This is a genomic window from Pseudomonas sp. NFX5 (assembly GCF_049132125.1).
In the GTDB taxonomy this organism is placed as follows: domain Bacteria; phylum Pseudomonadota; class Gammaproteobacteria; order Pseudomonadales; family Pseudomonadaceae; genus Aquipseudomonas; species Aquipseudomonas marginalis.
On record NZ_JAFMZG010000044.1, the window covers coordinates 113,670 to 226,297 of the forward strand.

109 protein-coding genes and 2 pseudogenes (2 of these 111 cut by a window edge) are annotated in these 112,628 nt (G+C 59.4%); 65 read left to right on the forward strand and 46 right to left on the reverse strand.

Annotation, left to right across the window (positions count from 1 at the left end; genetic code table 11):
• The 3 genes in view from J1N02_RS28465 to J1N02_RS28475 are tightly spaced (at most 3 nt apart) and all read right to left on the reverse strand, a layout consistent with a single transcriptional unit that may run on beyond the window.
• A protein-coding gene (locus J1N02_RS28465; protein ID WP_421148089.1) for a phage integrase crosses the window boundary here: on the reverse strand, positions 1-86 show its start. 979 nt of this gene lie to the left of the window's left edge; 86 of the gene's 1,065 nt are visible here — the first part of the coding sequence; its start codon is at positions 84-86; the stop codon falls past the left edge of the window.
• Positions 87-89: 3 nt separating this feature from the next.
• Positions 90-326, reverse strand: coding sequence for a DUF4224 domain-containing protein (locus J1N02_RS28470; RefSeq protein WP_338508982.1), 237 nt, complete (start codon positions 324-326; stop codon positions 90-92).
• On the reverse strand, positions 326-1,345 hold the full coding sequence (locus J1N02_RS28475; protein ID WP_421148090.1) for a phosphoadenosine phosphosulfate reductase family protein: 1,020 nt from the start codon (positions 1,343-1,345) through the stop codon (positions 326-328). Before J1N02_RS28475 ends, J1N02_RS28470 begins: the two co-directional genes overlap by 1 nt.
• 71 nt (positions 1,346-1,416) lie before the next feature.
• Between J1N02_RS28475 and J1N02_RS28480 the strand changes: the two genes are divergently transcribed.
• Positions 1,417-1,989, forward strand: a complete 573-nt coding sequence (locus tag J1N02_RS28480) for a hypothetical protein (RefSeq protein ID WP_421148091.1) — start codon at positions 1,417-1,419, stop codon at positions 1,987-1,989.
• Positions 1,990-2,240: 251 nt separating this feature from the next.
• Here the strand turns inward: J1N02_RS28480 and J1N02_RS28485 are convergent, their stop codons facing one another.
• From J1N02_RS28485 to J1N02_RS28510, 6 genes and pseudogenes are all read right to left on the reverse strand, one after another.
• Positions 2,241-2,828 (reverse strand): phosphohydrolase, encoded by a 588-nt coding sequence (locus tag J1N02_RS28485; protein WP_421148092.1) that lies wholly within the window; start codon positions 2,826-2,828, stop codon positions 2,241-2,243.
• Between the two features lie 179 nt (positions 2,829-3,007).
• Positions 3,008-3,406: pseudogene (locus J1N02_RS28490) on the reverse strand (hypothetical protein); the annotation flags it as partial.
• Positions 3,407-3,656: 250 nt separating this feature from the next.
• Positions 3,657-3,980, reverse strand: a complete 324-nt coding sequence (locus tag J1N02_RS28495) for a pyocin activator PrtN family protein (protein ID WP_421148093.1) — start codon at positions 3,978-3,980, stop codon at positions 3,657-3,659.
• 140 nt (positions 3,981-4,120) lie between these two features.
• Positions 4,121-4,405, reverse strand: coding sequence for a phage antirepressor KilAC domain-containing protein (locus J1N02_RS28500; protein WP_421148094.1), 285 nt, complete (start codon positions 4,403-4,405; stop codon positions 4,121-4,123).
• Between the two features lie 9 nt (positions 4,406-4,414).
• Entirely contained in the window at positions 4,415-4,969 is a 555-nt protein-coding gene (locus J1N02_RS28505) for a hypothetical protein (protein ID WP_421148095.1), read from the reverse strand.
• Positions 4,966-5,142 (reverse strand): hypothetical protein, encoded by a 177-nt coding sequence (locus tag J1N02_RS28510; protein WP_421148096.1) that lies wholly within the window; start codon positions 5,140-5,142, stop codon positions 4,966-4,968. The genes J1N02_RS28505 and J1N02_RS28510 overlap by 4 nt, the downstream gene beginning before the upstream one ends.
• A gap of 176 nt (positions 5,143-5,318) precedes the next feature.
• On the opposite strand from J1N02_RS28510, the gene J1N02_RS28515 reads away from it, so the two are divergent.
• Both J1N02_RS28515 and J1N02_RS28520 read left to right on the forward strand, forming a co-directional pair.
• Positions 5,319-5,825: a hypothetical protein gene (locus J1N02_RS28515; protein ID WP_421148097.1), complete on the forward strand. Its 507-nt coding sequence runs from the start codon at positions 5,319-5,321 to the stop codon at positions 5,823-5,825.
• Positions 5,752-6,543, forward strand: a complete 792-nt coding sequence (locus J1N02_RS28520) for a hypothetical protein (protein WP_421148098.1) — start codon at positions 5,752-5,754, stop codon at positions 6,541-6,543. The genes J1N02_RS28515 and J1N02_RS28520 overlap by 74 nt, the downstream gene beginning before the upstream one ends.
• 3 nt (positions 6,544-6,546) lie before the next feature.
• Here J1N02_RS28520 and J1N02_RS28525 read toward each other — a convergent pair whose 3' ends face one another.
• Positions 6,547-7,272, reverse strand: a complete 726-nt coding sequence (locus J1N02_RS28525; protein ID WP_421148099.1) for a LexA family protein — start codon at positions 7,270-7,272, stop codon at positions 6,547-6,549.
• A gap of 77 nt (positions 7,273-7,349) precedes the next feature.
• Here J1N02_RS28525 and J1N02_RS28530 point away from each other — a divergent pair, with 77 nt between their 5' ends.
• The 34 genes from J1N02_RS28530 (at position 7,350) to J1N02_RS28695 (ending at position 35,644) form a co-directional block, all read left to right on the forward strand.
• On the forward strand, positions 7,350-7,610 hold the full coding sequence (locus tag J1N02_RS28530; protein WP_134657363.1) for a hypothetical protein: 261 nt from the start codon (positions 7,350-7,352) through the stop codon (positions 7,608-7,610).
• A 329-nt stretch (positions 7,611-7,939) separates the two neighbouring features.
• Positions 7,940-8,458, forward strand: coding sequence for a phage regulatory CII family protein (locus tag J1N02_RS28535; protein WP_421148100.1), 519 nt, complete (start codon positions 7,940-7,942; stop codon positions 8,456-8,458).
• Complete coding sequence (locus J1N02_RS28540; protein ID WP_181078120.1) at positions 8,451-8,678, forward strand: TraR/DksA C4-type zinc finger protein; 228 nt, start codon at positions 8,451-8,453, stop codon at positions 8,676-8,678. The genes J1N02_RS28535 and J1N02_RS28540 overlap by 8 nt, the downstream gene beginning before the upstream one ends.
• Positions 8,668-10,890, forward strand: a complete 2,223-nt coding sequence (locus J1N02_RS28545; RefSeq protein ID WP_421148101.1) for a VapE domain-containing protein — start codon at positions 8,668-8,670, stop codon at positions 10,888-10,890. Before J1N02_RS28540 ends, J1N02_RS28545 begins: the two co-directional genes overlap by 11 nt.
• The gene (locus J1N02_RS28550) at positions 10,883-11,248 is read left to right on the forward strand and encodes a hypothetical protein (RefSeq protein WP_421148102.1); all 366 of its coding nucleotides are present in this window, start codon (positions 10,883-10,885) and stop codon (positions 11,246-11,248) included. The genes J1N02_RS28545 and J1N02_RS28550 overlap by 8 nt, the downstream gene beginning before the upstream one ends.
• Before the next feature lie 518 nt (positions 11,249-11,766).
• The gene (locus J1N02_RS28555) at positions 11,767-12,111 is read left to right on the forward strand and encodes a phage holin family protein (protein WP_104503377.1); all 345 of its coding nucleotides are present in this window, start codon (positions 11,767-11,769) and stop codon (positions 12,109-12,111) included.
• Between the two features lie 205 nt (positions 12,112-12,316).
• Positions 12,317-12,919 (forward strand): terminase small subunit, encoded by a 603-nt coding sequence (locus tag J1N02_RS28560; protein WP_421148103.1) that lies wholly within the window; start codon positions 12,317-12,319, stop codon positions 12,917-12,919.
• A 3-nt stretch (positions 12,920-12,922) separates the two neighbouring features.
• Complete coding sequence (locus J1N02_RS28565; RefSeq protein ID WP_421148104.1) at positions 12,923-14,956, forward strand: phage terminase large subunit family protein; 2,034 nt, start codon at positions 12,923-12,925, stop codon at positions 14,954-14,956.
• Between the two features lies 1 nt (position 14,957).
• Complete coding sequence (locus tag J1N02_RS28570) at positions 14,958-15,164, forward strand: phage head-tail joining protein (protein WP_034106735.1); 207 nt, start codon at positions 14,958-14,960, stop codon at positions 15,162-15,164.
• Complete coding sequence (locus tag J1N02_RS28575) at positions 15,164-16,645, forward strand: phage portal protein (RefSeq protein WP_405125753.1); 1,482 nt, start codon at positions 15,164-15,166, stop codon at positions 16,643-16,645. The genes J1N02_RS28570 and J1N02_RS28575 overlap by 1 nt, the downstream gene beginning before the upstream one ends.
• A complete protein-coding gene (locus tag J1N02_RS28580; RefSeq protein WP_421148105.1) occupies positions 16,642-17,784 on the forward strand; it encodes a head maturation protease, ClpP-related in 1,143 nt (380 codons plus the stop codon). Before J1N02_RS28575 ends, J1N02_RS28580 begins: the two co-directional genes overlap by 4 nt.
• Positions 17,781-18,119: a head decoration protein gene (locus J1N02_RS28585; protein ID WP_405125755.1), complete on the forward strand. Its 339-nt coding sequence runs from the start codon at positions 17,781-17,783 to the stop codon at positions 18,117-18,119. The genes J1N02_RS28580 and J1N02_RS28585 overlap by 4 nt, the downstream gene beginning before the upstream one ends.
• 62 nt (positions 18,120-18,181) lie before the next feature.
• Positions 18,182-19,177 carry a major capsid protein gene (locus J1N02_RS28590; protein ID WP_405125756.1) on the forward strand — a complete coding sequence of 332 codons (996 nt, stop codon included), beginning with the start codon at positions 18,182-18,184 and terminating at the stop codon, positions 19,175-19,177.
• Positions 19,178-19,179: 2 nt separating this feature from the next.
• Positions 19,180-19,500, forward strand: coding sequence for a head-tail joining protein (locus J1N02_RS28595; protein ID WP_034106725.1), 321 nt, complete (start codon positions 19,180-19,182; stop codon positions 19,498-19,500).
• Entirely contained in the window at positions 19,497-20,156 is a 660-nt protein-coding gene (locus J1N02_RS28600) for a hypothetical protein (RefSeq protein ID WP_405125757.1), read from the forward strand. Before J1N02_RS28595 ends, J1N02_RS28600 begins: the two co-directional genes overlap by 4 nt.
• On the forward strand, positions 20,146-20,664 hold the full coding sequence (locus tag J1N02_RS28605; protein WP_277784025.1) for a hypothetical protein: 519 nt from the start codon (positions 20,146-20,148) through the stop codon (positions 20,662-20,664). The genes J1N02_RS28600 and J1N02_RS28605 overlap by 11 nt, the downstream gene beginning before the upstream one ends.
• Positions 20,661-21,254: a phage baseplate assembly protein V gene (locus J1N02_RS28610; RefSeq protein WP_405125758.1), complete on the forward strand. Its 594-nt coding sequence runs from the start codon at positions 20,661-20,663 to the stop codon at positions 21,252-21,254. Before J1N02_RS28605 ends, J1N02_RS28610 begins: the two co-directional genes overlap by 4 nt.
• 55 nt (positions 21,255-21,309) lie before the next feature.
• Positions 21,310-21,516 (forward strand): hypothetical protein, encoded by a 207-nt coding sequence (locus J1N02_RS28615; protein WP_421148106.1) that lies wholly within the window; start codon positions 21,310-21,312, stop codon positions 21,514-21,516.
• Positions 21,517-21,521: 5 nt separating this feature from the next.
• Positions 21,522-21,848, forward strand: coding sequence for a GPW/gp25 family protein (locus tag J1N02_RS28620; protein WP_305386355.1), 327 nt, complete (start codon positions 21,522-21,524; stop codon positions 21,846-21,848).
• Positions 21,845-22,726 carry a baseplate assembly protein gene (locus tag J1N02_RS28625; protein WP_405125760.1) on the forward strand — a complete coding sequence of 294 codons (882 nt, stop codon included), beginning with the start codon at positions 21,845-21,847 and terminating at the stop codon, positions 22,724-22,726. Before J1N02_RS28620 ends, J1N02_RS28625 begins: the two co-directional genes overlap by 4 nt.
• A 1-nt stretch (position 22,727) precedes the next feature.
• Positions 22,728-23,339 carry a phage tail protein I gene (locus J1N02_RS28630; RefSeq protein WP_421148107.1) on the forward strand — a complete coding sequence of 204 codons (612 nt, stop codon included), beginning with the start codon at positions 22,728-22,730 and terminating at the stop codon, positions 23,337-23,339.
• Positions 23,332-24,876 carry a phage tail protein gene (locus tag J1N02_RS28635; protein ID WP_421148108.1) on the forward strand — a complete coding sequence of 515 codons (1,545 nt, stop codon included), beginning with the start codon at positions 23,332-23,334 and terminating at the stop codon, positions 24,874-24,876. The genes J1N02_RS28630 and J1N02_RS28635 overlap by 8 nt, the downstream gene beginning before the upstream one ends.
• Positions 24,877-24,888: 12 nt before the next feature.
• Positions 24,889-25,314 carry a phage tail assembly chaperone gene (locus tag J1N02_RS28640; RefSeq protein WP_405125763.1) on the forward strand — a complete coding sequence of 142 codons (426 nt, stop codon included), beginning with the start codon at positions 24,889-24,891 and terminating at the stop codon, positions 25,312-25,314.
• Positions 25,315-25,417: 103 nt separating this feature from the next.
• Positions 25,418-26,581, forward strand: a complete 1,164-nt coding sequence (locus tag J1N02_RS28645; RefSeq protein WP_405125764.1) for a phage tail sheath subtilisin-like domain-containing protein — start codon at positions 25,418-25,420, stop codon at positions 26,579-26,581.
• Positions 26,582-26,599: 18 nt separating this feature from the next.
• Complete coding sequence (locus J1N02_RS28650; protein ID WP_368944754.1) at positions 26,600-27,103, forward strand: phage major tail tube protein; 504 nt, start codon at positions 26,600-26,602, stop codon at positions 27,101-27,103.
• An 11-nt stretch (positions 27,104-27,114) separates the two neighbouring features.
• On the forward strand, positions 27,115-27,420 hold the full coding sequence (locus tag J1N02_RS28655; protein WP_405125765.1) for a phage tail assembly protein: 306 nt from the start codon (positions 27,115-27,117) through the stop codon (positions 27,418-27,420).
• A gap of 140 nt (positions 27,421-27,560) precedes the next feature.
• A complete protein-coding gene (locus J1N02_RS28660; protein WP_421148109.1) occupies positions 27,561-30,014 on the forward strand; it encodes a phage tail tape measure protein in 2,454 nt (817 codons plus the stop codon).
• A gap of 12 nt (positions 30,015-30,026) precedes the next feature.
• Positions 30,027-30,872 (forward strand): phage tail protein, encoded by an 846-nt coding sequence (locus J1N02_RS28665; protein ID WP_405125767.1) that lies wholly within the window; start codon positions 30,027-30,029, stop codon positions 30,870-30,872.
• Positions 30,847-31,053, forward strand: a complete 207-nt coding sequence (locus J1N02_RS28670; RefSeq protein ID WP_405125768.1) for a tail protein X — start codon at positions 30,847-30,849, stop codon at positions 31,051-31,053. Before J1N02_RS28665 ends, J1N02_RS28670 begins: the two co-directional genes overlap by 26 nt.
• Before the next feature lie 81 nt (positions 31,054-31,134).
• Positions 31,135-32,178, forward strand: a complete 1,044-nt coding sequence (locus J1N02_RS28675) for a phage late control D family protein (protein WP_405125769.1) — start codon at positions 31,135-31,137, stop codon at positions 32,176-32,178.
• 95 nt (positions 32,179-32,273) lie between these two features.
• On the forward strand, positions 32,274-33,464 hold the full coding sequence (locus J1N02_RS28680; protein WP_421148110.1) for an acyltransferase family protein: 1,191 nt from the start codon (positions 32,274-32,276) through the stop codon (positions 33,462-33,464).
• 67 nt (positions 33,465-33,531) lie between these two features.
• Positions 33,532-34,179: a glycoside hydrolase family 19 protein gene (locus J1N02_RS28685; RefSeq protein WP_421148111.1), complete on the forward strand. Its 648-nt coding sequence runs from the start codon at positions 33,532-33,534 to the stop codon at positions 34,177-34,179.
• Entirely contained in the window at positions 34,176-34,700 is a 525-nt protein-coding gene (locus J1N02_RS28690; RefSeq protein WP_421148112.1) for a lysis protein, read from the forward strand. The genes J1N02_RS28685 and J1N02_RS28690 overlap by 4 nt, the downstream gene beginning before the upstream one ends.
• A 149-nt stretch (positions 34,701-34,849) precedes the next feature.
• Positions 34,850-35,644: a DNA adenine methylase gene (locus J1N02_RS28695; RefSeq protein ID WP_405125773.1), complete on the forward strand. Its 795-nt coding sequence runs from the start codon at positions 34,850-34,852 to the stop codon at positions 35,642-35,644.
• A gap of 5 nt (positions 35,645-35,649) precedes the next feature.
• On the opposite strand, the gene J1N02_RS28700 is transcribed toward J1N02_RS28695, so the two are convergent.
• Positions 35,650-36,351: an SOS response-associated peptidase family protein gene (locus J1N02_RS28700; RefSeq protein WP_421148113.1), complete on the reverse strand. Its 702-nt coding sequence runs from the start codon at positions 36,349-36,351 to the stop codon at positions 35,650-35,652.
• A 100-nt stretch (positions 36,352-36,451) separates the two neighbouring features.
• On the opposite strand from J1N02_RS28700, the gene J1N02_RS28705 reads away from it, so the two are divergent.
• From J1N02_RS28705 to J1N02_RS28720, 4 genes are all read left to right on the forward strand, one after another.
• Complete coding sequence (locus J1N02_RS28705) at positions 36,452-36,877, forward strand: LexA family protein (protein WP_093546878.1); 426 nt, start codon at positions 36,452-36,454, stop codon at positions 36,875-36,877.
• Positions 36,870-38,147, forward strand: a complete 1,278-nt coding sequence (gene umuC, locus J1N02_RS28710; RefSeq protein WP_405125775.1) for a translesion error-prone DNA polymerase V subunit UmuC — start codon at positions 36,870-36,872, stop codon at positions 38,145-38,147. Before J1N02_RS28705 ends, umuC begins: the two co-directional genes overlap by 8 nt.
• Before the next feature lie 133 nt (positions 38,148-38,280).
• Complete coding sequence (locus J1N02_RS28715) at positions 38,281-39,312, forward strand: hypothetical protein (RefSeq protein ID WP_405125776.1); 1,032 nt, start codon at positions 38,281-38,283, stop codon at positions 39,310-39,312.
• Positions 39,313-39,372: 60 nt separating this feature from the next.
• Positions 39,373-39,738 (forward strand): hypothetical protein, encoded by a 366-nt coding sequence (locus tag J1N02_RS28720; protein ID WP_421148114.1) that lies wholly within the window; start codon positions 39,373-39,375, stop codon positions 39,736-39,738.
• Positions 39,739-39,954: 216 nt separating this feature from the next.
• Here the strand turns inward: J1N02_RS28720 and J1N02_RS28725 are convergent, their stop codons facing one another.
• The 4 genes from J1N02_RS28725 to J1N02_RS28740 all read right to left on the reverse strand — a co-directional run bounded on the left by J1N02_RS28725 (position 39,955) and on the right by J1N02_RS28740 (position 44,754).
• Complete coding sequence (locus tag J1N02_RS28725) at positions 39,955-40,167, reverse strand: hypothetical protein (RefSeq protein WP_405125778.1); 213 nt, start codon at positions 40,165-40,167, stop codon at positions 39,955-39,957.
• 330 nt (positions 40,168-40,497) lie between these two features.
• Positions 40,498-40,710 (reverse strand): hypothetical protein, encoded by a 213-nt coding sequence (locus tag J1N02_RS28730; RefSeq protein WP_421148115.1) that lies wholly within the window; start codon positions 40,708-40,710, stop codon positions 40,498-40,500.
• A gap of 147 nt (positions 40,711-40,857) precedes the next feature.
• Positions 40,858-43,332: an SIR2 family protein gene (locus J1N02_RS28735; protein ID WP_421148116.1), complete on the reverse strand. Its 2,475-nt coding sequence runs from the start codon at positions 43,330-43,332 to the stop codon at positions 40,858-40,860.
• 906 nt (positions 43,333-44,238) lie between these two features.
• Entirely contained in the window at positions 44,239-44,754 is a 516-nt protein-coding gene (locus J1N02_RS28740) for a GNAT family N-acetyltransferase (protein WP_027606721.1), read from the reverse strand.
• An 82-nt stretch (positions 44,755-44,836) separates the two neighbouring features.
• On the opposite strand from J1N02_RS28740, the gene J1N02_RS28745 reads away from it, so the two are divergent.
• Positions 44,837-45,987, forward strand: a protein-coding gene (locus tag J1N02_RS28745) for an IS3 family transposase (protein ID WP_421148117.1) whose coding sequence is annotated in 2 segments (ribosomal slippage) — positions 44,837-45,071 and positions 45,071-45,987 — 1,152 coding nt in all. Because the reading frame shifts where the segments join, the coding sequence is not laid out codon by codon here.
• Between the two features lie 100 nt (positions 45,988-46,087).
• Here J1N02_RS28745 and J1N02_RS28750 read toward each other — a convergent pair.
• From J1N02_RS28750 to J1N02_RS28795, 10 genes are all read right to left on the reverse strand, one after another.
• Positions 46,088-47,518: an IS1182 family transposase gene (locus J1N02_RS28750; protein ID WP_421148118.1), complete on the reverse strand. Its 1,431-nt coding sequence runs from the start codon at positions 47,516-47,518 to the stop codon at positions 46,088-46,090.
• Positions 47,519-47,660: 142 nt separating this feature from the next.
• Positions 47,661-47,879, reverse strand: coding sequence for a hypothetical protein (locus J1N02_RS28755; RefSeq protein WP_047227998.1), 219 nt, complete (start codon positions 47,877-47,879; stop codon positions 47,661-47,663).
• A gap of 351 nt (positions 47,880-48,230) precedes the next feature.
• Positions 48,231-48,680 carry an SMI1/KNR4 family protein gene (locus J1N02_RS28760; protein ID WP_260367092.1) on the reverse strand — a complete coding sequence of 150 codons (450 nt, stop codon included), beginning with the start codon at positions 48,678-48,680 and terminating at the stop codon, positions 48,231-48,233.
• A 179-nt stretch (positions 48,681-48,859) separates the two neighbouring features.
• Positions 48,860-49,591: a hypothetical protein gene (locus J1N02_RS28765; protein ID WP_421148119.1), complete on the reverse strand. Its 732-nt coding sequence runs from the start codon at positions 49,589-49,591 to the stop codon at positions 48,860-48,862.
• Between the two features lie 312 nt (positions 49,592-49,903).
• Positions 49,904-50,071: a hypothetical protein gene (locus J1N02_RS28770; RefSeq protein ID WP_421148120.1), complete on the reverse strand. Its 168-nt coding sequence runs from the start codon at positions 50,069-50,071 to the stop codon at positions 49,904-49,906.
• 81 nt (positions 50,072-50,152) lie between these two features.
• Positions 50,153-51,088, reverse strand: a complete 936-nt coding sequence (locus J1N02_RS28775; protein ID WP_421148121.1) for a hypothetical protein — start codon at positions 51,086-51,088, stop codon at positions 50,153-50,155.
• 133 nt (positions 51,089-51,221) lie between these two features.
• On the reverse strand, positions 51,222-51,602 hold the full coding sequence (locus J1N02_RS28780; RefSeq protein ID WP_421148122.1) for a hypothetical protein: 381 nt from the start codon (positions 51,600-51,602) through the stop codon (positions 51,222-51,224).
• A gap of 1,139 nt (positions 51,603-52,741) precedes the next feature.
• A complete protein-coding gene (locus J1N02_RS28785; RefSeq protein WP_421148123.1) occupies positions 52,742-53,212 on the reverse strand; it encodes a hypothetical protein in 471 nt (156 codons plus the stop codon).
• A 179-nt stretch (positions 53,213-53,391) separates the two neighbouring features.
• On the reverse strand, positions 53,392-53,772 hold the full coding sequence (locus tag J1N02_RS28790; protein ID WP_421148124.1) for a hypothetical protein: 381 nt from the start codon (positions 53,770-53,772) through the stop codon (positions 53,392-53,394).
• A gap of 1,089 nt (positions 53,773-54,861) precedes the next feature.
• A complete protein-coding gene (locus J1N02_RS28795) occupies positions 54,862-55,146 on the reverse strand; it encodes a hypothetical protein (protein WP_108573011.1) in 285 nt (94 codons plus the stop codon).
• A 177-nt stretch (positions 55,147-55,323) separates the two neighbouring features.
• Between J1N02_RS28795 and J1N02_RS28800 the strand changes: the two genes are divergently transcribed.
• The 3 genes from J1N02_RS28800 to J1N02_RS28810 all read left to right on the forward strand — a co-directional run bounded on the left by J1N02_RS28800 (position 55,324) and on the right by J1N02_RS28810 (position 57,694).
• On the forward strand, positions 55,324-55,482 hold the full coding sequence (locus J1N02_RS28800; protein ID WP_167361111.1) for a hypothetical protein: 159 nt from the start codon (positions 55,324-55,326) through the stop codon (positions 55,480-55,482).
• Positions 55,483-55,762: 280 nt separating this feature from the next.
• On the forward strand, positions 55,763-56,371 hold the full coding sequence (locus tag J1N02_RS28805) for a LysE family translocator (protein ID WP_421148125.1): 609 nt from the start codon (positions 55,763-55,765) through the stop codon (positions 56,369-56,371).
• Positions 56,372-56,686: 315 nt separating this feature from the next.
• Positions 56,687-57,694, forward strand: coding sequence for a GlxA family transcriptional regulator (locus J1N02_RS28810; RefSeq protein WP_421148126.1), 1,008 nt, complete (start codon positions 56,687-56,689; stop codon positions 57,692-57,694).
• 495 nt (positions 57,695-58,189) lie between these two features.
• Here J1N02_RS28810 and J1N02_RS28815 read toward each other — a convergent pair whose 3' ends face one another.
• The 3 genes from J1N02_RS28815 to J1N02_RS28825 are packed head-to-tail and all read right to left on the reverse strand — an operon-like array spanning position 58,190 to position 61,358.
• Positions 58,190-59,449 (reverse strand): NAD(P)/FAD-dependent oxidoreductase, encoded by a 1,260-nt coding sequence (locus J1N02_RS28815; protein WP_421148127.1) that lies wholly within the window; start codon positions 59,447-59,449, stop codon positions 58,190-58,192.
• A gap of 3 nt (positions 59,450-59,452) precedes the next feature.
• Positions 59,453-60,391 carry a dihydrodipicolinate synthase family protein gene (locus J1N02_RS28820; protein ID WP_421148128.1) on the reverse strand — a complete coding sequence of 313 codons (939 nt, stop codon included), beginning with the start codon at positions 60,389-60,391 and terminating at the stop codon, positions 59,453-59,455.
• A 40-nt stretch (positions 60,392-60,431) separates the two neighbouring features.
• A complete protein-coding gene (locus tag J1N02_RS28825) occupies positions 60,432-61,358 on the reverse strand; it encodes a 4-hydroxyproline epimerase (RefSeq protein ID WP_098479409.1) in 927 nt (308 codons plus the stop codon).
• Positions 61,359-61,569: 211 nt separating this feature from the next.
• Here J1N02_RS28825 and J1N02_RS28830 point away from each other — a divergent pair, with 211 nt between their 5' ends.
• Both J1N02_RS28830 and treS read left to right on the forward strand, forming a co-directional pair.
• Entirely contained in the window at positions 61,570-62,331 is a 762-nt protein-coding gene (locus J1N02_RS28830) for an AraC family transcriptional regulator (protein WP_027606712.1), read from the forward strand.
• 105 nt (positions 62,332-62,436) lie between these two features.
• On the forward strand, positions 62,437-64,500 hold the full coding sequence (gene treS, locus J1N02_RS28835) for a maltose alpha-D-glucosyltransferase (RefSeq protein ID WP_141606488.1): 2,064 nt from the start codon (positions 62,437-62,439) through the stop codon (positions 64,498-64,500).
• A 47-nt stretch (positions 64,501-64,547) separates the two neighbouring features.
• Here treS and J1N02_RS28840 read toward each other — a convergent pair whose 3' ends face one another.
• Positions 64,548-65,243, reverse strand: coding sequence for a response regulator (locus tag J1N02_RS28840; RefSeq protein ID WP_027606710.1), 696 nt, complete (start codon positions 65,241-65,243; stop codon positions 64,548-64,550).
• A 3-nt stretch (positions 65,244-65,246) separates the two neighbouring features.
• The gene (locus J1N02_RS28845; RefSeq protein ID WP_421148129.1) at positions 65,247-66,632 is read right to left on the reverse strand and encodes an ATP-binding protein; all 1,386 of its coding nucleotides are present in this window, start codon (positions 66,630-66,632) and stop codon (positions 65,247-65,249) included.
• A 147-nt stretch (positions 66,633-66,779) separates the two neighbouring features.
• Between J1N02_RS28845 and J1N02_RS28850 the strand changes: the two genes are divergently transcribed.
• The 3 genes from J1N02_RS28850 to J1N02_RS28860 are packed head-to-tail and all read left to right on the forward strand — an operon-like array spanning position 66,780 to position 72,447.
• On the forward strand, positions 66,780-67,949 hold the full coding sequence (locus tag J1N02_RS28850) for an efflux RND transporter periplasmic adaptor subunit (protein ID WP_421148130.1): 1,170 nt from the start codon (positions 66,780-66,782) through the stop codon (positions 67,947-67,949).
• Positions 67,950-67,951: 2 nt separating this feature from the next.
• On the forward strand, positions 67,952-71,065 hold the full coding sequence (locus tag J1N02_RS28855) for an efflux RND transporter permease subunit (protein ID WP_421148131.1): 3,114 nt from the start codon (positions 67,952-67,954) through the stop codon (positions 71,063-71,065).
• Entirely contained in the window at positions 71,062-72,447 is a 1,386-nt protein-coding gene (locus tag J1N02_RS28860) for an efflux transporter outer membrane subunit (RefSeq protein WP_027606706.1), read from the forward strand. The genes J1N02_RS28855 and J1N02_RS28860 overlap by 4 nt, the downstream gene beginning before the upstream one ends.
• A gap of 51 nt (positions 72,448-72,498) precedes the next feature.
• Here J1N02_RS28860 and J1N02_RS28865 read toward each other — a convergent pair whose 3' ends face one another.
• The 10 genes from J1N02_RS28865 to J1N02_RS28910 all read right to left on the reverse strand — a co-directional run bounded on the left by J1N02_RS28865 (position 72,499) and on the right by J1N02_RS28910 (position 87,380).
• Positions 72,499-75,810 (reverse strand): SMEK domain-containing protein, encoded by a 3,312-nt coding sequence (locus tag J1N02_RS28865; RefSeq protein ID WP_098479415.1) that lies wholly within the window; start codon positions 75,808-75,810, stop codon positions 72,499-72,501.
• Between the two features lie 158 nt (positions 75,811-75,968).
• The gene (locus J1N02_RS28870; protein WP_421148132.1) at positions 75,969-77,171 is read right to left on the reverse strand and encodes a dipeptidase; all 1,203 of its coding nucleotides are present in this window, start codon (positions 77,169-77,171) and stop codon (positions 75,969-75,971) included.
• A 2-nt stretch (positions 77,172-77,173) separates the two neighbouring features.
• Positions 77,174-79,462, reverse strand: a complete 2,289-nt coding sequence (locus J1N02_RS28875) for a TonB-dependent receptor (protein WP_421148133.1) — start codon at positions 79,460-79,462, stop codon at positions 77,174-77,176.
• Between the two features lie 26 nt (positions 79,463-79,488).
• Positions 79,489-80,523: an ABC transporter substrate-binding protein gene (locus J1N02_RS28880; protein WP_146476280.1), complete on the reverse strand. Its 1,035-nt coding sequence runs from the start codon at positions 80,521-80,523 to the stop codon at positions 79,489-79,491.
• The gene (gene metC / locus J1N02_RS28885; protein ID WP_405125793.1) at positions 80,520-81,722 is read right to left on the reverse strand and encodes a cystathionine beta-lyase; all 1,203 of its coding nucleotides are present in this window, start codon (positions 81,720-81,722) and stop codon (positions 80,520-80,522) included. Before metC ends, J1N02_RS28880 begins: the two co-directional genes overlap by 4 nt.
• Complete coding sequence (locus J1N02_RS28890; RefSeq protein ID WP_092357127.1) at positions 81,719-82,396, reverse strand: amino acid ABC transporter permease; 678 nt, start codon at positions 82,394-82,396, stop codon at positions 81,719-81,721. The genes metC and J1N02_RS28890 overlap by 4 nt, the downstream gene beginning before the upstream one ends.
• A complete protein-coding gene (locus tag J1N02_RS28895) occupies positions 82,386-83,129 on the reverse strand; it encodes an amino acid ABC transporter permease (RefSeq protein ID WP_405125794.1) in 744 nt (247 codons plus the stop codon). The genes J1N02_RS28890 and J1N02_RS28895 overlap by 11 nt, the downstream gene beginning before the upstream one ends.
• Positions 83,122-83,919 (reverse strand): transporter substrate-binding domain-containing protein, encoded by a 798-nt coding sequence (locus tag J1N02_RS28900; protein WP_421148134.1) that lies wholly within the window; start codon positions 83,917-83,919, stop codon positions 83,122-83,124. The genes J1N02_RS28895 and J1N02_RS28900 overlap by 8 nt, the downstream gene beginning before the upstream one ends.
• Before the next feature lie 98 nt (positions 83,920-84,017).
• The gene (locus J1N02_RS28905; RefSeq protein ID WP_027606698.1) at positions 84,018-84,677 is read right to left on the reverse strand and encodes a class II aldolase/adducin family protein; all 660 of its coding nucleotides are present in this window, start codon (positions 84,675-84,677) and stop codon (positions 84,018-84,020) included.
• A gap of 18 nt (positions 84,678-84,695) precedes the next feature.
• Positions 84,696-87,380 carry a TonB-dependent receptor domain-containing protein gene (locus tag J1N02_RS28910; RefSeq protein ID WP_421148135.1) on the reverse strand — a complete coding sequence of 895 codons (2,685 nt, stop codon included), beginning with the start codon at positions 87,378-87,380 and terminating at the stop codon, positions 84,696-84,698.
• Positions 87,381-87,780: 400 nt separating this feature from the next.
• On the opposite strand from J1N02_RS28910, the gene J1N02_RS28915 reads away from it, so the two are divergent.
• From J1N02_RS28915 to J1N02_RS28940, 6 genes are all read left to right on the forward strand, one after another.
• Positions 87,781-88,791 (forward strand): ScbA/BarX family gamma-butyrolactone biosynthesis protein, encoded by a 1,011-nt coding sequence (locus J1N02_RS28915; protein WP_421148136.1) that lies wholly within the window; start codon positions 87,781-87,783, stop codon positions 88,789-88,791.
• The gene (locus tag J1N02_RS28920) at positions 88,788-89,465 is read left to right on the forward strand and encodes an HAD family hydrolase (RefSeq protein ID WP_065941656.1); all 678 of its coding nucleotides are present in this window, start codon (positions 88,788-88,790) and stop codon (positions 89,463-89,465) included. Before J1N02_RS28915 ends, J1N02_RS28920 begins: the two co-directional genes overlap by 4 nt.
• Positions 89,465-90,682 (forward strand): cytochrome P450, encoded by a 1,218-nt coding sequence (locus J1N02_RS28925; RefSeq protein ID WP_092484620.1) that lies wholly within the window; start codon positions 89,465-89,467, stop codon positions 90,680-90,682. The genes J1N02_RS28920 and J1N02_RS28925 overlap by 1 nt, the downstream gene beginning before the upstream one ends.
• Positions 90,683-90,696: 14 nt before the next feature.
• Complete coding sequence (locus J1N02_RS28930; protein ID WP_146476285.1) at positions 90,697-92,244, forward strand: MFS transporter; 1,548 nt, start codon at positions 90,697-90,699, stop codon at positions 92,242-92,244.
• A 228-nt stretch (positions 92,245-92,472) separates the two neighbouring features.
• A complete protein-coding gene (locus J1N02_RS28935) occupies positions 92,473-92,982 on the forward strand; it encodes a sigma-70 family RNA polymerase sigma factor (protein ID WP_065927404.1) in 510 nt (169 codons plus the stop codon).
• Positions 92,979-93,914, forward strand: coding sequence for a FecR family protein (locus J1N02_RS28940; protein WP_051429377.1), 936 nt, complete (start codon positions 92,979-92,981; stop codon positions 93,912-93,914). The genes J1N02_RS28935 and J1N02_RS28940 overlap by 4 nt, the downstream gene beginning before the upstream one ends.
• A gap of 76 nt (positions 93,915-93,990) precedes the next feature.
• Here J1N02_RS28940 and J1N02_RS28945 read toward each other — a convergent pair whose 3' ends face one another.
• From J1N02_RS28945 to J1N02_RS28955, 3 genes are all read right to left on the reverse strand, one after another.
• Positions 93,991-94,554, reverse strand: a complete 564-nt coding sequence (locus J1N02_RS28945) for a cytochrome b (protein WP_065941653.1) — start codon at positions 94,552-94,554, stop codon at positions 93,991-93,993.
• Between the two features lie 82 nt (positions 94,555-94,636).
• Positions 94,637-96,091: an aldehyde dehydrogenase family protein gene (locus J1N02_RS28950; protein ID WP_098479422.1), complete on the reverse strand. Its 1,455-nt coding sequence runs from the start codon at positions 96,089-96,091 to the stop codon at positions 94,637-94,639.
• Positions 96,092-96,118: 27 nt separating this feature from the next.
• On the reverse strand, positions 96,119-97,495 hold the full coding sequence (locus J1N02_RS28955) for an aspartate aminotransferase family protein (RefSeq protein ID WP_065927426.1): 1,377 nt from the start codon (positions 97,493-97,495) through the stop codon (positions 96,119-96,121).
• Between the two features lie 191 nt (positions 97,496-97,686).
• On the opposite strand from J1N02_RS28955, the gene J1N02_RS28960 reads away from it, so the two are divergent.
• Both J1N02_RS28960 and J1N02_RS28965 read left to right on the forward strand, forming a co-directional pair.
• Positions 97,687-98,655, forward strand: coding sequence for a helix-turn-helix domain-containing protein (locus tag J1N02_RS28960; protein ID WP_027606688.1), 969 nt, complete (start codon positions 97,687-97,689; stop codon positions 98,653-98,655).
• 223 nt (positions 98,656-98,878) lie between these two features.
• Positions 98,879-100,327 carry an APC family permease gene (locus tag J1N02_RS28965; RefSeq protein WP_027606687.1) on the forward strand — a complete coding sequence of 483 codons (1,449 nt, stop codon included), beginning with the start codon at positions 98,879-98,881 and terminating at the stop codon, positions 100,325-100,327.
• A 212-nt stretch (positions 100,328-100,539) separates the two neighbouring features.
• Here J1N02_RS28965 and J1N02_RS28970 read toward each other — a convergent pair whose 3' ends face one another.
• Complete coding sequence (locus tag J1N02_RS28970) at positions 100,540-101,295, reverse strand: methyl-accepting chemotaxis protein (protein ID WP_421148292.1); 756 nt, start codon at positions 101,293-101,295, stop codon at positions 100,540-100,542.
• 102 nt (positions 101,296-101,397) lie between these two features.
• Positions 101,398-102,591 (reverse strand): annotated as a pseudogene (locus J1N02_RS28975) (HAMP domain-containing protein); the annotation flags it as partial.
• Positions 102,592-102,919: 328 nt separating this feature from the next.
• Here J1N02_RS28975 and J1N02_RS28980 point away from each other — a divergent pair.
• From J1N02_RS28980 to J1N02_RS28990, 3 genes are all read left to right on the forward strand, one after another.
• Positions 102,920-104,368 (forward strand): APC family permease, encoded by a 1,449-nt coding sequence (locus J1N02_RS28980; protein ID WP_421148137.1) that lies wholly within the window; start codon positions 102,920-102,922, stop codon positions 104,366-104,368.
• 91 nt (positions 104,369-104,459) lie between these two features.
• Complete coding sequence (locus tag J1N02_RS28985; RefSeq protein ID WP_421148138.1) at positions 104,460-105,890, forward strand: aldehyde dehydrogenase family protein; 1,431 nt, start codon at positions 104,460-104,462, stop codon at positions 105,888-105,890.
• A 3-nt stretch (positions 105,891-105,893) separates the two neighbouring features.
• Positions 105,894-107,219 carry a hypothetical protein gene (locus J1N02_RS28990; RefSeq protein WP_421148139.1) on the forward strand — a complete coding sequence of 442 codons (1,326 nt, stop codon included), beginning with the start codon at positions 105,894-105,896 and terminating at the stop codon, positions 107,217-107,219.
• A 9-nt stretch (positions 107,220-107,228) separates the two neighbouring features.
• On the opposite strand, the gene J1N02_RS28995 is transcribed toward J1N02_RS28990, so the two are convergent.
• Complete coding sequence (locus J1N02_RS28995; protein ID WP_065941646.1) at positions 107,229-107,987, reverse strand: IclR family transcriptional regulator; 759 nt, start codon at positions 107,985-107,987, stop codon at positions 107,229-107,231.
• Positions 107,988-108,224: 237 nt separating this feature from the next.
• Between J1N02_RS28995 and J1N02_RS29000 the strand changes: the two genes are divergently transcribed.
• The 4 genes in view from J1N02_RS29000 to J1N02_RS29015 are tightly spaced (at most 27 nt apart) and all read left to right on the forward strand, a layout consistent with a single transcriptional unit that may run on beyond the window.
• Entirely contained in the window at positions 108,225-109,766 is a 1,542-nt protein-coding gene (locus J1N02_RS29000; RefSeq protein WP_027606681.1) for an acetolactate synthase large subunit, read from the forward strand.
• Positions 109,767-109,777: 11 nt separating this feature from the next.
• Complete coding sequence (locus J1N02_RS29005) at positions 109,778-111,268, forward strand: aldehyde dehydrogenase family protein (RefSeq protein ID WP_146476290.1); 1,491 nt, start codon at positions 109,778-109,780, stop codon at positions 111,266-111,268.
• A gap of 27 nt (positions 111,269-111,295) precedes the next feature.
• Positions 111,296-112,090 carry an SDR family NAD(P)-dependent oxidoreductase gene (locus tag J1N02_RS29010; RefSeq protein WP_027606679.1) on the forward strand — a complete coding sequence of 265 codons (795 nt, stop codon included), beginning with the start codon at positions 111,296-111,298 and terminating at the stop codon, positions 112,088-112,090.
• 12 nt (positions 112,091-112,102) lie between these two features.
• A protein-coding gene (locus J1N02_RS29015) for a WD40/YVTN/BNR-like repeat-containing protein (RefSeq protein ID WP_027606678.1) crosses the window boundary here: on the forward strand, positions 112,103-112,628 show its 5' portion. 515 nt of this gene lie beyond the right edge of the window; the window shows 526 of its 1,041 coding nt (coding positions 1-526); its start codon is at positions 112,103-112,105; its stop codon lies beyond the right edge, outside the window.

Sequence of the window (112,628 nt, forward strand, 5' to 3'; positions counted from 1 at the left end):
GTCCACACGGCGCCGCTTTTACGCTTGCGAGTGCGCCGTATCATTCGAGGCGGAAGGTCGCGATTGGCTATACTTTTCTGGCGCATCAGTTAGCTCACGTTCGCTAGGTCGAGCGACCAGGTTTCAGTCACGGCATTGACCGCAGAAGGTCTGACACCAGCGAGTTTTAGTCGGGCATAAACCCTGCCTACGACTGGGCGGCGAGCGCCTGTTAGAACAAACTCCCAGTGGTTTTTGGCTAACCATTGGATTTGCTTTGATGGGATCAGGTAGCCGGTGATTGTGGCCAATTCTTCTTCTGTAAGTGTTTCGGCTCTGAGTTCCATCATGCGACCTCCCTGAACTTCACCGGCTCCCAGGTTGATTCACAGAGCCCATAAGCACTGGCGCAGGCCGTCTTATCTGCGCCTGTTGTCAGTAGGTCGTACTGAATTCCGCCTCGGGCGGTTCTGGACCATTCGACTGCCTGCCGGATGCTCGCGATCTCCATTACCTCTAGGGCGGTCATATCGGTTATTGAGCCTTTCGGGTGCTTGGCATTGGAGCCCGCGAAGAATGTAGCGGCACCGCGCTTGCTGGCCTGCTGAACGATTCGTTCCCAGCGATCAATGCGGTCAATAACCTCAGGGAATCGAAGCGCGATTTCGCGCAGTTCATCCTTACGACAGTTGATGCAGGGCATGCAGCCCACGCGGCCCATGCCTTGGGAGTACAGCGGGTTCGGCTTGATGCCCATATATCGGTGTGCTTCGAAAACGGCTGGAATATCCCACTTCAAGATCGGTCGGTAGTTGAACAGGCCGCCACCAACTTCATCGCACTCGGTCAGGTAGCGCCTGTTTAAAGACTCATCAGCGCGCACACCCTGCCAGCTTATTATCATCTCGCCTTGACCCATGAGGGGCATCACGACTTGCTCCAGCATTGGGTCGCGCTTCAGTTCCATAGTGCAGAACTGGGCCTTGCGGCTGGGGAACCTGCCTTTCCAAATACATAGGTCAAGAAACGGGTTACCGGTTGGCCGCAGGACGTCGAGCGCTGCCAGTACCAACGGTTCGGCAACCCCTTGAGCTCGCCACTTGGTTTCAATGAATCGCCGTTTACCTGCTATGCGCTGGGTGAAGTCAGCCCGTACGCGGGTAATTTTCGTGTGCGTCGCTTGCTCCAGATAGTCGAGGTATCTGTAGGTTTGGTCGTGCTCGTTGCCGGTGTCGGCGAAGACAGCCTGGAGGTTGGGAGTGTCCAATGCGATGGCGAGCAACAGTGTGGCAGTACTGTCTTTCCCGCCGCTCACGCTAACGATATTGTGACAGGTCATGCTGGTAGCCCTCTGCTTGATGGGCATTCAGCTAGTTCTTCTTTTTTTACTGGGTGGTACTGCAAGTGAAAATACGGATACCTAGAACTCCGCCACTTATGATGACTTACAGCATCTGGGGTATCTGGGGCTTTTTGATTCTGGGCAGCTGTCTTTGGCTGATTGTTGGAAGCCTCAAATATTGGGGGGTATTGAGTAGTGACTTTGCCAGCTGGGTGCAGGCCTTCGGATCGATCATAGCCATCGTCGCAGCAGGTGCGTTTCCTGTCTGGCATGAAACTCTGAAGCAACAACAAGAGCAACGTCGCATCAAAGAACTGCTTTTGATGGCAACAGTCCGGCAGGTGGATATGCTCGAGCGTTTGTGCAGTGTTGTGGCCAAGGCCAATGAAGACTTTGGTCGAGAAAGTATTAACGGCTACCTTGAGGAGGGAAGGCACCTGAGATGGTCGGCCCATATTGACGGGCTTAATGCATTTCCCATGGTGCAGCTTAGTCCCCACGACTTCGAGGTTATAGGCATTTTGAAGGTGGCGGCAGCGTACGGGGAGAGGGTCTCCGGAAAGCTCAACGACTGGATATCTTTTGACGATCAGTATCGGAATGAGGGCAAATTGTTGTACGAGCACTTTCAACAGACAGAATTTATAAAACAGCGTTTTTTGCGCTGAGTCTTCCCATGTCTCAAGCGGCTTCCCCCCCAAAACAAGCTGCGCGAGCGGGCATTCCTGAGCGTTTAGCGCTGCATCAGCGAGCGCTGCCCCGCGCAGCTTTTCGTGGGGTATAAGCCCCTCGTCAGTGGCGGTGTAAGGGGCAATAATACCTGCTGCTGCGCAGCAGAGACTGTTTGTTTCTATCGTGTCGACACTGTCTGCAGCGCGGAGCAAAGCGGACAGGGCACTGGTGTTTTTCTGTTGGGTCTTCATGCCGCTTTCCTCCGGTGTTCGATAGAGAGTTGGTCCATCAGGCGTTGGTGGTAGGTGATGCGTGATTCTGCGGCAGGCCATGGGCGGATGATTTCAACCATAGGTTCGATGCCGACCAAGCAATCCCAGATAGCCGGATCGGTTGGCATGAGGTCGCGGCGCTCGGTAGCCAGTGCAATCAGGTCGGCTAGGAGCACGCAGGCAGGAAGATTCAAGGCCAGGTCGAAGCGCTCACAAACGCGCCCCCAGATCACGTCCTCGAAGCCCCGGTAGTCGGGCATCCACTGCTTGAGTGGGCAGGTGATGTCGCCCAGGTATGCCTCGGTTGCGTCGTGAAGCAAGGCGGCAAGCTTGTGTTCTTCCGGTACCAGCTCGGCGACGATGCAGCTGTGTTGGCCCACGCTGTAGAACTCGCGGGTGTGGCCGTTGAATCGGCACAGGTGGGCTAGTGCTTTCAACTGGCGGTCAAACTCTTTGCTGTAGCGGGGCAGGGCGCGAAGATCCTTGGTGGCCTTTGCATGTTGCTGTTGCAGTGTGCCGGCGGCCTGGGGCGTTAGACGCAGCATCGGAATGGCACGGCTCATACGTCACCGCCGACTGCTTTTTGATTTCGGGTATGAAGTTCCGCTTCGGTTCTAAAAAATAGCAGTGCTTTGCGGGCTTCTTCAGGGCACATTGCTTCGGTTGGCCCTCGCTCAATCACCCATCGGCCTTGGGGCTCAGTGATTGAGCTATTTGCTGGGGTCGGTTCCAGCTTTGGCGCTGCTGGGTCTAGTAACGCCGCCATGGCGAGTGCTTGGTCGCGCAGAGCTAGCGAGTCACGTTCGAGCTTCTTGCCGGTGCGGAACGCGCTGAAGGTTTCCGCCGCAATCCGCAGTTTGTCGGCAATGTCCAGCAGCGTCTGGCGGGCCGAATCCCCCAGCTTCGATGCATCCAATGCCCGCTTGTAGTGGGCAAACAGTTGCTTGTGGTGAGTCTGGGCTTGCTCAAGCAATAGCTCCAGGCCCCGGATGGCGCCCGAGCTATCTGATTGCTGAATAGCCTTGCCTTCATCGATGCCTTCGATGCGGCCATCAATCAGGCCTCCTCGATAGCCGACCCAATAGAGGATCGCGGCTGCGAAAATGATGCTGATCAATGCGCAGATTTGAATTGCGGTCATGTGGTGTGCTCCTGGTGGTGTGGTGGCCGGTGGTGGCAGCCAATTGAAGTGTTATTCGTCGTCTGGATCTGGTGGATCTGTCAGGCCACACATCAGCTTGGCCTGATAGTGCATGTAACCCTCCTCTCGGAGGGCGTCGTAGCGCTGATAGTCGGCGGCTAAGTAGCTGCACTCATCACACAGCCGGCTGCCCTGTCCTTCGGCAGACAACGGTGCCTCGCAGTGTCGGCATTGATCTAGCAGTGACATGTCACACCTCGTCTTCGACGGCTTCTGGTCGCGGCATATCTTCATCTGCCTTGTAGGCGCGAATGTCGATTAGCGAGGCCACATGCTTGATGTGAGCGTACTTCGGAGCCTTGCGGCTGTTGACCAGCGTTGTCACGGGCAGTTGAATTCGGCCTGTGGTAATTGCGTCGGCAAAAGATCCTTCGTTGAGGTTCCGGAAGTATCGTTCGCGCAACTTTTCCACCGGGATCAGAACGTCACCAAAGGTCCGGTACAGCAGTTCGACTGTCACCGGATCGGGTGCGGGTAGCAGTCTTAGTGGCTGTTGGTCAGGGCGTGCAGTCATTGGGTTTCTTCCGTTGAGGATGATTCCAGGCATTCAAACAATGGCGTTTGGTCAGCTCCCGCAGATGTTCTGGCACTTCGAGGAGTGCGGCATTGCGCTCCTCGCGTGTGCGCATGGCGACGATCTGGCGGGCGTATTCCCTAGGCCACGTCACGGTTGTCTTCCGGGATAGCTGGCATTTCGAGTCCCAATTGATCGGCAAGCCAGCGCATGCCCGCCTGCCTTACCTTGGTCGACTGGCTGTACTGCATCCCTGCTTTTTCGTGGTACCAGTTGCTGTCTTTCACCCGCAGATACTCGCGATCACGGACAGGGAAGGCTGGAAGGCGACGGTCATTGAGCAAGCCCTTTTCGCGCATCATGACGATCAATTTGGGGCGTGTGAGTCCGAAGTACTTGGCGGCTTGTTCCAGGTTACGTTCCATGTCGTCCTCCTAGGCGGCCATTGCCAAGCGGTGGCCGGTAACAAAGCGTTCGAGATGCCCTGCAAGGACGGCATAGGCTTCGCGAGGGGGGCTTGGCAGAAGAATCTGGGCGCTTGCATCGTCAGTTTCGAGGGTTGCGACTATCGCGCCACGCTGGGTTGGTGCGACGGTGAGTCGTAGGTCTTCGATGCCGGCGATACGTGGAAAGTAGCTTCCTTTGCCCGTCCTGACGGCGTGGCGAAGCATGATCTCTGTATCTGTCGCAAGCTCATGCGCGCCCGCTTCATCGAGAGACATCGACTCAACACCCCCATTCGCGCTCGCTTCGATGAAACGGGCGGCTCGCCGGCCGTTGTTGCGGTGCTTGCGATCCATCGTGACGCTATTGCGCGTTCCACCAATAATGACCACCAGGTGGACAGCCGAGGTGCATTGATCGAGTTCGACGGTTGCTTGAACGTTCGTTCCGATCTCGGTTTTGAGGTCGTGATGGAATGTGCCGGTCAAGCGGATCTGTGCCGCAAGCAGTTGTTTGGACTGATTGCTGAGTTTTAGCCGGCTCATGCTGCCTGCCCTCCGCCGTTAGGATCGAAAGGGGCAGGTGTGAAGCGTTGCTTCAGCTTGGACTTGGACGCGATGAAGGTGCAGCCGCAATCTTGCGCCAGGCGGCGGATTTCGAAGATTCGGGAAGGGTTGGCAGCGGCCGGGTGGACGTGCAGGGTGGCTGTGGTGTGCATGGTGATGCCTCGCTCTGTGGTGGAAGAGTGAGGTAAATATCAACCAGTGGTTTAGATATGTCAACAACTAATGGTTGATAATTCTCTGCGAATTGAGATGCGCCATCATATGTGGACAGAATGATGGCAACACATTATCGTCGTTTTTTGTCTACTCTCAGCGCATGAAGGATCATATGACCACTAGTAAAATTAAAATCAAATTGGGCGCGATTGAAATCGAATACGAAGGCTCGGAGTCCTTTCTAAAGGAAGAGTTGCCTCAGTTGCTAGGCGCGGTATCTGAACTTTACCAAAAGTCACATGCAACTCTATCTGTGGTAACGACTCCATCAAATCCCGTTAGTGCGAATGAGACAAATGCGACAGCAACCGCTTCCCAGAAAATCCAAACCACTACTGGTGCCCTTGCCGCACGCCTGCAAGTAAAATCGAGTGTCGATTTAATTATTGCAGCAGCAGCGAAGCTTACATTCGATGATGGTCTGGTCGTCATTTCCTCCGCCCGACTACTGGAAGAGATAAAGAGCGCGCACTCTTTTTACAAGGCAAGCTATGGCACTAATTTTAATCGGAGTCTTGGTCAGTTGGTGAAAAGCGGCAAGTTGAATGAGCCAACAAAAAATAATTTTGCGCTATCTTCTAAAACAATTGCAGAGTTGGAGTCGCGAATTGTTGAGTGATGAGGTAAAAAGAGACCTGCTAGCTTTAGTGGATATTCCGCTAAATAAAAAGCTTCTAATCTGTATTGCTGCTGAGCCTCCGGTCGCTAGAACTGTTTCTGAAATTCGTACGATTGCTATGGGGTTTGGACTGAGATCTGTTAAGACCAGTAATATTTCTGCAATATTGTCTCGGTGTAAAGGGTTAGTTGTAAGATCCGCCCTCGGTTGGGAACTGACCAGTCTAGGTAAGCAGGAAGTGGCAGATTTATCGGTGCGCGCTCTACCGTCGGTGACGATGCTGGTCATTTCAGGGCTGCGTAATCAGCTATCGGTCATTAAAGAAGCTGCTGCCAGATCATTTGTTGACGAGGCGATTAAATCACTTGAGTTGCAGCTTTATAGGTCTGCAATAGTATTGTCTTGGGTGGGGGCAATTGCAGTTCTTTACGATGCGGTAGTTGAAAGGCACTTAGAGCAATTCAATGAAGAAGCACTTCGGCGCGACGCTAAATGGCGCGCGGCTAAAAGCGCTGATGACTTGTGTCGAATGAAGGAGTATGATTTTCTTCAAGTATTGGCTGCAAAATCTATTATTGGCAAAAATGTTAAAGATGAGCTGGAGGTTTGTTTAAAGCTTCGTAATGGGTGTGGGCACCCGAATTCACTTGTTGTTGGCGAGCACAAGGCCTCGGCCCATGTTGAGACGCTGCTTCAGAATATTTTCTCAAAATTTTGAAATTTAGTCGGGTACAAATGATCCAACTACTTTTCCGCAAATATGTGTCTCTTCTGTAATATCAATTATAGGATACTGCGGGTTGATTGGTTTTAAGAACTGTCGCCCGGCGTCCTCTACAAAAACTTTAAAAGTCGCCTCATTTGTGCGTGGTACTCGTGCTATTACTCGGTCACCCGTTTTTGTTTCTGCTTCTGGATCAACGAATATGATGCATCCAGTTGGATAGCTACGGCCTGGCCCTGGATTGGTCATTGAGTCGCCAAGTACCTTCAATGCATATCCGCTTTCACTAATCGCGACTGGACAGGACAACCAGGTTTCACCATCGTGAGGCTCGAAGTTTGCTTCGCACCATGCACCTGCTTGCACCCATGAAATCAGCGGAACCTTTCCAAATCGCCCTGTGACCTCACGAACATTGCTTTCATGCCCGCCTGCGAATGGATAAACATTATTGTCTCCAGCTGGCTCTTTAGGCAGCACGCCGTACTCCAACCACTCCCGACGCACCTTTAGCCATGAGCACAACGCAACCATGCTGTCTGCTTCGGCTATGGCATCACCATTCAGCCATTTGCTGACCGCCTGCGGGCTCTTATCTACTCCGACGCTTTTCAAGTGCTTATGAATATCCACCCCACGACCCCGGGTTCGTACACCGGCGTCGTCGAGGGCTTCGTGTAGGCGCGCCGTGAAGGCTGCCCGTAACTCATTCTTATCAACCATAAGTTGATACTCTCATAGGGGTTGCACAATAGTCAGTTGATGTTAATATCAACCGCGAGTTGATAATGGAGGTTGCCATGTTGGACCCCGCAGATTTTCCGAACGCCATCGCGTTTGCATTTGAAGCAGTTGGCGGCATTGGTGCCGCCGCCAAGGTGTGTGAAAGGAGTTATCAGGCGCTCAATAAATGGCGCTTGGCTGCCAGTCTTCCCCGCACCGATTACACCGGTGAAACCCAATACGCCGCACTTTTGGCGACCGCTGCAAAGCAGAAGGGCAACGCGTTTGATGCTGCCTGGTTGCTCACCGCATCGGCCCCGCAGAAAGCTGCAGCGTAGATAGAAAAAAGGCGACCCAAGGGCCGCCCAGTTCCTCCCGGCACACACCACCACAGTGTTGTCGGGTCGCGATAAAGAGTTGCGGGCACACCACATGCAAACCACCTCTCTTTACCGCGTTGCCAAGGCTCGGATGCCTTGGGTTGCTGCCTTTTCCACCACAGATTAGGCAGCTGTTGCGCCAGAGGTGAGAGACGGATCACTTACCTCGGCACGGTGCCGGTTTTGATCTTGAGGATCTTGCCGGCGTTTGGGCCCTTTCAAGCCACGCGGCAAATGTAACACCACTGCACGCCGCGCGGCACTGGCAACTTATAAGGATTAATGCCATGAGCCGAATTGCTCTGAGTTGCGTTGATCGAGCACAACGGGAAGTCCTGACGCTCGAATTAGCGCTTTACCACGCCGCACGGGATTATCCGGGTGGCGCGGCTGCAATCGCCGCCACCACCGGCCGCAATGCCACAACGTTGCAACACAAGTTGTCTCCAACCCACCCCTCGCACACGGTCAATATTCAAGAGTTTGGCGAGATCCTCGAGCTGACCAAGGACCGTCGGATACTCGATGCTGTGCACGGCCTTGTTGGCGACACTATCTGGCAGGAGCTGGCCGAGTCGTACACCAATGACATGCCCGAAACCCTTACCACCGGGATTGCGCAGTTCTTCCGGCAGGTAGCGGACCTGTCCGAAACTTGGGCCAAGCATATTGGCGACGGCAAAGTCGACGACGGTGAGTTGGCTGAGATACGCCAGTTGGTGTTTCGCGGCATCCAGGGTTTGTTGGGTATGTACAACCGCGCCCGCTACGTCAACCAGACTACTAGTGGGGTGGAACGTGGCTGATATTGCTGACTTTGCAAATGACCTGGTGCAGGAGCGACTTGATCAGGCTTTGGCTGCTCGCGCAGCCCAGCTTTCTGCCACGACCCTGCATTCGTTGATGTTCTGTGATGAATGCGATGAGCCAATCCCGGAAGCTCGTCGGTTGGCACAGCCCGGTTGCACTCACTGTGTTGAATGCCAATCCGCAGACGATCTGAGGGCTTCCCGTTATGCTCGATGAGGTAATTAATCAGTTCGCGGATTATGGCCTTGAGCCTGATCAGCCATTGGTTTTCGGCAAGCTCACTCGCTGCAAAACCACTCAGGACAAGGGCAAGGAGAAAAATGGCTGGTATGTTGTCCACGAACACCGCACCGAGAAGAACGAAACTCTGATATTCGGTAGTTTCGGTGATTGGCGATCTGGCGATACCCAAAAAATCAAAGTAAAGGCCGGACGCATGAGCCCGGAAGAGCGCGAGGTAATGCGTGCTCGACAGGAAGATGCAAAGCGCAAGGCTGCCGAAATCGCGGCCAACGCGTCCCGCCGAGCGGCCAATCGTGCATCGGCATTGTTCCAGCGCATGCCAGAAAAGGGTAAAAGCGCCTACCTGGAACGAAAGCAGATCGTAGGCTTTAAGGTTCGCTATGCGCCACGCACAGGCGCATTTTTAGTGCCCATGTGCAACGTGCGCGACCAGATCGTCGGCCTGCAGGTGATCTTCCCCGTGAAGCAAGAGGACACCGGGCGCGACAAAGCGTATTGGCCCTACGGTATGTCGAAGGAAGGCGCTTTCCACTTGATCGGCCCGCACCCTGAACCGGGTGAGCCAGTGCTGGTGTGTGAGGGTTATGCCACGGGTGCAAGCCTGCACATGGCGACTTCGCTCGCTGTCGCCGTCGCCTTCGACGCGGGCAACTTGCTGCCGGTCTCCAAGGCCATGCGCGAACGTTTCCCCGGTTGCCCGCTGATCATCTGTCGTGACGACGACTGGAAGACCAAGCGCTCCAACGGCGATGCCTGGAACCCTGGCGAAGAAAAGGCCAACAACGCCGCTCTGATCGTCGGTGGTCAGGTGGTTGCTCCGGTGTTCTCCGGTGAGCGCGAAACCAAGTGGACCGACTTCAACGACCTGCATATTGCAGAAGGCCTAGAGGCTGTCCGCCGTCAGGTGCTGGCGGTGGTCAGGCCTCCTGCAGCTGGTGGTTGGAAGGATCAATTGGCCCGAACCGAAAACGGATCTTTGATAGCGCACATGCAGAATGTCGAGCTGATTCTTGGCAACGATGAGCGTTGGGCGGGAGTGATCGGCTTCAGCGCGTTCAGCTCAAAAATCGTTAAGTTACGTGCTGCCCCATACGGTGGCGGTGTCGGCGACTGGGCAGATATCGACGACATGCTTGTAATGAAGTGGCTCGCACAACAGTACAACCTTCGGGTCAAGGCCAGCAGCGTGATCGAAGCAGTTAGTGTGGTTGCCCATGATCATGCCTTCCATCCTGTACGCAATTACCTCCATGGTCTGGAATGGGACCGTGTTCCACGGTTGGCTACGTGGTTGACTGACATCATGGGCGTTGAAGCAACTGACTACAGTTCGAAGGTTGGTAAGCGCTGGATGGTGTCAGCGGTCGGGCGCGTGATGCAGCCAGGTTGTAAGGCTGACTCGGTGATGATCCTCGAAGGGGCACAGGGCGCTGGTAAATCAACAGCAATGTCTGTGCTTGGCGGTGCCTGGTTTATGGATACACCTTTCGCCCTGGGCGATAAGGACGGCTTCCAGGCGATCCGTGGTAAGTGGATCATTGAGTTGGGGGAGTTGGATAGTTTCAACAAAGCTGAGTCGACCAAAGCTAAGCAGTTCTTCTCTGCTTCGACTGACACCTATCGCGAGAGCTATGGCCGAAGAACGATGGACGTGCCACGCCAGTGTGTTTTTGTGGGTACGACGAACCAAGACGAATATCTCAAAGACGCCACGGGTAACCGGCGTTACTGGCCTGTCGCGTGTACCAAAGTCGATTTGGAACAGTTGCGCGAAGTCCGCGACCAGCTCTGGGCCGAAGCGATGTTCTGTTATCAGTCCGGTGACATTTGGTGGGTCAACCGGGATGAGGCTCCACTATTCGCCGAGGCGCAGGAGTCGCGCTTTGTCGTGGATGAGTGGGAAGGTCCGGTCGTCAAGTGGTTGGAAGAGTCTCAGATCGGCGCAACAGCGAGCGGCGAGGATATTTTGGCTGGTGCGTTGAAGCTCGATTATGGCCACTGGGGCAAGCCTGAGCAGATGCGTGTCGGGGCGATCATGCATCGACTCGGATGGCGAAAGGTGCGACTGCCGCCGTTGCCCAAAAGTGGTATTCGGCCATATGCCTACAAGAAGCCAGATCATTGGGGCAATACATCAGCGCTGCAGGTTGATAGCGCACGTGATGAGGAGCCTTGCTTTGATTAAACGAATCGATGAAATGCTCAAGCTCTGGGCGCAGGATCTGCATTCGCCAGTGCCCGAAGGCTCTGGTGGGCCAAGTGGCGGCAACATGATTGCCATGCTGATGGAGTGCAAAGGGGAGTTGATACGCGGCACGCGTGGCAGTCGGGTACTGTTAGATGAATCGGCCGACATCGAGCTCATCGTCAACAAGCACTTGCCGCCGCAGCTGTCGGTCGTCGTGCGTGAACACTACTGCAACCACGAAAGCTTCCCGTCGCAGAAGTACACCCACTGTGGGTGTAGTCGCGATACCTACTATCAGCGCCTGCATGAAGCGCACCTGCACATTGCCGACATGCTGATGGGGAAGGCTGCGTGACCTTTCGCACACTTGCGCCTACAACTGTCCTACTGTCCGGCCTTGCCCTACCTCAAGTTTGCAAGGTAGGACTGCTGGAGGCCGCGCATTCCGTGGCCTGTCCTACCTCCCTACCTAATATCGCACGACGCACATATGAGCGTTGCGCATCGCATCACGCGCCGCTGGCGCGCACGCGTTTTTTTAGTTTTCTCTCTTTACACGAGAAAAAGTTAAAAGAGGTAGGGCAGTAGGGCAAGGCCCCGAATTCAGCGGGCTCCAGCTGTCCTACCTCCCTTCTGAATAGTGGGGCAGGTAGGACAGCGCCGGAGGCGCTGGAAGCCGAAATAAAGATATTCACCGACATTGCCTAGGCGTAGACCAGACATTCGCCGGGTGGCATTAAAACAGGGTTGCTGCCACCGGAATCCACCTGTAAAAAGTAGTCATCTTCGATAGGTGCGACCGCGAGCAGCGGGACACACCACCACACTAGACCCGGCCATTGCGCCGGGTTTTTGCGTTTATGGGGTAGGGCGATGACAAACGAGCAGCAAGCGCTTATTGAGATGCCGATCTGGATGGTGATCCTGCTATCCCTGATCGGCGGTATTTCCGGCGAGGCATGGCGGGCCGACAAAGCGGGGGTAAGCGGCTGGTCATTGGTTCGCCGCTTGCTGCTTCGATCCGGGGCCTGTGTGGTCTGCGGGCTCTCCACCATGATGTTGTTGCACGCATCGGGCATGTCGGTCCTGGCGGCGGGGAGCATTGGCTGCCTCACCGCGATGGCAGGCGCCGATGTCGCCATTGGCCTGTACGAACGCTGGGCCGCCAAGCGGTTGGGCGTGTGCGATGTGCCGCCCTCGGGCAGCGGGCAGGTCTGATGCTCTGGAGGCCTCGAAATACGTGGCCTGTAGAGGGTTGCGTCAAAATAGTGCGCCGAAAAGTCGCCGGGGACCCTGGCAGCATTCTAGGGACACGGGGCATGAAACCCGCGGGAAAGCGTTAGCGGGTGGGCTGCCAGCTTACTGAAATTCAATCCATTGAAATTGAAAGGTTTCCATTGAAAAGCCGTTGAAAGGAGGGCTTATGACGGATCCATTGTTTCTGTCTAAAAGCGCTTTCGCGGCTCGCATCGGCAGGACGCCGAGTTACATCACCTGGCTCAAAGGTAACAATCGCCTGGTCCTGTCGCCGGACGGCAAGATGGTCGACGTGCTGGCAACTGAAGCGCTGATCGTCGAAACCGCCGACCCCAGCAAGGCCGCCGTCGCTGCTCGACACCAGCAGGACCGGATCCAGCGTGACGTTTACAGCCAACTATCCCCCCTGGTCGAGCCGACTAACACGGCTGCGCCGCCGCGGCCTATTGCTGTCGGCGCCAAGGGCCACGACTTCCAGAAGGCTCGCGCCATGCGCGAACACAACCTGGCGCAGCTGGCCGAGATCGAGCTGCACAAGGCGCAGGGCTCACTGGTAGCCAGGGATGCTGTCGAGATGGGGGCGTACAACGCGGGGCGCCATCTGCGCGACCAGTTGTTCGGCCTGTTGCCCCAGCTGTCCCACAAGGTTGCAGCCATGACCGATCCCTGGGACATCGAGAAACACCTGGCGGCGACACTTCGTAAATCACTGGAAGAGGCTGAGCGCATGTCCTCGTCCGACCTTGAACGAGCAATGACAACGAGCTGACCTATGACCACGGAATTTCCTGACGGTGACCGTGCGTACCGTGAGGCGTATTTCCGTGGACTACGTCCTGACCCTGACCTCTGGATCGACGAATGGGCCGACGAGTACATGCGCATCCCGCGCGATACCGGCGCCCCTGAGCCAGGCCAGTACCGCACGGATCGGACACCGTACGCTCGCGAACCCATGCGTTGCTTGTCACCGGCTCACCCGTGCCGGCGAGTCATCACCATGGTGGCCTCGCAGTTGATGAAAACCCAGATCGCCTTGAACTGGATGGGCGGCCTGATCCACATGGCGCCATCCAACATCCTTGCGCTGCTGCCCAGTCTGAGCCTGTCCAAGCGGGTTTCCGGACGGATCAGCAAGACGATCAAGGCGACCCCAGAACTGGCGAAGCGTGTGGCAGCCAGCCGCTCACGGGACGCCCGCAACACCATGGACACCAAAGAGTTCGAGGGCGGCGCCTTGTACGTTACCACGGCGGGCTCGGCAGCCAACCTATCCGAATTGTCGGCACGCTACATCTACGGCGATGAGGTCGACCGGTGGGAGAATGACGTCGGCCAGGAGGGTGATCCCATCGTGCTTGCAGAAACGCGGGCGACCAACTTCGGGCGCAATGCCAAGATCTACTTTTCCAGCTCGCCGACGATCAAAGGCGCCTCGCGGATCGCGGACCTGTTCGAGTCCAGCGACCAGCGTTACTACTACGTGCCGTGCCCTTCATGCGGGCATATGCAGGTGCTGGAGTGGGAGCGGCTGCTCTACAGCAAGGACTACCGCACGGTTCACTACCAGTGCGCCGCGCCTGAATGTGACGTCCTGATCGAGGAGCATCACAAGACCGACATGCTCGCCCGGGGTGAGTGGCGTGCCCATGGCAGCGGCGATGGCAAAACGGTGGGTTTCCACCTGAATGCGCTCTACTCTCCGATTGGCTGGAAGGACTGGGCCTCGCTTGCGGAGGAGTTCGAAGACGCCAAGAAGGCCCAGACCAAGGGCGACATGGGGCTGATGCAGGTGTTCTACAACACCCGTCTCGCCAAGGTCTGGGACAGCGCGCAAGAGCAGACCAAGGCTGAAGTGCTGATCGCTCGGGCACGACTGGAGACCTACACCCTCGGCAGTATGCCGGTGGGCGTGCTGATGCTGACCGGCGCCGTCGACGTCCAGGCAAACCGCCTGGAGCTGATGGTGATGGGCTTTGGTGTTGGGATGGAACGTTGGGTGGTCGACCACCAGGTGATCTGGGGCGACCCTGCGGATGAACGTACCTGGGCGGTGTTGGACGAAAAGCTCAAAGCCCGATACCGGCATCCCTGCGGTGTTGCCTTGGCGATCCTGGCGACGGGCGTCGACTCTGGTGGTCACCACACCGATGAGGTGTACCAGTTCTGCCGCGTGCGGCGCTGGCGCAACGTATTCGCGCTCAAGGGGGCGAGCAAGCCCGGTAAGCCGGTGATCGCTCAGCGGCCATCCATGGTTGACGTGACGTGGAAGGGGCAGACCGAGCGCGGCGGCGCCGAGCTGTGGTTTGTCGGTACCGACACCGCGAAGGACTGGATCTACAACCGCTACGCCTTCGAGGACGGGCCTGGCTCTCTGCACTTTGCCAACGACCTACCGGACGAGTTCTTCGCCCAGTGCGTGGCCGAGCGCAAGGTCGCCCGGTACGTCAAAGGCTACAAGCGTATCGAGTGGGTCAAGGGCAAGGCCGAGCGCAACGAAGCGCTCGACCTGATGGTGTACTGCCTGGCGATGGCGCATTACCTGGGCATCAACCGCTACCAGGAACACGACTGGGAGCGGGTACGCCAAGCGCTGGCTCAGTCCGGTTTGTTCGACGATGTGTTGGGCGTCAAGCCCGTACAAGGCGAGCGCGTTGATTCTGACGAAACACCAGCACCGGTTGCGGCGCGTCAGTCGCAACCTGCACCGGCACCTGCACCACCTGCACCACCTGTGGCCCAGCCGCGACCCGCTGCACCCCCACAACGCCGCAGCTCCACCAGCGGTTACCTGAAGAGACGTTGATATGTCGTTTACCCCGAAGCACCTCGAAGTCATCGAGCGCGCCATTGCACGCGGTGAAAAGACCGTGCGCTACAGCGACCGCACGGTGGAGTACCGCTCTATCGACGAACTGCTCAAGGCACGCGACGAGATCCGCACGTCGCTGAGCCAAGCCGCCGGGCCGCGTTCTCGCGTGATCCGGCTTACCCACGGAGGCAAGGGAATCTAATGGCCCGACATTATCCGACGCTGACCCGTAACGGATTCTTGCTGCCGTCGAACATCAAGGCCAGTTACGAAGGCGCCGGGGAGGGCCGTCGTTCGGCCAGTTGGGAAGCCACCGACAACGGTATCAACAGCATCAACACCCCGGCACTGCGCAACCTGCGTGCGCGCTCTCGGGCGGCAGTACGCAACGACCCGTATGCGTTCAACGTCATCGACAAGCGCGTCAGCAACTTGATCGGCACCGGCATCACGCCCAGGCCAACCACGGATGACGCGTCACTGCGCAAGTTGAAGCAGCAGCTGTGGGACGACTGGGTGGATGAGGCGGACACCGATGAGCTGACCGATTTCTACGGCATGCAGGCCCTGGTGGCGCGCACCGTTGAAACGGCTGGTGAGTGTTTTGTGCGGTTACGGCCGCGCGGACTGAATGAGGGTTTGGCGGTGCCGCTGCAGCTGCAAGCGCTGGCCCCTGAATTTGTTCCTCACGACAAGTTCGAGACCGCCAAAAACGGCAACGTCATCCGCGCCGGGATCGAGTTCAACCCGGCTGGCAAGCGTGTGGCGTATTACATGTACCTATCGCATCCCCGCGACTCGTCGTCGTTGAACGCCGGTTACAACCAACTGGTGCGCGTGCCGGCAACACAGGTGCTGCATATCTTCGAACCGATGGAGCCCGGGCAGTTGCGCGGCGTCCCACGTTTGGCCCCGGTGCTGAAGCGCCTGCGCAGCTTGGATAACTACGACGACGCGGTGCTGTTCCGGCAGGAAGTGGCGAACCTGTTCGCGGGCTTCATCAAGCGACCGGCACCGGAGGCAATGCAGCAGCCTCGCGATCCCGTGACTGGCATGCCATTGAATGTCGACCGCGACGGCTTCACGCCGATGGTCGCTTTGGAGCCCGGCACCATGCAGGAGCTGGGGCCAGGTGAAGAGGTGGAGTTCTCCAAGCCACCAGATGCCGGCAACAACTACCCGGATTTTATGCGGCAGCAGCTGATGGCTGCGGCGGCGGGTTCGGGGACGCCTTACGAGATCCTCACCGGCGACATGCGCGAGGTCAACGACCGGGCGCTCCGGGTGGTGCTCAACGAGTTCCGGCGGCGCCTGGAGCAGCTGCAATTTGGCGTTTATGTGCATCAGCTGTGTCGTCCGGTGCGGGCGGCCTGGATGGACATGGCGGTGTTGTCCGGCGCCCTGGTGCTTGAGGACTACGCACAACGCCGTCGCGAATACCTGCGCACCCGTTGGGTACCGCAAGGCTGGGCCTACATCCAGCCGGTGCAGGACGTACAGGCGCGACGAATGGAAGTGCAGGCGGGCTTTGCGTCGCGCAGCGAGATGGTGCTGCGCACCGGCTACGACGCGGAAACGGTCGACGCAGAAAACGCCGCCGATCTCGCCAGGGCGACACACCTCGGACTCAACTACACGACTCTTGAAGCCATCGAGACGATTGATGACAAGGAACAACCATGAGCAAAAAAGCGAAACCTCGGGTTTACGACAAAGCTGGTAAGCAGGTAAACGTCGCGGACAAAAGCTGGTACACGCTCCAGGCCAGCGGCGAAGCCGAGCAGCGCAATATCGAGATCTTCGTCTATGGCGAGATCGGCGCTTGGGGCGTTACCGCCAATCAGTTCGTGCAGGATCTGCGCGCCATGGATGACGGCGTGTCACCGGTGATTGTTGCGTTCAACAGTATCGGCGGTGACCTGTTTGACGGTCTGGCGATCCACAACGCGCTGTCGCGCTTGGGCGAGCGTTGCACCGGTCGTATTGATGCCCTGGCGGCCAGCGCGGCCAGTGTCGCGGTCTGTGGCGCTCACCGGGTGGTGATCGCTGCCAACGCGATGTTGATGATTCACAACCCCTACACCTTCACCGGTGGCGATGCGGAAGACTTCCGCCGCGTTGCCGATGTACTGGACCAAACGCTGGAAGCGATCATCGCGGCCTACAAGGCCAAGGCGCCGGACATTGATGAGGCCGAGCTCCGGCGCATGGTTAACGCTGAAACCTGGCTCACGGCCAACGAGGCGGTGGCACTTGGCCTGGCCGATGAAGTGGGGGATGGCCTCAAGGTAAGTGCCTGCCTCGGCCAGGGAAGTGTATTGCAGCGTTTTCAGCATGCCCCGCCTGAGCTGCTCGCTCAGCTCGATGAAGATCCAGAGGTGGAACTGCCAGAGCCGAACGATCCAGCGGCGCCGGCTCCCGTGGTGGACGCGGCAAAACTGGCGCTGATGGTCACGCAAGGTTGCGCAGCAGCAGGTATCAACAACCTGGTGGAGCCGCTGCTCGCCACCACCAAGCTGGAAAGCGAAGCGGTGATCCAGGCTGCTCTGACCAATGCAAAAGCGCTGCATGGCCTCTGTGTTGCGGCGCGGTTGCCAGAACTGACCGGCGAATTTATCACCGCTGGCCTCGATGAAGCCGCAGTTCGAGCGCGTCTCTTCGACAAGCTGGTCAGCAGTGGTGGCGGATTTGAAATCAACAACAGTCTGCCGTTGGATGTTGACCCCGTACCCACGGTCAAGGCCAAGCAGGTCGATACCCACGCAATCTGGAGCAGCCGTCAGGCGGCACAGAGCGGAACCTCGAAAGGAGCAAGAGCATGAAAATTGAATCGATGCACGCGGGCGAGTTCCTGCTGTCCGAGGGCGCCGGCAACATTTCCCGCGAAGCGATCAACGTCGCCGCCGGCGCCGCGCTAGAACCGGGCCAGATCCTGGGCCTGATCACTGCCACCAGCGAATTCGCGCCGTATAAGCCGACCGCCGAGGATGGCACCGAGAACGCCATCGCGATCCTCTATGGACCGTTGGGCGAATCTGATGTGGTAAGGCGCGGTCGTGCAATTGTGCGGCTCGCCGAAGTCAGCGAAGCGCATTTGACCGGCCTCGATCCCGCCGCCGAGAAGGCCCTGGGCGTCAACCACATCATCGTCCGCTAAGACGATCACCCTGTTTATTCATCCCGCCGAGTGCGGGATTTTTCGTTTCTGGAGAGTACCCCATGGCCGATATCGCCATTTTTGAAGATGACGCGTTCAGCGTTTCCTCCCTGACCGCTGCAATCAATGATCAGGAATACTTGCCGGGCCGCATCAGCAGCCTGGGCCTGTTTCGCGAAGAGGGCATCAGCACGATCACTGTTCAGATCGAGAAGGACGGCGACACTCTGGCACTGGTGCCAGCGGGTGAGCGCGGTACCTCTGGCCTGGTGGTCGGCGCGACCAGGCGTCAACTGATCCCTTTCAACACCGTGCACCTGCCGGAACGCTTCACCATCAAGGCTGATGAGATCCAGGGCATTCGCGCTTTTGGCTCGCGTAGCGAGTTGCAGTCTGTGCAGGATGTGGTCAACAAGCGTCTGGCAAAAGCTCGCCGTCAGCTGGATGCCACTCACGAATTCCAGCGCATGGGGGCCTTGAACGGCCAGGTGTTGGATGCTGACGGTAAGACCGTGCTGCTGGACATCTATAAAACTTTCGGCGTCCAGCGCAAGAAATTGCCGATGGGCCTGGGCAACCCGGACACTGAACTGCGTGTGCGCGCCGGCGAAGCGCTCGACATGCAAGAAGAGGCGCTGGGCAGCATTACCAGCACTGGCTCTCGCGCCTTCTGCGGTAAGAACTTCTGGAACAAGCTGATCGTCCACAAGTCGGTCAAAGAAACCTATCTCAATACTATGCAGGCCGCCGCCCTGCGTGGCGATGCCCGGGAAAGCTTCGAGTTCGGCGGGATCGTCTGGGAGCGCTATCGCGGCAAAGTGGCCGGCATTTCGTTCGTCCATGACGATAAGGCTCTGCTGATTCCCGAAGGTGTCCCTGACCTGTACATCTCTTCGTTCGCACCGGCTGACTACATGGAAACGGTCAACACTCAAGGCATCCCGTACTACAGCAAGATCGAGCCGCTGCCCTTCAACAAGGGTGTAGCAGGTGAAGCCCAGTCCAACCCGCTGCACCTGTGCACGCGTCCCCTGGCGCAGATCCTGCTGGAACTCTGATCATGGCGTTTCGCGATCTGATCGAGGACATCGACGACGTGGTCTTCGAAACCCTGGGTGATTCAGCCCAGATCGAAGGCCGCGCCGAGCCGGTGCTGGGCATGTTCATGGCGCCATGGAAGGCGCCGCAGTTTGGCAAGACCCAAACGGCCATCCGAGAGCCGCGCTTTGAGATCCGCGTACGAGATTCGGACGGCCTGATCAAAGGCCTGCGCGTCACCGTCGATCTGCCTGTGCTGGACGGCGGCGGGGAATATGACCTGCTGCAGCTGGAGCCTGGTGGTGACGGCCTGGTGGCCCTGATCTTGAGGAAGCGTCCATGAGTGTCGGCAGCTACGCACAGCAAAAACGCGACGGTGGGTTGATCAACATTCAGCCGTCACTGGCAGACCTGAAGCGCTTTCAGGACTTCGGCCGGCTGGTGCCAAAGGCAGCAGCTGCTGCACAGCGGCGAGCGATCAACAAAACCCTCGGGTGGCTGCGTACCCACATCGCCAGGGCAGTGGGTAAGCAAGAGCGCATCGCCATTGGCGCCGTCCGGCAACGTTTGCGGGCTTACCCCACCAGCGGCGGTGCGATGCGAGGCAAGTTGTGGTTCGGCCTCAACGCGATCGAGGCCAGCCGCATAGGTCGGGTGCGTCAGACCAGCAGGGGGGTGTCGGTAGCGGGGCGTCGGTATCAGGGTGCGTTTTACAAACAGGTGTACGGCAACAGTGCCGATATCTGGATCCGTACTGCGAGCAAGCACTTCAACAGCGATGATTACCCTGAGGCGACTCAGGGCCGTCGGCGCAGTGGTTTCGTTGAGGAAAACGACAACCGCTTTCCTTTGGCGAAAGCCAAGGTATCGCTGGAGCAAGCCCGGCCGCACTTTGAGGCGTGGATCAAACGCGCCGATGAACAGCTGCTGGTTGTCCTTGAGCAAGAGCTCAACTACGAACTGCAGAAGTATCTGAAGGGGAGCGCCAATGTCCGATGAGCCGTTCAGCCTGAGTCAGCTGTACCAGGCTATCGAGCAACACCTGACGGAGCATCTGTCGGGCATCAAGGCGGTTGTGTTTTGGCCGGATATACAGGAAAACCAAGGCATTCCACTGCCGTCTGTTTTTCTCGAAATGGCTGAGTTTGAACCGGGTATCGATATCGGTACTGGCGAATCCAGCCTGGTCTGCAAGTTTGAGGCCCGGATCATAGTTGACCCGATACAAGCCAATCACCATGAGCAAGCTGTACACCTGGTGTCGCAGTTGGCTGTGCTGCTCCGACAGCAAAGCTGGGGCCTGGAGATCAACGTCGCGCAATTTGAGCGAGCCACTCAGGATTGGACCAAGCCTGAGCTGGATGGCTATGTTGTGTGGGTAGTCGAGTGGACTCACCAAGTCTATTTGGGGGTTGAGGTTTGGCCTTTCCCTGAAGAGAAGCCCAGCATGCTTAAACTGAACCTTGAAGCGTACCCGGACATTGACAGTCCAGGGGGCGCGCCATGAGTTATCAGACGGGCGAGCATGACCGGATGATCGCGGCCATGTTGATGCCGTGTGTGGTGGTCGGGGTGGATTTGATGGCCCCGGCCGTGCGGGTCAAGTCGGGTGAGTGGGTGAGTGCCTGGGTGCGCTGGCACAGCCAGGCGGCAGGGAAGGCTCGACACTGGCGTGCGCCGAGCCTGGGCGAGCAGGGGGTTTTGATCAACCCCAGCGGCCAGGCAGGAATGGGCACGTTTGTACCTGGGCTGTATGGCGGCGCCGGTGCCCCACCGGATAATCGTGATCATGTCGAGGTGTGGCGGTTCGATGATGGCGGCTCACTGGTCTACGACTGGAAGGCCAGGAGCTACACCATCACTTTGCCCACGGGCACGGTGACCATCAAAGTAGGTGCGACCGAGGCGGTTGTTACGGATAACGCGGTGACGGTCACGACGGGCAACGTCAAGTTGATTGCAGACGTTGCCATTGAAGGTTCTTTGTCCGTCACGAAAAACGTAGCGGTCCAGGGCGCCTTGCACGCGGTGAAAGACATTACCAGTGCTGGCAAGATCATCGACGCCGGCGGCAACAGTGCGAACCATAAACACTAGTCGTTCAATTTCACAGGCCCGCCGCGTGCGGGCTTTTTTGTGCCCGGGGGAAACCATGGCCAAGACTTCTGAAACACCCGTTGCCGGCGCTGGGCCTGGCTCAACATTTCGCGACACGCTCTATACCTCTCGCACCCTGATTCTGCCCGACAGTGGCCGCGCTCTTGTGGTCCTCAAGCAGCGTGTGTCGGTGCCGGCAACTGACGCTGAAGCGCTGAATTACCTCAAATCCAATGAGGAATTCGAACTACTGCAGGAGTGACCTAGATGATCGGAATGGACCGCCACACCGGCCAGCCCATTTCGGGCACTGCGCATTTGCGGCAGAGCATCGCGGACATTTTGAGCACTCCGCTAGGCAGTCGCAGACAGCGGCCGGAGTACGGCAGCAAGTTGCGCCGTTACGTGGATCTGCCAGTAAACGAAGGCTGGAAGGGAGCGGTTCAGGCTGAGGCGAGCAGGGCGCTAGGCCGGTGGGAGCCGCGGCTGAAGCTGGAACGCGTACAGGCCGTCTCTGTCCTGGGCGGCCTGATCAAAATCCAAGTCACCGGTAGTTACGAGGGCGAAAACGTACTGCTAGAGGTAAGTGTATGAGTATCGTTGACCTGTCGGAATTGCCGGCGCCGGACGTTCTTGAGCCTCTAGATTTTGAGGAGGTGTATACGGAATCGCTCGGTGTCTTCCGTGAATTCATGGGCGACAACTGGAGTGCACCCCTTGAGAGTGATCCGGTGGTCAAGTTGCTGGAAGCCGGTGCTTATGCGCGCATTGGTGATCGCGCCCGGGTAAACGATGCAGCCAAGGCGTTGATGCTCGCGCATGCGATTCGTGGCGACCTCGATCAGTTGGGGGCGAACGTCAACACGCCGCGCCTGGTGATCCAGGCGGAAGACCTGCGCGCAGTGCCGCCGGTGGAGAAGATCACAGAAGGCGACGAAGCCTACCGTGAGCGGATCCAGTTGGCCTATGAGGGCCTGACCACGGCGGGGCCGCGCAACAGCTACAAGCTGCATGCCCGCAATGCGTCAGCCCTGGTGGCGGATGCGTCGGCGGAAAGCCCGTCGCCGGCGTGCGTTACGGTAACGGTGCTGGGGTTGGAGGGGGATGGAGCGGTAGGCCCTGAGTTATTGGCCGTGGTAGCCCGTGCGCTCAATGACGAAAACGTTCGACCATTGGGCGACCGTGTGACGGTGCAAAGCGCCCAGGTACTGCCGTATCGCATTGACGCAGTGCTGCACATGAAAAGCCCCGGCCCTGAAAGCGCTGTCGCTCGGGCCGAAGCGGAAAGGCGCCTCGCTGCGTGGATCAATCCGCGCAAACGCCTTGGCGTCGAGGTGGCGCGTTCCGCTGTAGACGCGCAACTGCACGTACCAGGGGTTTCACGCGTTGAGTTGATCGGCTGGCAGGATCTTGCTCCGACGCAGGCACAGGCGGCGTACTGCACTGACTGCACCGTCAAGCTTGGGGAGTGACATGAAAAGCCTACTGCCGATCAATAGCACTCAGCTGGAGCGGGCGATTGAGGCGGCAAGCACGGATCAAACCGTGATTCCCCTGCGCTCGCTCTACAACCCCATGACTTGCCCCGTTCATTTGTTACCCCACCTTGCGTGGACCTGGTCTGTTGATCGCTGGGATGATCGTTGGACGGAGGCGGCCAAGCGCAATGCCATACGGGCTTCGTTTTACATCCACTCCCGCAAAGGAACCATTGGCGCACTGCGCCGCGTGGTGGAGCCGCTTGGCTACCTGCTGGAGGTGATCGAGTGGTGGCAGACGGTGCCCGAAGGCCCGCCGGCGACGTTCGCCCTTAGGGTTGGCGTACTCGATACCGGCATCACTGAAGAAATGTTCAGCGAGCTTGAGCGCCTGATTGACGACGCCAAGCCCGTGAGCCGGCATATGACCGGGCTCGACATCACGCTTGAAACGCGCCTGGACGCCTATACCGGCTTCGCTGTTTATGACGGCGACGAGATCGACGTTTACCCCTGGACTAACCCCGATATCGACGTAGTGATTCAGGGTTGTACGGGCGTTAGCGAATACACCCTAGACGAACTGGATGTGTACCCACATGGTTGATAAAAACTCTATTTTCGGCGGCATGATCACCACGCTGGGGGCCGCCAAGAAAACCAACTGCGATGCCCTCGGCGTTCCGTGGGAGCCGCGCTACATGTTGATCGGTGACGCGAACGGCGCTGACCCCGTGCCTAGCCCGACGCAAACCAAGCTGATCAATCAGGTCTACCGGGCGCAGCTCAATCAGCTGCGGGTTTCTCCCACTGACGCCAATGTTCTGATTGCTGAGGTGGTGTTGCCGCCCGACGTTGGCGGCTGGCATGTCCGCGAGCTCGCCCTAGAGGACAAGGACGGTGTGTTTAGCGCGGTGGCTAATGTGCCGCCGAGCTATAAGCCGTTGCTCGCTCAAGGGTCGGGGCGTAACCAGGTGGTGCGGATGCACATCATCACCAGCGGTACCTCGAATATTCAGCTGAAAATCGATCCAGCAGTGGTGCTGGCGACGCGTCAGTATGTCGATGAGGCGGTTAACGGCCTTCTGCCGGCAATCAAGCCTGCTGGCACCTACACCAAGGTAACGGTCAATGACCGTGGCGTGTTCGTGGCGGGTTCGAATCCGACCACGCTGGCAGGTTATGGCATCACGGACACCTACACCAAGGACCAAATCGCGGCAATGATCGCCCAGGCCTCGGCGTTGCCGGTGGGATCAGTGATTGCATTTCCCGTGAACAAGGTAGCTCCGGGCTTTCTGGAGCTGGACGGCAGCGTTAAGAGTGCAGCGGCTTATCCTGACCTAGCCACGTTCCTGGGCGGCGTGTTCAACAAGGGGGATGAGGGCGCCGGTAACTTCCGCCTGCCGGAGTCGCGAGGTGAGTTCCTGCGGGGCTGGGACCATGGGCGCGGCGTTGATGCTGGTCGTGCAGTGAGCAGCTATCAGTTGGATATGCTTAAGAGTCATGCTCACGAATATTCCCCTATGCGCGGCAGCGGGGTTGTGAACAGCGTATCCAGCAAAATTTCGGCGCAATCGGATGCGAATGCTGACAACGGTGCGACTACAGCCGCTACTGGTGGAGTTGAGACGCGGCCGCGAAACTTGGCCGTGATTTGGTGCATCAAGGCCTGGAATGCACCGATCAATCAGGGAAACATTGATATTGCTGCATTGGTGCCATTGGCGGCGCAGGCGACGGAAATCAATCGCGGTACGGCCAAGATCGCCACTCAGGCTCAGGTCCAGGAGGGCGTGGCCGACGATGTAATTGTCACTCCCAAAAAAATCCGCTGGGGCTTTTCGTTCAGCTTCGGTGTTAACAGTTACATCACCTTGCCTTTTTGGCTCGGCAGTTGGATCGTCCAGTACGGCAAAGCCATGGCCAACACGGCGAATGGAAGGCTTGTGACTTTCCCACTGGAGTTTCCAAATGCGTGCCGGTTCGCATGCCCTGGCGAAGTGAGCAGCCCCGGCGCTGCCGCCGAGTACGTGCAGATAGTTTCTACTGATAAGACCGGGATCAACGGGGTGACTTATACCAATATTGCAGGGCCTAGCGTAGGTAGTTTGACGTTCGGCTGGCTGGCGATTGGTGACTGACTTGGAGGTAGTATGAAACGCTTTTACTCTGCGCAAACTGGATGCTGCTATCTCGATAAGTTGGGGAAAATCCCGGCTGATGCCATTGAGATACCAGACTCAATTTACGATGCAGTCATCAGGAACCCCTTACCGGGCAAGGTTCGCTCGCACGACTCTCGGGGCTTGCCGGTTTTGGTAGATGCCCCGGAGGTCGTAATTGATCTGGAATCGCATGAAAGGGCTTGGCGCGACGCCGAGCTGGCTTCGGTTATGTGGTTGCGTGAGCGTCATCGGGATCAAGTCGAAATCTCGGAGCAAACGACGCTGACCGCCGAACAGTTTTCGGAGTTGCTTGTGTACATGCAGGCCCTGCGTGATTGGCCGCAATCGCCGGATTTTCCGGCCATCGAGCAGCGCCCAGCCGCGCCGGCCTGGATCGCTGAGCAAGCCCAATAGACGCCCTGCACTGACGGAGCGTTTTCTTTTCCGTTACGCGTAACAACAAACATTCCCTACGGCCTCGATTATGCGGGGCTTTTTCGTTTCTGGAGATTGCCCTATGAGTTTCTTTCACGGTGTGACCGTCACCAACGTAGACACCGGCGCCCGTACTATCTCGCTGCCATCGTCTTCGATTATCGGTCTGTGCGACACCTTCACCCCTGGGCCGAAGGCGACAGCCAAGCCTAACCAGGTGCTGCTGATTACCCGCGAAAGCGAAGCGGTGGCGGCCTGGGGCGAAGACGCGGCGATCACCAAGTCGATCAAGGCGATCTACATGCGCGCCAAGGCCGTGATCGTGGCGTGTGGTGTCGAGAAGCTGGCAACTCCAGCCCTGCAGACCTCGGCCATCATCGGCGGCGTTTTGGCTGACGGTCAGCGTACTGGCATGCAGGCGCTGCTGGACGGTAAGAGCCGTTTCAATGCTCAGCCCCGTTTGCTGATTGCCCCAGGTCACAGCGCGACCCAGGCGGTCGCCACGTCGATGGATGCACTCGCCGGCAAGTTGCGCGGCCTGGCCATCGTTGATGGCCCTAACACCACTGATGAGGCGGCCATTGCCTACGCCGAAAACTTCGGCAGTAAGCGCGTTTTTCTGGTCGATCCGGGTGTTCAGAGCTGGGACACCGTCCTCAGCGAAACCGTCGACGCGCCTGCCTCGGCCTGGGTGGCTGGCCTGTTTGCCTGGACCGATAACGAATACGGCTTCTGGGCCTCGCCGTCGAACAAGGAGTTTGTCGGCATCACCGGTACCACGCGCCCGATTGAGTTTTTGGACGGCGACGCAACGTGCCGGGCCAACCTGCTCAACAACGCGAACATCACCACGATTATCCGTGATGACGGCTACCGCCTGTGGGGCAACCGTACCTGTTCCAGTGATCCGAAGTGGGCCTTCGTGACGCGTGTGCGCACCCAGGACATCGTCATGGACGCGATCCTTTACGGGCACAAGTGGGCGGTTGACCGCTCGATCACCAAGACCTACGTCAGCGATGTGACCGAAGGCCTGGAGAATTTCATGCGCGACCTGAAAAAGCAGGGCGCGGTAATCAACTTCGAAGTGTTCCCGGACGACGAGCTGAACACTGCTAGTCAGCTGGAGCAGGGCAAAGTCTATTGGCGCATCCGTTTCACCGACGTGCCGCCGGCTGAGAACCCCACTTTCCTCGTTGAAGTCACGAATCAGTGGATCACCGAAGTCATCGAAACCAAAGCCTAAGGAGGCTTCGCAATGTCCATGATTCCCCAAACGCTGTTCATGATGAACATGTTTGTCGACGGCATGAGCTTCGCCGGCGACGTGCCCACCTTGAGCTTGCCCAAGCTGAAGATCAAAACCGGCGAGTACCAGGGCGGTGGTATGGATGCCCCCATCGATATGGACCAGGGCATGGAAAAGCTGGAGGCGTCTTTCAGCACCAAGGGCGTGCGCCGTGAGGCGATGAAGTTCTTTGGCCTGGCTGATCAGACTGCGTTCAACGCCGTGTTCCGTGGCTCCTTCAAGGGACAGAAGGGGGCCACCACGGCGGTGGTTGCCACCATTCGCGGTATGGTCTCGGAGTTGGATCCGGGCGAGTGGAAGCCGGGCGGCGACGCTGAGTTCAAGTACGCCGTCAGTGTCAGTTACTACAAGCTGGAAGTCGCTGGCGTGCGTATGTTCGAAATCGATCCTGTTAACGCGGTTCGCGTTATCAACGGCGTTGACCAACTGGCAGCTGTTCGCCGCGACCTCGGCCTTTAAGGAAAATACCCATGCCTCAAGACATCAACAAAATCCCGGAATGGCTGACGATCACCGCTGACTCGGCAACCATCAAACTGTCCAAAAGCGTCAAGGTCAATCAGGTCGAAACTGATCAGCTGACCATGCGTTCCCCAACTGTTCGTGAGGTTCGTGCCGCGACCAAAGCCGCCCCGGACGATGAGGAACAAAGCGAAATGATCCTGTTCGCTAGCCTGACGGATGCAGGCCAAAACGATCTGGGGGAACTGAGCGTGCGTGATTACAAGCGCCTGCAGGCCGCCTATTTTCGCCTGGTGCGCGAAGACTGGGTTTAACGAAGAAATACAGAGGAAGTTGGCTCAGCGGCTGGCCCGGGAAATGTCTTTCTCGGCCAGCGAGATCGAGTCTATGTCTTTCTCAACGATGATCTGGTGGCTCAAGGAGTGAGCCGCCTGGACCTTTTCGGAGTGACCCCATGGCGAACAACCTGGCGCTTGGCGTCGTCATCGGCGGTGCTATCAGTTCGACCGTCGGCGCTGCCTTCAAGGATGTTGAAGGGCGCATCAAGAAACTCAGTGACCAGGGCACCAAGGCCCGGGTACTTCAAAGCACCATTGGCGACACCATCCGCCTGCGTGATGAGTGGAAAAAAGCCCATGACACCGGCTCTGCCTCTGCAGATGGCCTGCTGAAAAAGTTGGAGACCAACCTCAGAACCCTCAAGGATCAGGGCGTCGAGGTCGGTAGGTTGCGCAACGAGTACCAGAAACTGGGCCAGGTGGCCCGTGGGGCTGAGCTTAAGGCGCTCGGTCACACTCAAATCAAGCAGGGTAAGGACGGGCTGAAAAGTTCGCTCGGCCAGGCGACGGCGCTGTCAGCGGCAGTCGCAATCCCCACCAAGATATCAGGCGACTATCAGGCGCAAATGCGCCAGATGTCGCTGTGGGCGCACACAGCCGGCACAGATGACGAAGGCAAGATGACTGCGATGGTCTCGACCATTGCGGACGACAAGGGCATGAGCCGTCAACTGCTCGCCAAGGCGGTTGGTGGCCTGATCGAAAAAGGTGTTGATTGGCAGGAAGCCAGTGCCTATGCCGGCCAGATTGCCGATCTGATCGATGGGCAGGGCATGGAAGCCGAAACCATTGCCACCTTGATCAACTCGTTCAAGGAGGCCGGGGTTAAGAAAGAGGACATGGCCGGCATGCTGGGCCAGGTCGCTGCAGCGGGGGATATCGGCGCCTTCGGTCCCAAGGACATGGCTCGGTATCTGCCGTCCATGCTCGGTAACATCAAGCGCCTGGGCATGGAAGGCCCGGAGGCGGTTCGCTTTCTGGGGGCCAGCTTGCAGTCGCAATACTCGCAAACGCAGGACTCTGCGGCCGCTGCGACCAACATGAACAATCTGTTGAACGCGGTGATCAGCAGTACCAGCCAGGAGCGCTTTGCCAAGGAAGGTTACGACCTGGCCGGCTCGATCCTGGCCGCGACGAAAAGCGGCAAGGCAGCCAACCCGGTTGACGCTTTCATCATGCTCAGTCAGGAAATGATCAAGCGTCAAGATCCAGCGAAGGCCAAAAAGATCGAGGCCCTCAAGGTCAAGATCAAGGCGGCAGCGGACGGCAGCGCCGAGGAACAGCAGGCCATGGTGGCCCTGACTGAAGCCGCGGGCCTGGCCAACATCGTCAGCGATCAGAGCGCCAGTGCGGGTTTGCTCGCGCAGATTAAATACGGCGACAAGATTAAGGCCGACATGGTCACGATCGAGAAAACCGACGGCAAGACCAAGATCGAGACGGACGCCGCCAAGGCCCGCGAAACGTCCAACCGCAGATGGGCAGAGGCCACGGCGGGAATGGAAGCTTCCATGATCAGCCTGGGTGATGGTTTGCGGCCTTTTACCGATAAGGTCGCGGATGGCCTGGGGAAGGTTGGCTATGCGCTGGCTGACCTGGCCAACAAGTACCAACCAGTTACGGCGGTGATTGCTGCGGTTGCTGCAGGCGCAGTCACGTTGGGCGCCGCGCTGAGTGCGCTCAAGATCGGCAAGGGCCTGCTGAACGTCGGCCGTGGTTCGCTGATGGGCAATCCGAACATCCCGCAAAAGGTAATCGTCACCAATCTGCCTGCAGGTGGCTTGGGCGGCCTGGATGGTGGTGTAGATGGCAGCGGCAAAGGTTGGAGGGGCGGTAAGGTGGGTGGTCGCGGGTTGGGCTTACCTAAAGGCGCCAAGCTGCCTGCGGCTCTGGCTATCATTGAGGCTGGCTACAAGATCAAAGATACCTACGACAATGCCACGACCCGCGATGAAAAGGCCGAAGGCTATGGCGAGGCGGCAGGGGGCTTGGCGGGCACACTTGCCGGCGCTGCGGCGGGTGCGGCGATTGGCTCGGCGGTGCCGATAATCGGCACGGTGGTCGGTGGGTTGCTGGGTGCCTACCTGGGCAGCCTGGGTGGCGACGCTCTGGGCGGATATTTGGGTAAGTCCTTCTTCGGCGGCGACGATGGGCTCAAGAAGATGCCCGATGCTGGTCCGTTGATGATGGTCAACGCCGGCAAAGACATTCCGCCGGTGCTCGGCGATATCGCGACGTCTTTCGCGCCTAAAGGTGATGGCTCTCTGTTGATGCCTAGCGCCGTCAAGGTGCCAGGACCGATGGGTGGCGATGTGGTGCGCTCGCTGGCTTCGCCGCCGGCCTCGAGCACTACCGCTGCAGTTTCGCTGATGGCGGTACCGCCAAAACCACCGGCGCCGAAGATCGAGCAAAAGGTCGATATCAGCGCGCCGATTCAGGTGATCGTGCAGGGCGATGTGAAGGATCCAGCGCAGCTCGCCCGTGAATTGCAGCCTTACATCGCGCAGCAACAGCGTGAAATCACTCAGCAGCTGGAAAGCCGCAAGCTCTACGACGAAGCACATCTTTGACCTGGGGGATTTATGGGCTACATGGAGCAGCTGCAATCAAGCATAAAGTCCCTCGCGGCAGCGGGTGAGACCGGCCGCCGTAGTTTGGATGGGATGATCGCGCCGGTAGACGGGGCGATCAGTGAACTCAGCGGCGCGGCCTCGGAGTTGGAAGGTATTCCGTTTGTGGGGACGGCGGTTGGCGAAAAGCTTCAGCGTGTTATGCGTGGGGTGACGGCGGCCCAGGCGAAGGTTGGCCAGGTGGTGTCGGTGTACAGCGCAGCCACCCGGGCGGCGTCTCAGATTGATGAGCGCTTGGGTGCGCTGAAGGAACAGACGGGGCGGGCGGCGACGGCGATCAACAACATCGCCGGCAAGGTCAGCCCCTCGCTGTCGGGCATTCTCCCGACTGGGGCTTTTGCTGCTGATGCCACACCGGCGCCGGAGGCAGTGAAACCCTTCCCGCACCTGATGATCATGCAGCCGCGTGATCCGAAACAACAGCCGTACTTCTTCAACCTAGACACGGCAGCCTTTGATGAGCTGCGGCGTTCGTCTGCGTTTCGCTGGGCCTCTCAGGAGCGACTGACGCGTCGACCAGCCCAGCAGGCTATCGGTATGGGTGACGAAAAGCTGACGTTGAAGGGCGCCATCTTCCCGGGCTTCAGGGGCGGCATCAAGCAACTGGACACCCTGCGAACCCTGGGGGGCAAGTTGCAGCCCATGACGCTGACCACCGGCTACGGCGACGTGTTGGGCACCTGGTGCATGACCAGTGTCGAGGAAGAACAAAGCGCGCTGCTGGGCGGCGGCATCCCGCGTAAGCAAGGCTTTACCCTGGAGTTTGTACGCTATGGCGACGACATGCAGAACGTCTGACGGGGATCTGTTGGACACCATCTGTCACAACTACTACGGCCATCTGAGCGGCACGGTGGAGGGCGTGCTCGATGCCAATCAAGGGCTGGCCGATGAGGTTCAGCCGTACCGAGCTGGTGTGGTGATTATCCTGCCGGACATGCCGGCACCGACTGAAGAACTTGTGATGCTTTGGGATTAGCCAGGCCTGGCTGTCCTTTCCATCCGTTACGCGTAACGGCCGCCAACATTTCCCCGCGTTGGCGGGGTATCTGGGTGAACCATGACCCCTCGCTTTCGCGTCGTTGCAGACGGTAAAGACATTACTGCGCTGATCAATGACCGTCTGTTATTGCTGAAAACCACTGACAAGCCCGGCATGGAGTCGGACGACTTCGAGCTGCGCATTGATGACCGCGACAGCGCCGTGGCACTGCCCAAGCGCGGCGCCGGCATTGAGATTTACCTGGGTTATGCCGAGGTGTCCATGGTGCGCCTGGGCCGTTACATGGTGGATGAGGTCGAGATATCCGGCCCGCCTAACACCATCGTCGTGCGCGGCAAGGCCGGCGACATGCGCGGTACCGGGAAGACGGTGCGCAGCGGTAGCTGGGAAGATGTGCCACTGTCCAAGATCGTTGCCGACGTGGCTGCACGCAACGGCTGGGCGCCGGTGTGCAATGTCTCCACGAACGTGCCCCGGGCTGACCAGCTCAGCGAGTCTGATTTCAACTTCATCACCCGCATTGCCAAGCAGCACGACTGCACGGCCAAGGTGGCGGATGGGAAGTTGATTGTCATGACCCGCGACGGCGGCACCAGTGCGAGCGGCAAGGCCTTGGGCGCCGTCACCATCAGGCCCGCCGATGTCAGTCGGTGGCAGTTCCGCTTAGGCGATCGCAACACGCACAAGGCGGTGGCCACCAAGCACCAGGACAAGAAAAGCGGTGAGCTGAAGCTGATCAGCTTGGACAACACGGATGCCCCCGACGGGCTGCCGGCGGTGCATACAGACCGTCATATCTACCCCAACAAGACCGCAGCTGAACAGGCAGCCAAGGCCCGGCTGACAGCCTTCAATCGGACCTCAGCGAGTGTGCGCCTCGAGATGCCTGGGCGTACCGACCTGTTTGCCGAGCGGTCGGTGAACGCCACGGGCTTTAAGGTCGGCATCGATGGCGAGTACTTGGTCGACTCAGTTGAGCAGGTATTCACTCAGGCCGGCTGGTCCACCACCGTTGAGTGCAATGGCGGCAAGAAGGGCAAGGCCAAAGCCAAAAGCAAGAAGACGAAGAAAGCCAAGGAGGTCAAGGTTCTAGAGCTTTGACGTCGAGCCGTTCTTCGTAACGTGTTGGCTAATCACTGGATCCTATATGAGAGTGGTTTTTATTTGCCAGCTTGAATCAAAGAAAGGAGTTGGCAATGGTGTGGCTTAACTTTGGTGCGTCCGGTAAGATTCGCGGCTTTGGAATTTTGGCTTCAGGGAAGATTGGTTTGTCTACTAAAAATGAAATACTCCCGCTAACCGGGCTTAGGTTTATAGCGGCATTGTATGTATTCCTTTTTCATTTCGAGCTTAGTTGGCCGTTTTCTCCGGCTGGCGTAGTTGGGCATGTGATAGCCCAAGGCGCTGTAGGGATGTCAGTTTTCTTTGTGCTGTCGGGTTTTCTTCTCGCTTATCAGTACTCTGGGAGATACGAAGATAAGAAAAGCTATTTTGTCCGGCGATTATCGCGGATCTATCCAATATATATATTGGCGGCGCTGATCACTTTGCCTTGGATATTCGGTAGTCAGGCGGGGGCAGCAAAATTGCCCGCATGGGATACAGCTGTGCTTGTCGTTACAAATATCTTCGCGCTTCAAGCTTGGGTGCCAAGTTACTTTAAGTTTTGGAATAATGGCGGAAGTTGGTCTATTTCGGTCGAGATCTTTTGTTATGCGATGCTTCCTTTTATCGCGCCCTGGATGGCGAGGTTATCGAATAAGAAGCTAGCGGCGTTTGCGGCGCTATTGTGGCTCTGCTCAGTGGCTCCTGGTCAGCTTGGGCGAGTGTGGCCGGACCTGTCGTTGGCCTTTTTCTACGCGTTACCTGCGTTTCGGCTACCTGAGTTTCTTTTGGGTGTTTGCGGGTTTCTGGCGGTTCAGAGAGGATTTCGGTTGCCTTATCCCAATTTAGCGGTTGTTATTGCTTTGCTATCATTCGTAGTGCTAATTAACTTAAGAAGGTTTGGGTTGCCATACATTGGCTATAATTGGTTTGTGCTGCCGGTGGTTGTGGTACTTGTGGTGGGTTTGTGCCAGTCCGATGGGCGTATATCAAGGTTGCTTGCAAGCGAGTGGTTTGTATGGCTTGGGAAAATAAGTTACTGTTTTTATTCTTTTCAGGCACTTGTGTTGCTGTTGTTGGTGAAGTTCCGCGTTGACTTGATTGAGGCTTTTCCTTTGCTCGAGATTAATTGGCTACTTTGTGCTTCGGCTTTTTTTGTTCTCGTGGTTTTGTCGGCGATCGGGCATCACTTTATAGAAGAGCCTTGCCGAAGAAAGATACAGAAGTGGGCAGGTGCCCGAGATTATAAGGTTGCAGCTAAAAGAGTTTCTTATTCTGTTTAATGCTTGAATAGAGTTCTTACTAAAACTGCCCGCCACTGAGCGGGCATTTTATTGCGTGGAGAAAAGCATGCCGATCACCCAGCAGCAGCTGCTGCAGATCCTCCCCAACGCCGGCCGCCAAGCCGGCGTTTTTGTTCCTGTATTGAACGCCGCCATGGGCAAGTACGGGATCGTTACGCGATTGCGCATTGCGGCGTTCATCGCACAGATCGGGCATGAGTCCGGCCATTTGACGCGCCTGGTCGAGAGCCTGAATTACCGGGCTGACCGGATCGTCGCCTTAGGCAACGCTGCGAGCCCCGGCTCTCGCTGGCGGGCCCTCGTACCGCGTGCTGCCGAGCTAGCAGGTAGCTCGGTGCGTATGGGAAATGCCGTCTATGGCGGCCGGATGGGGAACGGCCCCGAGGCTTCGGGTGAGGGCTACCTGTACCGAGGCCGTGGACCGATCCAGATTACTGGTAAGGACAACTACCGTGCCTGCGGTGATGCCATTGGCGTCGACCTGATCGGCAACCCCGAGCTGCTGGAACAGCCGCAATACGCGGCGCTATCGGCCGCTTGGTACTGGTCCGTGAGTGGGCTGAACAGCCTGGCTGATGCTGGCGACATCCAGAGCATTGGCAGTCTCATTAACACCGGCAGCAAGGGCAAGGTGCCAAATGGGGCAGCTGATCGCCTGGCGCTGTATCAGACGGCATTGCGGGTGCTGGCATGACGCCCGTGCAGAAACTGGCCTGCCTGGTGCTGCTGATCCTGGTGGCTATGGCCGCAAGCTTCGGCGCTGCCTGGCAGATGCAGGACTGGCGCCTCGGCAGGGTGGTGGCGGAGCAGGGCGCCCAGTTCGACGCGGACCTGGCCGCGATCAGCAATGCCGCAGCAGCCCAGGCCCGTGCCGAGCAGAACAAGCGCCAGGCTCTGGAACATAGCCTGGCCATCTCCGATCAACAACACATCAAGGAATTATCCGATGCCCAGCGCGACCAGGCTTTACTGCGTGACCGCCTTGCTACTGCTGATGTGCGGCTGTCAGTCCTTCTCGACTCCACGGATTCAGCCAGTGGTTGCAACGTGCCAATTAGCCCCGGCGCCGTCGGCGTGGTTCATGCAGCCCGTCGAGCCCAACTTGACCCAGCGCATGCTCAACGAATTATCGGAATCACCGATGCCGGCGACCAAGGATTGATCGCTCTGCGGGCCTGTCAGGCCTATGCAAAAGAAGTCTCTACACCGAAGTAAAAGGAGCGGCAGGGCAGGATGCGTCAACATCCTACCCGGCCACCTTCCCCGCAGATTGTCCCTGCAAGTCCAGCCAAGGCTCCTGCTTCGTGCACAAAGCGGAGCGAGCCTAGCACTGTTTATCCATACAGCAAAGGTCTTGCTTTTATGTGTCCACACCTATTATTCCTTGGATGGGCGGCAAACGCCGCCTGGCCGATCGCCTTATCCCACTCTTCCCGCCTCACGAATGCTATGTTGAAGTCTTCGCCGGCGGCGCCGCACTCTACTTCATGCGTCCCCAGGCCGCGCCTGTTGAAGTCCTCAACGACATCAACGGCGACCTGGTGACGCTTTACCGCGTCGTGCAGAACCACCTAGAAGAATTCGTGCGCCAGTTCAAATGGGCGCTCAGTTCCCGCCAGGTGTTCGAGTGGCAGAAGATGACCCGCCCGGAAACCCTCACCGACATCCAGCGTGCTGCCCGATTCTTTTACCTGCAGCACCATGCTTTTGCTGGCAAGGTCACAGGGCAGACGTTCGGCACTGCAACGACCGGCCCGGCCATCAACTTGCTGCGGATCGAGGAGAACCTGTCAGCAGCGTGGCAGCGTTTGTCCGGCACTTATGTTGAAAACTTGGGCTGGCTTGAATGTGCCGAGCGTTACGACCGTGCCCATACGTTCCACTACATGGATCCACCTTATTGGCAGACGGCCGGTTATGGCATGGATTTTCCCTTTGAGAATTACGAGCGCATGGCCGACTTCATGCGGCGCTGTAAAGGGAAGGTTATGGTCAGCATCAACGATCATCCAGACATTCGGCGGGTGTTCGAGGGTTTTCATTTTGAGACCGTAGACATTCGATACACCACGTCCAACCAACGGCAAGGAGGGAGTCAGGTTAGCGGTGAGCTGGTGATCATGAACTGGGAGCCAGCCGCACTGGGAGGGCTGTTCTGATAGCATCAAGCGTCCTTGGATGGCTCCGGCAGCAGTAAATCAGCTCCCTGGTTTTTCACGCTCCTTACTGCTTTACCCACGGCATACCACTCAAAGTCATCCGCAGGCTGGCAACATTCTTTTGCAATTTCCTCAGCCCTGGCTGGGGGAAGGTTGGGGTCAATCCATTCCCTGGCGTGCTCAGGTGTCAGCACCAACGGCTTGCGGTCGTGGATGTCCACCATGCCCTGATCACTTGCGGCGGTGATGATCACGAACCCATCGCCGTCGTGCGGATCCAGGCCAGGATGAACTTGAGCAAGCGCGCCAAAAAACATGGGCTTCTGACTCTTCAGGCGAATGAAATAGGGCTGCTTTCTCTTCGGATCGTCAGGGTCTTTGACCCACTCATACCACCCTTCACTCGGTACCAGGGCTCGGCCATGCGGCCAAAGTTGCTTAAAGAACTTTCCCGTGGTGACCGTCTCTACGCGTGCGTTGATCGGGTCGGGGCGTTTGCCCTTGGCCCAGAACGGTGCCCATCCCCATTTGACCGCATCGATGTGCAGCCCATCTTCTGCGGCGTGCAGCAACTGAACGCGTGTCGACGGAGCGACGTTGTAGCGATCAATAGCCTGAGCATCATATCCGCTAAACAGCTCTATCTGCGGACTCAGCTCTTGAATGAAGATCGCCATCCCTTCGTACTGCACGAATCGCCCACACATACGCACCTCCCGCTTGTCTAAATCCCCTACAGAAAAATTGACCGCAAGCGTCCTACAAAGTTAACTGTACATTCATACAGTAAATGTAAAAGGCCGCATCATGAGCTTCACCATTCTAGGTCCCATCGCTGAGGTCGGCGCGAAGTTGCCGTTGTGCTCGTTCCAGGTTCCGGCCGGCTTTCCCTCGCCGGCAGCGGATCACATCGAGCAGCACATCTCATTGGATGAGGTCCTGAATATCCGCGCACCCCATGTGTACCTGGTCGCAATTACCGGTGAGAGCATGCAGGGCGTCGGGATCTTCGAGGGTGATCTGGCCGTGGTGGATCGTGCTATTGAGCCGATCCACGGGCATGTGGTGGTGGCACTACTTAACAATGAGCCCGTCTGCAAGCGTTTGTGTAAGCGTGGCCAGGAGGTGGTCCTGCTTTCCGAAAACCCCAAATACCCGGCTCGGTACGTTCTTGAAGGGGATGAGCTGTCAATCTGGGGTGTGATCACCAGCACAGTGCGCAGCCATGTCTAAGCAGCGACCGACCTTTGCGCTGGTTGACTGCAACAGCTTCTATGCCAGTTGCGAGCGGGTATTCCGGCCGGACTTGGCGAAGGTACCCATCGTGGTGCTGAGCAATAACGACGGCTGTGTCATAGCACGCAGTTACGACGCGAAGCCTTTCATTAAGATGGGCGAGCCCTATTTCCAGATCAAGCATAAGCTCAAGCAGCACGGCATTGTGCCGTTCTCCTCGAACTATGCGCTTTACGGCGACATGAGCGAGCGGGTAATGAGCCTGATCGAGGCAATGGTGCCTGCAGTTGAGGTGTATAGCATCGATGAGGCATTTGCTGACTTGACCGGTATCTGTGGGTTGGATGCCTTAGGCCGGCAGATTCGCGCCCAGGTGCTTCGCTGCACCGGTATCCCGGTTGGGGTTGGTATCGCTCATACAAAGACTCTGGCCAAACTGGCTAACCACACCGCGAAGCGCTTGCAGTCCCAAACTGGAGGAGTGGTCAACATCACGGACCCGACCAAGCGCGACTGGGTGTTACGCAATACTGATGTGGCCGAAGTGTGGGGGGTTGGCCGTAAGATGAAGCTCCACCTGGATACTTTGGGGATAAAGTCAGCCATGGACTTGGCTAAGGCTGACCCGTGGATGCTCCGCAAGAAGTTCAGCGTTGTGATCGAGAAGACGGCCAGGGAGTTGAGTGGTACGCCGTGCCTCGAGCTGGACGAGCCGGATCCGCCAAAGCAGGAGATCTGCTGTAGCCGCATGTTTGGCAGGCGACTGACGGACCTGCCACCCATCAAGGAAGCGGTGGCCACCTACATGATGCGAGCTTCTGAAAAGCTCCGTGCTCAGAACTCGCTTTGTAAGAAGGTGCGCGTGTGTATCCGCACCGGCATGTTCAATCCAGATGAGGCGAAATACGCCAATGGAGTGGTGGTCGATATGCCGTATCCCACGGATGACGTGCGTCTGCTCACTAAAGCAGCAGTAGACTCCCTTGATCGAATCTTTCGGCCAGGATTCAAGTACAGCAAGGCAGAGGTGATGTTGCTCAACCTGTGCCAACCCGGCGAGTACACCGATGATCTGTTTGCAATATCGCAACCAGCCGAGGCTACTCGTGTTATGACTGTGCTCGATCAGATCAATGGGCGTTGGGGCAGAGGAACGCTTCGCTCGGCCAGTGTCCCAACAGATCCGGATTGGGGAATGCGGCGTGAAATAATGAGCCAAAGCTATACGACCAAGATCGATCAACTTTGGACTGTTAAATGTAGATAAAAAATTATCTAGGCTCTAACTCTTGAACTCTATATTTGCTGCGCTCTGTTGCTTTAGAAATTCTGGGTGGTGTAGTTATGAATCGTAGTGAATTAAGGCTTGTTGAGCAATGCTGGTCATGGAGGTGAAGTACATGCTAGATATATTTTATATGCTGTTGACAGTTGTTATTCCTGTGGCTTTAACTACATTGGGTGTGGTGTTGTGTATAGGGTATGGGGCGGGTGTAAAAACTAAGATTCTTTCTGTATTCGATTTGAATTCTGAGCATGGCTTGATTAAGCAGGGGTTGTTATGGCTGGCAATCGGCATTCCTCTGAGTCTAGGTTTAGCTTTCGGTGTTTGGGCGTGGGTGGGATATAGCTTGAATTTGAGCGCAGATGGATACAGGACATTCATCGAGATTAGCATTTTGCCGTTGGCGATAATGTCAATTTCTTTACCCTTGGCAGGACTTGTTTCACGTTTTCACTCTACTCAGCAAGCGGCAAAGCAAATCTCTATAACAATGATTAAAAATAATTTGGATGCTTTCGCAGCTCATCGAAAAGGTATGTTGGAGTACTTTTCCGGTTTCGAGGATATGACGTATTTTGATGAGTATAAGTTTAAGTACAAAACCCACCCGGTTCTTCATAAGCGTTTTTTCAGTGGGTCTCCTGAAAAAGGGTGGCCTAGTAGAAATGAATCGTCATTTGAATCTTTGGAAAGGCTGCTAGAACAGGCGGCGGTGTTTCTGATCCCTGTTTTAAATGAAACATCGTTGCGTAGGTTGGATGATTATCTTCATGCTTCACTTAATATATATAGTGCGGCAGATGCGTTACATATCAAAGAAATAACACATGATATGGCGCGCAGCGGGGTATACGTTAAATGGGAAAACAGTGAAGGTGGAGTTTTTACTATAGGTCTCAAAACTTTAGAAACTCTGGCGGCTCTGCGATTTGTAAGGGAGTATTATAATAATTTTTGTGATTTTTCCGGACGACCTCGAATGAAGCTATCCAACGAACTAGAAACCGTATTTCTGAAAACTGAATATTGGCTTAAGAAAGGTGATTACATCGAATCTATACACTTGCACGACCTAGTAGTGCTAGTTGAAGCAGGGGGGGCTGAATACGGAGAAAAGCATCCGCGAGCTGAGAAGGTGGAAAAATGACGTGGATTAGCATTACCATGGCGCTCAGATCGCTCCCACGATGATTGATAGGAGAATCCCATGGTTGAAGTTTTGCTAGGACTCATTGCTGGTCTCTTGGGGGTGATATGCATCCTTGCGTTTGGAATCCTCTTTAACTTGTCCCAAGTCAAGACCGGAATTTCGTCGCTCATTCAGACCACGGCAGTTCTTCACGACATAAGTGCCGACCAAAGCAAAATTTTAGAATCGACTACGGCTCACCTAGAGCAATTAGTTGAGGCGTCTGTAAACACTGAGCGGAGTATTGCGGACATCAAAGATGTTACTGACGTTATTTATCGGTACAAATTGCCAAATGCGGCTGAGAGAGCGTTTCTGGACCAGGTGGAGATCGACAACGAGGTTTCGAACGGCATTCTGAACTCTGGTGGACGTCAGACATAACAGGGCGCTAAGTCCAATCCATGATCGGAGAGTGGGGAGGACGAGCCGTGAGGCGCGCGGATGGGGCAAAAATGGGGCAATCCGTACGCCAATCTATGCCATTCCATGCCAATTAAGCGTTTATGCAGCCTCATGCATGAGCGCATTACACCCAGCAACCACGGACTTTTCCCCTCCAATTTCCCACATACCCCTACATAATCGGGGTGTGCTTTGTTAGTGACGATTGGTACGTAACCTCGCCAGGCCCTGCTTGATGTGCCCAGCGTTTTCGCCGATCACGAATAGCGCACCACGTACGTTATTGCCAATCTCATCCAGGCCTTGCTTTTCGCTTTGGAGAGCCAATTCCATCAGAGCCGCTTCTAACGCGAGCTGATTCTCGTACATTCGTTCAAGCAAATCCGGAAGTGAGTATTCCTCTGACATGTGTGCAATCTCATCGAAAAGGCCTAAGCATAGCAGGGGCCTGCCAAACTGATGCTTGCTTAAAAGTTACTACAAGGCCGGCCGCTCAATGCCCGGTGAGCATAGCTGGCGGTGGTTTTGACGAAGGCTATGTCCAATCCATCATCGGACAGCATAGGCAGGAAGGACAGGACACGTCATCACGAATGGGGCAAAAATGGGGCAAACCGTACGCCACCTATGCCAATTATGCATTTATGCAACCCTGTGTGAACTGGCTGTAGAGCCAGCAACCACGAGGCTATCTTTCAAAATCCCCCACATACCCTTACACAATCGGGATGTGCTCAATCAAAGTTTTTGGGTCCGTAGCTTAGCTAGACTTTGCTTGATGTGGCCTGCGTTTTCACCGATAACGAACAATGCACCACGTACATTTTCGCCGACGTCAGCCAATCCTTGCCTTTCATTTTGAAGGGTTAACTCCATCAACGCCGCTTCCAGTGCGAGCTGGTTTTCATATATCCTCTCCAGCAAATCCGAAAGTGAGTATTCTCTAGTCATGTACTTTATCTCAATTCTGTAAAAGTATAGGAGGGGGCTAGATTAATATTTTTTTGCCTGATGGTTGATTTTTGATGTCTCTAAGTAAATTTAGCCAAAACGCCCTGATATCTAAAGTCGGGCGTTCTGGTTTATTTGGTTTTGCAGTTATTCGACCTGGGGTGATGGCGAGGACCGACTTGTAATTATTCTATCAAGAATTGCTTCAAGTCTGTTTTTTACACGAATTATAGTCGGAGCGTTGTAGTTGTTTTCAGTGTTTGTTAGCTTGGTTATATCTTTCAGCATTTTTTTACAGGCGTGTTCGAAGTCTGACTTGTAGCGTTTAGCAAGGTTCTCATAGCAAGTATCATAATAGTCTTTATATTTATCGATCTGCCTGAATTTGTAAATGTCGTTGTCAATTTTGGTAAATAGGCTATGAGCTTTGGCAAATAGGTCATGTGCAGTTAACGCGTTTGATGGTTCAAGCGCCTGTAACAAATAGAGGCGGCCTTGTTGGGTGTCATGGTGGTTGGTGTGGTAATTTACTTTCTTTTTTGCGAGCGCGTATGACTGATCCATATATTGCTGTGCTTTAGAATATTCCCTTGAAGGTATGTGTGCCATTGCATATTGAAGCCAAAAATGAGGGTCGGACTTCAACCATCTAACGTTTGTCTTTAAGTTTTCGTAGTAACGTTTGATTGCTGTCTTTTTGTTTGTGTCAGGAAGTAGTCGCTCGATAAATGAGAACTTTACTAAGGAACGGAAAACTTCTGTCTCTTCTCGTACTTTTCCATCCCGCTCCCCATACTTCTTAACTATTTTTAAAAGCTGAGAAATTATGTAAGTTGAAGAGAAGTGATGCTTTATCAATGACAGGCAGAATAAGCTAGATTTAGATGCAATACCCCTGGAAGAGATTTTAAATAGCTGGTTAAAGCTTTCGTTTTGCCTAAGGCTGTCCTCATAGATGTCATCATTAAGTGCTATTTCTGAAATGAAACTATTCGTTGAGGGTAGCCCCATTATCTCAATAACACATATTGAAAAAACGGTGTCTCTATAGTGCTGTGTTTCAGCAGAGGAGCAGAAGCTCATCAGTGTATCGATTCGATGTTTTATTTGTGGCGAATTAAAAAGCGTGAGAAGCGCGAGAGAGATTTGAGCGTCATTGTCATTGAACAAAAACTCACGTTTTTGAACTTGGTTAAGCCCGGCTTTTTCTCCCCACCCACCTATGTTGTCTATTATATCGATGAATTCTTCAACTTCGTCGTTTGATAGGTGATCAGCACTGAGTTCTTGGTAAGTGAAGCCACTATTGCGCAGGTCTAGTCGCAGGCGTTCATGAGTATGTAATCGAGTAGTTGCAACTACGAATATATTTTCGGGTTTGTGGGTGCCGATATAGCGGAGGAGTTCTATGTGGTTATGGTAGTCGTCTATTACTAAAACGGACTTTGTGTTTGTTTCGCGAATGATTTCGAGATCATCTACGAAGTCCGCATCTTGATCGAGAATCGAGTATACGTCGAAGCCACGTACTTGAAGAAATGGCATCAGTTCGCGAGATAGTATCGATTTGCCGTTGCCGAAAGTACTGCTGATTATCGTATTACGCTTTGCTTCAAGAAACCTGAGTATTGTTTCTAGTTCCTTTCTCTTTACAATTGCTGAAATAGAAGGAGCGCTGGTTATGTTATAATCAATCGCTTTTTTCTTAATGTCGCCATGGTAAATCAGATTCTCGACATCTCTGTCTTGAATAGTGTATTCACCGCCGTCAGTTGTATATGTGTCGAAAAATACTAGCGACTGGTCGGAGGGGATTTGAGATTGATTGAGTTCGGTAACTTCTATGTATTTTGCAAAGCCTTCGGCGCCAATAGGTAGAACATGACCAAATTTATTAAGAGTAAAAAGGTTTTTGGCTGTAGGATTTTCCTGAGTAATGAAATATGTTTTTTCTTTTAAGTACTTATTGTTAAATAGAATTTTTTGGATATCAATGTCGTACATCGAATATCCTATAAATACAATTGCGGTGCTTATTTCTAAATCACGCTTGAATTGATAGTACCAAGGGGAGTGAATAAAGTCGTCAGAGCTTATGTATGAGGAAGTTGAAAGTTTGAAGCCTTGCTCAATAGATTCCGGAGTTAGGGAGTTGATCGATCCATTTATATGGATGCATAAGTTGCTGGTTTTCGAGTGCTGGTCTGGCCGTGCAGTAAGATCGATTGAGTCCAGTCGCTTGTTAGATTTTAACGCGCCAAGCTCCATCACGTTGTCGTAATTTGTCGTATAAAATCTTCGCCAGTTTGCGGCCATAATTAAATCTTGGCTTGGCGACGTTTGTTTGACTGTGTAAGTATCTCTGAGTAAATCAATGAGTAGACTTTTATTGTGATTCTCTAGATAAAAATCTGCCGCGAATCTAAGGTCTTCGTCTAGGTCAAAGTTCCCAAGCTTGCAAATTTCTTTGGCAAGTTCGAAAGCACGGGGTGGAGTCGAGTTTTTTATGTTTAGGGCGTCAGCAGAGAATCCTGCTCCCGTGAAGAGTACAGCCTTGCCAGAGGCAATCGACGATGCAATCGCTTCAAGCGTTTGAGAATAAATATCATTTGAGGGTGTCATTTTTTCTTCCTTGAACTCAAAATCGGAATGTAACTGTGGTTGTGGTGTGATGTCTATATGCTATCTAGGTCGAATTGTCAGTATTGGCTTTATGAGGAAGCTGACCTGGCTAAGGTTTGGGGCTCTAGAGCCTCTATTATCTGCATTGTCAGCCGGGCTTACCCTGAGTAGCACAGCATGCAAAGCGCAGGTGAAAGGAGGCTGACAAGTGGGTGCTCCGAACCGAATCAATCAACTTTGTTACAGATTGAAGCTGATAACGCAGGGCTCGACGATGCAACCGTCAGAGCCTCCGCGGGTCCTCTCAAGCGGCGAGCGCTTGGTGGGGCATAACCAAACTAGAATTAGTACCCTCGTAGAATAAGGCTTGGAGCCTGGTGGCTCACTGAGAGTTATGGAACGCTGGCCGGGGCAAACACGCCGGCCCGGTTAAGCTTCCATAGTGGTCTTGAAACCGGCGAGCGTAAGCATTTTTCTATGGGGGATCGTGGTATCAGCGAGGTGCCTAAAAGTAGTTCCGCAACCCGGCGCGAATTACTCAGCCTGCTTGAGTTTCGCGCGCTTGAAAATAGCGATGATGCGTAATTTAATTTGACTTAAGTAACTGATTTATATGTAAAATATCGTGGATTGCAAATCCGCCTACGCCGGTTCGATTCCGACCTCGGCCTCCACTCTTAAAACCCCGTAGATCAATGGTCTACGGGGTTTTTTATTGCCTGCGATTTGGTAATCGCTTCCGCAACTTTTCGGATCGCTTCCGCAACCCTACCTTTTTTGGGAAGCTCAAGAGGCCGTTATCGGTATGGCTCTCCTCGATTGAACGTGGGATTGTGCTCGAGACCAAGGAGCCTAAACGTCCACTCACGGCCAGAAGTAGTCAGTCGACGGGTTTGATAAAGATGATTAAACAGTTGGTATTTGGTAAACAACCGAGTCGTACTTGGCTGATGTGCGCATCTCGAGGATGATCCCACCAAGAGCCTCGGCAATACGTCGACTCGCATGGTTGTCCGTCGCAACGGGGTAGATGAAACTTTTTGCTACCACTCGCTGGCTGGCCCACTGAACAACCGCTTGGACCGCTTCACCTCCAAAGCCTAGCCCGTGTTTATCTTCACGAATCCAGATACCCAGCTCCGGCGTTTCACCGTGGGTATCGTGCAGGCCGACAAGGCCAGTAAAACGAGCATCGTCGAGTTGTCTAATTGCGAACACAAAGTCGCTGCCATCTGCGATTGAAGGCAGCCAGTGCCGCCAGACGTTTGCGTAGTCCTCAAGAGAAGCAGGTGGCTCCCACGACATGTAACGAGTCAACGAGGCAGTTATACAAGCGAAGGATTCAACGGCGTCCTGCGCGCAGAATGGCTGAATACTAAGGCGTGGCGACTGAATGCAGATTTCGCGGGTATCGACGAGCATCGTAATTTCCTTACAAGAGGTGAATCGCCCCGGGTTTCGTAGACACCTCCATGCCTTAAACTGAGGCCAATCAGGAGGTGCCATGAGCAACCCACGTTATCCCGAAGAATTCAAAATCCAAGCGGTCAATCAAGTGACCGAAAAGAAGCTGTTTGTCGCTGATGTGGCGGCGCGTCTCGGCGTGTCGTCGCATAGCCTCTATGCCTGGATAAAGCGCTACAGCAAACCTCAGGCAGAACGGCAGCAAGACGATGATCAGCACGCGGAACTGCGGCGTCTGCGAGCCGAACTCAAGCGGGTCACCGAAGAGCGAGACATCTTAAAAAAGGCGGCCGCGTACTTTGCCAAGGAGTGCGGTTGAAGTACGCCTTTATCAAGCAGCGAGCGGGCGACTATTCCATTCGGCGGCTTTGCCTGACGCTGAAAGTCCATCCCAGTGGTTATTACGCTTGGTTGTCTGAGCCGCAATCTGCACGCGCTAAAGACGACCAACGATTGCTGGGTTTGATCAAGCATTCATGGCTGGAGAGCGGCGGTGTTTATGGCTATCGCAAAATTCATGACGATCTGCGCGAGGTCGGTGAGGATTGTGGTCGGCATCGTGTGGCGAGGCTGATGCGTCTTGAAGGTCTGCGCTCTCAGACAGGGTATCGACGCCGCCCTGGCAAGTACGGCGGTAAGCCAGCGGTCGCCTCACCCAATTTGCTGAAGCGCCAGTTCGATGTCGTAGAACCCAACAAAGTTTGGGTCACCGACATCACCTACATTCGCACGTATGAAGGCTGGCTGTATTTGGCGGTCGTGCTGGATCTGTTTTCTCGTCAGGTCGTCGGCTGGTCAATGAAATCGCAGATGACCAGTGATTTGGCCATTGATGCGTTATTGATGGCGGTTTGGAGGCGAAAACCGAAACAGGAGGTGATGGTTCACTCCGACCAGGGCAGCCAGTACAGCAGCTCCGATTGGCGCAGTTTTTTGAAAGCGAACAATTTGGTTGCCAGCATGAGTCGCCGAGGCAACTGTCATGACAACGCCGTGGCCGAGAGCTTTTTCCAGCTTCTAAAGCGGGAACGGATCAAGCGGAAAATCTATTCCACGCGCGAAGATGCTCGTAGTGATGTGTTCGATTACATCGAGATGTTCTACAACGCAAAACGCCGGCATGGTTTCAACAATCAACTGTCACCGGTAGAGTTTGAAAAGCGTTACGCAATGAGCTTGCAAGGTGTCTAGAGAATCCGGGGCGATTCAATGCTTCGAGTCGCATCGGTCGCGACCTGGAACACGTAACGCTGTTTTTACAGCCTCTGGGATGGGCCAAAACCAGCCTTTTTTATGCCGACAGCGCCTTCATTAAACCGTTAGCACCAATGATTTTCATGACCCGTTTCAAGTTGTAGGCGAGCACATTCAAACTCATCTCCGCGCTCACCCCGGCCAGCTTTCGGGTCAGGAAGTGCGTCGCACCCATCCATTGTTTGAGCGTCCCGAAGGGATGCTCAACAGTCCGTTTTCGGACTCGCATCATCTCCGGTGCTTTGCTCAGCCGAAGCTGCATCTCCTCCAATATGGCTTCATGCTCCCAGCGTCGAACTCGTCGTTCCGTGCTCGGTGTGCACTGCAATTTCAACGCGCAGCCCTGGCATTTCGAACTCCAGTAACGATGCAGCTTCAGGCCTTTTTCAACGTAGGAATAGTGCCAGATCAGCGCCTCTCCAGCCGGGCAAATGTATTCGTTCTTTGCCGCGTCATAGATGAAGGCATCGTTATTGAAACGCCCGTCAGCCTTGGCTCCAGAGGTCATCGGCTTGGGTACATAGGCGGTGATGCCTGCATCGTGACAAGCCAGGATTTGCTCGCTTTTGAAGTAACCTCGGTCAGCCACTACCGACAACGCATCTGACGCCATCGCCTCGCGGGCTTGCTTAGCCATCGAGCTGAGTTGATCGCGGTCGGAACCAACGTTGGTCACCTCATGCGCAACGATCAAATGGTGCTGCGTATCGACCGCTGTCTGCACGTTATAGCCAACAATTCCCGTGCCGCGCGTCATCATGGATCGGCTGTCTGGATCGGTCAGTGAGACCTGTTTATCCGGTGATTCATTGAGCTGAATTTCGATCGCCTGAAGCTCTTTCATTTGAATTTTGAGCTTGGCGATTTTCTCTTCCAGTCGCACGGCGCTGGGCTCGGTAGCTGTTGGTTCTTGCCGATCAGCAGCATCGAGTGCCGTCAGGTAACGGTTGATGCTCGATTCAATTTCTTCCATTCGCCGCTTCAGTTTGGCGCTGGTGAAATTGCGGTCGCGGTTGTTGACGGCTTTAAATTTGCTGCCATCGATGGCGACCAGATGTTCTCCGAACAGTCCCAACTGCTGACACAACACGACGAACTGGCGGCAGACGCCTCGGATGGCTTTGCTGTTGTCTTTTCGGAAGTTGGCGATGGTCTTGAAGTCCGGCATCAAGCGCCCGGTCAACCACATCAGTTCGACGTTGCGTTGGGCTTCTCGCTCCAAACGTCGGCTCGACTGGATGCGGTTGAGATAGCCGTAGATGTAGATCTTCAGCAGGATTGCAGGGTGGTAAGCAGGCCGGCCAGTATCGGCTGGGATCGCACCTTCAAAACCCAGATTGACCAAGTCTAGTTCGTCGACGAAGACGTCGACTACGCGCACCGGATTGGTATCGCTGACGTAGTCGTCGAGGCTAGCCGGAAGTAAGGTGCCTTGGCCTCGATGTTCACCTTGGATAAAGCGCTTCATGGGCGATCCCTGCGATGAAATCCTCAGAAATCATAGCAAGGGTTCGCAAAAGCGTTTACACACTCTGAGCCAACGCAGTCTCTTATGAGAGGCGAATATTGACCCAAGGCTGACCCTGCTCTCGCGAAACGCGGGGTCGGAGTTATCTGATTTGGAACAGGCGGGAGATCGCGGTCATGGCCTTGTCTCCGTCAGTTTCATAGAGACCGAACAGGCGCGTTTGGTCGCTCAGACGATGAAGCCGAAAATGGTTATAGAACGCTTGGCCTAAGCGCTGATTATCGAATGTTCCGCGTTCCCAAAGAGTTAAAAACTCTTGATACGCAACGCGCTCAATTTCCAGTCTCGGCATGCTTTCCATATACACATCCATTTATGTCAGCGATGACCGAATCCTACTGACGCCGGACAGATGCGGCAATGCGCGTTTGGGGGCGATTTTTAATCATCCGAGCTGGCTTTGGAGTTTTTACACACTCTGGGCCAGAAGCGGCCCCTCAATGATGTCTATCAAAACAGCGGTATTCACTCCCTGACGGACCTCGGTTTAGGTTTTGTACGAAGTTTCGGGACGGTTAGAATCGCCGACATGATTGACTGAAGGCCTGCACGGTATAGAGTTACGACTCGGATGCATCCTGTGAATTGATCAAGAACCTGGTTTCTCCCGAGCAGAAGATGGGTCGACGTCGAGCACGCCTTAACGCGCTGCTTACAGTCGATCAGACTCTTCCTCCGAAACCAAATACTCAACAAAATCCAAGTAGGAGCCCCATACTTCAGGTGCTGTCATCAGTGATTCTTTACCAATCCGATTAACATCAATCGCATCACACCAGAGCACTTGCCCCAATTGGGAATTGCAATCCATCACGATCAAACCTTCAGCAGGCTCCCCCAACACAAGATAGTTTGATAAAAGTCGGCCACTGTTTCTCAAACGCTTCGTTTCATCAAGAACGTTAGTTGGGGATTCCCAACCGATCTGGTGCAGCGGTAAAACATAAATACCACTTCCATCGAAAAACTCCCCAACCAATTTGAAGCTATCTGGAAGTGATATTTTCAACTCATGCTCGAGCTTTTCAATAAAATCCGGATCCACCGTGCGAATGCCATTCAACGACTCAAATCGACTCTTTACCATCTCTAAGCTTGACATACCAAACCCGCCGATTTTTTACGCGCCATTGCCAATATTCTCACGTGCCCTGCACTTTAACTTATGCAGCGGATAGGAAATCGGGGGGGATTCGTCATCGGCCCCAATTTTTCGAGGCTGATAATTGATTATTTTTCGCCGAAGAATCCTCCTGGCTTGGGTCGAAGGCGTCGATACGACTACCACCGCTTCCACCACGCCTTCTGAGCAACCATCTTAGACGCCAGCGAGGCGATCTTAGAGCCTGCAATCTTTATCGGAGCGACATCCATACCATCGAAGCTACCTAGACCCAGAGGGGGGCTTTCTGCTTGTAGAAAGCGAGTGGTTTCTGCTGAAGCCACCGCATGCAGTAACGACGAAGGCGCTATATTCCGACTCAAGACGTGAATACCACTCTCCGGGTCATGTAGACCACTTGCGTCGGTGCCTTCCACGCCATCTATCAGAAGCGGTTGGATCAAGACCGTCCCAAGCTCATAGGTGATATCCAGATCACCGCAAACGCAACGCAGCCTTTGCAGTTCACCATTCGACGATACGCACACAAAATCCAGCCCGTCGTCATCTGTGCAAAAGCTGCAAACGCGTAATTGAAGGCTTTTGCTTAGCGCTAAATTCACATTCAGGAAAGCTCTCTTGAAGTAGTCGGCCAGCTGAGCATCCTTAAGCAATTTGTATACCCGCGATAGAGCTGCCAATTTTTGAGGGAGCTCAAGCGGTACATCATTAATATGTGGCATAGATGTAAAGGGCCATTTCCGTTCTTCGCCAGCCTTAAACGTGTCTAAGTAGAACGACGTGGCGCTTTCATCCTGGTGCAATGACCACCCAATACTCATCGGCAAAGTAGAAAGTGGCTCTAGCTCCGGCTTCACATTCATCGCGTGAGCAACGACAAGGTACCCCATTGTTTAGATCCTTCAGGTACAGGGCTGAATTGCTCCAAGCATAGTCGATACTTGAGTGTGCGCTATTGGCCGATTTCTGTCGTTCGTGACGGGCAGTTATCGACCCATCGCTGTCCCTCGCGATGTGCAGCAGTAGATCCATGGCTGCCTCATACGAGAACTTCTATAATTTTGCGATAACTAACGCTCGCTATAACGCAGCCGCTGTCTTGGCAGTGGCTGCGTTACGGCGAAGTCTCTTGGCGCAGCACCATCCAATTCTTAAGTAGCATTGTTCCAGATGGTCTTCAGCTCGATCTATCGGTTATGTGCTCAGATTGAATTGTCGCGCCAAACAAATGCCGACTTTTTGTAGCCACCAAACGGCATCGATGCATCGCCTTTGACGAAACGGTTCGAGTCGTTGGCTATCTCCTCGCCAATAGTGGCCGCCAAAGAGACACCTTTCTGGTTCTCTTTCACAGCAAGTATTGGAGCCATCCACGCTGTCTCACCGAAGGCAGCACTATCCGGGTCAACGTATGCTAAGCACCATTTCGGACCATTCAGCTTCGATGCCTTTTAGAGGAAACCCCACCCAAAGGCGTCTGGCTTCATAGGGGTTAAATATCCTATATGCGTATTGACTTTGATATCTTCGCCTTTGAATTCAGTTTTATTAACTTTGTCATGTATCTCAAGGCTTCTGCCCTTTAAGACCCATATAGGCTTGATATTCTTCGGCGTTCGGTTATTTTTTTCGTATAATTTTCTGACGTATGCTTCCAATCCCCCCTCGTATTGTTCAACCAACATTATTATCTTGAGGGTATAGGTATGGAAAGTGGTAGATTGAATGGAGCTTCCCGCGAGATTTTGCATCCCTCCACCAGGTCCGCCTATGAAATGCCCACCAGAAGGGGAAATTTTTTTTGCATAGGCGGAAACGGCCAGCTCATATTCCGACGTCAAAGAATCTGGCCGATCCTCTTCAAATATTGCGTGAGGGAACACGCCGACGATATCTACACGCGAGTGAAAAATTTTTGCGATGACTAGATCGTCAGTTCTATCAGGATAAGGCTCCAGATGGAGATGATGATAACCCTCACATATATGCATCTGGTCCCTGGACCGCATAAAATCTTTATCTTCTTTGAAGGCCTCTAAGTCGAGGGCTCCGTAATGGGCCTTTCGAGACAAGTATCCATTGACGTCTTGGCCGGTTTCTATAAGATTTACCAGGCTCTTTACCTTTTCTCTATTCCTTATGTAGGATCGCGTACTCCTGATGCTGCTAGGGAGATCGACTCTTCTTGGCCTTACGTCTATCAGGCGATGGTGCCAAAAATCGTGCATGTGAAGCAGCATGTCCACCCCAAGACTTAAAAGGAATTCTTTACTTTCTTTATTATTGGGAACGTAGGGGATAGCATTAACGAGATCGTTTTTAAAACGCTGAACTGTCTGAAGCTCATCAAGATTAACGCGCTTTTCGGGCGTTGAAGGTGCGCTCATTACATTGTCCTCATTAAATCTGTGCCTTCTAACTCAGCTAGAATATTGTCTTTTTCTGATATTCAAGCTGTGGTGCTCGCGCGCCTAGTCTAAACACGATGCAATGACGGCCATTGCATCCGACTTTGAGTCTTCAGTTGCTCTTGAGTATGTATTCACAGTGTTCGACTATAGTGTCTAGTTTTATTGCCCACGGCCTTGAAGCAGCCCGTGCCCAATCATTCGGGTCGGCCCAGCCCAGTGCTTTAATCTTCGCGACCTCATGCAGTGCATGATCATACTCAACTATCGCCATTGAGGCGTTAACCCACTTTATAGATAGGTCCTTTTCAACGTCACGAGACGACAACACTCCCATCTGTAAGTCGTGCAGGTACGCCTTTGTAGCTACTACAGCATTCATTACTAGCTGTACGGCTTCGATTTTCTGCTTGACTTTGCGCTCTCCATCCTTCTTGTTTGAATTCCATGCATCAATTAGGTTGGCAAGTGCGCTAATTGCCTCAGGTACCATGTGCTCATCCTTGTCGGCTTTCTGTGGTGGGTGTCGAGAATGTTCGACCTAGCCTACGAAATCGCCGAAATAGTATCTACTGGCGATTGGCGGTTAACCTCATTTTCAGTCGGCAACAGCTTGAGATCTGATTTAACCTGTTGTAGCCGGTGGGTCAATAGCCACCTTTCGCGCATGGATGCTATGGGTCGATAGAAGTTGTCCATGAATGGCTGCTATTGGCCGAAAGCTGACGCTCATGAACGACCCCTTTAGACCCGAAGCGGCCGCTCATGAGTGGCTTCTGCCGTCCACAAAATGGACTCCAAAAACGTCTACGAAACCCGGGGCGATTCAATCAGCTCTGGTCAGTTGCTTGCAAGTGACATCAGATTGCTAGGGATTTCAAGGCTTGGGCTTAAAGATGCCTCTGAGTGCCGGCGGCTCCTCCCCGAAATAGAGCTTCAACGGTAGGGTGCCGAGTGTGTACCTGGCTTGAGCTAGATCCTCTGGCCAAAGCATTGAGAAAGGTTCTTTTGCGGGCTGCATGGCCCATTTATAGAGGCCGCCGTCGATACATGATACGTGCGGACTCCAGTGGCACCAGGCTGGCAGTTGTATTGTGATTGGCCTTCCCCAATCTGCAACTAGAACGCCCTGTACTCCCACAATGACACGCTGTCCTGCGTCACTGCCTTCAAAGAGCAGCGCAATCGCTCCTTCTTCCGTGCGGGGTGGTGGAAATACTTCTTCTATAAGTAGTTGGTACATGCATGTCGTCCTTGAAATGAGGGAGCAAGGTTTGAATGCCTGAAGGCTAATTCATCTTCCTCCGTTAATCCATCTGGCTCGATATTGCTCACTTAAATATTGCTACATAGCAAGATTTCAGCAGCTTTAGATCCCTGTAAACACTATCGTATGGCGATTAATCGGTCCAATCCATCATCGGACGGTTCGATTCTCTAGAGCCTCGAGCCCCGAGCGTGGGGCAAAAATGGGGCAAACCATACGCCAATCTATGCCATCCAATGCCAAACATGCGTTTATGCAGCCGGATGCATGCACGCATTACAGCCAGCAACCACGGGCTTTCCCCCCCAAATCCCTTACATACCCCTACACAATCGGGGTGTGCCTCAATGGCGTCATAGCGTGCCTCATTTCTTGAGCACCGTGCATGATCCGGCAAAGGAATGAATGGCACCCAGCTCGTGTGTGTACCCGTAATACCTCTGCTTGGTCCAATCGATATAGAAAAAACCTGATCCGGAGTGAGCACGCAGTATCAGGACGCCGCTGCTGTCCGCCCATCCAGGATCAGAGTACAAAAAAACTTCGTGCTGAATGTTAACGAAGTCCTTTGAGTAAACAGTTTTCTCTTTGAGGTGGTAGAAATCCTGGCCCTTTCCGTATGAATAAAGAGCTTGATGTCCTTCCTGGGTTATTGTGACTTTTCCGCCGTACTCGAGCAAATGAGCCGCAGACCCCGGCAGGTCGAGTTTCTCAATGCCGGCGCGGTGATTTTCATCGGGCGTACAGAGTATCTGATCGGGAAGCGGTGGCGTTGCTGCGCTTCCACTGGTGGTGAAAGACAGGCATGCGAAAAGTGTGGGGATGCACAGCTTCATTGCATTGTTCCTTAGTGAGAGTCCACACTCACGGTGGGTGTAGCCTCCGGTCCAAGCTTTTCCTGTGCCCCATCATAGAGTTTCCCGCCAGTACCGCGATTGACAACGTTGCACGGGAAAGGATGGAAAACCATTGTTAGTCTGCCTTCTTAATAATTTGTAAGTTAAATTGTATTTGATTAAGTGCCTTGGCAGTTGCGAATTACCTTGTTAGTTCTTTCAAGATACGCAGATGTCAAATCATTATGAAAAGACGTAGTGGAGCCACTTGGGGTGTCACTTACATCAATAACCATAGCTGTTGATTCTCCAAATGCCACACCCTGAACAAGCCAAATAGAATACCCTCCCGAAATAGGGCGGGTATGGATTTTGGCATTTCTTGCCAAAGGCTCTCTAAAGATCTCTTCTGTGTCGAGCACTATGCATCCAGCAACAGCTTTAGCTTTGTTTGAACTACTTATTTCTATTGAAGGTGGTTTGGTTCTTAACATGTCCGGCGTTGAGCATCCGGCAAGAATTGCTAGGCCTGCTACTAATAAAAATCGTGATGTTTTCACTGTTACATCTCCATTTTGAGTTGCGGTGATTGTATTGCGCCATCACTGAATATGCACCCTGTATATGCCGTTAACTAAAATTTAGGATCTGTCGAAGTCAAATTTCAGCCATTGGCGAGGAGGTCGCTAAGATTTTGGGCTGACTTTTAGAGAGCATTTAGGGCGATACCTGGGCGGCTTTAGGTCGCTCCTCGCATTGCGGACTTGGGATTTAGCCCGTAACTGCCCGTGTAAAGCGGCCTAGAGGGGGGGGGGCTAATCCGTAGGACCGTTGAACGGAAGACTCGATAGGACGAACTGGAGGGCTAACCTGACTGCAGTCGATAAAGCAAAGAAAATCCATTCCGCAACGGAAACAGAGCCTCCCGATTTCAGAGGGCTCCAGCGAGGTAGAAACGTTGGTGATGCGGAATTGATGTGGCGGTAACTTATTGAAAATAATTAGAATATTCGTGGATTGCAAATCCGCCTACGCCGGTTCGATTCCGACCTCGGCCTCCACTCTTGAAAACCCCGTAGATTAACGTCTACGGGGTTTTTTATTGGGCGGAAGAAAAGGCCCGGGTGCCAACCTCTCGAGCAGGCCGATCTACCTCCCTCCGCATCCGCCTGTGCAGGCGCCATTCCCTTCCCGTTGTGTACAGCGTTGTGCCTTGTTCCTCCCGCGCTCGAAGGGTTTTTCGACGAGTGACGTGTCTAGATCAAGGGTCAGGAGGCTTTTAAGGTTGTCATGGCCCGTGTTGGCGACTACCCTGAAAATGTTCGTATTGTTACGAATAATTTCGGTTGTGGCTGTTTTCAAGTCACGCTACTTCAGGATGAGGAACGAAAATGTTTTCACACGAAGGTCCCGCAATAGAGCTGTTGCTATTCATTTTTGGTCTGGCGATGCTACTTTTGGTCGTTTGGTTTTTTCATCATCAATACGAGCGAAAGACGGGGAAGGGTGTTAAAAAACTACATGATCTCGACGACAAACGCTCAACCTGACGCTGCTGTCGAATGACTTGATCGAGTCGGCTCCCGCTGGCTCGCACTATTCACTGACGTAAAGATCGAGGGCTGGCTACGATTTCCGAGTCGAGGCCCTCATTCTTGAGCGTACTGAACTCTATCTTCAGCGCCAGTCTCTGACCTGCTGATGCGCTGCGCCTTCACTTCACCCGCGTACCTGGCGATTTTCTCCCGCTGAGTTGCCAGCAACGTGCAGATCTTCACTAGCGCCAACGCCTCACTCGGCGTCCTGCTGCTGTTTGCCAGGGCTGTCAGTTCAACCACGGACCAGCCAATGACTGCAGTTGCATCTTCCAGGTCATAAAACAATTCCTGCTGGGCGGTTCTGGGTCCATCGAGGCCCTGTATCAACTCTTTCATCGACTTCTCCCTTTGGTGCTGATCAGGTATCAAAATTGGCCTTACTCGCATCAACGAATGACGTGTATCCACCCCAACACAAACCCTACCAAGACGTTACACGAAACCCATGACGGACTTCATTTACTGCGGTCTTACTTGACGTACACCTAACCTTGTAAAGCAGAGAGCGTTGTCATGAAGTTGAATTACCTAACCAAGGCGGCTGTTGTTGTCGCGCTGTTGTCGACCTTGTCGGGCTGCTGGATATTCATGCCACCGGGCGGTGGTGGGGGTGGTGGCCATGGCGGTGGTGGTCATGGTCAAGGCGGCGGCCCTGGTGGCGGTCCGCGCTGACAGTCAGTCAACGGGAGGCAGGCCATGAACAATGGCCTGCCTCTTTTTTGCCCCGGATAAATCCCAGGCAAAGAAAAGCCCGCGATGGGGAGCACGGGCTAAAAGGGATGTTCATTAGGAGCTGGGTTCACCATAAGGGTGCGTCTGTGAAAGCTTTGTGAAAACGCCGGAGCCATCTGAACCTGAAGTGTATGCCTCGATCCGTGCCTGGCTGTACGAGGCGCCGGGCGGCATAACCCACTACTGTCGCAGGCCTACCACACCGCTCGGATGCCGCACCATGTCCATGTCTACCAGCCTGCTGTCGGCTTTTGTGCTGTTCGCCTTCGTGTCCTCGATCACCCCAGGTCCGAACAACACCCTGTTGCTTGCCTCGGGGGTGAACTTCGGGTTTCGCCGCTCGATGCCCCATGCGCTGGGGATCAGTATCGGCTTCATGCTGCTGGTGATTGCGGTCGGCCTGGGCCTGGGCGAAGTGTTCAAGGTATTCCCGTGGGCCTACACGGTGTTGCGCTATGTGGGCGCGGCGTACTTGCTGTACCTGGCCTGGAAGATCGCCACGGCGGGCGGCATGTCCGATAGCAATGAGGAACACGGCAAGCCCATGACCTTCCTCGGCGCGGCGGCGTTTCAGTGGGTGAACCCCAAGGCGTGGATCATGGCGCTCGGGGCCATCACCACCTATACGCCGGCTGAGGGCTATGTCACCAACGTGCTGGTGATTGCGCTGGTCTTTGCCGTGGTCAACCTGCCCAGTGTGTGCGTGTGGGTCGGGTGTGGCAGCGGCTTGCGCAATGTGCTGCGCGAACCGCGCTGGGTGAGGCTGTTCAACTGGTCAATGGCTGGGTTGCTGGTGCTGTCGCTGTACCCGATGTTGTTTGCCAGCTAGGTGCTAAACCGGCGAGATGGTCGCCAGCAGGCCGATGCCGATGGTCAGCACTAAAAAACCGAACAGGAAAATCGCCATCTTGGTCATAAGGCCTCCGAAGGGAAGGGGGTAGGGATGGGGGCCATTGTCCGCCCAGGCGGCATTTCAATACAGGCGCAGATAGCAAAGAAAAAACCGTATCAGATGCGGCGGCGAGGTTTCTGCCACGGGCTTTTGGCGCCTGTGGTTTTTTCAAGATCAGTGCCTGAGACAGCCAGCGTTTTTCCCCCTAAGATGGCGCCCATTGCATCAACAATAAAAGTGGGCCAACCCTCGATGGAAAGACGCCAGTTCAGCGGTGGCATGAAAGGCAAGAACCTGCGCTACCTCAACGAAACCTCCCAGCCGGCATCGGTCACCCGCGTCGGCTTCCTGCTGCTCGAACATTTTTCCCTGCCGGCATTCACCCAGACCCTCGACACCGTGGTCACCGCCAATCTGCTGCGACCTGATCTGTTCGCCACGCGCACCTTCGGGTGTGACGACGGGGAAGTCATCAGCGACCTGGGCCTGGTGATCCGCCCCGACGCGCGTCTCGATGCGCCCGCGCTGCAAGGCCTGGATCTGCTGGTGATCTGCGGCGGCTTTCGCACCGAACTCAAGGCTGACGATCAATTGATCCAACTGCTGCGAAGTGCCGCCGAGCAGGGCGTGAGCCTCGCGGGGTTGTGGAACGGTGCATGGTTCCTCGGCCGTGCCGGCCTGTTGCAGGGCTACCGCTGCGCCATCCACCCCGAACACCGCCCGGCCCTGGCGGAAGTGTCCAAGGCCACCCACGTTACCAGCGAGCCCTACGTGATCGACCGCGACCGCCTCACCGCGTCGAGCCCCTCCGGCGCTTTCCACATGGCCTTGGACTGGATCAAAAGCTTGCACGACAAAGCCCTGGTCGAAGGTATCGAAGACATCCTGGCCTTTGAAGAATCGCGTTACCGGCGGATCAAACCCAGCGAAAACGTCAGCGTCAGTGCGCCCCTGCGCGAAGTGGTCAAGCTGATGGACGCCAACCTCGAAGAACCGCTGGAACTCGACCAACTTGCCGTCTACGCCGGCCGCTCGCGCCGCCAACTGGAGCGCCTGTTCAAGGAACAACTGGGCACCACGCCGCAGCGCTACTACATGGAACTGCGCGTCACCGAAGCACGCCGGCTGTTGCAGCACACCGAACTGTCACAGGTGGAGGTGCTGGTGGCGTGCGGGTTTGTCTCGCCGAGCCATTTCAGCAAATGCTACAGCTCGTATTTCGGATATCGCCCCTCCAAGGAGAAGCGGCTGGTCAAGTAAGGTGCGAGGAAATCCAAGGCATGGCGGATGCCCTGTAGGCGGCCTCGACCGGTAGTCTCGTTCAATGAAGTCGGCACAAATACGGGAGGTCCCGCTGAATCTTCGGCTTAGCGCTGTCGCACAGCAAACGGTAACCCCCGTGGCGAGGGAGCTTGCTCCCGTTGGGCCGCGAAGCGGCCCAAAAAAGGGGACTGCTGCGCAGTCCAGCGGGAGCAAACTCTTATAAAAATTAAAATAAATTACTGATTTTAAAGGGTTAAAGTTTCACACTGAAGTCTTGAGCCCTGCATAAATAATTTCAGGCGAGCGCATTCTTGTGGTGAGCGGGCTTGTCCCGCGTTGGGCTGCGCAGCAGCCCCAAAAACAGGCGCAGAGGAGTGCCTGAGACTCGGCATTCGTCTTGATCAGGGGCGCTTCGCCCCCCACGCGGGGCAAGCCCGCTCACCACATGAAATAGCGTGTGCAAGTTGCTGTGCTTGGAGGTGGCGGTTCTTCTCAAAACCGCCCCAGTCGATACGGCCCTAGCGCCGGCAACCCCGAAAACGCAGGCGCCCCCGACGCCAATTGCCCCACCATCTCCGCCGTCACCGCCGCCTGGGTCAGCCCCAAATGCTGATGCCCGAACGCAAGCAGCACCTTCCCGTCACACACCCGATCAATAATCGGCAGCGAATCCGGCAGCGACGGTCTGAAGCCCATCCACGGCGTCGCGTCCTCTGCACTCAGATCCTCACGAAACAACCCCTGGCTCAACCGATGCAACTGCCACGCCCGCGCCATGTTCGGCGGGCGGTCGAGGCCGGCGAATTCCACGGTGCCGGCCAGGCGCAGGCCGCCTGTCATGGGCGTCATGATGAACTTGCGCTCCAGGGACGTGACGGCAAACGGCAGGCGCTGCTGTTCATGGGGCAGCATCAGGTGATAGCCCCGTTCGGTGTCCAGCGGGACTTTTTTGCCGGTCAGGGCGGCGGTGAGTCTGGCCGAGTGGGCGCCACAGGCGATCAGCACCTGGCGGGCGGCAAAGGTGCCTTGATCGGTGCTCACGGTGATGCCATCGCCTTCAATCCGCGCATCCAGCACCTGGCGTTGGAGGAACTGCACGCCACTGGCCTTGGCCGCCTCCACCAATTCGCAGACCAATCGGTAAGGGTCGAGGAAGTGCCCTGTTCGCGGGAAAAACAGGCCGCCCTGGATCTGCGCGGCCAATTGCGGGGCAATCTCATGTATGGCATCCCCCGACCAGAACTCCACCGGCACGTTTTGCGCCTGCATGCGCCGTTGCAAGCCATCGATGGCCGCGCGGGAGTCTGAACGTTCGAACACCAGCAGCGAGCCATCTTCGCGCAACAGCTCCGGGCGCTGAATACTGGCCAGCAACCGTTGCCAGGCGCCGAGGCTCGCTTCATTGAGCGCGCGCAGACCCGTCACCGTGCCCTGGTAACTCGCCGGGCGCAGGTTCAGCAGCAGGCGGATGAACCAGGGCAGGGCGCGTGGCAGGTATTTCCAGTCCAGGCGCAGCGGGCCCATGGGGTCCATGAGCATGGCGGGCAAGCGCTTGAGGATCGACAGGTCGGCGATCGGGAACACTTGCTCGGTCGCCAGGTGCCCGGCGTTGCCGTAGGAGGCGCCCATGCCGGGCGCCAGTTGGTCGATCACCCGCACTTTCCGCCCCTGGCGCGCCAGCTGCAGGGCGCAGGCAACGCCAATGATGCCGGCTCCGATTACGGCGATATCCGCAGGGTCAGGGTCGTGCATCCGCTACGCCTCTCTCGACCAGTTGGCATACCACTGGCGAAACAGCGCGTACTGGGTTTCGGCGTAACGCCGCTGGGCATCGCTGAGCACGTCGGTCTCGTTGAAGTGCAGGGCGTAGCCCGTGTCGCCGTTAAGCACCATCAGATGCTTGTAATACAGCACCAGGTCGCAGCCTTCATCGAAGGACGACAACACCGCCAATGCCGCTTCCAGCTCCCGCGCCAGGCGCCGGGCCTTGGCATCACCCTTGGCGGCTTGCTTGCTCAGGGCCACCAGGTGCAGCACTTCGCGGGGCAAGGCATTGCCGACGCCGGTGATCGCGCCCGTGGCGTTGCAGTTGACGAAACCGTGCACCACCTGGGTATCGACGCCCACCATCAGGGTCACGCTGTCGTCCTGGGAGGTGATGTGCTCGGCGGCATAGCGCAGGTCGGCAGCGCCACCGAACTCCTTGAAGCCGATCAGGTTCGGGTGTTCGCGGCGCAGCTCGAAGAACAACTCCGCGCGGGTGGCAAAGCCGTAGTAAGGGCTGTTGTAGATCACCGCCGGCAGGTTGGGCGCGGCCTCGAGGATTGCCGAGAAATGCGCCTTTTGCGCGGTGGCGGACGCACCTCGGGACAGCACGCGCGGAATCACCATCAAGCCCTGGGCGCCGACCTTGGCCGCGTGGGCGGCGTGGGCCACCGCCTCGCGGCTGTTCACCGCGCCGGTACCGACAATGGTCGGCACGCCGGCCGCCACCAGGCGCGCCACGCCTTCCTGGCGCTCGGCTTCGGTGAGCAACGGCCAGTCGCCCATGGAACCGCAATACACCACGGCGCTCATGCCGATATCGATCAACTCGCGGCCCTTGGCGGCCAGCGCGTCGAAGTCCGGCTTGCGCGCGGCGGTGCACGGGGTCATCAACGCGGGGACGCAACCGGTGAAGATGTTGTCGCTCATTGTTCTGGCTCCTTGCAGCGTTCAATCAAAGGGGTTGGGCTCAGATGCCCCAGGCAAACGGGTCCTGCTCGTCGATCAGCAAGGTGCTGTCGGCGGTCATGTAGGCGCGGCCGGTGATGAAGGGGATGACACGTGTGCCGTCCCATTCATATCGGCCTTCGAAGCGGCTGCCGGTGATGCTGGCTTGTACCCAGGTTTCACCGGGGTTGAGTTTCCCATCGGCGGCCAGGCACGCCAGCTTGGCGCTGGTGCCGGTGCCGCAGGGTGAGCGGTCGTAGGCTTTGCCGGGGCACATGACGAAGTTGCGGCTGTCGGCGTGGGCGTCGTCGGCGAACAGTTCGATATGGTCGATCAGGGCGCCGTCTGCGCCGTGGATGCCCTGGGCCTCGAGGGCCTTGAGCATCGCCCAGGTGTAGTCGGTGAGGGCGTCGACGTTGCTCATCTCCAACGCCATGCCATGCTCGCAGACCAGGAAGAACCAGTTGCCGCCCCAGGCAATATCGCCCTGGACTGCGCCATGGCCCGGTACATCCACCGTCACCTGCTGGCGATAGCGATAGGCAGGCACGTTGCGCAGGGTCACGGCGCCGTCGTCGTGCAAGGTCGCGGCCACCGGCCCCACCGGGGTGTCGAGGGTGTGCACGCCCGGCTGGATAAGCCCCAAGTGGTGCAGGGACGCCACCAGGCCGATGGTGCCGTGGCCGCACATGCCCAGGTAACCGGCGTTGTTGAAGAAGATCACCCCGCAGGTGGCGCCCGGGGTGACGGGCGCGCAGTACAGCGCGCCCACCAGTACGTCATTGCCACGGGGTTCCAGCAGGCAGGCGCGGCGCCATGGGTCGTGCTCCGTGCGCAGGTTCTCCAACTGGTCGGCGATGCTCGCGCCCTTGAGCGCGGGGAAGCCGGTCATTACCAGGCGCGTGGGTTCGCCGCCGGTGTGGGAGTCGATCACATGCAGTCGCTTCATAACGCGCTCCATCAATAAGAGCTGTGGGCTGCCTTCTTGTGAGTGTAGGGATAGGCATGCAGTGGCCCTATCGTGAACGCGCAGGCTGGGCGGCGATTGATGTTTTTTGCCGACATCGATGACGAAATCAGCACAGTTCGCCCTGCTCGACAGCACCCTGGGCATGGGGCAATCTGCTTGCCATCAAGGTGACAGCCGGGGAGAGACACTCATGCTTCAACGCGCGTTTGCGAGCCTTTGCCAAGGAGCAAGTCCTCCCCACAGCATCGAGCAACTATTGGCCGGCGTAGCGCAATTGCTGCCGATGCTGGACGTGATCCCCAATGCCGCCATCTTCATCAAGGACCTGGAGGCCCGTTACGTCCTCGCCAACCGCACCCTGGTGCAGCGCTGCGGCCTCAAGCAGTTGCAACCGTTGCTGGGCAAGACCAGCGCCGACGTCTTTCCCGCACCATTGGGGCCGGGCTATACCGAGCAGGACCGGCGCGTGCTGCAGCAGGGTTTTGTGCTGGAAGACCAACTCGAACTGCACCTCTACGGCAGCCGCGAACCCGGTTGGTGCCTGACCCACAAATGGCCGCTGTACAACCACGAAGGCCGCATCATCGGCCTGGCCGGGATATCGGTCGACCTGCAATCGGCCAGCCAGACCCACCCGGCCTACCAACGCCTGGCCGCTGTGGACGAGCACATCCGCACGCACTTCAACCGCCGCGTCACCCTCGGCGAACTGACGCGCATCGCCGGGATTTCCGTGGCGCAACTGGAGCGCTACTGCAAGCGCGTGTTCCACCTGACACCCCGGCAGATGATCCAGAAAGTACGCTTGGAACACGCCCATCGGTTGCTGCACAGCGACATGCCGATTACCGAAGTCGCGCTGCAGTGCGGCTATACCGACCACAGCGCGTTCACCCGGCAGTTCAAGGCATCGACGGGGTTTACGCCGAGGCAGTATCGGGAAACCTGCTGAGCGCCCGAGCCCCCGTTCAGGCACGCCACATTGCAATGCAACGAATGGCCCACCGAGCCCTCATATGTTCACGAGTAATGTTTAACCACGACAGGTACCAAGCTTATGACCGCGGCTGAAAACAACCATGTGAACTGGCTGGTGGAACAATCGATGCTGCACGCGGCACGCCAGCGCGCCAAGCTCTATTCGGGCCAGGGCCGGTTGTGGCAACAGCCGTACGCGCAGACCCGGCCCCGTGATGCCTCGGCCTTGTCGTCCGTGTGGTTTACCGCCTACCCGGCGTCGATTGTGACGCGTGAGGGCGGTACGGTGCTGGAGGCGCTGGGGGATGAGACGCTGTGGCATGCGCTGTCGAAGATCGGCATCCAGGGCATCCATAACGGCCCGCTGAAGAAATCCGGTGGCCTGACCGGCACCCGGCACACGCCGACCATCGACGGCAATTTCGACCGCATCAGCTTCGAGATCGACCCGCAGTTGGGCACCGAGGCGCAGTTGCAGGCGTTGACGCGCATGGCGGCGGCGCACAATGCGGTGATCATCGACGACGTGATTCCGTCCCACACCGGCAAGGGCGCGGACTTTCGCCTGGCGGAGATGGCCTACGAGGATTACCCCGGCCTTTACCATATGGTGGAGATCCGCGAGGAAGACTGGCCGTTGCTGCCCGAGGTAGCCGAGGGTCGCGACGCGCAGAACCTCAGCCCGGCCCAGGTGGACGCCCTGCGCGACAAGCACTATATCGTCGGCCAGTTGCAGCGGGTGATCTTCTTCGAGCCCGGCGTCAAGGAAACCGACTGGAGCACCACGCCGGTGGTCATCGGCGTGGATGGCAAGCCGCGTCGCTGGGTGTACCTGCACTACTTCAAGGAAGGCCAGCCGTCGCTGAACTGGCTCGACCCGACCTTCGCCGCGCAGCAGATGATCATCGGCGACGCCTTGCACGCCATCGACGTGATGGGCGCGAAAATCCTGCGCCTGGACGCCAATGGTTTCCTCGGTGTGGAACGCACCCTCGATGGCACGGCCTGGTCCGAGAGCCATCCGCTGTCGATCACCGGCAACCAGCTGCTGGGCGGGGCGATTCGCAAGGCCGGCGGTTTCAGCTTCCAGGAGTTGAACCTCACGGTGGATGACATTGCGTCGATGTCCCATGGCGGCGCCGACCTGTCCTATGACTTCATCACCCGCCCGGCGTACCAGCACGCGCTGTTGATGGGCGATGCCGAATTCCTGCGCCTGATGCTGCGCGAAATGCACCGCCAGGGCATCGACCCCGGCTCGCTGATCCACGCGTTGCAGAACCACGATGAGCTGACCCTGGAGCTGGTGCACTTCTGGACCCTGCATGCCCACGACACCTTCCTTTACCAGGGGCAGACATTCCCCGGCAATATCCTGCGCGAGCACATCCGCGAGCAGATGTACGAACGCCTGGCCGGCGAGCATGCGCCGTATAACCTCAAGTTCGTGACCAATGGCGTGTCCTGCACCACCGCCAGCATCATCACGGCGGCGCTGGGCATTCGCGACCTGGAGGCAATCAGTGCCGCCGACATTCAACAGATTCGCCAGATCCATTTACTGCTGGTGATGTACAACGCCATGCAGCCCGGGGTGTTCGCCTTGTCCGGCTGGGACCTGGTAGGCGCGCTGCCGTTGGCCGCCGAGGAAGTCGCGCACTTGATGCAGGATGGCGATACCCGCTGGATTCATCGCGGCGCGTACGACCTGGTGGATCTGAACCCTGACGCAGAATTGTCGGCCGGCCAGATGCCACGCTCGAAAAGCCTCTACGGCAGCCTCAACAGCCAGTTGCAGGACCCGGACTCGTTCGCCTCGCAACTGCAAAAGATCCTCGCCGTGCGCCGCGCCTACGACATCGCCGCCAGCCGCCAGATACTGGTGCCCGACGTGCAGAACCCCGGCCTGTTGATCATGGTCCACGAATTGCCGGCCGGCAGAGGCACGCAAATCACCGCGCTGAACTTCGGCGCCACGCCGATCACCGAAACCCTGAACCTGCCGGATATCGCGGCGGGGATGGTGGTGGACATCATCAACGAACGGGTGGAGGGCGACCTGACGGCGGAGGGCGAGTTCACCATTACCCTGGATGCGTACGAGGGGTTGGCGCTGCGGGTTATCAGCAGCACGCCGATGTAACCTCAATCTTCCAAGCACCGAAGAACCCAATGTGGGAAGGGGTGTTGTCAGGCCTGTGGCTGCTTTTCAGCCAACTGAAACCGATACCCCACCCCATACAACGACTCAATCGGGGTTTCCCCCGGGCATACCTGTTCCAGCTTGCGCCGCAGGTTGCGGATATGGCTGTCCACCGTGCGGTCGGTGACCACGCGGTGGTCGGAGTAGAGGTGATCCAGCAACTGGTCGCGGGAAAACACGCGGCCGGCGGCGCGGGCGAAGGTGTTGAGCAGGCGCAGTTCCAGGGGCGTGAGGTCCAGCGCGATGCCGTCCAGCGAGGCCTGGTAGCGGGCTTCGTCGATCAGCAGGCGCGGCGCGCCGGTGCCGAGCAGCTGCGGGCTGCGGCGCAGGATGGCCTTGACCCGGGCCACCACTTCACGGGGGCTGAAGGGTTTGCAGATGTAGTCGTCGGCGCCCAGTTCCAGGCCGAGCAGGCGGTCCACTTCTTCGACGCGGGCGGTGATCATGATGATCGGCACCGCGCTGAAACCGCGCAGGTCCTGGCACAGCTGCATGCCGTCACGGCCGGGCAGCATCAGGTCGAGCAGGATCAACCTGGGCTCGTGGGCACGCACGGCGGGCACCACGTGCAGGCCATTGTCCAGGCACCGGGTGGTATAGCCGGCGGCCTCCAGGTAGTCGCGCATCAGGGCGGCGAGCTTGGGTTCGTCTTCGACGATCAGGATCGGCGGTTCATCGTGCATGGTTCACAGGCTCCGGGGCAGGCGCAGGGTCAGCCACAGGCCGCCGTAGGGCGAGTGGTCGGCAACCAGGCTGCCATCGTGGGCGTTGGCGATGCTGCGGCAGATTGCCAGGCCCAGGCCGGCGCCGCCATGCTCGCGGTTGCGCGATGACTCGCCGCGGTAGAACCGCTCGAACAAGCGTGGCAACTGGCTTGCGGACACGCCCGGCCCGGAGTCGAGAAAGTCGATACGCACCGTGTCGCGGTCGACCCCCACACTGAGGCGCAACCTGCCGTTGACGTCGGTGTAGCGCAGCGCATTTTCCAGCAGGTTGGAAAACAATTGCTGCAGGCGACTGGCATCCGCCAGCAGCTCCACGGGCTCGCGCGGCAGCTCCAGGTCGAGCTGCAACTGGCGGGCAGCGAAGCGTTCCCGGTACATCGCCAGGCTGTTTTCGAGCACGTCGTTGAGCATGCATGGGGCCTTGCGGTAGGTCAGCGCACCGATATCCGCCAGGGACAACTCATACAGGTCATCCACCAGCTTGCTGAGCATGCCGACTTCGCCGAGCAGGGATTTCATCGTATTCGGGTCCAGGCTGCGCACACCGTCCTCGATCGCCTCCAGCTCGCCGCGCAGCACCGACAGCGGCGTGCGCAGTTCGTGGGAGACATCAGCCATGAACTCCCGGCGCATTTTTTCGTTGCGCTCCAGGGTATAGGCCAACTGGTTGAAGTCGCGGGCCAGTTGGCCGACTTCGTCGTTGGAGGCCACGGCCACGCGGCTGCTGTAGTCGCCGCTGGCCAGGCGGTGGGTGGCGGCGGCCACGCGCTTGACCGGCTCCAGTAGCGTGCGTGCGATCCACCAGGCAATCAGCATCGCCAGCAGCAGCGAGAACACGCCCATCACCAGGCTGGTGCGCAGCTGGTATTGCTGGAAGCGTTCGCCACCGGCTTCGGTCACGCTCTGGAACGGGGTCACGGCCAGCCAGCCCACGGTTTCGCCCGCGACCACAATGGGGCTCACCAGCGCATCCTCACCAATCGCGGTGTAGCCGGTGACGCGCTTGCGGTCCTTGTCGAGCAGGGCGATGCGAAACAGCGCACCGGTCAAGTCCGAGGCCAGCGGTGTACGTAGGTCATGGGTGACCCGTTCTTCGTCGGGGTCTGGGCGCATGATGTCGAACCAGCGATCCGGGCGGTTGCGCATGAACGCCCAATTGCCTTCGCGCGCATAAGCACTGGCCAGGCGCGGCACCACCGTGGCCATGCGCTCCAGCGCCTGTTCATTGATATAGCCAAGGAACCCGCGGCCAAAACTCCAACTGGTGGCCAGGCCCATGCTGAGGATGACCAGCAGCACACCGGCCGATACCGCGACAAACAGTTTGGTGGAGATACTCAACTTCATGAACAAGGGCCGTAAAAGAGTGGACCCGCCCATTTAGGGCCCCATGGAGGAAAGATTCAACCCAGGCGGGCAATCTTCAATTTTCCTGCACATTTGCCCAGCAGCATGACGGTAAGGCTTGCACCACCCCGTCTTGCAGAGGCAACTATGTCGACCAAACTTTTCGCCAAATACCTGGTAACCGCCGCGGTACTCCTGTCGTTCGTCATTCTGGTGCTGCTCGGCGGCTGCTCGGCAGGCGACCCAGCGCCGGCAGTCGCCACCCCCATGGTCTCGGTGATCACTGTGCAGCCCAAGCGCCAGGTCATGACCACTGAACTGGCCGGGCGCACCCAGGCGTTTATGGTCGCCGAGATTCGCCCGCAGGTCGGCGGTATCGTGCAGCAGCGCCTGTTTGTCGAAGGCGCCGAGGTCAAGGCCGGGCAGGCGCTGTACCAACTGGATGCGGCACCCTACAAGGCGGCATTGGCTGAGGCCCAGGCGAGCCTGGCCAAGGCGCGCGCCACCTTGAAGTCGGCACAGACCACCGCCGCGCGTAACGCCCGGTTGGTGAAGATCGACGCCATCAGCCAGCAAACCAACGAAGATTCCCAGGCCACCCTGCTGACCGCCGCCGCTGACGTCCAGGTGGCCCAGGCCGACCTCGACACTGCCCGCATCAACCTGGCCTACACCCGCATCAGCTCGCCGGTGGCCGGGCGTATCGAGACGTCCACGGTCACCCCCGGCGCACTGGTGGTGGCCAACCAGGACACCGCACTCACTACCGTGCAGCAACTCGACCCGATCTATGTGGATGTGACCCAGTCCACCACTGAATTGCTCGCCCTCAAGCACGACCTGGCCCGTGGCGTGTTGCAGGCCAACGGCGACGGCGAGGCGCGCATCAGCCTCAAACTGGATGACGGCAGCACCTACAACCACGACGGCCGCCTCAAGTTCAGCGGGGTCAGCGTCAACCAGGGCACCGGCACCGTGACCTTGCGTGCGGTGTTCGACAACCCCGAGCATGTGCTGCTGCCCGGCATGTACGTGCGTGGGGTGTTGGAGCAGGCCCGGGATGACCAGGCGATCCTGATCCCGCAAAAAGCCGTAAGCCGCAGCGCCAGCGGCGTGACCTCGGTGTTGCTGGTGGTTGACGGCAAGGTCGAGCAACGCGTGCTCAGCGTTGACCGCGCCGTGGGCAACCAGTGGTGGGTGACGGCGGGTTTGCAGGCCGGTGACCAGGTGATCGTCGAAGGTGGCCAGAAAGTCCGCATCGGCGCCATGGTCCAGACCCAGGCCGCCGATGCCGGCGCCCTGGCGCAGGAGGGTTGAACATGGCGCGTTTCTTTATCGATCGACCGATTTTCGCCTGGGTCATCGCCATCGTGATCATGCTCGGCGGCGCGTTATCCATCAGCCAGTTGCCGCTGGAGCAGTACCCGGACATCGCGCCGCCCACCGTGCGTATTTCCGCCACCTACACCGGCGCTTCGGCCAAGACCGTCGAAGACTCGGTGACCCAGGTCATCGAGCAACAGATGAAAGGCCTGGACAACCTGACCTATATGTCGGCCTCCAGCAGTTCGGCGGGCAGCGCCAGTATCAGCCTGACCTTTGGCGCCGGCACCGACCCCGATGTAGCGCAGATGCAGGTGCAGAACAAGCTGCAACAGGCCGAGTCGCGCTTGCCGCAGTCGGTGCAGAGCGAAGGCCTGACCGTGACCAAGGGCGGCTCGGACTTCCTGATGATTGCCGCCCTGGCCTCGGACAACCCCAGCGTCACCGGCACCCAGATCGGTGACTACATCTCCAGCACCTTGCTCGACTCCATCAGCCGTATCGACGGCGTGGGCGACGTACAGACCCTCGGTTCGGGCTACGCCATGCGCATCTGGCTGGACCCGGCGCTGCTGGAAAAATACGCGCTGATGCCGTCGGATGTGAGCACCGCGCTGGAGGCGCAGAACACCGAAGTGTCAGCCGGCCAACTCGGCGCATTGCCGGCGGTGAAGGGCCAGCAACTCAATGCCACCATCAGCGCGCGCAGCAAACTGCAGACGGCCGAGGAGTTCCGCAATGTGGTGGTCAAGTCCGGCAGCGACGGCGCGGTCGTGCTGCTCGGTGATGTGGCGAGCGTGGAGTTGGGCAGCGAGAGCTATGACATCAACTCGGCCCTCAACGGCAAGCCGGCCGCCGCCATGGGCGTGCAACTGGCGGCGGGCGCCAATGCGCTGGAGGTGGGCGAGGCGGTCAAGGCCAAGCTCAAGGAACTGGCGCCGTTTTACCCCACCGAAATGCAATTGAAGAACGTGATCGCCTACGACACCACGCCCTTTGTCAGCCTGTCCATCGAGGAAGTGGTCAAGTCCCTGGGCGAGGCCATCGTGCTGGTGGTGCTGATCATGTTCCTGTTCCTGCAAAACCTGCGGGCCACGCTGATCCCGGCGATCACTGTGCCGGTGGTGTTGCTGGGCACGTTTGGTGTGCTGGCGTTGTTCGGTTACTCGATCAATACCCTGACCATGTTTGCCATGGTCCTGGCCATTGGCTTGCTGGTCGACGATGCGATTGTGGTGGTGGAAAACGTCGAACGGGTGATGAGCGAGCAGGGCTTGTCGGCCCTGGCGGCCACGCGTCAATCGATGGATGAAATCACCAGTGCACTGGTCGGCATCGCCCTGGTGCTGAGCGCGGTGTTTATTCCCATGGCGTTTTTTGGCGGTTCCACCGGGATCATCTATCGGCAGTTCTCGGTGACCATCGTCTCGGCCATGGTGCTGTCGGTGGTGGTGGCGATGACCCTCACGCCGGCACTGTGCGCCACGCTGCTCAAGCCGGGGCATGCGGTTCAACGGGGCTTCTTCGGTTGGTTCAACCGTTCCTTCGAACGCTGTTCCAGCGCCTATGAAGCGTTGGTCGGCGCTGTCCTGCAACGCTCACGGCGCAGCCTGGTGGTGTATGTGCTGATCGCCGCAGCCATGGCGGCGGGTTATGCCAGCTTGCCTACTTCGTTTCTGCCGGATGAGGACCAGGGCATTCTCATGGCGCAAATCCAGCTGCCGGTGGGCGCTACCGACAGCCGCACCCAGGCGGTGTTGCAGCAGTTCGAGGCGTACATGCTCAAGCAGCCGGAAGTCGAGGCGATGATCAGCATCAGCGGCCTGGGCATGGGCGGCAACAGCCAGAACACCGCACGGGCGTTTATTCGCTTGAAGGACTGGAGTGAGCGCTCGGACGATGCCGCCACGATTGCCCAACGTGCCACGTTGGCCCTGGCAAGCATCGGCGATGCCGATGTATTCGTGATGCAACCGCCCGCCGTGCGTGGCCTGGGCCAGAGCTCGGGGTTTGATTTGCAGCTCAAGGACCTCGCCGGTCTTGGCCACGACGCATTGGTGGCGGCGCGCGAGCAGTTCATCGCGCTGGCCAGGCAAGACCCGCGCCTGCTGGGCGTGCGCAGCAATGGCCTGGACGACGCGCCGCAACTCAAAATCAGCATCGATGACCGCAAGGCGGGGGCCCTGAGCCTGAGCACCAGCGACATCAACAGCACCTTGTCCACGGCGTTGGGCGGTACCTATGTGAACGACTTCCTCAACCAGGGCCGCGTGAAGAAGGTCTACGTGCAGGGCGAAGCCGGCACGCGGATGCAAGCGGCCGATCTGGACCACTGGTTCGTGCGCAACAGCAACGATGAAATGGTGCCGTTTTCGTCATTTGCCAGCAGTGCCTGGAGCTATGGCTCGCCGTTGCTGGAGCGCTACAACGGCACATCCTCCCTGGAAGTGGTCGGCGACCCGGCACCCGGTGTGAGCTCCGGCGCGGCGATGGACGCGGTGGAGGCGATTGCCCGGCAACTGCCCGATGGCATCGGCTACGAGTGGACCGGCCAGTCGTACCAGTTGCGTCTTTCCGGGTCCCAGGCGCCGTTGCTGTATGCGGTGTCCATCCTGTTTGTGTTCCTGTGCCTGGCCGCGCTGTACGAGAGCTGGTCGGTGCCGTTCTCGGTGATCCTGGTAGTGCCCCTGGGTATCGTCGGCGCGGTGTGGGCCACTCGCTTTACGGGGTTGAGCAATGACGTGTACTTCCAGGTCGGCCTGCTGACCACCGTAGGGCTGGCAGCGAAGAACGCGATCCTGATCGTCGAGTTTGCCAAGCACCTGCAGGAGCAGGGCAACAGCCTGCGCGAGGCGACGCTGATCGCCGTGCGCCAGCGCCTGCGGCCGATCCTGATGACGTCCCTGGCCTTCATGTTCGGCGTGCTGCCCCTGGCCGTGAGCAGTGGCGCAGGTTCCGCCGGGCGCCGGGCCATCGGCACCGGTGTGCTGGGCGGCATGTTCAGCGCCACGGTGCTGGGGATCTTCTTTGTACCGCTGTTTTTTGTGTTGATCCGTCGCCGCTTTGGCCGTGTCAGCACGACGCCCATTGTCGAAAAAGGTGACGCATGACCCGCTTTCTCTTCCCGTTAGTGGCCGCAGTGGTCTTGAGTGGCTGCATCAACCTGGCGCCACACTACCAGCAACCCGAGGCACCGGTGCCTGGCGAATGGCAAGCGGGTGTGCAGGGTGAGGTGCCGGCCGACATCCAGTGGCAGCAGTTCTTTACCGACCGCCGCCTGGCACACCTGCAAACCCTGGCCCTGGCCAATAACCGCGACCTGCGCCTGGCCAGCCTGAATATCGAGAAGGCCCAGGCGCAATACCGCATCCAGCGCGCAGCGGCGTTCCCGACCCTCGACGCCAGCGTCAGCGGTACCCACAGCCGCACGCCGGGCTCGCTGTCCAGCGGCGGCACGGCCGTCACCAGCCACGACTACAGCGCGCAATTGGGCCTGAGCAGCTATGAGGTCGACGTGTTCGGCCGCGTGCAGAACCTGCAGGACGAAGCGCTGGAAGACTACCTGGCGCTGACCGAAACCCGGCGCAGCACGCAAATCAGCCTGGTGGCCGAAGTGGCCACCGCCTGGCTGACCCTGGCCGCCGACAACGAGCACCTGCAACTGGCCGAAGAGACCCTGGCCAGCCAGCAGTCCACCTACGAACTGACCCAGCGCAGCCACGCCCTGGGTGGCTCCACGGCGTTGGCCGTGGCCCAGGCGCAAACCACCGTCGAATCGGCGCGGGTCGATGTGGCCGAGTATCAGAGCCAGATCCTCCAGGACCGTAACGCCCTGCGCCTGCTGGTCGGCAGCGACATCCCCGACGCCTTGCTGCCCGACGCCCACCTGCGATCGGCAGCGGCGTTGGTGCAGGTGCCGGCCGAGCTGCCGTCGAGCCTGTTGCAGCGGCGCCCCGACGTACTGGCGGCGGAGCACAGCCTCAAGTCCGCGAACATCGACATTGGCGCGGCCCGCGCGGCGTTTTTCCCCAGCATTAGCCTCACCGCGAATGCGGGCTCCGCCAGTGCGTCACTGTCCAGCCTGTTCAAGGCCGGCAGCGGCGCGTGGACCTTCGCCCCGAGCATCAGCCTGCCGATCTTCGATGCCGGCAGTAACCGCGCGACCCTGGATGCGGCCAAGGTCGAGAAAGAGATCCAGGTGCAGACCTACCAGCAAACCCTGCAAACCGCATTCAAGGAAGTCGCCGACGCCCTGGCCGTGCGCAGCACCCTGGACCAGCGCCTCACCGCCCAGCAAGCGTTGACCGAGGCGAGCCAGAAGAGCTACGACCTGTCCGACGCGCTCTACCGCGCCGGCTCGCAAAGCTACCTCGAAGCCCTGGATTCCCAACGCTCGCTGTACAGCGCCCAGCAGGACCTGATCACCCTGCGCCTGGCGGAGCAGAGTAATCGGGTGAGTTTGTATAAGGTGATGGGGGGAGGGTGGCAGTAAATATGGCGAAGTCTGTACAGCAGTTCAGCGTCGAACGGTTTTGGAAGCGCGTTATGGATTTGCTAGCGAGATGAACTTCATTGTCTTGTCACTCAGCACTGACAGATCATCAGCCGTGATGCGTATACGAAGGTTGCTGTCTACACCGCTGGAGATTTCACAACACCCAAACAACGCAATTGATGCGGGTTTGCCCTTGGATATCCAGTAATCAAACAACGCAGCGTACAGACACTCGGACAGCTCGTCGAACTCAAGCCGTTTTTTGACGAATAGGAACAATTGCTCAAGATTTCGGAGATCGTCTTTCTTGTTGTTGAAGTCTTTACAGGCGAGGGTCAAGGTGTTCGCAAAAAAGAGGTTCGTGCAACGTCCTGTTTGGCTGCCAAAGGCCGATAAATGCCGGGTAAATTTTGCAAGGCAAATTTGCTCGATAGACAGTACAGCTATACCTTCACGAATTAGCTGCAGGTTTTGGGCAAGCATCCACACCACGCCGTCATCGTCACTGAGTAGCGGGCAGAGAGTGAAAAGTTTTTCGCAGTTGCCGAGAAAACCCTCGCAGTCGCGTGCTGCCAGCGTGAGGCTGAGGCTTCGTCCCCATAGTGACAAGTGCGCCTGGCCTGCTTCATTCGAATAAGACACGTTGAATACCACTTGGATTTGACTCGCCAGGGCTAAAGCGCTTCGTAGGTCATTTTCAAGCAGTCGCGCAGTCTGCGCGTTGAATACCGCTTTGGCCTCCATGGCGATTGCGACTGCCGGGTCGCTGACCCGTGCGACGTAGCGTTCTATTTCAGGATGCAGTTCGAGTACCTTTGCTGGCGTTTTTAGTTTCGCGTATGCGTACATGATATTGACCAATGCCCAAGTTGAACTGACGTGGAAAGGCTGGTCCAGGTTTCCTTGTTCAATGCCCTGTCCCACCTGTGGTGCCAGCAAAGGAAGGCAGCGTTTGGCCAGCGGGATCAGTTGGCTACTTAGCGAGTAAGTATCGCCCAAGGGCTCACTAAGGTACTTGGCGACTTCTTTGTAAAGACGCGCCAGGAGTGTGTTCAGCTCAGAGGAAGCGCCAAAATTCGTTTGGAGGATTTGGGCAGAAACCAGCGCCTCAGCCAGCATCTCTTCATGGTGGTTTTGTATAGCTGCCATGGCAACGTTCACAATAGCGTCCCCCCAGAAGAGCTCAAACTTGTCGTCTGGATGTTCTATGACTTCGGTGACGAACTGCCTGGCTTCCAGATTGACTGCGCGCGCACGCGCTACGTCGACTTGTTTCTTGACTGGGTCAACGATCAGGTGCATAAGCGCTTTGAGCTGCCGGTACGCCACTTCTCGATCGGCGGGGAAGTGTTGTGCCAGCCTGGATAATAGCTCGCAAGTACGATTGATTTGCGCCGCAGACGGTTTTTGCGTGCCGAGTTTGATCATCGCGTTATAAAGCAGCCGTGCGAGTAGGCTCAGCGCAAACTTATGAGTTGTCGGCACCTTACAGGCGACCGCCGTCAGCATGTCGAGTAGACGCAGATATCCTGGGAGGCAGATCGTGGTTTTTTTCAACGCATCCAGGGTTTGGAGCAGGTTGTAAGGGTGGAGAGTCCATGCCGAACTCAAGATAGCCTCAAGCGAGGCGTCGGTTAGAGTCGGCAGTGCGGTAGCGGGCGCGAACTGCATTTGAGGGCGCCACAATTCATCGATAAAGAACTCGCCGATCAGGTCGGGCTGCAGGATGCCTCTCGGAGGGCAGACCTCTAAGGCTGCTTTGGTAGTCGGCGCTAACTGTGTTGCAGGAATCAGCTGCGCAAGGTCATCCCAGAGTTGTTGCTGTTGTGTGCTCAACAGTTCGAAGATGTGCTCATGCTGTCTCAAGTCTTCGACGGTGGGGATCCGATATGTCTGGGTCTTGGGGTCTTTGACCAGCAGGTAGTCCGACTCATCATCGCCGGTTCGAACAAGTACCCGGTGATCCTCCTGGAGGATATCCAGGCCGCGAATAAGAGTGGCCACTGCGAGCAACTGCACGAGCCTTGGAAACAGACCTGTGTCATTGCATCTGGTTTTCCAGCGCTGCGCCTCACGTTGCAGCACCGGCAGCAGCAACTCGCGCAAGGCGGGCACGTGAGTATCATTTGGCGCTCGGCTGAACGCCCCTGCAATCAGCGCAATCAACAAAGGACGGCCTTCGCTGACGTGCATGACCTGCGTCCAGAACGGTGAGGACGGCGGTGGCAGTTGCTCCACGACCGCTGGTGCTCCGGCTTCTAGCCAGGCCCGTAATATCTCGCCAGCCTGTGCACTCAGCGCGGTCAGTTCGCGCGGCGCCTGGTACTGATTGTTTCTAATCAATGTCGCGGTGGTGCTTTCAGTGAGGACCAGCTCTTTCCACCAGTCTGCGTTTTCATTTGCTTCTCGCTCAAGCAGTAACACACGCAACTTCGAACTCAGGCTATCGCCCAGTGCGCAGCACATTCTTAACAATGCCTTGAGCGCTTCAGAGTCCCGTGCCGCATAATCGAACACCAGCAGAGTGGGGCGTTGCAATTGTTGAAGTTGCTCGACGGTCGGTAGGTTTTTCGCGTCGGTGAAGCCGCAATACCAGTTATCTTTGTACTTGAGCTCAAGTTCATGGGCCAAGCGCGTCTTGCCAATTCCCGCGGGACCACACAGCGTCCACCAACTGAATGGCGACGGGCTTTCCATGAAGTCCGCCAGTACGTCCAAGTCACCGCCACGCCCCAGCAGCGGAATCTTACGTTCGGCGAAAAACAACCAGCGGGGAGTGAACGGCGGGATTTCCTCTTGGGAGACTTCAGTCCTGAGCAACCAAACGGGACGGTGCGCGGGGTCTTCAGCATGGCGATAACTTTTAAGTATCTTCCACACCACCAGAAGCGGTTCTGGCGTTAGCTTGGCAGCCTTTTTCAGCAGGTCGGTGTAGTCGAGAATATCCGTCTTGGCATTGAATGCCAGCCGGCTTCCCACCACTTCATCAATAGCCTTTTGAAAATAGCTTTGCTGTTTATTGGTCAGCACATAGACGATGACCCGTGTGTAGGTTTTGTCCAGGTCGTGGTTCAAGAACTTTGCCAGTGTGTTCTTTACTTTTGTCAGGGTGGTGGTGCCAGATATTTGGATGCCGATCTGTTTGACCTCATCCCCCAGGTCGATGGCTGGGTAGTCCTCTTTCTCTTCGTTGAGGTTACGCAGGTCCGGCCAGCCCATGATGGTTTGGAATAGGGGCAGAACGACTTTTTCTGAGATCCTGTGGACGTCGAACAGACCCATTGCCGTGCTGGCTTCGACATTCTTTACCAACCAGATGAATTCGTCTTTGACTTCAAGCAGCAACTTCTGGTGATCCATAGAACGCCTTCATCCTTGAAAAATAGGGTGTGTTTCGACTCTGTAAGCGAGGCGAATCTACCGTTATCACACGTTGCTCTCAAGTCGTAGGACGAAGGGGGCTGGAAAAAGCCGCACAAGGCGGCTTTTTCCAAGAGGTTGGATACCCGCGCGTTGAACTATGGTCGCTGCTGATCCTGCGCCGCCTGTAACACCCGCAGCAAATTTCCGCTCCAGATATTGGCCACCTGCTGTTCGCTATACCCGGCATCCAGCAACCGCTGGGTAATCACCGGCAACTGGCTCACATCGTCCAGCCCGCTTACGCCACCGCCGCCGTCCCAGTCGGCGCCGATACCGACGTGGTCCGGGCCGGCCACTTCCAGCAGGTGCAACAGGTGCTTCATGAACACATCGAGGCTGGCCTTGGGTTGGGCGAAATGCAGGTTGAGGCTGTCGCGTTCCTGATAGAGCGCCTTGACCTGTTCCGGGCTGAGGGCGGCAAGGTTGTGGAAGCGTGCGCCGAGCGCGGCCATGGCTTTGTTGCGATCCGGGTTGGGCGTGAGGGGGATCAGGTAGTCGCTGTAGGCGTTGACCTGGATCACCCCGCCCTTGGCCGCCAGTTGGCGCACGCGGTTGTCGTCGAGGTTGCGTGGGTGCGGGTTGACCGCGCGGCTGCTGGAGTGGGAGGCGATGAGCGGGGCGCTGGACAACGCCAGCATCTGGTCGAACACCGCGTCGCTGGCGTGGGACACGTCGAGCAGGATGCCCAGGCGGTTGGCTCGTTGCACCAGGTCGCGGCCCTTGGGGCTCAGGCCTTTCCATTCCTGCAGCGCGGTGGCCGAGTCGGCCAGGTCGTTGTTCATGAAATGCACCAGGCCGAGCATGCGCAGGCCTTGGCGGTAGTAGGTGTCGAGCAACTCGGGATCGGAGCTGAGTGGATCGGCGTTTTCCATGCTGATAAACACCACGCGCTTGCCTTGGGCCGCGATACGCCGGGCGTCGGCGGCGGTCAGGGCCAGGGCGAAGCTGTCGGGGTTGCGGTCGATCACATCGCGGATGCGGGTGAGGGTGGCCAGGCCATAGGCGCTGGCGTAGGCGCGGCCTTCCTCGGTGCGTGGGCCTTGGGGCGTGTAGACGGCAAAGAAACCCCCATCCAGGCCGCCTTCGCGCATGCGCGGCAGGTCGACCTGGCTGCCGTCCTGGCGATAGTCGTGGCGCTCGAGGATGTTCCAGCCGGGGCGGGTCAGGGTCAGCGGCGTGTCCAGGTGGCTGTCCAGTACCAGCAGGCGTTGGTGCAGGGCCAGGGTGGCGGGGCTGACGGCGGTGTCGGCGTGGGCCAGCAGTGGCAGCAGGGCGAGCAGCAGCAGGCGCTTGTTCATGCTCAGAACTCCATGCTCAAGGTGCTTTGGAAGGTGCGCGGCGAACCCGGGCGGAACACGGCGGGGCCACTGGTGCTGGTGAGGATGTAGCCCAGGTAATCCTTGTCGAACAGGTTGTCGACATTGAACCGTAACTTCACATTCTTCAGTGGGCCGTAGTGCAGGCGCTCGCCCCCCAGATCCAGGTAGGCGTTGTACAGGGTGTAGCCGGGCACCGATTCACTGTTGGTGAAGTTGCTGTAGCGCTCGCCGATATAGCGTGCCGAAAAGTTCAGCAGTGCCCATGGCGCCAGTTCATAGGTAACCCCGGCCTGGGCCAGCCAGCGCGGGCTGTCGGGCACCTCGTTGCCTTTGATCGAAAGGCCGCCGGCGTCGTTCCGAAACGTGGAGGTGTTGTAGGTCAGGTTGCCGTTGAGCACCACCTTGTCGGCCAGGATCGGGGGTTTCCATTGCCCGCTCAGCTCGCTGCCGTAGGCCTGCACCTTGCCGACGTTCTGGTAGTAGGTTTCCACCTGGCTGCTGCCGGGCACGGCTGAGGCGAAGGCTTGCAGGCGGTTATCGAAGTCGGTGCGGTACAGCGCCCAGGCCGCGTTGAAGGTCGGCCGGTTGATGCGATAGCCCACCTCGTAGTTCTTCGCCCGCTCCGCCTCCGGTGGCGGCGCGCTGGGGCTGGCCGCGCGGAAGATGTCGTCGGCGCCACGGGGCAGGGCCATGTTTTCCGAATAGGAAGCAAATACCTGGGTGTCATCGGTGAGGTTGTAGACCAGCCCGGCCTGGGGCAGGAAGGCGTCGTTCCACTGGGTGGCCAGGCGCGGCTGGCGGTCGTTGATGTAGTCGCCGGCGTTGCGATAGCCCTCGATGCGGTACTTGAGGTGCAGGCTCTTGAAACCGAACTGCAGGCGCAGGCGGTCGTCGAGCAGGGTCCAGGTGTCCTTGAGGTGGTACTGCAACGAATTGCGCGTGGAGCTGAAATCCCCTTGCAGGTGCACCGGCTCATTGAACAGCGGCTCGCCGGCCGGGCTGCCGTCGGTGAGGTTGTAGCGCGCCTGCTGGCGGTTGAACACATCGGTCTCGGCCCACATACCGGTGTCGATCTGGTGCTGGCCGATGTCCCATTGCAGCCCGGTGCGCCCGCCGAAGCGATGGCCGCTGAGGGACGACAAACCGTATTGCACGCCCCGTGGGGCAAACAGGCCATCCACGTTGCTTTCGGCGTTGTGCAGCGCCAGGGAAGTGGCGTAGGCCTCGGGGGACACGCCAAAGCCTTTCTTGGCCTCGTAGTAGAGGGTGGTGTAGTTGAGCAGGTCCGGGCGGATCTCTAACTGGCCGCCCAGGCTGTACAAGGTGTCGCGGCGCTGGTTCACCGCCTGTTTGTAGAACTGGTTGTAGTGGGTGTTGCTGTAGCGCACGCCGGGCACGCTCTCGGGTAAGTCGGGCAGGCTGCCGAGGTAGGCGAAGTAACGGCCCGAGCGACCGAACGGGTCATTGGCGCTGCCGTCGTACTGGGCGCTGCTGACGTAGGGCGAGTCGTAGTCGTAGAACGCGTTATGCACGGCGCGCAACCACACTTCGTCACGCTCGCCGAAGCGGTAGCGCACCTTGGCCTCCAGGTGTTCACGGTCGATGGTGCCGGGGCCGCGCCACAGGTCGCCGTCGATTTTCGAGCGGCTGAAATACGCCGACAGGCCCTGGTATTCGCCGCTTTGCAGCTTGACGAAACTGCGCCGCAGGCTGTCGCTGCCGAGGGTGTAGGACAGGCTGGCGCCCGGCTCGAGCGTGGGGTTGCTGGTCTGGTAATCCACATATGGGCCCAGGGACGCATAGCCCGATTGCGACACGTCGCCCGCGCCGGTGGAGGCGGTGACCCGCTCGGTGTTTTCATTGTCGACGTAGCGATAGATCGGGCTGCCGCCGAACTGATCGGTACGGCCCAGTGGCACACCGTCGATGGAAAAGCCGATCTGCTGCAGGTTGAAGGCGCGCACGAACACCGAGTTGCCGAACTCATACAGGCCCAGCGCATCGTTGACCTGCACGTTGAAACCGGGCAGCGCCTCGAGCATTTTCAGCCCCGAAGTGCCGGCCGGCGCCGACAGCAACGCCTGGTGCGAGATGCTCAGGGTATTGCTGATTCTGTCTTCGCCGATGGCGGCGCTGGCTTCGGTCACGCGGGCACCGACAACCTCGACTTTGCTCAGTTGCGGTTCGGTGGAATCGGCGGCCTGCGCCGCCCAGCTTGAATCGGCGACCAGCAGGCTGGCCAGCAGGGTCTTGCGGTACTGAGCAATCATTGTCTGTCCTTGGCAAAGGTGTGGCGTTAAAGCCCGGCGTGGGCTTGGGCGAGAAACTCGGGCTGGGCCCACTCGTGCACGCTGAAGTCGTTCTGCAGGAAGCCGCGTTGCACCAGGAAGTCCTTCTTCAGCTCCAGGGCCGCCAGGTTCTGCGGCGCCAGGTTCGGTACAAAATCCAGCTCGGCGATGGCACGGCGGATAAACCCGGCGTCCGGCAGGAAGGTCACGCGGGTGAACAGCTCGGCGGCGGCATCGCGGTGCTGGTTGATCCAGCGCCCGGCGCGGATCGCGGCGCGCAGGAACGCCACGACCACCTGGGGATGCTCTTCGGCAAAGGCACGGTTGACGGTGGTGGCGTAGGGGCCGTTGTGGTTTTTCAGGGTCCAGTCCGGGTAGCGTTCCAGGTCTTCGATTACCGTGAATTCACCGCTGGCGAGCAGCGCCGGCACATGCCCGGCCGCGACATGCAGCGCATCCACACGGCCTTCGGCCAGGGCCTGCACCTCATGCCCGGGTTTGCCATGCAGCCCATGCAGTTGCGACCAGAACGCCGAAGGCCGCACGGCCGGCAGCAAGGTCTGCGGATCACCTTCATCCTCCAGCTCGATCAGGCGCACTTGCGACGGCTCCAGCCCGGCCAGTTGCAGGGCATTGAACAGGCCATGCTCGGCCAGCGCCTTGAGCACATCGACCCGCGCCGTGTTGCGGCTCACCGGCACGCCGATGCGCTTGCCGAACAGGTCGGCGACCTGGCGGATACGCCCGTCGGCACGCACCAGGATCTGCCCGGCGCGTTGGGTGGCGGTGCTGGCCACCAGCAACGTATCGGCCTGGTCGGCGCGCGCCCACAAGGCCGGCACCGCGCCGCCGTCGCGAATCAAGCGGGCTTCGCCATGGGTGAAGTGCGGCAGCCAACCGAGGTTATCGGGCAGTGAGCGCAGGTAGATCGCGTCGGCGCCGACGCGTTGGTATTCCTCGTCCAGCCAACCGAGTTCAACGGCAATGTTGGACGCGACCAGCAGCGGGCAAATGCTGTAGTGGGTGGGCAGTGTTTGGCTCATGGCAGACTCCTTGGTGAATGGGGGGTGGCGCTTAGGCGTTCGAGGCCTTGTTGCAGGTCGGCGAGCAGGTCCTCGACCGCTTCCAGGCCCACGTGCAGGCGCAGCAGCACGCCCGCTTCAATCTGTGCCGAAGGGTGGCGTTGCTGTTGGCGAATCAGGCTCTCGAAACCGCCCCAGCTGGCGCCCATGGCGAATAACCGCAGGCTTTCCAGGAAGGCCTTGGTGTGGGGCTCGAAGCGCGGCTTGAGGACCACGCCGAACAGCCCGGTGGAGCCGAGGAAGTCACGCTTGAACAGGTCGTGCCCGATGGCCCCCGGCAGCGCCGGGTGCAGCACCTGGGCCACTTCGGGACGCTGTTGCAGCCACTGCGCGACGGTGAGCGCCGAGCGCTGGTGCTGGCGCAGGCGTACACCCAGGGTGCGCAGGCCACGCAGGCCCAGGTAGGCGTCGTCGGCGCTGGCGATATAGCCCAGTTGGCGGACGGTCTCGCGCACCGTCGAATACAGGGTTTCAGTGGTGACGATCACGCCGAGCATGGCGTCGCTATGGCCCACCAGGTACTTGGTGGCGGCATGAATCGAGATGTCCACGCCGTGGGCGAACGCCTTGAAGAACAGCGGCGTGGCCCAGGTGTTGTCGAGCATCAGCAGTGCGCCGTGGGCATGGGCGACGCGGGCCAGGGCGGGAATGTCCTGGACCTCGAAGGTGCTGGAACCGGGTGCTTCGGCGTACACCAGGCGCGTATTCGGGCGCAGCAAGCCGGCGATGTCGGCACCGAGCATCGGCGCGAAGTACGTGGCCTCAATGCCATAGCGCGGCAGGATCTGGTCGAACACCTGGCGCGCATGCCAATAGCAATTGTCGGTCACCAGGATATGGTCGCCGGCCCGCGCCACCGCCAGCACCGCGCCGACAATCGCCGCCAGGCCGCTGGGCATGATCAGCCCGCGAAAGCCGCCTTCCAGCTGCGCCACGGCGTCTTCGAAGGCGGCGGTGGTGGGGTTGCCGTTACGGCCGTAGATATGCCCGCGATAGTGCGGGTCGGCGGCCTGTTGCAGGTGGTTTTCGAGGGTGCCGGTGTCGGGCCAGATAAAGGTCGAGCTGCGATACACCGGGGTGTTGACGCTGCCTTCGTGGCTGGCGGGGTCGCGTCCCAACTGGGTCAGCAGGGTATCGTCATGCATAGGGTCAGTGCTCATGTGCGCTCCAGCCGTTTGGCCAGGCGGGAGAGGGGGTAGATGTAGACAAAGAAGGCGATGAACACCAAGCCGTAGGCGGGCAGCAGCAGGTCGTTGCGCAGTTGCGTGGACAGGTGCGATTGCACGGTGGTCATCAGCTCTTCCACCCCCAGCAGGTTGGCCAGGGAGGTGGACATGGTCACCGCGCAATACAGGTTCATCCACGGCGCCACCAGGCTGGGCAGGGTCTGCGGGATGATCACGTGGCGCAGCGCCTGGCCGTGATGCATGCCCAGGGCCTGGGCGGCTTCCCACTGCCCCAGCGGCACCGCGCGTACGGCACCGCGCACGATCTCCGAGACATAGCCGACAGCGGGCAGCGCCAGGCCCAGTGCGACCTTGAGCCAATCCGGCAATTGCCACCAGCGCCCGGCCCAGTGCACTTCATAGGGCAACAGGTAGGCCACATAGAACATCACCACCAGCCACGGCAGGTTGCGCAGCAGGCGGCTCAGGTGCCCGGCACCACGACGCAGGCGCGGCCGGGCGCTGACCTGCAGGCTGCCGAGCACGACACCGGCCAGCGTGGCCACCAGCATCGCGGTGACGCCCATGAGGATATTCAGGCCGAAGCCTTGCAGCAGCGCCGGCGCCCACTGCCACAACAGTGCGGGCCAGGACGGTTCAGGCAGCATCGGGCAACTCCTGGCCTGGCAGGCGCAAGTGGTTTTCCAGGCGGCGCAGCAGCCAACTGCTGGTGCCGATCAGCAGCAACCAGACCAGCAGCAACACCTGCATCATCTCGGCGACGTTGAAGTTGTCCGACCAGATCCGATTGCTCGCATAGAGCAATTCCGGCACCGCAATCGCGTAGGCAATCGAGGTCGACTTGATGGTTTGCACCACCGTATTGCCCATGGCCGGCAGGCTGTTGCGCAGCGCCAGCGGCAGTACGATATGGCGCAGTACCGTGGTGCCCTGCATGCCGAGGGCGGCGGCCGCGTCGAGGGTGGCGCGGGGCACGGCATCGATCCCGGCGCGCAGGTTCTCGGCCTGGAACGCGCCGCTGTGCAGGGCGATCACGATGATCGCCCATTGCGTGCCGTTGAGCAGCCGCACACTGGTGTCGTCCGCCAGCGGCAGCCAGGCGCCGACGCCGAAGTAGAAAAAGAACAGCTGCACCAACAGTGGCGTGTTGCGAAACAACGCGACGTACCCCGCGCTCAACCGGCGCCACAGCGAGCGGCGCGAACCCAGGCCGGCGGCCCCCCACACACCGATCACCAGGGACAGGGCATTACTTGCCACCGACAGCAACAGTGTCAGGCCCAGACCGAGCAGGAAGCGCTGGCGGTCCATCGGGTCCCACAGGATGCTCAGCGACAGGCCATGCTGTTCCAGCCACAGGCGCAGGTTGGCCTCACTCATGGCTGGCCCGCGCATGCTGCTGCGCTACCCAGGCATTCGGCGCCAGGCCGTAGCGCTGTTCCAGGCCGATGATCACGCCCTGGGCATGCCAGCCTTCGACGATGCTCGACAGCGCCGCCAACAACGCCGGCTGGCCCTTGCGCAAGGCGATGCCCCACGGCGCCGGATCCTGGCCCGGCAGCTTGACCTCGTAGTCGGCCCATTCCGGCTGGCGCGCCAGGGCGCTGTACAACGCATCGTCACCCATCGCCCCCAGGCAACGGCTGTCGGCCACCGCCTTGCGCACTTCGGCCGTGCCGTTGAACGAGGCGAACTGCACGCCGTAGCGCGTTTCAAACGGGCGCACCCAGACACTGGTGGCGGGCGCACACAGGGTCTTGCCGCGCAGGCTTTGCCAGTCCGGCACGGCGGTGCTTTTCGGCGCAAACACGGTGGCGGCCGAGCTGTAGAAACCGGGAACGGCAAAATCCACTTCGCGCCGCCGTGCGGGGGTGTCGAGCAGGGACGTGACCAGCACCTCGCAACGGCCCTGTTCGAGGAACAGCAAGCGGTTGAGCGGATTGACTGGCACAAGTTGCAGCTTGAGCGGCTGGCCGACCTTGGCAGACAGCTGCTGTTGCAGGTCGACGATCAGGTCCAGGATCAACCCGCCGGGCTTGCCTTGGGCATCGAAGGTCTTGAAGGGGGGGAATTCGTCGCTGGTGCAGACGTTGAGGGTGCCACGGGATTGGGCCCGTTCCAGCAGGGGTTCGGCGTGGGCGTGGAGTGCGCCGAATGCAAAAATAACCAACAGCGCCCGCTGCCAAAGTGACCTGTCGTAAGGACCGGAGGCAAGTCGAATCGTCGCACCGCCCCTTCCACTTTTATCAGGGCGATGGGCGAGCGCACTCATGTCGCACTCCAGCCCAGGCGCGACCGCTGTGCCGCGCCGCTGGGAAAGGGCTGCGGCGTACCGAGCTGCTGCGCCAGGAAGGTCAGGTAGGCCGCTTCTTCCAGGTTCACCAACAACCGTGTCGCGGCCAGCACGTCCCGTTCCGACCAGGCAAACGGCCCGTGATTGGCCAGCAACGCCGCCGGCGCACGCGGATGTTCACGTAACGCCGCCACCACCGGCTCCGGCGCATACCGCGGCCCCCATGCGGTCAGCGGCACCTCCTGATCTTCATCCAGAATCCCCAGCAACTGCGTGGCATGGGGGCGCAACGCTCGCCCGGCAATCGCGAAGGCGGTGAGATACGGCGAGTGCGTGTGAATCACCGCATTCACCAAGGGCCGCTCGCGGTAGATCGCCACGTGCAGCGCCGCCACTTCCTTGAGGTTGTCGGTGAGGCTGCCCTGGCTGTGTTGCAGGTCGAAATCGACAATCGCCGCCACGCCACTGTCGGCGCCGCTGAGCGAGGCGATCACCAGCCGTGCTTCGCCGGGAATACGCAGGCTGATATTGCCCGCCTCATTGCTCGACAACACCTGGTGCTTGATCAGCAGTTGCTTGGCCAGGGCAAAGTCGTGTTCGAACACTTGGGTAAAACGCACAGGATCAAAGCTCATGGGAACTCCTTGGTTGAGTCAGAAGCGGTAGTCGGCTTTCACGTAGTAGAAGGCGCCTTCGGCACCGGCCGGGGAGATGCTCTGGTAGGCCACGCGCCCGCCGACAAAGCGGTTGGCCACGTCGATCTTGTCCGGGTAGCTGTCGAAAATATTGTTGCCGCCCAGGGTCAGGGTGAGCGCCTGGCTGATGTCGTAGGACAGGCTGGCGTTGCTCACCCATTGCGCCGAAAAGGTCTGGTCGCGGGCTTCGCCAAGGTTGGAGTCGAGGGTGTAGGTGCCGTAGCGAATCGTGTTGACGCTCGCCTGCCAGGCGCCCTTGCGCCAGTCGGCACCGAGGATCAGCTTGCTGTTGGGCGAGGCGCTTTCCACATAGCTCAGGGCTTCGCGATTGATCAGGGTGATGCCGGTGCCGGCCAGTGGGCCGGGGTTGTCCTTGATGTCGGTGACCTGGGTCTTGCTGTAGTTGAAGGCGCCGTTGAGGGTCAGCTGGCTGGCGTCGGCCAGGTCCAGGCGATAGTGGGCGGCGAGGTCCACGCCGCTGGTCTTGGTGTCGAGTGCGTTGGTGAAAAAACTCACCCCGGAGTAGTTGCCATAGCCTTGGTTGGCGAGGATCTGGCTGACCTGGGGGCCGCTGAGGGTTTCCGACAGGGCAATGCGGTCCTTGATGCGGATGTGGTACGCATCGAGGCTGACACTTGCACGCTCGAGCGGCTGCCAGACCACGCCGAGGGACAGGCTGGTGGATTTTTCCGGCTTCAGGTCACTGGCGCCCAAGGCGCGGGCGACCGGGGTGTTCACGCTGACGGTGCCGACCTGGTAGGCGGTGGGGTCGCCGGCCTTGAACTCGGTCTGGGTCGCCGAGGTGCCGATCTGCCCCAGGGTGGGCGCGCGGTAGCCGCTGCTGAGGGTCGAGCGCAGGCCCCACTGCGGGGTGAAGTCGTAGCGCGCGGAGAACTTGCCGGTGCTGGTGGTGCCGAAATCGTCGTAGTGCTCGCTGCGCCCGGCCAGGCCCAGTTGCAGTTTGTCGGTGACTTGCTGCTCCAGGCCCAGGTAGCCGCCGAACACGTGGCGGGCATAACGGCCTTCGTCGCTGTCCTGGGTGCCGGGGAAGCCCTGGGCGCCGCCGGCACGGGCGGGCAGGGCGCTGCCGTGGGTCCAGGAGGCGAGGTCACCGGCGATCACTTCATAGGCTTCATTGCGCCACGCCAGGCCGCTGGAGAACACCAGCGGGCCCGCGCCCCAGCCGACCTTGAATTCCTTGATATGGTCGAGGCCGACGTTGGTTTGCTCATTGACCAGCGCCCCGGCATTGAAGCTCGTCGGGCTGGCGGCGCCGAGGCTGGCGTTGAGCGAATCGCTGAGGTGATAGTCGATGCGGTTGCGTCCGTAGTTGGCACTGAGGTCGAAGCTGCCGAGTTGCTCATCGCGGATCTTTACGCCGCCGGTGACCGAGGCATCCCGCGAGCGCACGTCGAGCAGTGGCAGGAAACCGTTGGGGTACACGGCCACCAGGTTGTTGGGGTCGATGGGCCGGCGAAAGGTTGCCTGGGATTCGCCGGTACGGTCCTGGTAGGTGGCGAAGCCGTACAGGTCGACCGTGTCGCTCAGGGACAGGCCGCTGTTCAGCGCCAGGTTCCAGTCCTCGAGGCCCGGCGAGCCGTAGCGCCAATGGCGGTCGGCATCCGCTTCACGGGCGTCGCCGCTGGGGTAGAACTGCCGGCCATCGGTGCCGCCGGTGGAGGTGCGTTCGCTGCGCAGGCCTTCGCCGCTGAGGGTGAGAAAGCCATCGCCGGGCAAGGTGAAACCGCTCCACCCCCCCACCGACCGGCGAAAGCCATCGCCCTTGGTGTACTGGCCGAAGGTGCTTTGCACGGCGCCGCCGTGGTCCTGCTCCTTGAGCACGATATTGACCACCCCGGCAATCGCATCCGAACCGTATTGGGCCGAGGCGCCATCGCGCAGCACTTCGATATGGTCGACGGCGCTGACGGGAATCGTCGACAAGTCCACCGCCTGTGAGCCACGCCCCAGGGTGGCCTTGGTGTTGACGAACGCCGAGGCATGCCGACGCTTGCCATTGACCAGCACCAGCACCTGGTCGGCCGCCAACCCGCGTAACGACACCGGCCGCTGCGACGACACGCCATCGGTGCCGTTGACCTGCGGGTAGTTCACTGACGGCACCAGGGTTTCCAGGGCCTTGGCCAGGTTATCGGTGCCGGCGCGCTGCAACTGCTCGCTGCTGATCACATCCACGGGCGCCGCGCTTTGCAGCGCGGTGACGTCGCTGCGCCGGGTGCCGATCACCTCCACGGATTTCAGGCGTGGCGCCAGCGGTTGGCTGTTGGCCGCCGCGGCAGGGTCGGCCAGTCGATGGATCAATACCGCACCGCTGGCCGTCTGGCTGAAGCCCAACGGGGAGCCGCCCAAGGCAATGCCCAGCGCCTGTTCCTGGCTCAGTCGGCCCTGGATCGCGCGGCTCCCACGGCCTTCCACCAGCGGCGGGTCGAAGGCGATAGGGTGGCCGCTTTGCTGGGAGATGCTCAGCAGCACCTCATCCAGGGGGCCTGCGGGGATATTGAAGTCAATCACCCGTTGTACCGTCGCCGCGTCGTTTTGCGCCAACGCCAGGCTCGGCAGCGTCAGCCCGCCCATGGCCAATGCACACGCCAAAGGCGCCAGGGTGAATCCTGTTTTCAACATGCCAATCTGCTCCGGGTCGTGATGTTCTTTACGACCTTGAGCAACTTCGCGTGTGGATTTTCACTACCAAGTTAGAACGATTAGTTGGGTGTCTAGATGATTTAGTTGCGCTTATAAGCTTCGATCAAATGGGTCTAAGTGCGCAGTGAAAATATAAGGGACTATCTGCACAAGGGTACTGACAGCCAGAACGGGTTGTCCGCGCAAAGCATACAACGTTCACCGCGATGAACGTGTACGGCGGTCTGCACGCTTACGGAGAAGCTCATCAGGAGACAGATGCCCATGTCTGAAGTGCAAGTTCTACAGGTTCATGTCCAACGACCTAGCCGTTCGGTCAGTTGTGGCGAAAAAACGTTTCAGCTTAGCCTTCTCGCGGTAATCAAAGGAGGAGATTGCTATGTCTGAAGCCCTGGCTATTCGTTGCGAGAACACCGTGCCGCGCAGCATGGTGCACCGTGCCGCCGTCAGCGAAGTGTTCCTGACCGGCGCGGAACTGGTAAAGGAAGGACACTTTCGCTGCAGCGCCCAACTACCGCGCACCCACAGTTACTTCAGCGAACATACCCACCGCGCCGCACACTACGACATGCTGTTATTGCTGGAAGTATTCCGCCAGGCGTCAATTTATATCTCCCATGCGTTCCTCGACGTCAGTGCCCAGGACAAGTTTATCTACCTGGACAGTGTGACCCGCGTGACCGACCGGAGTTTATTGGTGGTGGGGGATCGTCCGGCATCCGCCGAGATCGATGTCTACGTGGTGGATGAATACCTGCGTCACGGCGAGCGCAGTGGCGTGACCCTGAACATGTCCCTGAGCATCAATGGCGAAGTGGCTGCACGCCACGAACGCATGAGCATTCGCTGGATGAGCGGCGCGGCCTGGAACAAGATGCGTGCCCGTGGCCTGGCGGCGATTCCCGCCAACGCCGACCCATTGGCACAGTTGCCGCCACCCTTGAGCCCATCCGCCGTAGGGCGTCACTGGCTGAACAATGTGGTGCTCGGCCGTGAACTGGAGCAGGGCGCCGCGACGCTGGTGGCGCCGCTGATCGTCGACCTGAACAACCCGGCGATCTTCGACCACCCCCTCGACCATATCCCCGGCATGCTGTTGCTCGAAGGCTTCCGCCAATTGGCGCTGGTGGCGGCGGACCGGCAGTTGCAGGTGGGCCCGGAGCAGTTGCTGTTATCCCGCTGCCATGTGGTGTTCACTCGCTTCGGTGAGTTTGGTTTGCCAACCCAGGTGCGTGCGGACCTGACCTCCCTGGCCCGTGACGAACACGGTCGCATCACCCTGGCGCTGGAGGTCGAGCAGGGCGGCGCGGTGATTGCCACCGCGGAGCTCGAGTTGCTGCCGCTGGTCGCCAGCCAACCCTTGGCCCTGGTGGCGGGAGGTGTGCGATGAGCGACCTGCAATTTATCTGGTTCGATTTCGGTGGGGTGCTGTCGCCGCCGATTCCTGCGCTGTTCGAGCAATACCAGGTCAAGACCGGCCTGGCCCCGCACGTGCTGCAACAGGCCATGGGCGATGTGGCCGATGAGTTGGGCGTGCCCATGCTCGCGCCGGTGGAGAGTGCCTTGCTCACCGAGCGCGAGTGGGGCGAGCGCCTGGCGCAGGCCCTGCGCCGCCGTGACCCGCAGGTCGATTTATCCCGCGCTCACCTGCACACCTTCGGCGCGCAATGGTTCGCCGGGGTGCCGGCCAATGCGCCGCTGGTGGCCGCCGTGCGCGCACTCAAGCGTGCCGGTTTTCGCGTCGGCATCCTCACCAACAACGTGGTGGAGTGGGAGCGGCATTGGCGGGCGATGGTGGGCCTGGATGAGGTGGTGGACCTGATTGTCGATTCCAGCCAGGAGCGCAGCCGCAAGCCGGAGCCGGCGTTCTTCCAGGTGGCGACTGCGCGCTCGGGCGTCGCACCGCAGCACAGCCTGTTGATCGACGACGTCGCGGAAAACATCGAAGCCGCCGCCGCGCTCGGCTGGCAAGTGCTGCACTTTATCGACAACCACCAGGCGCTCGCCCAGCTGCAGCGCCTCACCGGTGTCAGCCTGTTGCAACCTGCCGTGGAGCCTGCCTGATGAATATCGCCGTGATCGCCAGACCCGAGGTCACCGTGGCGCGCATCCCGCAGTTGGATGCACCGCCGGCCTATCAACCTGCCAGCCCCGCCAATGGCCTGCCGAGGATTCTGCTGCCCAGCGGCCACCTGGCCTTTCACCTGACCCGTTACGAACACGTGCAGGCGTTGCTGCTGGATAACCGCGCGATACGCGCGCCGTGCAACGAAGAAGACGGCGCGAGCTTTTTGCCGACCATCACGCCGCCTGAACTGCTGCTCAACAACGACATCCCCGACCATGGTCGCCTGCGCAAGGTGGTGGCCCGGGACTTCAGCCCCAGTGGCGTGGCGTTGCTGCGCGACAAGGTGGAACACGCCACCCATGAACGCCTCGATGTACTGCAACGCCAGGCGCCCGGTGCCGATCTGTTTGCCCAGGTGCTTGACCACATCCCCGCCACCGTGGATTGCCAGTTGCTCGGTATCCCCTTGAGTGACCGTGAGTATTACCGGCCCCTCAGCCATACCGTGCAGGTGGCGTCGGACGCCGATGTGCCGGAACTGCTGAACCAGTTCTGGGGCGTGTACAACTACCTGACGGACCTGGTCACCGGTGCGCGGCCCACCGATCCCGATGGGCTGATCCAGCGCTTCGTCGCGACCCGTGCCGACAGCGAGCCGCCGCTCAACGACAAGGAGCTGGTGGGCATCCTCCTGGGGGTATTGATCGGCGGCGACCAGAACATCCTCACGGTGCTGACCAAATCGGTGTACACCCTGTTGGCGGCCCCCGAGCTGTGGCAGCAATTGGTCGACGATCCGGGGCTGATCCCGGAGGCGGTCGAGGAGCTGCTGCGCCTGATTCCCCTGGGCACCATCTCGACCTTTCCGCGCCTGGCCAGCGTCGACCTGGAAGGGCCGTGGGGGCTGATTCCCGCAGGTAGCATCATTTACGCCGATGCGTTTGCCGCCAACCGTGATCCGGCGGCGTTCCCCGAGCCCCTGGCGATTCGCCTGGACCGCAAGGGCGCGCGGCATTTGCAGTTCGGCTACGGCATGCACAACTGCATGGGCGCCGCCCTGGCGCGCCTGGAAATCACCACGGTGCTGCAGATCCTCGTGCAGCGCTTCCCGAACCTGCGCCTGGCGGTGCCGGCGGACCAGGTGCCCTGGGTCGACGGCATCATCCTGCGCCGTCCTGCCCGCTTGCCGGTGCACGGCTTCACTTCAACCTGACCTTGGAAGGACCCATGAAAACGACCTTTGCCGATACGGCTCTACTGACCATCATCCTGCTGGCGATTTTCGTCGTGCCCAGTTCCATCTCGGGTACGGCGCTCGCGTTGCCGGCCATCGGCGCCGACATCCAGGCGCCGCTGACCAGCCTGCAATGGGTGGTCAATGCGTTCAACCTGGCGTTTGCCTGCTTCACCCTGGCGTGGGGCGCGCTGGCGGATCGGCTCGGGCGCAAACGCTGTTTTGTCGCCGGCGCTTCGCTGTACGTGGTGGCCTCGGTGCTGTCCGCCGTGGCCGAGAGCGCCTGGCTGCTGGATGCGGCGCGGGGGCTGGCGGGCATCGGGGCGGCGGCGATCTTTTCCTGCGGCATCGCGATTTTGTCCACCCACTTCAGCGGCCCGGCGCGGCTGCGCGCGTTTGCCCTGTTCGGCACCGTTGCCGGCCTGGGCGTGAGCCTGGGCCCGACCTTGTCCGGCCTGCTGCTGGACAGCGTCGGCTGGCGCGCGATTTTCTGGGCCCATGGGGTGACCCTGGTGATCGTGCTGCTGGGCAGCCCGTTGATTACCCGCGATGGCGTGCTGGCTGAACGCACCGCGCGCTTCGATGTGCCGGGGGCGACGCTGTTTGTGCTGGCATTGCTGGCGCTGATGGTGGCGATTGTGCAGGGTTCGCAATGGGGCTGGAGCAGCCGCGGTGTACTCGGCCTGGTGGCGGTCGCCGTGGTGCTGTTGGCGGTGTTTACCTGGCAGGAGCGTCGCCACCTGCAGCCGATGCTCGACCTGTCGCTGCTGGCGCGCGGGCCCTTTGTCGGCCTGGCGCTGGTCACCGTGGCGGCGTCGTTCGGCTTTGTGACCTTGCTCACGTACCTGCCGAGCTACCTGTTCGGCGTGCTGCAATTGAGCGCGACCCATGCGGGCCTGGCGATGTTGCTGCTGACGGTGCCGATGCTGTTTTGCCCGATCCTGGCGGGCAAGTGGGCGGCACGCGGGGTGTCGGCGATCGGCATTCTCAAGGCCAGCCTGATTGCGTTGCTGGTCGGTGTGGTGGCGTTGGCGCTGGTCAGCCAGGTCGGTGTGGCGCTGTGGCAACTGGCAGTGCCGCTGTTGCTGGTGGGCATTGGCATGGGCCTGTCGGCCGGGCTGGTGGATGGCCTGGCGCTCAAGACGGTGCCGGAGCAGAAGGCTGGGATGGCGGCGGGCCTGCTCAACACCTTCCGCCTGGGCAGTGAAGCGATTGCGGTGGCCTTGTATGGCTCGCTGCTGGCGACCTTGCTCGACAGCCAGTTGCGCGGCACGCTGAGCCGCCTGGCGCCCGACCCGGCGACCCTGCAACGCTGGATCGATGACGTCGCCGCCGGCAACCTCACCGGGTCCCTGCAAACCCTGGGCGCGGAGCAAGCGGCGACGGTGCACAGCCTGTTTATCGGCGGCTATGACAGCGCCTTCCACGGCGTGCTCTGGGCGCTGGCGGTGATTCTGCTGGTGCTGACCGTGGTGGTCACCTGGCTGGTGCGCCCCCTGCGCGAACAGGAACGCAGCGAGGCGCAACTGGCCACGCACTGAGCCACGCGCCGTACCGCCTGCGACAGCCGCAGGCGGTACTTTGGCGTGCCCGTAAAAGCGCCGAAGGTTATGCAAAAAATGCAGCTTGATGGCTTTTTTTATTCTTTTATCTGGTGAAGCCCCCTGGGGCAAACTGGACTCACCTGCCCGGACGCAGGTCTACCTCAAACCGACAGGCCCACCACCACTTGTCCGCTGGCGTGTGCAGTCCATGAAGATTATGGACCTATGGACCCGAATGCTTTGCTCAAGACCCGCCTTATCGGCCAGATTTTCCAGCAGCACTACAGCTGGTTGTGCGCGCGTTTGTCGTACCGCACCGGTTGCAGCCACAGCGCCGAGGACATCGCCGCCGAGACCTTCCTCAAGGTGTGGATGCTGCCCGACCCCACGGCCATTCGCGAACCGCGCGCGCTGCTGACCACCATCGCCCAGCGCCTGATGTACGAGAGCTGGCGCCGGCGCGACCTGGAAAAAGCTTACTTGCAGATCCTGGCCGACGTGCCCGAACACGTGCACCCATCGCCCCAGGAACAACTGATTCTGATCGAGAGCCTGCTGGCCATCGACCGACTGCTGGACGGCCTGTCGGGGCAAGCCAAGGCGGTGTTCGTGCACAGCCAGTTGGACGGCATGACCTACACGCAGATCAGTGAACGCCTGGGCCTGTCCCTGGGGCGCATCCACCAATTGATGACCCAGGCCCTGCGCGCCTGTTACCTGGGGTTGAGCGAGTGAGCAAACAGCCTTTGAACGACCCGGTGGCCGAGGAAGCCATCGGCTGGCTGGTGCAGATCCAGTCCGGCGACTTCAGCCCCGCCCAGCAGCAGGCGCTGGATGAATGGCGGGGCACCTCGGCCCATCATCGCCAGGTATACGCGCAACTGCTCGCCGGTCTCGATCAGCTCAAGGCCTCACCCTGGCGCGGGCGCTCCAGCGCGCAGTTGCTGCGCAGCCTGGAGCAACCCAACAGCCGTCGCGCATTCCTGCGTACCAGCCTGTGCGCGCTGGGATTGGCGGCGGGCGCGGGGTGGGGCTGGCGTTTTGAAGACGCGGGGCAGACCTACGCCACCGGCACCGCCGAGCGTCGCAGCTGGCAACTGGCCGATGGCAGCACCCTCAAGCTCAATGCCCGCAGCGAGGTGGTCTCGACGCAGGCCGGGGACGCGCACAGCCTTGAACTGCGCACCGGCGAAATGCTGGTGAACCTGCTGCGTCCGCTGCAGGTCAAGACCCGCGCCGCCCATATCAGTGCCACCACGGGCCGCCTGATGCTGAGTGAACAGGACGGCGCGATGCGCCTGGTCACCCTGGATGCCGATGCGGTGCTGCACTTCGACGGCGGTGCCCAGCAACGGGTGGCCATGCACCAGAGCACGCTGTTCGACCACCAGCGCATCCTCACCCAAGTGCCCATGGCCGCCACCGAAACCGCCTGGCTCGACGGCTGGCTGGTGGTGCGCAACCAGACACTGGCCAGCGTGGTGGAGGCGATCCGGCCCTACCGCAAGGGCATCGTGCGCCTGGATGCCGCGGTGGCGCAGCTGCGCGTGAGTGGCCGGTTCCCGCTGGATGATGCGCGCCAGACCCTGGAGGCCTTGGAGCAAAGCTTGCCGATCAGGGTGACGCAGTGGGGTGGGGTGCTGGTGTTGATCGGGGCGCGGGCCTAGGCGCATGGGGGGCTGAAGACCACTCCGCCACGCTGGCTGCCGGGGTTATTTCATGTCCCTTGCCTGCACCATTCATTCAGAGCATGCGGCGCAGCACGTCGTTGCGCGGATCGCGGTCGTAGAAGCGGTGCTTGAGGGCGCCTGCGACATGCAGCACGATCAGCACCAGCAGCGTGTAGGCGAGGACTTTGTGCAGCCACTGGAACACCACGAACCAATCGTCATTCTTCGGCAACAGCTCCGGCAGGTTGACCCCGAAAAAGAACACCCCGTCGCTCATCGTAAAGGTGCTCGACATGGAGTACCCCATCAACGGCACGATCACCAGCAGGACATACATGACGCGCTGCGTCAGGCGTGACAGGAAGCGTTCATATCCGGCCAGGGTTTCCAGTGGCTGCGGCAGCCTGGGGGTACGAAAGCGCACGGCAAGCTGAGTCAGCACCACCAGGAACGTCAACACGCCGAAGGACTTGTGCCACGGGTAATAGAGCTCGAATTTGCTCGCCACCTCATCATTCATGCCGGTCATATGCCAGCCTGCCCAGAGCAGGCCCAGCACCAGTACTGCCCGCAGCCAGTGCAACAGGCGCAGGGACGTCGGGTAGCGATCGATTGTCGGTTGATCCATTGGGTTCATATCAAGCTCTCCAGGGAGCGATGCACGGTGGAATGGCCACCCTCGACGTTGGAGGGTGGCTCGGTCAGGACAGCGCGTGTGCTCAGGCCGGCAGCAGCACGGTGATGACTTTCTCCTCGGTGTAGGCCAGCGCGCCGCTGAACCCGCCTTCACGCCCGATACCGCTGGTCTTGACGCCGCCCCAAGGCAGGTTGGCGTCCAGCGGGCTCCAGCAGTTGATACCGACGGCGCCGGCCTTTACCGCCGCCGCCACACGGTGCGCCCTGGCCAGGTCGCCGGTCCAGACCGTGGCCGCCAGGCCGTAGGTGCTGTCGTTGGCGAGGGCGATCGCTTCGTCTTCGCTGTCGAACGTGATCAGCGTGCCGACCGGCCCGAAAATCTCGTCCCGGGCGATGTCCATGTCGTTGCGGGCGTTGGCGAAGATCGTCGGGCGCACGAACCAGCCTTGCTCGGGCGTCGAGACGCCGCCGGCCAGCAGGGTTGCCCCCTGGTCGATGCCCCGCTGGATGTAGCGGTTGACGCGATCGAACTGGGCTTTCTTGGCCACCGGGCCCATCTGTACCCCGGGCTCGCGCGGGTCGCCGACGTTCACTGCGTGTGCGGCCTCGGCCAGCGCGGCGCCGAAACGCTCGGCGAGGCTGCGCTGCACCAGGATCCGCGAGCCGGCGGCACACACCTGGCCCTGGTTGGCGAACAGGCCGAGTGCACAGCCGCGCAGGGCATCGTCGAAGGACGCATCGTCGAACACAATCTGCGGGCTCTTGCCGCCCAGTTCCAGGGCCACGCGCTTGAACAGCACGCCGGCCGTGCGCTGGATTTCACGCCCGGCCTCGGGGCTGCCGGTGAAGCTGATCTTGGCCACATCCGGGTGCTCGCACAGGGCGCGACCGACTTCGTTGCCGTAGCCGGTGACCACGTTGATCACGCCGTCCGGGAAGCCGGCTTCCTGCGCCAGCAGCGCCAGGTGCAGGGCCGACTGCGGGGTTTCCTCCGAAGGCTTGACCACCACGGTACAGCCCGCCGCCAGCAACGCGGCGAGCTTCCACACGGTGATCATCAGCGGCGAGTTCCAGGGCACGATGGCACCGACTACGCCGACGGGCTCGCGCACCGTGTACGACAGGGTTTTGGTGCCGAAGTAACCGCCGGTGGGAATGGTGCGACCTTCGAGCTGATTGGCCCAGCCGGCGGCGGCGCGCAGGTTGGCGATCGCGTTGGGCAGGTCCATCCGGCGCGGTTCGATGGGCGAGCGGCCGATGGCATTGGCGTCCAGATCGGCCAGCCGTTCGCTGTCGCGCTCGACCAGGTCGGCCAGTTTCGCCAACAGTCGGCCACGCTGGGCGCCGCCGAGTTGGCTCCAGTCGCCCCTTTCCAGTTGGTGGCGTGCCGCCGCCACGGCACGTTCCACGTCTTCGCGGGTGCCACGGGCGGAGCTGCCATACACCTGCTCGGTCACGGGGTTGACCAGGTCGAAACGGCGCCGGTCGAAGGCTTCGCAGGGCGTACCTTCGATGAAATGATTCAAGTGCTCAGTCATGTTGCGGTCCTCGAGTAGTGGGCAGGCTCACGCCTTGAGGGACGCCAGGGCGTCGCCGAAGATGTCCAGGGCCTTGAAGAACAGTTCGCGGGAGATCGTCAGCGAGGGCATCACGCGCATCACGTTGCTGTAGCGGCCGCAGGGGATCATCAGCACGCCGTGGTTGAGCAGGTAGCCCATCAACTGGCCGATCTTTTCGCCCGCCAGGGGCGCCTTGGTGAGCGGATCCTCGACCAGTTCGATACCGATCATCAGGCCGCGCCCGCGCACTTCGCCGACCAGCGGGCTGTTGAAGCCGCGAATATGCGCCTGGGCTTCCAGCCCCAACGTGTGGGCGCGGTTGAGCAGGTCGAGTTGTGGATCCTGCAGGATGCTGATGTTGGTCAACGCCACGGCCGCCGACAACGAGTTGGCGGCAAAGGTGTTGGGCATCGAGCCGTCGGGAATCTTGGCCGCCAGGTCCGAACGCATGATCAGCCCGGCCATGGGCAGGTCGCTGCCGATGCCCTTGCCGAAGGTGAGCATGTCGGGCTTCACGCCGGAATGTTCGACCGCCCACATCTTGCCGGTGCGTCCTGCACCGGATTGCACTTCATCGACAATCAGCAATGTGCCGCTGCGGTCGCAGGCCTGGCGCAGCAATTGCAGGAATTCCGGCGAGGGTGGCACGTAGCCGCCTTCGCCCTGCACCGGCTCCACGATCACGGCCGCCACGTCATCGGCGGCGGTATAGGGGGTGTTCAACAGGTAGTCGATGTACTCGCCGGCGATCTGCTCGGCGCTTTTGTGGGTGGTGTCGAAGGGGAAACGGTAGGCGTACGGGTAGGGTGCGTGGATCACGCCCCCCATCTGGGCACCGAAGCCCTTGCGGTAGGCGGTGCCGGTGGTCAGCGCGCCCGAGGCATGCCACACGCCGTGGTAGCCGCCATGGAAGGCGATGATCTGGTGGCGTCCGGTAATGCGCCGGGCAAACTTGATCGCGGCCTCCAGCGCATCGCTGCCGCTCTGGGTGAAGAAGGTCACGCAGTCGCCACGCAAGCCATCGGGGGCGATCTCGGAGAGCTTGGCCGCCAATTCGGTGCGCCGCGTGCTGTTGATTTCCAGGGCGTGCATCAGCACTTCGGACTGTTCGCGAATCGCCTGCACCACTTTGGGGTGGCAGCGGCCGACGCTGCTGACACCGACGCCGGCGGACAGGTCGATGTAGGTGTTGCCGTCGGGGTCTTTGAAGGTCGCACCGAAGGCGCGGTCCATGGCCACCGGCATGCGGCCGCCGCCGCGTGCCATCGACTCGGTGCGCGCCGACAGCGCCAGGGCCTCGCGGGTCTTGGGGCCGGGCAGTGTGCCGGAGACAATGTGCGGGGCATCCGCGAAGTGCAGGGCTTGAAAGTTGGCTTCACTCATGACGGTCTCTCTGGAATGTCGATTTAAGTGTGCCGATCATCTCCGCCGCGGGTTCCCGGCCGGTAGCCCGAATCGGCACATGAGACGCGGGCATTCCAGCGCATAAACAATTTGCAGGATGTGACCGATGTGCGAGTATCAAAGGCATCGGCGATCTAAAAACAAGAATGTTGGTAGAGGCACACCCCCCAATGAAAAACCAGACGATCAGCCATTTCCGCGATATCCACGTCCACGCAGCCACCATCCAACAGTGGAGCCAGGACTACAGCCAGCTCACCGCCGGTTCGGCCGAGAGTTCGCTGATGCAACTGACGACGACCGGTTGCCACCTGTTCCTCGAGCAGATCAACCAGCGTGTGGTGCAGAACGGCGTGGCGCCTCGCGACAAGATGTGCTTTGCGGTGCCGATCAATGTGCCCGGCTCGGTTCGCATGCAGGGCCGCGAGGTGGATGACAGCAGCCTGTTCTTCCTCCACGGTGGAGAGGAGTTCATGTTCCATATGCCGATGGGCATGGAGCTTTTGTCCATTACCTTTGAGCGTGAATTGTTCGAAGAGGCGCTGGAACAGACGGCGTCGGCGAAAGAACTCAATCGGTTGCTGCGCCAACCGGTGATAAAGGTGTCTCCCCAGCGTTTCGTCCAGGCCCGGCGTCGATTGCTGGCATTGTTCTCCGAGGCCCTGGTAAACGATGACCTCGACTACACGCGCGAGCGTGAGTCGGCGCTGGAACAGGCCATGCTCGGCGAGCTGCTGCAACTGATGACCGACCCGGCCTGTGACAAGCAGCAGCGCAGCCCCAGTTCCACGCGCAGCTTTATCGTCGAGAAATGTCATCGCCTGGCCACGACCGAAATGATCGACGTGCCCAGCGTGATCGATTTGTGCCAGCGTCTCCAGGTGAGTCGGCGCACGGTGCAGAACAGCTTCCGCTCGGTCGCCGAGACCACACCGCTGAATTACCTGCGCTCAGTGAGGCTCAACGGCGTACGCCGAACCTTGATGTCTACCCGGGCATCCGAGCTGTCGATTGGGGATGCCGCCGCCCAGTGGGGCTTCTATCACCTGAGCCATTTTGCCGCGGAGTACCAGGAGCTGTTCGCGCAGTTGCCGTCCCACACGACCCGCGCCGCCATTACCGGCAACGTGCGCGCCTGAACCCAAGCCTTTAGCAAGATCTGAATCAGCCTGCGTCGTCCGCTCGGGATGTGCAGGTGTTTCGCCGTGGGCGCTTGCGTTACCGATTTGGGATACCGGCACGCTGTCGGGCAGGCATAGGATCGATGCCAGCGTGCAACAAGAACGACAAGCTATTCGGTACCGGTCGACAGCCGGCTGCACCGATCCTACAGCGACTGCCTCATACAATAAGGTCAACAGCATGAGTGTATCCAACTCGATCAACAGCTCCACGGAGCTCAAGCGTGGCGCCCTGGGTGTGGGCTTTATCATCTTCTTCGTGGTATCGGCGGCAAGCCCGCTGAGTGTGATCGCCGGCGGCTTCCCCATCGGCATCATGCTGGGTAACGGCGCGGGCACCCCGGCGTTGCTGATCCTGGCCTTGCTGGTACTGCTGGCGTTCTCGGTGGGTTACACCACCATGGCGCGCCACCTGACCAATGCCGGCGGTTTCTACGCGTTCACCGCCCGTGGGCTGGGCGGCCTGGCCGGTGGCGCGGCCGGGGTGCTGGCGATGTTTGCCTATAACATCCTGCAGGTCGGCTTGTACGGCATGTTCGGCGGGGTGGTCAGCGGCACCATGGAAGCCGCCTTCGGCCTGGTGCTGCCGTGGTGGTCCTATTCGCTGATGGCGATGGCAAGCATCGCGATCCTGGGGTATCGCAAGATCGACCTGTCCGCGCGGGTATTGTCGGTGATGGTGATCGCCGAGTACCTGGCGATCCTGGTCCTGGATTTCGCCATTCTCAAGTCCGGTGGCGACAGCGGCATCAACCTGGATTCGTTCAGCAGCCGCCATGTGTTCAGCGGCACGCCGTCAATCGGCCTGCTGTTCTGCTTCGCCGCCTTTATCGGCTTCGAGGCCACCACCATCTACGGTGAAGAAGCCCGGGACCCGCAGCGCACCATTCCGATTGCGACCTACTGCTCGGTGTTGCTGATCGGCGGTTTCTACGCGTTGTCGGTGTGGTCGATGGTGGTGGGCGTGGGTGCGGACAAGATCGTGCCGATGCTGCAGGCCTTGCAGGACCCGACCACGTTTATCTATGGCATGTCCGACCACTTTGTCGGCCCGCAACTGACCCAGGTTATCCGCGTGCTGTTCATGGTCAGCATCTATGCCGGCCTGCTGGCCTTTCACAACGCCGCCGCCCGTTACTTCTACGCCATCGGCCGTGACGGCTTGTTGCACAGCCAGTTGGGCACCACCCATCGGGTGCACCAGAGCCCGCATATGGGCTCGGTCTTGCAGAGCCTGATCTCGGCCGTGGTGGTGTTGATTTTCGCAGCGCTGGATGCCGATCCGATCCTGCAGCTGTTTGCCTGGCTGTCCAACCTGGCCACGCTGTGCGTGATCCTGCTGATGGCGCTGACCTCGGCCGCGGTGCTGGTGTTCTTCCGGCGCCATCCGCAGCTCAAGGTCGGGCTCTGGCGTGGGCAGATCCTCCCCGGTTTCTCGTGCCTGGCGCTCGTGGCCGTGCTGGTGTTGGCGGTGGTGCATTTCGATGTGCTGACCGGTGCCAGCCAACTGCTGTCCTACGGCCTCTGCGCGATCATTCCCCTGGCGTTGCTGGGCGGTGTATTCCTCGCGGCGCGGCTGCGCAAGGCGTCGCCGCAGCGGTTCCTGGCCTTGGGCAGCCACAAGCTTTAAGGCGTGGGCGGTGGTGTCTGCCTGCTCAGCCTGACCAGCAGCGCGTGGTCAAGGCTGTCGAAGGGTCAACCAGGCTGGAATGACCACGCCTGCCGAGTAGGCCCCGCTGGAAATAATCCCGAGGATCAGCCAGCGGCGTGGATAAATCATGGGTTAACTCAATGTTGGAGAGTTGAAAGGCGGCCACTGCAGCTCAGTCAGACGGCACGCCATTACACGCGGAAATGCCCGACCAGCTGTTGTTGGTGATTGGCCATCTGATGCAATGCGTCACTGGCCTGCGACGCCTCGTGCATGCGCCCGGCGAGTGTTTCGCTGATACCGCGGATGTCGCTGACGCGATGGCTGATATCGTCCACCACGCTGCTCTGCTCCAGGGCCGCACTGGCGATCTGCTGATTCATTTGTTCGATCACATCCACGGCCTGGGAAATATGCCCCAGCGCAACCCGGGTCTGTTGCACCTGGAGCACGCTGCCGCCCGCTTGCTCGCGGCTCAGTTGGGTACTGTGCACCACCGCCTGGCTCAGCTGTTGCAACGTTTCGATCACCGTGCGTACCTGTTCGACCGAACTCTGGGTGTTGCTGGCCAGGTGCCTGACTTCATCGGCCACCACCGCAAAACCGCGACCCTGTTCGCCGGCCCGGGCCGCTTCGATGGCCGCATTCAACGCCAGCAGGTTGGTCTGTTGCGCGATGGCGCTGATCACGTCCAGTACCTGACCGATCTGGTTGCTGCTGTCGGCCAGGGCGTTGACTTGCTGGAGGGTGGTTTCCAGGCGTTGGTCGAGGGCCTCGATGCTGCGTTCGGTGGTGGAGAACACCGCCTGGCCTGAGCGGCTCGCGTTTTCGGCGGCGGTGGCGGCGTCGGCGGCGCTGTGGGAGTGACGGGCCACTTCCTGGGCACTGGCGCTCATTTCGTGCAACGCGGTGGCGGCCAGCTCCACTTCGCGGTATTGGCGCTGCATGCCGGCGCTGACTTCGCGGGCAATACCGGAGGAGGTGTCGGCGCTGTCGCGGGTGTCCAGGGACGCGGTCTGGATGGCGCGAATAATCGGCTGCAAGGTGTCGAGGAAACGGTTGAAACCATTGGCCAGGCGGCCCAGCTCGTCGCGTCGCCCGAGGGGCAGGCGCTGGGTCAGGTCCCCGTCGCCCTCGACAATGGCATCGAGCAGCTCGGCCATCTTCAGCAATGGGCGAGTCACGCCGTAGGCCGCCAGCCAGATCAGCAGCATCCCAAGGCTGCTGGCCAGGATGCCCAGGCCAAGGTTGAGCCAATTGGACTCACGGCTTTTGTCGTCCAGTTCGCTCTGCATCTGCCGGGCGGACGCCTGCACCCGTGCCTGCGGGACCTTGATCTGCAGTTGCCAGGCTGGAGTGCCCGCTGCCGTTTGCACGGCTTGGCGGATGTCCAGGGTTTCCCCCGCGACATCGCCGCTGCGTCCCGCCACTTGACCCGAAGCCGACACCAGGGTGACCTGGCTGTCGCCCTGGTAGAGGTCCTGGCTGAGGTTGGCGGCCAGTTTCTGCAAGGTGTCGAGGCTGATGTCCATGCCCACCACGCCGAGCACGTTGCCGTCGACGATCAGGGGGATGGAAATGCTGCTCATCAGGGCTTTATGGCCTTCCACTTCGATGGTGTACGGCTCGACCACACACACCTGTCGTTGCGCCTGAGGGCAAGCGTACCAGGCGTTTGCCGGTGCGCTGCCGGGGGGCGCAGTGTTGGCGGCGATTTGTGCCTCGCTCAACACCTCCTGCACCAGTTGACCCGGCTGGCTCTGGGACCAGTACAGCGCAAAGCGCCCGGTTTCATTCCCGGCCAGGGCGCGTTGGTCGCGCCAGTCGGCGTCGCTGCCGGCCAGTGCATCGGGCAGCATGATCACGTACAGGCCGAGGACTTTTTCGCGCTGCCTGAGGGCTTCTCGGGCGATGCCGACCAGGGCTTGACGCAATTGCACGACCGTCAGGCGTCCATTGAGGGTTTGCTCGCGCAGTTGCAGAACCTGCTGGGCGAACCCTTCGCCATACAGCGCGGTTTCATTGAAAAACCGCTCCACCTGTTGGCCATGAGCCACGGCTTGGGCCTGCAAGCGTTCCAGCGCGGCCTGTGTCAGCAACGCGCTGCTCTGCTCTTTGAGCAGCTTTGCACTGGTTTGATTCTGGTAGGCGCTGGCGCCAATCAGCGCGCCCACGACTGCCAGCAGGCAAAGTCCGCTCAGCAGGGTGATACGCCATTGGAGGGTGAGATGGGCTGGACGCATGGCTGGGGCTTCCTACGGGGGCGTTGGCGGTGATGGGCACGTTCTTATTCTTGTTGCCGGCATCCGCGCATAGCACGGGTGAGGCTAGGGTGCGGGCATGACAGGCCGGGCGGCTATCCCAAATCGGCAACAGCGCGAGGAGGGATCGGGCGGCCCCGACCTGTTTTGGGGCGGGGCTTTGGATGCTACCGATTTGGGATAGCGAGCCGTTCCAGGGCGGGCATAGGATCAAATTCAGCGCGCAACTAAAACAAAACGCTAACCGGTGCCGATGCGGTGTGGTCGGGCCAACCCAAAAGCGACTGCCTCATACAATAAGGTCAACAACATGAGTGTATCTATCCCGGTCAACAGCTCTACGGAGCTCAAGCGTGGTGCCCTGGGTGTGGGCTTCATCATCTTCTTCGTGATATCGGCGGCAAGCCCGCTGAGTGTGATCGCCGGCGGCTTCCCGATCGGCATCATGCTGGGCAACGGTGCCGGTACCCCGGCGTTGCTGATCCTGGCCTTGCTGGTGCTGCTGGCGTTCTCGGTGGGTTACACCACCATGTCGCGCCACGTGACCAATGCCGGTGGCTTTTACGCGTTCACGTCCCGTGGCCTGGGTGGCCTGGCGGGCGGTGCCGCTGGGGTGCTGGCGATGTTTGCCTATAACATCCTGCAGGTCGGGTTGTACGGGATGTTCGGTGGTGTGGTCAGTGGCACCATGGAAACCGCCTTCGGCCTGGTGCTGCCCTGGTGGGCCTACTCGCCGATGGCGATGGTGAGCATCGCGATCCTGGGCTATCGCAAGATTGACCTGTCGGCGCGGGTGCTGTCGGTGGTGGTGATCGCCGAGTACCTGGCGATCCTGGTCCTGGACTTTGCCATCCTCAAGTCCGGCGGCGACAGCGGCATCAACCTGGACTCGTTCAGCAGTCGTCATGTGTTCAGTGGTACGCCGTCAATCGGCTTGCTGTTCTGTTTCGCCGCCTTTATCGGCTTCGAGGCCACCACTATCTACGGCGAAGAGGCCAGGAACCCCAAGCGCAGTATCCCGATTGCCACCTACTGTTCGGTGTTGCTGATCGGTGGTTTCTACGCGTTGTCGGTGTGGTCGATGGTGGTGGGCGTGGGGGCGGACAAAATCGTGCCGCTGCTGCAGTCCCTGCAGGACCCGACCACCTTTATCTATGGCATGTCCGACCACTTTGTCGGCCCGCAGCTGACCCAGATCATCCGCGTGCTGTTCATGGTCAGTATTTATGCCGGGCTGTTGGCCTTTCACAACGCCGCCGCGCGTTACTTCTACGCCATCGGCCGCGACGGCCTGTTGCACAGCCTGCTGGGCACCACCCATCGCGTGCACCAGAGCCCGCATATGGGCTCGGCGTTGCAGAGTTTGATCGCTGCGGTCGTGGTGCTGATATTTGCCGCGATGGATGCCGATCCGATCCTGCAACTGTTTGCCTGGCTGTCCAACCTGGCCACGTTGTGCGTGATCCTGTTGATGGCGCTGACCTCGGTGTCGGTGTGCGTCTACTTTCATCGCCATCCCGAGCTTAAGGTCGGGCTGCTGCGTGGACGGATCCTGCCCGGTATTTCGTGCCTGGCGCTGGTGATGGTGCTGGTGTTGGCGGTGGTGCATTTCGATGTGCTGACCGGTGCCAGCCAACTGCTGTCCTACAGCCTCTGCGCGATTATTCCGGCGGCCTTGATCATCGGCATCGTGCTCGCCGCGCGACTGCGCAACAGCTCGCCGCAACGCTTCCTGGCCTTGGGCAGCCACAAGCTTTAAGGCCCCCGCGTTTTTATCGCTCGACTAACCAGACAATCGCAGCCTGCCGTTGCTCGGCATGGCGCGCCAGCGTGTGAAAGGAAGGTTTCAAATGCACAACTATAAAATGCTCATCGATGGGATCCAGGTGGCCGGTGAAGAAGGCCGGTTCGATGTGATCAACCCGGCCGCCGGTACGGCATTCGCCCAATGCCCGGCCGGTTCACTGGGGCAACTTGACCAGGCGGTGAACGCCGCGCAATTGGCTTTCAAGAGCTGGCGCCACAGCAGCCACCCTGATCGCTGTGAACGTTTGTTGGCGATTGCCGCCGATATCGAGCAGGAGGCCCCATCACTGGCCCGGCTGATTGTGCTGGAACAGGGCAAGCCGCTGGAGTTGGCCTTTTCCGAGGTCATGGGCGCCGCCGCCTGGACCCGCTACGCGGCCGGGCAGGAAATTGCGGTGGAACGGGTGGAAGAAACGCCCACCCAGCGCATTGAGCTGCACCGCAAACCCTTGGGCGTGGTGGCGTCGATCACCCCCTGGAACTGGCCGTTCATGATCGCCGTCTGGCACATCATGCCGGCGCTGCGTGCCGGCAACTGCGTGATCAGCAAACCGTCGAGCCTGACGCCGCTGAGCACCCTGGGCCTGGCCGAGATCATTGCCCGGCATGTGCCCCGTGGCGTGATCAACTGCGTGACCGGCGAGCAGGGCTTCGGCAGTGCGATCACCTCGCACCCGGGGATCCAGAAGATCGTGTTCACCGGTTCCACGGCCACCGGGCAAAGCGTGATGCGCGGTGCCGCCAGCAACCTCAAGCGCCTGACCCTGGAACTGGGCGGTAACGACGCCGCCATCGTGTTGCCCGGCACGCCGGTGGAGGCGGTGGCCGAGGCGATCTTCCAGGCGGCCTTTCTCAACATGGGCCAGACCTGTGCTGCGCTCAAGCGCCTGTATATCCATGAGTCGCAGTACGAGGCTTTTGCCGACGCGCTGATGCACATTGCGGCGCGCCAGGTCGTGGGCGACGGCCTGGACGCCGGTGTCACCTTCGGGCCGGTGCAGAACCTTGAGCAACTGGAACTGGTGGAAGCCCTGGTCGATGACGCACGGGCCAACGGTGCGCGGGTGTTGTGCGGCGGTGCGCGTCTGGACCACCCCGGGTTTTTCTATCCACCCACCCTGGTGGCGGACGTGACCGACGGCCATCGCCTGGTGGACGAAGAACAGTTCGGCCCGGTGTTGCCGTTGATTGCCTACCGGGATGTCGAGGATGTCCTGAAGCGCGCCAATGCCGGTGACATGGGCCTCGGCGGCTCGGTCTGGGGGCTGGATGTCGAGCAGGCCCAGGCCTTGGCCAGTCGCCTGGAGAGTGGTGTGGCGTGGGTCAACTGCCACGCCCAGATCCAGCCGAACACGCCGTTTGGCGGCAGCAAGATGTCGGGGTTCGGTGTCGAGTTCGGTCTGGAGGGGCTGCTGGAGTTCACGGGGCAGCAACTGTTGTTTGTGCGCAAGCAGGCTGTCGAAGAAGGAGTTTGAGCCATGCGTTATCTATCCCGTCATCCCGTATTCGGTTGCACGCTTGTGTGCACCCTGGCGCTCGGCGCTATCAGTCAGGTGCGCGCTTATGAGCTGTACAGCGATGAGAGCCGTCACCTCAACGCCGACATGACCGCGGTGTTCGGTCAGTTCAACAGTCGCAAGAACTACGATGGCACGCCGGGCGGCTCCAGTTGGCGTGAAGGCTTTATCAAGTATGGCTTGAGTGGCGACCAGGCACTCGGCGGCATTGGCCGCGCCTACGGGGCATTTGCCCTGGTCAGCTCCGCCACGTGGGGCGATGGCGATCCGGGTGGCAACAGCCTCGGCACCGAGCGCACCACGAAGATTGAAGACGCCTACCTGGGCTGGCGCTCCGGCGATCTGTTCCCGGCGCTCGGTCAAGACGGCGTGGATATTTCCGGCGGGCGCCAGGTGGTCAAGGTCGGCCGAGGGTTCCTGATCAACGACGATGGGCTGAACCCGGGCAAGGGCCCGGCGGATGGCACCTTGAACCGTGGGGGCGCCTACTACCTGGCGGCCCGGCACGCGTTCGACCAAACCGCGGTGGTGCGCCTGGGGGGGCAGGATGGCCTGCACGGCAGTGTGCTGTGGCTCAAGTCCGATAACCGTATCCAGGCCGAAACCGAACTGGCCGCCGCGACCCTGGACTACACCGCCCGGCCGGGGACGCTCGGCTTGACCTGGGTGCACGGCCTGGACGTGAACGATCAATGGGCCAGCGACTTTCAACGCCAGCGCAAGGGCATGAATGTCTACAGCGTGCGCGGTGAGGGCGATGCGGGCATCCCCAACGTCAGCCTGGCCTTCGAGTACGCCTGGCAGGACAAGGACGCGGGGCCAGAAAAAGCCTGGTACGGCGAAGCGGGCTACACCTTCGCCGATATCGCCTGGGCGCCCAAGGTGACGTATCGCTACACCCGCTATTCGCAGAACTGGGATGCACTGTTCACCGGCCAGAGCACGGGCTACGGCACCTGGTTCCAGGGCGAAGTGGCCGGCAATTACGCCGGGCCGTTCAACACCAATACCCGCATCCACCATGTCGGGCTGAAGGCAACCCCACTGGAAAACCTGAGCCTGGGCGCGCTGTATTTCGACTACGCCACCGTGCGCAAAAGCAACGCGTTGAACCTCGATGGCCGTGAGTTGGATGTGTACGCCGAGTGGGCGGTCAACCCGCACTTGATCATCACCCCGCTGGTGGGGTTGTACACACCCAGGCAGGACGCGACCACCGGGGGCAACCAGGTCGGCGGCAACGGCACCAACCTGTACAGCCAGTTGACGCTGGCCGTGCCGTTCTGAGCATGACGCCTAGGGGGCGGTGTGGCTCGGCGGGTTGCGCATGTTTTCGGCAATCCGCCGGGTGGTGTCCATGACCATTTCGATCACGGTTTCCTGGCGCAGCAGCTTGAAGTTCTGGGTGGTGCCGACGGCCGACAGGCTGCCGACCACCTCGTCGAGGTCCGCCTGGATGATCGGCGCAGCGATACCGGTCAGGCCCAGGTTGAGTTCGTCGTGGGTCAGGCAGTAGCCGTCCTTGCGGATTTTTTTCGCGGCCCTGGAGAAGCCCGCCCAGTCATACGGGCTGTCCGGGTCGTTGGCCATGTGCTCGTCGAACAGGCGTTGCAGGCGGCGTCCTTTCTGGAAGGCGATCAAGACCTTCGATTGTGCCCCGCGGAAAAACGGCAGCGGTTGCCCGCGCCCGAACGCGAAGTGATAGGTGTCGGTGGGTTCGGCGATGTAGGTGTTGATGATGCGCCCGTCGTAAAACACGCTGGCGAACACCGCCAGGCCCGTTTGCGCCGACAGCTCGTGCATCAGCTCGCGCCCGGCGAGAAGGATCGGGTCGTACTGGCGCATCATCCAGTCCAGCTCGATGACCCGCGGGCCCAGGCCGTAGCTGCCGGCGTCCACGCGGGTCAGCAGGCCGGCGTCACACAAATCCTTGACGTAGCGGTACACGGTCGCCCGTGACAGGCCCATGCGCTCGGCAATGGTGTCGGGGTCGATCTTTAGCATTTGCGGACCGAACAGGTCGAGGATGCTCAGCAATTTGCTCAGGCTGCTCATTGTGTTCCTAAAAGAAAGGGAAGGGCGCTTGTGGCGTCCCCACGGGGAGCCGGTTGCCCAAGCGCTGGCGCAACACTACCGCAGTGAGAGAAAAACGCAATCGCGGGTTAGATTTTAAGGGTGTTTAAGTCGCATAAATCTCACTTAATGAGAAAAACAAACATAAAATGCTTGTTGGTTGCGGATTTGTATGTGATAAATCTCATCACTGCAAATGCTCAAGCAAGAGGGCTGAAAATGAATGGTGCGCAACTGATAGTGAATGCGGCAGCGGCAAGCGGTATCGAGTACTGCTTCGCCAACCCCGGGACCACCGAGATTCCCCTGGTGGCCGCCATGGCCAGCGCACCTGCTCTCAAGCCGGTGTTGTCGCTGTTCGAAGGGGTCTGCACGGGGGCTGCGGACGGCTATGGCCGGATCGCCGGCAAGCCGGCCATGACCCTGACCCACCTGGGGCCGGGCTTTGCCAATGGCATCGCCAACCTGCACAACGCGCGTCGGGCCAATACGCCGATCGTCAACGTCATCGGCGATCACGCCTCCTGGCATGTCAACTACGATCCGCCCTTGGCCAGCGACATCCAGGCCCTGGCCGGTGCCGTTTCCGGTTGGGTGCGCACCTCGCGCACCGCTGCCGGTATCGGTGAGGATCTGCAGGAAGCCGTGCGTGCGGCCTGGCAGGCCAAAGGCCAGATCGCCAGCCTGATCCTGCCCATGGACCTGCAGGCCCACGCAGTGACCCATAACGGTGTATTCGCCCCTCTGCGCGCACCGGTTCGTCGGTTTGCCGGTGACCGGGTCGAAACCGTGGCGCAGGCATTGCGTGACGGCCAGCGGCTGGTGTTTATCGTCGGCGATGAGGGCTTGTCGGTCGCGGGCCTGGAAGCGGCGGGACGCCTGGCGCAACTGCCCGGCGTGCGCCTGTTTGCCGAGACCTTTCCGCGCCTGAGCTACCGTGGCGGTGGCTTGCCCGACCTGGATCGCCTGCCGTATTTCCCGGAAGTGGCGATTGAAATCCTTGAGCAGTACGACCTGGTCATCTGTGCAGGCGTGCCGGAGCCCATCAGTTACTTTGGCTACGAAGGCATCCCGTCGCGCCTCGCCGAGCGTGAGCGCCTGCTGAGCCTGGCCGAGGTCGGTGACGATGTCGCCGGCGCGTTGACGGCGCTGGCCGATGCCCTGGCTGCACCGGCCTACGTGCCGACGCCGGAGGGCATCGAACTGCCGCCCGGCCATGCCGAACTGACACCGCAGTCGATCGGCCAAGTGCTCGCTGCGTCACTGCCCCACGACAGCATTGTCTCGGTCGAGGGCGGCACCTGCGGCTACCCGTTCTTTACCGCCTCCGCCCGCGCCGCGCGGCATCGGGTATTGACCAATACCGGTGGCGCGATCGGCCAGGGGATTCCGGTGGGCTTCGGCGCCGCTTTGGCGGAACGCGGCAATAGCGTGTTCTGCCTGCAATCCGACGGCAGTGCCCAGTACACCATCCAGACCCTGTGGAGCATCGCACGCGAGCAGTTGCCGGTGGTGATCCTGATTGCCGCCAACCATCGCTACGCGATTTTGCAGAACGAGCTGCGCCGTTTCGGCATGACCGAAATGGACCCCCAGGCCCTGCGCCTGACCGTGCTCGACAACCCGCGTATCGACTGGAAGGCCCTGGCCAAAGGCTACGGAGTACCGGCCTGCACGGTCCAGACCAATGCCGAACTGCAACGGGCCCTGGCCAATGCCAAGGCCGACCGTGGCCCTTGCCTGATCGAAATGGCGCTGTGAAGGAGTCGACTATGCATCCGCTCGAATTATTACCTGCCGTCCAGGCATTCCTGGCGCAGCCCGGTCGCCTGTTTATCGGCGGCACCTGGCAGGACGCCGTCGGCGGTCGTCGCTTTGCCGTGGAAAACCCGGCCACCGAACAGACCCTGGCCGAAGTCGCCCAAGGCGATGAACGCGATGTGAATGCGGCCGTTGCGGCCGCCCGCGCAGCCTTCACCGGCACGTGGGCCTTGCAGTCACCGGCGCAGCGCGGCCTGTTGCTGTTTCGCCTGGCCGATCTGTTGGATCAGCACCGCGAGGAACTGGCGCAACTGATCACCCTGGAGAACGGCAAGCCTATCGCCAACGCGCGCGGTGAGGCGGCCAGCGCGGCAAACATCATTCGCTACTTCGCCGGCTGGCCCACCAAGATCGAAGGCAGCACGCTGCCCGTATCCCCGGCCAGCGGCGCGCCGATGCTCAACTACACGTTGCGCGAACCGGTGGGGGTCTGCGCGCTGATCGTGCCGTGGAACTTCCCGTTGACCATGTGCGTGTGGAAGCTCGGCCCGGCGTTGGCCACCGGTTGCGTGGCGGTGCTCAAGCCCGCCGAGCAGACCCCGCTGGTCGCGATCCGCCTGGTGCAACTGATCGAGGCCGCAGGTTTCCCCGCCGGCGTCGTCAACCTGATCACCGGCCTGGGTGCCGACACGGGTGCACCGCTGGCACAGCACCCCGACGTGGACAAGATCGCCTTTACCGGCTCGACCCAGGTTGGGCGGCTGATCGCCCAGGCGGCCACCGGCAACATGAAAAAGGTCTCGCTGGAACTGGGCGGCAAGTCGCCGAACATCATCCTGCCCGACGCCGACATTGTGCGCGCCGCCAAGGGGGCCGCCGATGGGATTTTCTACAACCAGGGCCAGGTGTGCACGGCTGGCTCGCGCCTGTATGTGCACGCCAGTGTGCTCGACCAGGTGCTCGAAGAATTGCAGCGCCATGCCGCCGCCTATGTGCTGGGCAATGGCCTGGACCCGGCCAACAGCATGGGGCCGTTGGTGTCTGCGCGGCAGTTGAACACGGTCAAGGGTTACCTGCAGCGGGGCCGGGAGGAGGGTGCCGAACTGATCTGTGGCGGCGAGCGCCCCGCGCACCTGGAGCGTGGGCACTTCATTCAACCGAGCGTGTTCCTCGACCGTGCCGAGCGCGCCTGCGTGGCCCGCGAAGAAATCTTCGGCCCGGTACTGACCGTCATGAGCTGGACCGACATCGACGACCTGGTGCTGCGCGCCAACGATTCGCCGTATGGCCTCGCCGCCGGCCTGTGGACCCGCGACCTGCGCTCGGCGCACCGCGTGGCGGCACAGCTCAAGGCCGGCTCGGTATGGATCAACTGTTGGAACGTGGTCGATCCCTCTTCACCGTTCGGTGGCTACAAACAATCCGGCTGGGGCCGGGAAATGGGCAAGAACGTGATCGATGCCTACACCGAGACCAAAAGCGTGTTTGTCGATCTGGCCTGAACTGAATAATCACACGAGGTAATTGCTATGGATCTGGAATTGAAAGGCCGCGTGGCCATTGTCACCGGTGGCGGTATGGGCATCGGCAAGGAAGTCGCACGTTTTCTCTCCGAGGAAGGCTGCAAGGTGGTGATCTGCGCGCGGCGCATGGCGTTCCTGCAGCTGGCGGCCGAAGAGATCAGTGCACAGACCGGCAATGAAGTGCTGCCGCTGTTCTGCGACACCAATGACATGAAGGCCGTGTCGGAGATGGTCGAGGCGGCTCACAAGCATTTCGGCCGCATCGACATCCTGGTCAACGGGGCCGCGGCGCCATCGGGTGTGGTGCGCAATGACATCGAACACGCCGGCGACGATGAACTGCTGTCGGACCTCAACACCAAGGTGATCGGCTATTTCCGCTGCGCCAAGGCTGTGACCCCGCACATGAAGGCGGCCGGCTTCGGACGCATCATCAACATCGGCGGCCTCACCGGGCGCAGCAGCAAGGTGCTTTCGGGCATGCGCAACCTGGCGATCGCGCACATGACCAAGACCCTGTCCGACCAGCTCGGCCCGTCGGGGATCACGGTCAACCTGATCCACCCGGGCGTGGTGGATACCCCGCATATCCAGGAGCTGTACGACCGCGAAGCCGTCAAGCAAGGCAAGACCGCGCAGCAGGTCGAGCAGGCCTATATCGACGCGACACCGATTCGCCGCACCCTCGCACCGATTGAAATGGGCTGGCTGATCGGCTTCCTGGCATCGCCAAAAGCTGGCGCAGTGACGGGCGAATCCATCGGCATCGACGGTGGCTTGACCCGTGGCATCTATATCTGAGGAGTATCTGTGATGAGTAACGGAACCCTTTTGGTCGCCACCGTCGGGCAAGCGGTGATCCGCAGTGCCGACGATGGCCGTACCTGGCATCGCCTGGGCCTGGGGCAGGACCTGGAGTTCGATGCGATCACCCGATCCTTGAGCCTGCACCCCGACACGCCCGAGCGGATCTATGCCGGTACCGATGTGGGCTTGTGTGTGAGCCACGATACCGGTGGGCATTGGCGGCGCATCGATTCGCCTTTCAACGGGCAAACCGTGTGGAAAGTTGCGGTTGACCCGCAGGATGCACAACGCATTTTCGTCGGCACCGGCGCGCCTTCGCGTGCCGTGTTGTGGCGCACCCTGGACGGCGGCCTGAGCTGGGATCGCGCCCCGGTGGAAATCCCCGAGTTCTGCGACGGCGTCAGCCGCCCACGCCTGCTGGCCTTCGCCTATGACCCCACTGACCGCAACCAGCTGTGGTTCGGCCTGGAGGAGGGCGGGCTGTTCCATTCCCGTGACGGCGGCGACAGTTGGACCCGCGTCGACGACCGGC

What these genes read in the sequence shown, in the direction of transcription:
- J1N02_RS28925 (WP_092484620.1), top strand. Translation starts at nt 89,465, where the DNA reads ATGAATATCGCCGTGATCGCCAGACCCGAGGTCACCGTGGCGCGCATC.
- J1N02_RS28590 (WP_405125756.1), top strand. Translation starts at nt 18,182, where the DNA reads ATGGCCGATATCGCCATTTTTGAAGATGACGCGTTCAGCGTTTCCTCC.
- J1N02_RS28970 (WP_421148292.1), bottom strand. Translation starts at nt 101,295, where the DNA reads ATGCAGCGCCAATACCGCGAAGTGGAGCTGGCCGCCACCGCGTTGCAC.
- J1N02_RS28645 (WP_405125764.1), top strand. Translation starts at nt 25,418, where the DNA reads ATGAGTTTCTTTCACGGTGTGACCGTCACCAACGTAGACACCGGCGCC.
- J1N02_RS28690 (WP_421148112.1), top strand. Translation starts at nt 34,176, where the DNA reads ATGACGCCCGTGCAGAAACTGGCCTGCCTGGTGCTGCTGATCCTGGTG.
- J1N02_RS28675 (WP_405125769.1), top strand. Translation starts at nt 31,135, where the DNA reads ATGACCCCTCGCTTTCGCGTCGTTGCAGACGGTAAAGACATTACTGCG.
- J1N02_RS28665 (WP_405125767.1), top strand. Translation starts at nt 30,027, where the DNA reads ATGGGCTACATGGAGCAGCTGCAATCAAGCATAAAGTCCCTCGCGGCA.
- J1N02_RS28890 (WP_092357127.1), bottom strand. Translation starts at nt 82,396, where the DNA reads ATGCTGCCTGAACCGTCCTGGCCCGCACTGTTGTGGCAGTGGGCGCCG.
- J1N02_RS28575 (WP_405125753.1), top strand. Translation starts at nt 15,164, where the DNA reads ATGGCCCGACATTATCCGACGCTGACCCGTAACGGATTCTTGCTGCCG.
- J1N02_RS28875 (WP_421148133.1), bottom strand. Translation starts at nt 79,462, where the DNA reads ATGATTGCTCAGTACCGCAAGACCCTGCTGGCCAGCCTGCTGGTCGCC.
- J1N02_RS28685 (WP_421148111.1), top strand. Translation starts at nt 33,532, where the DNA reads ATGCCGATCACCCAGCAGCAGCTGCTGCAGATCCTCCCCAACGCCGGC.
- J1N02_RS28840 (WP_027606710.1), bottom strand. Translation starts at nt 65,243, where the DNA reads ATGCACGATGAACCGCCGATCCTGATCGTCGAAGACGAACCCAAGCTC.
- treS (WP_141606488.1), top strand. Translation starts at nt 62,437, where the DNA reads ATGACCGCGGCTGAAAACAACCATGTGAACTGGCTGGTGGAACAATCG.
- J1N02_RS28780 (WP_421148122.1), bottom strand. Translation starts at nt 51,602, where the DNA reads ATGGTACCTGAGGCAATTAGCGCACTTGCCAACCTAATTGATGCATGG.
- J1N02_RS28860 (WP_027606706.1), top strand. Translation starts at nt 71,062, where the DNA reads ATGACCCGCTTTCTCTTCCCGTTAGTGGCCGCAGTGGTCTTGAGTGGC.
- J1N02_RS28625 (WP_405125760.1), top strand. Translation starts at nt 21,845, where the DNA reads ATGAGTATCGTTGACCTGTCGGAATTGCCGGCGCCGGACGTTCTTGAG.
- J1N02_RS28600 (WP_405125757.1), top strand. Translation starts at nt 19,497, where the DNA reads ATGAGTGTCGGCAGCTACGCACAGCAAAAACGCGACGGTGGGTTGATC.
- J1N02_RS28670 (WP_405125768.1), top strand. Translation starts at nt 30,847, where the DNA reads ATGGCGACGACATGCAGAACGTCTGACGGGGATCTGTTGGACACCATC.
- J1N02_RS28725 (WP_405125778.1), bottom strand. Translation starts at nt 40,167, where the DNA reads ATGTCAGAGGAATACTCACTTCCGGATTTGCTTGAACGAATGTACGAG.
- J1N02_RS28985 (WP_421148138.1), top strand. Translation starts at nt 104,460, where the DNA reads ATGCACAACTATAAAATGCTCATCGATGGGATCCAGGTGGCCGGTGAA.
- J1N02_RS28735 (WP_421148116.1), bottom strand. Translation starts at nt 43,332, where the DNA reads ATGACACCCTCAAATGATATTTATTCTCAAACGCTTGAAGCGATTGCA.
- J1N02_RS28850 (WP_421148130.1), top strand. Translation starts at nt 66,780, where the DNA reads ATGTCGACCAAACTTTTCGCCAAATACCTGGTAACCGCCGCGGTACTC.
- J1N02_RS28755 (WP_047227998.1), bottom strand. Translation starts at nt 47,879, where the DNA reads ATGGAAAGCATGCCGAGACTGGAAATTGAGCGCGTTGCGTATCAAGAG.
- J1N02_RS28895 (WP_405125794.1), bottom strand. Translation starts at nt 83,129, where the DNA reads ATGAGTGAGGCCAACCTGCGCCTGTGGCTGGAACAGCATGGCCTGTCG.
- J1N02_RS28815 (WP_421148127.1), bottom strand. Translation starts at nt 59,449, where the DNA reads ATGCACGACCCTGACCCTGCGGATATCGCCGTAATCGGAGCCGGCATC.
- J1N02_RS28905 (WP_027606698.1), bottom strand. Translation starts at nt 84,677, where the DNA reads ATGAGCTTTGATCCTGTGCGTTTTACCCAAGTGTTCGAACACGACTTT.
- J1N02_RS28680 (WP_421148110.1), top strand. Translation starts at nt 32,274, where the DNA reads ATGGTGTGGCTTAACTTTGGTGCGTCCGGTAAGATTCGCGGCTTTGGA.
- J1N02_RS28470 (WP_338508982.1), bottom strand. Translation starts at nt 326, where the DNA reads ATGGAACTCAGAGCCGAAACACTTACAGAAGAAGAATTGGCCACAATC.
- J1N02_RS28525 (WP_421148099.1), bottom strand. Translation starts at nt 7,272, where the DNA reads ATGGTTGATAAGAATGAGTTACGGGCAGCCTTCACGGCGCGCCTACAC.
- J1N02_RS28945 (WP_065941653.1), bottom strand. Translation starts at nt 94,554, where the DNA reads ATGAACCCAATGGATCAACCGACAATCGATCGCTACCCGACGTCCCTG.
- J1N02_RS28705 (WP_093546878.1), top strand. Translation starts at nt 36,452, where the DNA reads ATGAGCTTCACCATTCTAGGTCCCATCGCTGAGGTCGGCGCGAAGTTG.
- J1N02_RS28795 (WP_108573011.1), bottom strand. Translation starts at nt 55,146, where the DNA reads ATGAAAGAGTTGATACAGGGCCTCGATGGACCCAGAACCGCCCAGCAG.
- J1N02_RS28830 (WP_027606712.1), top strand. Translation starts at nt 61,570, where the DNA reads ATGCTTCAACGCGCGTTTGCGAGCCTTTGCCAAGGAGCAAGTCCTCCC.
- J1N02_RS28560 (WP_421148103.1), top strand. Translation starts at nt 12,317, where the DNA reads ATGACGGATCCATTGTTTCTGTCTAAAAGCGCTTTCGCGGCTCGCATC.
- J1N02_RS28990 (WP_421148139.1), top strand. Translation starts at nt 105,894, where the DNA reads ATGCGTTATCTATCCCGTCATCCCGTATTCGGTTGCACGCTTGTGTGC.
- J1N02_RS28775 (WP_421148121.1), bottom strand. Translation starts at nt 51,088, where the DNA reads ATGAGCGCACCTTCAACGCCCGAAAAGCGCGTTAATCTTGATGAGCTT.
- J1N02_RS28515 (WP_421148097.1), top strand. Translation starts at nt 5,319, where the DNA reads ATGACCACTAGTAAAATTAAAATCAAATTGGGCGCGATTGAAATCGAA.
- J1N02_RS28500 (WP_421148094.1), bottom strand. Translation starts at nt 4,405, where the DNA reads ATGGAACGTAACCTGGAACAAGCCGCCAAGTACTTCGGACTCACACGC.
- J1N02_RS29010 (WP_027606679.1), top strand. Translation starts at nt 111,296, where the DNA reads ATGGATCTGGAATTGAAAGGCCGCGTGGCCATTGTCACCGGTGGCGGT.
- J1N02_RS28520 (WP_421148098.1), top strand. Translation starts at nt 5,752, where the DNA reads ATGAGCCAACAAAAAATAATTTTGCGCTATCTTCTAAAACAATTGCAG.
- J1N02_RS28730 (WP_421148115.1), bottom strand. Translation starts at nt 40,710, where the DNA reads ATGACTAGAGAATACTCACTTTCGGATTTGCTGGAGAGGATATATGAA.
- J1N02_RS28965 (WP_027606687.1), top strand. Translation starts at nt 98,879, where the DNA reads ATGAGTGTATCCAACTCGATCAACAGCTCCACGGAGCTCAAGCGTGGC.
- J1N02_RS28570 (WP_034106735.1), top strand. Translation starts at nt 14,958, where the DNA reads ATGTCGTTTACCCCGAAGCACCTCGAAGTCATCGAGCGCGCCATTGCA.
- J1N02_RS28825 (WP_098479409.1), bottom strand. Translation starts at nt 61,358, where the DNA reads ATGAAGCGACTGCATGTGATCGACTCCCACACCGGCGGCGAACCCACG.
- J1N02_RS28635 (WP_421148108.1), top strand. Translation starts at nt 23,332, where the DNA reads ATGGTTGATAAAAACTCTATTTTCGGCGGCATGATCACCACGCTGGGG.
- J1N02_RS28485 (WP_421148092.1), bottom strand. Translation starts at nt 2,828, where the DNA reads ATGAGCCGTGCCATTCCGATGCTGCGTCTAACGCCCCAGGCCGCCGGC.
- J1N02_RS28910 (WP_421148135.1), bottom strand. Translation starts at nt 87,380, where the DNA reads ATGTTGAAAACAGGATTCACCCTGGCGCCTTTGGCGTGTGCATTGGCC.
- J1N02_RS28715 (WP_405125776.1), top strand. Translation starts at nt 38,281, where the DNA reads ATGCTAGATATATTTTATATGCTGTTGACAGTTGTTATTCCTGTGGCT.
- J1N02_RS28545 (WP_421148101.1), top strand. Translation starts at nt 8,668, where the DNA reads ATGCTCGATGAGGTAATTAATCAGTTCGCGGATTATGGCCTTGAGCCT.
- metC (WP_405125793.1), bottom strand. Translation starts at nt 81,722, where the DNA reads ATGAGCACTGACCCTATGCATGACGATACCCTGCTGACCCAGTTGGGA.
- J1N02_RS28785 (WP_421148123.1), bottom strand. Translation starts at nt 53,212, where the DNA reads ATGAAGCTGTGCATCCCCACACTTTTCGCATGCCTGTCTTTCACCACC.
- J1N02_RS28605 (WP_277784025.1), top strand. Translation starts at nt 20,146, where the DNA reads ATGTCCGATGAGCCGTTCAGCCTGAGTCAGCTGTACCAGGCTATCGAG.
- J1N02_RS28845 (WP_421148129.1), bottom strand. Translation starts at nt 66,632, where the DNA reads ATGAAGTTGAGTATCTCCACCAAACTGTTTGTCGCGGTATCGGCCGGT.
- J1N02_RS28555 (WP_104503377.1), top strand. Translation starts at nt 11,767, where the DNA reads ATGACAAACGAGCAGCAAGCGCTTATTGAGATGCCGATCTGGATGGTG.
- J1N02_RS28820 (WP_421148128.1), bottom strand. Translation starts at nt 60,391, where the DNA reads ATGAGCGACAACATCTTCACCGGTTGCGTCCCCGCGTTGATGACCCCG.
- J1N02_RS29005 (WP_146476290.1), top strand. Translation starts at nt 109,778, where the DNA reads ATGCATCCGCTCGAATTATTACCTGCCGTCCAGGCATTCCTGGCGCAG.
- J1N02_RS28495 (WP_421148093.1), bottom strand. Translation starts at nt 3,980, where the DNA reads ATGACTGCACGCCCTGACCAACAGCCACTAAGACTGCTACCCGCACCC.
- J1N02_RS28855 (WP_421148131.1), top strand. Translation starts at nt 67,952, where the DNA reads ATGGCGCGTTTCTTTATCGATCGACCGATTTTCGCCTGGGTCATCGCC.
- J1N02_RS28640 (WP_405125763.1), top strand. Translation starts at nt 24,889, where the DNA reads ATGAAACGCTTTTACTCTGCGCAAACTGGATGCTGCTATCTCGATAAG.
- J1N02_RS28935 (WP_065927404.1), top strand. Translation starts at nt 92,473, where the DNA reads ATGGACCCGAATGCTTTGCTCAAGACCCGCCTTATCGGCCAGATTTTC.
- J1N02_RS28565 (WP_421148104.1), top strand. Translation starts at nt 12,923, where the DNA reads ATGACCACGGAATTTCCTGACGGTGACCGTGCGTACCGTGAGGCGTAT.
- J1N02_RS28915 (WP_421148136.1), top strand. Translation starts at nt 87,781, where the DNA reads ATGTCTGAAGCCCTGGCTATTCGTTGCGAGAACACCGTGCCGCGCAGC.
- J1N02_RS28740 (WP_027606721.1), bottom strand. Translation starts at nt 44,754, where the DNA reads ATGCTCGTCGATACCCGCGAAATCTGCATTCAGTCGCCACGCCTTAGT.
- J1N02_RS28930 (WP_146476285.1), top strand. Translation starts at nt 90,697, where the DNA reads ATGAAAACGACCTTTGCCGATACGGCTCTACTGACCATCATCCTGCTG.
- J1N02_RS28760 (WP_260367092.1), bottom strand. Translation starts at nt 48,680, where the DNA reads ATGTCAAGCTTAGAGATGGTAAAGAGTCGATTTGAGTCGTTGAATGGC.
- J1N02_RS28955 (WP_065927426.1), bottom strand. Translation starts at nt 97,495, where the DNA reads ATGAGTGAAGCCAACTTTCAAGCCCTGCACTTCGCGGATGCCCCGCAC.
- J1N02_RS28700 (WP_421148113.1), bottom strand. Translation starts at nt 36,351, where the DNA reads ATGTGTGGGCGATTCGTGCAGTACGAAGGGATGGCGATCTTCATTCAA.
- J1N02_RS28770 (WP_421148120.1), bottom strand. Translation starts at nt 50,071, where the DNA reads ATGGCTCCAATACTTGCTGTGAAAGAGAACCAGAAAGGTGTCTCTTTG.
- J1N02_RS28530 (WP_134657363.1), top strand. Translation starts at nt 7,350, where the DNA reads ATGTTGGACCCCGCAGATTTTCCGAACGCCATCGCGTTTGCATTTGAA.
- J1N02_RS28475 (WP_421148090.1), bottom strand. Translation starts at nt 1,345, where the DNA reads ATGCCCATCAAGCAGAGGGCTACCAGCATGACCTGTCACAATATCGTT.
- J1N02_RS28750 (WP_421148118.1), bottom strand. Translation starts at nt 47,518, where the DNA reads ATGAAGCGCTTTATCCAAGGTGAACATCGAGGCCAAGGCACCTTACTT.
- J1N02_RS28980 (WP_421148137.1), top strand. Translation starts at nt 102,920, where the DNA reads ATGAGTGTATCTATCCCGGTCAACAGCTCTACGGAGCTCAAGCGTGGT.
- J1N02_RS28630 (WP_421148107.1), top strand. Translation starts at nt 22,728, where the DNA reads ATGAAAAGCCTACTGCCGATCAATAGCACTCAGCTGGAGCGGGCGATT.
- J1N02_RS28995 (WP_065941646.1), bottom strand. Translation starts at nt 107,987, where the DNA reads ATGAGCAGCCTGAGCAAATTGCTGAGCATCCTCGACCTGTTCGGTCCG.
- J1N02_RS28805 (WP_421148125.1), top strand. Translation starts at nt 55,763, where the DNA reads ATGTCCATGTCTACCAGCCTGCTGTCGGCTTTTGTGCTGTTCGCCTTC.
- J1N02_RS28610 (WP_405125758.1), top strand. Translation starts at nt 20,661, where the DNA reads ATGAGTTATCAGACGGGCGAGCATGACCGGATGATCGCGGCCATGTTG.
- J1N02_RS28765 (WP_421148119.1), bottom strand. Translation starts at nt 49,591, where the DNA reads ATGGGGTACCTTGTCGTTGCTCACGCGATGAATGTGAAGCCGGAGCTA.
- J1N02_RS28800 (WP_167361111.1), top strand. Translation starts at nt 55,324, where the DNA reads ATGAAGTTGAATTACCTAACCAAGGCGGCTGTTGTTGTCGCGCTGTTG.
- J1N02_RS28650 (WP_368944754.1), top strand. Translation starts at nt 26,600, where the DNA reads ATGATTCCCCAAACGCTGTTCATGATGAACATGTTTGTCGACGGCATG.
- J1N02_RS28615 (WP_421148106.1), top strand. Translation starts at nt 21,310, where the DNA reads ATGGCCAAGACTTCTGAAACACCCGTTGCCGGCGCTGGGCCTGGCTCA.
- J1N02_RS28585 (WP_405125755.1), top strand. Translation starts at nt 17,781, where the DNA reads ATGAAAATTGAATCGATGCACGCGGGCGAGTTCCTGCTGTCCGAGGGC.
- J1N02_RS28720 (WP_421148114.1), top strand. Translation starts at nt 39,373, where the DNA reads ATGGTTGAAGTTTTGCTAGGACTCATTGCTGGTCTCTTGGGGGTGATA.
- J1N02_RS28510 (WP_421148096.1), bottom strand. Translation starts at nt 5,142, where the DNA reads ATGCACACCACAGCCACCCTGCACGTCCACCCGGCCGCTGCCAACCCT.
- J1N02_RS29000 (WP_027606681.1), top strand. Translation starts at nt 108,225, where the DNA reads ATGAATGGTGCGCAACTGATAGTGAATGCGGCAGCGGCAAGCGGTATC.
- J1N02_RS28595 (WP_034106725.1), top strand. Translation starts at nt 19,180, where the DNA reads ATGGCGTTTCGCGATCTGATCGAGGACATCGACGACGTGGTCTTCGAA.
- J1N02_RS28480 (WP_421148091.1), top strand. Translation starts at nt 1,417, where the DNA reads ATGATGACTTACAGCATCTGGGGTATCTGGGGCTTTTTGATTCTGGGC.
- J1N02_RS28810 (WP_421148126.1), top strand. Translation starts at nt 56,687, where the DNA reads ATGGAAAGACGCCAGTTCAGCGGTGGCATGAAAGGCAAGAACCTGCGC.
- umuC (WP_405125775.1), top strand. Translation starts at nt 36,870, where the DNA reads ATGTCTAAGCAGCGACCGACCTTTGCGCTGGTTGACTGCAACAGCTTC.
- J1N02_RS28865 (WP_098479415.1), bottom strand. Translation starts at nt 75,810, where the DNA reads ATGGATCACCAGAAGTTGCTGCTTGAAGTCAAAGACGAATTCATCTGG.
- J1N02_RS28580 (WP_421148105.1), top strand. Translation starts at nt 16,642, where the DNA reads ATGAGCAAAAAAGCGAAACCTCGGGTTTACGACAAAGCTGGTAAGCAG.
- J1N02_RS28505 (WP_421148095.1), bottom strand. Translation starts at nt 4,969, where the DNA reads ATGAGCCGGCTAAAACTCAGCAATCAGTCCAAACAACTGCTTGCGGCA.
- J1N02_RS28880 (WP_146476280.1), bottom strand. Translation starts at nt 80,523, where the DNA reads ATGAGCCAAACACTGCCCACCCACTACAGCATTTGCCCGCTGCTGGTC.
- J1N02_RS28960 (WP_027606688.1), top strand. Translation starts at nt 97,687, where the DNA reads ATGAAAAACCAGACGATCAGCCATTTCCGCGATATCCACGTCCACGCA.
- J1N02_RS28660 (WP_421148109.1), top strand. Translation starts at nt 27,561, where the DNA reads ATGGCGAACAACCTGGCGCTTGGCGTCGTCATCGGCGGTGCTATCAGT.
- J1N02_RS28920 (WP_065941656.1), top strand. Translation starts at nt 88,788, where the DNA reads ATGAGCGACCTGCAATTTATCTGGTTCGATTTCGGTGGGGTGCTGTCG.
- J1N02_RS28535 (WP_421148100.1), top strand. Translation starts at nt 7,940, where the DNA reads ATGAGCCGAATTGCTCTGAGTTGCGTTGATCGAGCACAACGGGAAGTC.
- J1N02_RS28870 (WP_421148132.1), bottom strand. Translation starts at nt 77,171, where the DNA reads ATGAACAAGCGCCTGCTGCTGCTCGCCCTGCTGCCACTGCTGGCCCAC.
- J1N02_RS28950 (WP_098479422.1), bottom strand. Translation starts at nt 96,091, where the DNA reads ATGACTGAGCACTTGAATCATTTCATCGAAGGTACGCCCTGCGAAGCC.
- J1N02_RS28655 (WP_405125765.1), top strand. Translation starts at nt 27,115, where the DNA reads ATGCCTCAAGACATCAACAAAATCCCGGAATGGCTGACGATCACCGCT.
- J1N02_RS28620 (WP_305386355.1), top strand. Translation starts at nt 21,522, where the DNA reads ATGATCGGAATGGACCGCCACACCGGCCAGCCCATTTCGGGCACTGCG.